This window comes from Streptomyces sp. NBC_01012, from assembly GCF_045162755.1.
Lineage (GTDB): Bacteria > Actinomycetota > Actinomycetes > Streptomycetales > Streptomycetaceae > Streptomyces.
In genome coordinates, this window is the sequence record NZ_CP108688.1 from 7,197,645 (window position 1) to 7,311,169 (window position 113,525).

The following is a 113,525-nucleotide window of genomic DNA, read 5'->3' on the forward strand; positions in this document are numbered from 1 at the left end:
GAGACCCGAGCCTCGCCCGGCCGATCGCCGAGCGGGCGGGGTGGGGCGAGGTGGACCTGCGCGCGGTGGACACCGTGCGGGTGCTCGCCGCCGACGCCGTCCAGAAGACCGGCAACGGCCACCCCGGTACGGCGATGAGTCTGGCGCCACTCGCCTACCTGCTGTTCCAGCAGGTCATGCGGCACGACCCCGCCGACGACCAGTGGCTGGGCAGGGATCGCTTCGTCCTCTCGTGCGGCCACACCAGCCTCACGCTCTACATCCAGCTCTACCTCGCCGGCTACGGCCTGGAGATGGAGGACCTGAAGTCGCTGCGGACCTGGGGATCGGCGACCCCCGGCCACCCTGAGTACCGGCACACCCGCGGCGTCGAGATCACCACGGGACCGCTGGGCCAGGGCATGGGCGCCTCCGTCGGAATGGCGATGGCCGCACGCAGGGAGCGCGGTCTGCTCGACCCGGACGCCGCGCCCGGCACCAGCCCGTTCGACCACCACGTGTACGTGCTGGCGTCCGACGGAGACATGATGGAGGGCGTCGCGTCCGAGGCCGCCTCGCTGGCCGGCCATCAGCGGCTCGGCAACCTCATCACGTTCTACGACTCCAACCACATCTCCATCGAGGACGACACCGACATCTCGTTCAGCGAGGACGTCCCCGCCCGCTTCGCCGCGTACGGCTGGCATGTGCAGACCGTGGACTGGACCCGCACGGGTGACTACGTCGAGGACGTCGACGCCCTGCTCACCGCGATCGAGGCGGCGAAGGCGGAGGATTCGCGGCCCTCACTGATCATGCTGCGCACGATCATCGGCTGGCCCGCACCGACGAAGCGGAACACCGGCAAGGCGCACGGGGCGGCCCTCGGGGACGAGGAGGTCGCCGGCACCAAGCGGCTCCTCGGCTTCGACCCCGAGACGTACTTCCCCATCGAGGACGAGGTACTCGCCCACACCCGGGCCGTGGGGGAGCGGGGCAGGGAAGCCAGGGAACGCTGGCGGCGTACCTACGAGGACTGGCGGGCCGCCGACCCGGAACGTGCGGCGCTGCTCGACCGGCTGCGGGAGAAGGAACTGCCCGACGGCTGGACCGACGCCCTGCCGGACTTCCCGGCCGACGCCAAGGGCATGGCCACCCGCAAGGCCTCGGGTGAGGTCCTCACCGCTCTCGCACCGGTCCTGCCCGAGCTGTGGGGCGGCTCCGCCGACCTCGCGGGCAGCAACAACACCACCATGGAGGGCGAGCCCTCCTTCATCCCGGCCGACCGGCAGACGGCCGAGTTCCCGGGAGGCCCCTACGGCCGCACCCTGCACTTCGGCATCCGCGAGCACGCCATGGGCGCCGTGCTCAACGGCATCGCGCTGCAGAGCCTGACCCGCCCCTACGGCGGCACGTTCCTCACGTTCAGCGACTACATGCGCCCCGCGGTGCGCATCGGCGCCCTGATGAAGCTCCCCGCCACCTATGTGTGGACCCATGACTCGATCGGCCTGGGTGAGGACGGCCCCACCCATCAGCCCGTCGAACACCTGGCCGCGCTGCGCGCGATCCCCGGACTCGACGTCGTACGCCCCGGCGACGCCAACGAGACCACCGTCTGCTGGCGGACCGTCCTGGAGCACACCGACCGCCCGGCCGGTCTCGTCCTGACCCGGCAGAACCTTCCGGTGCTCGACCGCGCCGACGGCGTCCACGCCTCCGCCGAAGGAGCCGCGCGCGGCGCCTACGTCCTGGTGGAGGACCCGGGGACCGCCCCCGACGTCATCCTCGTGGCGACCGGGTCGGAGGTGCAGATCGCCCTCGACGGACGCAAGCTGCTGGTCGACGAGGGACTGTCCGTACGCGTGGTCTCGATGCCCTGCCGTGAGTGGTTCGCCGCGCAGCCGCAGGCCTACCAGGACGAGGTGCTGCCACCGGACGTGCGCGCCCGTGTCAGCGTCGAGGCCGCCGTCGGGCAGGGCTGGCGCGAGGTGGTCGGCGACGCCGGCCGGATCGTCAGCCTGGAGCACTACGGCGCGTCGGCCGACTACCAGCGGCTGTACGAGGAGTTCGGCATCACCGCCGAAGCCGTCGCCGCCGCGGCACGCGCCAGCATCCGCGACGCGGTGGAACCCCCGAGGCCGGGCGGGCAGAGGCTTTAGCTCATCTGGCGCCGTACCAGTTCGTGGAGCTGCCCGCCCGTGTCCGCGAGGAGTTCGGCGGGCGGCCCCTCTTGGACGACACGGCCGCCCGCCATGACGATCACACGGTCGGCGTCCATCACCGTGGACAGCCGGTGCGCGATGACGACACGGGTGGCCCGAAGCGACCGGGTGCTCTCGATCACGGTGCGCTGGGTCTCGTTGTCGAGCGCGCTGGTGGCCTCGTCGAAGAACAGGATGCGGGGGCGCCGGACGAGCGCCTGGGCGATCATCAGCCGCTGGCGCTGCCCTCCGGAGATCGAGCCGCCACCGGAGATCATCGTGTGCAGCCCCATCGGCATCCGCTTGATGTCCTCGGCCAGTCCCGCCATCGCGGCGGCCTCCCACGCCTCCTCCTGTGTGAAGACCTCGGCGCCGCAGATGCAGTCCAGGATCGACCCGGACAGCGGCTGGGCGTTCTGCAGGACCACTCCGCACTGACTGCGCACGGCCGCCCGGTCCAGCGACGTCAGATCCTGACCGTCGTACAGGACGCTGCCCGACACCGGTTCGTCGAAACCGATGAGCAGCCTCAGCAGGGTCGACTTCCCGCATCCGCTGGGGCCCACGATCGCGACGAACTCGCCGGGCCGCACGCTGAGCGAGACCTCGTCCAGGACCACGGGACCGTCGTCGGAGTAGCGGAAGGACACCCCTCTGGCCTCGATCTCCCCGGACAGCGTGCCCGGCTGGGTGCTGGCGCCGCGAACCTCGGGTGCCTCGTCGAGCACCGGCTTGATCTGCTCGAACATCGGCAGCACGGCGGCCGCCGACACGAACGCACCGGTGAGCTGGGTGACGGCCGTCAGCAGCATCGTCACGGACGTGTTGAACGTCAGGAACTCACTGGCCGTGAGGGACCCGCGCGCCGGGCCTGCCAACAGCACGAAGACGATCAGCGAACACAGCGGCAGATACACCGCGTTGAGGACGGTCGTCAGATTCTTGATCCGGCCCGCCCGCTTCTGCAGCTCACGGCTGCGCGCGAACTCCGCGGCCCACGCGCCGTACGCGAAGCTCTCGGCCGCCGCCACCCGCAGCTTGGGCAGCCCCCGCAGCGTCTGGAAGGCCTGGTTGTTCAGCTGGTTGCCCAGCACGACAAGACGGCGCTGCCAGCGGAGCTCCCACATGCCCATGGTGAGGAACACCCCGGCGATGACCACCAGCATCGCGACCGCCGTGAGCGCCAGCGGGACACTGAACCAGAGCAGCAGACCCAGGTTCATCGCCCCGAGCGTGCCCGACTGCACCACGACGGGCCCGGTGCCCGACAACACCCTGCGGATGGAGCTCACCCCCATCGCCGCGCTCGCCAGTTCCCCCGTGGAGCGTCCGGTGAAGAACTTCGTCGGCAGCCGCAGCAGACGGTCCCAGACCGCGGGCTGGAGCGTGCTCTCGATCCGCCCCTCCATCCGCAGGATCGTGAGGTTCTGCATCAGCATGAAGGCCGCCGAGACCACACCCGAGATGATGACGGCCGCCGCCACCTGCACGATGAGGGCGTTCTCGGCGTTGGGTACGTAGACGCCGAGCACCTTCCCGGTCGCGATCGGCACCAGTGACCCCAGGGCCACCGTCACCAGCCCCGCCAGCACCAGCCTGCGCAGGTCGCCCCTGGTCCCGAACAGACCGAAGCGCAGCAGCCGCCACTTGCCCAACGGCCGCTCGGGCAACGGCCGGTAGAACATCACGGCGCGCTCGTCGAACTCCTGGGCCGAGTCGCCGCCGACACGGCTGCGCCGCCCGGTCAGCGGATTGACCGCCTCGTAGCGGCCACGGCGCCAGAGCAGGGCGACCGGTGCTCCTGACGCGGCACGATGGCCCACCAGCGGCCCGGAGTTCTCCCGCCACCAGCGCCCGTCGAGCCGCACAGCCCGGGTACGCACGCGCGAGGCGACCGCGACCCGCTCCACCGGGTCGATCCGGTCGCTCACCGCCCCGCCCGCCGCGGGCTCGGCGAGGACGATCCCGGAATCCCGCGCCACCAGACGGCAGGCCGCGTACACCGCGTCGTCCGACGCCCCCACAGCGGGCGAAGTCCCTCTCCCGGAGCGGCCGATCGAGGTCAGCAGCGCCTGGTCGGCCTCCTTACGGACGGCCTCGCCCGCCTTCATGCCCGCCGCCGTCCGGTCCTCGTGGGCACGCTCCAGCCGCTCGATCCAGCGGTCGAGCGCCGACAGCAGGCGGTACTGCTGATTGACCATCCCCTGCCACATCGCCGGATCGACGAGCAGGTCACCCGCGGCCTCGGCGCTGAAGGCGGCGCCGTACTGCACATCGCCGGGCGACACCGGCAGCCACAGGATGTCGTCGTCGCCCACCGCCCCGTCGACGGCGGTCCGCCCGTCGAGCGGGGCCTCGAACAGCACCCGCCTGCCCCGGCCCACACCGAGTGAGAAGGCGTGTTCCAGCAGGCTCAGTGTGGCGTCCCCGGTGTCGTAGTGACCGCGGTACTGCCCCTCGTACGCCCCCTGGTCCGCGTACTCGGGCCGGTACAGCTCACGCAGCGGGATCCGGCGGAGCGCGCACTCCTGGAGGGGGCGCCCGACCAAGGTGTGCTGCGGGCCCTCGACCGGGCCGAGGACGAGCGTCCCCGGTTCGAGCCGGCCCAGGAAGTGCCAGTGCCCCTGTTCCACCGCGTCCACGGCGAACAGGTCGAGGGCGCCGCCCACGACGAGCCACAGCACCTGGGGGCCCTCCAGCGACAGGCTCCGCAGCCCGGTGCAGTCGACCGGCTCACCCAGCGCTCCCAGCGCGCCGATGACCTGGTCCTGCCCGGGAGCCTCCTGGCCGGCGAGTGGATGTACGGATGCCACGTCAGTGCTCCCTGACCAGCTCGGCGTAGGGACCACCGGCGGTCACCAGATTCTCGTGCCGGCCGCGTTCCACGACCGTCCCGTGGTCCAGGACCACGATCTCGTCGCTGTCGCGCACGGTGCTCAGCCGGTGCGCGATCACCACACAGGCGCAGCCGCGCCGGCGCAGGTTGTCGATGATGATCCGCTCCGTCTCCGCGTCCAGCGCGCTGGTGACCTCGTCCAGGACCAGGATGCTGGGGCGGCGCACGAGCGCCCGGGCGATCTCCAGACGCTGGCGCTGTCCACCGGAGAAGTTACGGCCGTCCTGCTCCACCCGGCCGTGGATGCCACGGGGGCGGCGGGCGACGACGTCGTACAGCGCCGCGTCCCGCAGCGCCTCGGTCACCGCCTCGTCCGGGACCGAGGGGTCCCACAGCGCCACGTTGTCACGGACCGTCCCCTCGAAGAGGAAGACGTCCTGGTCGACGAAGGACACGGAGGCGGCCAGGGCGCCCCTGGGGATGTCCTCCAGGCGCCGTCCGTCGATACGGATCGTGCCCTCCCAGGGGCTGTAGAGCCCCGAGATGAGCCGCGAGACCGTCGACTTGCCGCTGCCCGAACCGCCGACGAGCGCCACCTGCTGCCCAGGACCCACGGACAGGGAGAAACCGGTGAGCAGCGGCTTGTCGAGCGGGCTGTAGCCGAAGGTGATGTCCTCCAGCGTCACATGGCCCTTGAGACGGCGGGTGCTCGCGGCCGGCTCCCGGCGCGAGTACAGCGGGTCCACCGGGAAGTTCTCGACATCCTTGAGGCGGGCCACATCGGCGGCGAAGTCCTGGATCCGGCCCGCCACCCCGTTGAGCCGGGTGACCGGCGCGGTGAAGCGGGTCACCAGGGCCTGGAAGGCGACGAGCAGACCGACCGAGATGTGCCCCTCGACGGCCCTGAGGCCACCGATCCACAGGATGAGCGCGCTGTTGAGCGTCGCGAGCGCGGGCGCGACGACACCCAGCCAGGCGCTCGGCACCCCGAGGCGCTGCTGCTGCTCCAGCGTCGTCGCGTGCTGACCGGCCCACCGGCGGAAGTAGCCGTTCTCGCCACCGGTGGCCTTCATCGTCTCGATGAGCTGGAGACCGGTGTACGAGGTGTTCGTCAGCCGCGCGCTGTCCGCCCGCAGCTTCTGGGTGCCGGTGGCCCGCAGCCGTACGACGATGCGCATCGCGACCACGTTCAGCAGCGCGATCCCCACCCCGATGACGGTCAGTTGCGGATCGTACGTCCACAGCAGGAACGCGTAGAGGAGGACGACGATGCCGTCCACGCCCGCCGCGGTGAGGTCCCGGGCCAGGGTCTCGGCCACGGCGTCGTTGGACTGGAGACGCTGGACGAGATCGGCGGGGCTGCGCTGCGAGAAGAAGGTGACGGGCAGCCGGAGCAGATGCCGGAAGAAGCGCGCGCTGCCCAGCGTCGAGGAGATGATGCGCCCGCGCAGCAGATTCGCCTGCTGCAGCCAGGTCAGTACGACGGTGAGGGCGACCATGGCGCCCATCGCGGCGAACAGCACGCCCAGTAGCGAGGTCTGCTCACCGATCATAAACATGTCGATATAGGTACGGCTCAGGGCAGGGAGCGTGGCGCCGACGGCCACCAGCAGCAGACTGGCGAGCAGCGCGACCAGCATCGTGCCCGTCGTGCCGCGCAGCCTGGCTGGCAGCGCGGTCATGACACCGGGCTTACGGCCACCGCGCTCGAAGTCCGCACCCGGCTCGAGGACGAGGACGACCCCGGTGAAGCTGGTGTCGAAGTCCTCGGCAGGGATGAACCGGCGCCCCTTGTCGGGGTCGTTGATGTGGACGCCCCGCCGTCCCAGCCTTCGCCCCATGCCGTCGTACACGACGTAGTGGTTGAACTCCCAGAACAGGATCGCCGGTGCCCGCACCTCGGCGAGTGCCGCGGGCTCCATCTGCATGCCCTTGGCCTGGAGACCGTAACCACGGGCCGCCTTGAGGACGTTGCTGGCGCGTGAGCCGTCCCGCGACACCCCGCAGGCGATGCGCAGTTCCTCCAGCGGAACATGGCGGCCGTAGTGGGCGAGCACCATCGCCAGCGAGGCCGCGCCGCACTCCAGGGCCTCCATCTGGAGCACGGTGGGGGTGCGCACGGTCTTCGTGCGCCCGGCCTTCGGGGCCTGTCGAGACCTCCGCCTGTTGCCCGCGGACCCCTCGGGGCGGTGCCGGCCGCGGCCGGGCGGGGGCAGCTGCTGAGCGGTGGGGGACGGGTGCGGTGCGGTCACGGGAGCAGCCAATCGATGGGGCGCTGGTCGGCGAGACGTACGGAGCCGGTGGCCAGGGTCATGGAGCCGAGCGCGTACGGCGGTCCTTCGGCCGAGGACCACAGGTAGCCGGACTTCGTGGAGCCCGAGCGTTCGATCTTCACCAGGACCGCCAACGGCCGCCCGTGCTCCGAGAACTGCTCGCCGAGCTGTGCGTCGCCGAGGAAACGGGTGATCTGCTGCTGTGTCTGCGCGGCCCTGCCGACCGCGGCGACCTTGCCGCGCAGCACCCCGTACTGCTGGGCGGGCACGGACTGGACGGTGAGGTCGACCGAGGCGCCCACCGGGACGGACGCGGCACTGCTGCCGGACACGTACAGCATGACGACCAGCGGATCGTCGGCCCCGTCGGTCCGCTCGACGCTCGCCACGTCCGCCCCGGTGGTGACCACGGCGCCGACCGTGGCGGTGACCGAGGTGAGCCGCCCCGCGTCGATCGTACGGACGACGCGTTCGCCCTGCGGCGTACGGACCTTGAGCAGGGGGGAGTTCTTGGGCAGGGTCGCGCCCTCGTCGGCGAGCACCTCGGTGATCTGCCCGGCGACCGGACTCTGCAGGATGTAACTGCCGCGGGAGTGCGTGAGGATGCCGGGGGCGTCGAGCGTGCTGGCGACGGATCCCGTCACGGCCCAGAAGCAGGCGGCTGCCATCACGGCGACGGTGACGCAGAGGACGAGCAGGCCCTGCGGGCGGGCGAAGCGCACCGGAAGATCGATTTGTTCGGGCGACTGCAGCTTGGAAAGGGCCTGTTGGCGGAACTGCACGGAACTCTTCCCTCACCTGTCAGCGGTCGGCACCGAGCCCCGGAACCATCGGGTTCCGGGGCTCGGCGGGGTGCTGCCGCGTCTCAGAGACCGGCGGTCAGGCCGGAGGCCAGACCGGTGACCGCGCCCGTGTTCACGCCGGTGGCGGACTCGACGAGACCGGTGACCGAGCCGACGACGCCGGAGACCGGGACGATGCCGTCGACGGTGCCCGTGACGTTGCCGACCACGCCGCCGACGAGGCCGCCCGAGACGTTGTCGAGGTCGCTGTCGGAGATCTCGGCGGTCTGGACCTGGGGGGTGTTGTTCATGATGAGCGCTGCCCTTCGTATAGAAATTGCCTATATACGGAAACCGGGGGTGCGGACTCCGTATGGGCCAGGATCAAAGCACGCCGGCGCCTCGTACAGCCAATCGAACTGCGGCGGATCTGTGGTTGTCGACCCGCTGGAATCGACTTACGTGCAGAGGTGGTCATTTCATGGTGGCAGATTCTTCACGAGCTTCACGGGATGAATTCGGCGGCCTTGTGATGTCGCGCCGCCCAAGTGGGGCACTCCCGCCCGAATCGGCCAACAGGCTGGTCCAGGCCTGGACTTTTGCACGCGGACCCGTGATCGCTGTGCGCACTCCGTGTGCAGGTTTCACCGATCCGGCTCGGACTCGGAAACCCTTTGCGATTCCGGGATCAGGTGACGAGGGGTGCCGCGTGGAGTTCGGAAGCTATCGATATTCACGGGACCGTAAAAGGTGAACAGGGCTCTATTTTTTTCATGCCCAGGTCGTGTGTGGACGGCGCATTTATGAAGCGCTTTTCGATTTCACGTGTTCTGTGTGTCACCCGGTCTCCGAAGATGTGGAGAAGGTGTGCCGCCATTGACTCCCTTCGGATTCATCCGATGTAACGCGTGCACCACCCTTCTCTCGGGCGAGGTGCGGCGCTACCATCGTGATGCCTTATGGGAGCGCTCCCATCTCTGTCTCGATCCCATACCGCCGCTGTGCGGCGGTCCAGCTCGGAGAGGACGTTTCCGTGCGCTTGAGCGCCAGACCGATCGCCGCCCTACTGGCGGCACTTGCCCTCACCGCGGGGTTGTCGATCACCGGAACCCCTGCCGTGGCACGCCCGGACGAAGGGCCCTCAGCGGCCGAAGCATCGGATGTGTCCGCCGATGTGGACCCATACACATGGAAGAACGCCCGGATCGATGGCGGTGGCTTCGTGCCGGGCATCGTCTTCAACCGGTCCGAGAAGAACCTCGCCTACGCGCGCACCGACATCGGCGGTGCCTACCGCTGGGACCAGGCGGGCAAGCAGTGGACGCCGCTGCTCGACTGGGTGGACTGGGACCGCTGGGGCTGGTCGGGCGTGGTGAGCCTCGCCTCCGACACGGCCGAGCCCGACAACGTGTACGCCGCCGTCGGCACGTACACCAACGACTGGGACCCGACGAACGGAGCTGTGCTGCGTTCCTCCGACCGGGGTGCCTCCTGGAAGGCGGCCACGCTGCCCTTCAAGCTCGGTGGCAACATGCCGGGGCGAGGGATGGGGGAGCGGCTCGCCGTCGACCCGAACAAGAACTCCGTGCTGTACCTCGGTGCTCCCAGCGGCAACGGGCTGTGGCGGTCGACGGACTCCGGGGTCACCTGGGCGGAGGTCACCGCCTTCCCCAATCCCGGCAACTACGCGCAGGACCCGACCGACACCAGCGGATACGGCAACGACAACCAGGGCATCGTGTGGGTGACCTTCGACGAACGCTCCGGCAGCGCGGGCAGCGCCACGCGGGACATCTACGTCGGGGTCGCCGACAAGGAGAACACCGTCTACCGCTCCACGGACGGCGGTTCCACCTGGTCCAGGATCGCCGGCCAGCCGACGGGATACCTCGCGCACAAGGGCGTACTCGACTCATCGACGGGCTACCTCTATCTGACGCTGAGCGACACCGGTGGCCCGTACGACGGCGGGAAGGGGCAGATCTGGCGGTACGACACGGAGTCCGGCGTATGGGCGGACGTCAGTCCCGTCGCGGAGGCCGACACCTTCTACGGTTTCGGCGGCATCTCCGTCGACCGGCAGGAACCCGGCACCCTGATGGCGACCGCCTACAGCTCGTGGTGGCCCGACACCCAGATCTTCCGCTCCACGGACAGCGGCGCGACATGGACACAGGCGTGGGACTACACGAGCTATCCGAACCGTTCCAACCGGTACGCGCTGGACGTCTCCTCCGTCCCCTGGCTCAGCTGGGGCGCGAACCCCGCCCCGCCGGAGACCGCGCCCAAGCTGGGCTGGATGACCGAGTCCCTGGAGATCGACCCGTTCGACTCGGACCGGATGATGTACGGCACGGGCGCCACGGTCTACGGCACCGAAAACCTCACGAACTGGGACTCCGGGAGCGAGTTCACCATCACACCCATGGTGAAGGGCCTGGAGGAGACGGCCGTCAACGACCTGGCGAGCCCGCCCTCCGGTGCACCGCTGCTGAGCGCGCTCGGTGACATCGGGGGTTTCCGGCACACCGACCTCGACGCGGTGCCCGCCATGATGTTCACCTCGCCCAACCTGGACTCGACCACCAGCCTGGACTTCGCCGAGACATCACCCGACACCGTCGTACGGGTCGGCGACGCCGAGGCCGCTCCGCACATCGGCTTCTCCACCGACAACGGGGCCAACTGGTTCGCAGGCTCCGAGCCCTCCGGAGTCACCGGCGGCGGCACGGTCGCCGCGGCGGCCGACGGCAGCGGATTCGTCTGGAGCCCGGAAGGCGCGGCCGTCCACCACACCACCGGTTTCGGTAACTCCTGGACCGCGTCGACCGGAATCCCGGAGGGAGCGACGGTCGAGTCGGACCGCGAGAACCCGGAGAAGTTCTACGGGTTCAAGGCGGGCACCTTCTACGTGTCGACCGACGGCGGCGCCACGTTCACCGCGAAGGCGACCGGCCTCCCGGCGGACGGCGAGGTCCGCTTCAAGGCGCTGCCCGGCTCCGAGGGAGACATCTGGCTCGCGGGCGGCACGTCCACGGGCGCGTACGGGCTCTGGCGCTCCACGGATTCCGGCACGAGCTTCACGAAGCTGTCCGGCGTGCAGGAGGCCGACAGCGTCGGCTTCGGCAAGGCGGCCCCCGGGGCCTCGTACCAGACCGTCTTCGTCAGCGCGAAGATCGACGGGGTGCGCGGCATCTTCCGGTCGACGGACGAGGGCGCCACCTGGACGCGGATCAACGACGACGCGCACCAGTGGGCCTGGACGGGTGCGGCGATCACCGGGGACCCACGGGTCTTCGGCCGGGTGTACGTCTCCACCAACGGCCGGGGGATCCAGGTGGGAGAGCCCTCCGGCAGCGGAGTTTCGTCCGCTCGGTGAGGAGGAGGGGCGGGGCCCGGCGATCCTCCTCGCGCCGGGCCCCGCGCCGCCGCTGTGACACGGCCCGCCTGACGGCGGTCGTGTCACGGGGCGGCGGAGTACCTGGTGTCGGCCGGGGATCCCGAACATCGGGGCGTTGGCCACCGCCGTCGGCGAGGCCGGCACACAGCCGGCCACCCCCCGCCCAGGACGACGACATCGTAGGAGGCCCTGTACGAAGCGGAGGTCATCGTCCGCCCTCGACCGGCCCGCCGTCCCCGGGGCCGTCGGCCGGCCCTCCCGTGAGCTCGGCGACCTCCGCGAGAAGTCCCGCACGGTCGATGGCGTCGCTCACGGTCGCCGGGACGGTGCACGCGTAGGCGCCGGCCACCGAGCCGTACAGCGCGCTCCGGGCCAGGTCCTCGCCCGTCAGCCGGCCGAAGAGGAAACCGGAGGCGAAGGCGTCGCCCGCCCCGTTGGAGTCGACCACCTGCCTGCGCGGCTCGACCACCGGGACATGGACCAGCCCGTCGGCGGTCAGCAGATACGCGCCCTCGGCCCCCGCGGTGGCGATCACGGCCTCGGCCCGCCCCCGCTCCAGGATGCGGCGCATCGTCTTCTCCTTGTCGAGCAGGGCCGCCGTGGAGACGAAGACGATGTCCGCGCCGTAGGCGAACGGCTCGTGGTACGGGTTCTCGCCGTCCCAGTTGTGGAGGTCGGTGGAGATGCTCAGGCCCGCCTCGCGCAGTTGGGGGAGGGCGAAGGCGCACGGATAGGTGATGGAAACATGCGCGTGGCGGCTCGCCGACGCCAGGGAATGGACCAGCTCCTCGGGCAGCCGGTCGGACTCGTGGGAGCGGGTGTCGTCGTAGAGGGAGAGCCGCCGGCCGTCAGGACCGACGAGATTGACGGCCCGCTTCGTCCCGCCGGGCAGGGGCACTTCGCTGAACCCGATGCCCCGGTCGCGGTGGAAGGCCCTGATGAGCTCGCCCGAAGGGTCGTCCCCGATCATGTCGAGGTGGTGTGTGCGCAGTCCCAGCGCGCTCAGGCCCAGCGCCACGAAGTCGCCGGTCTGCCCGGCACGGGTCTCGATGCCCGGCTGGATCATGTAGCTGTCGGCGTAGGGAAGCGGGAGCTCGGGGACGTACGCGATCGTGTCGACGCCCGATCCTCCTAGGACGAGGACGTCGTATTCGCTGCTCATCGCTGTTCCTCTCGCACACGAGGGGGCGGTGTCGTCCAGCCCCGCGCCGACCTCGCAGGCGGGTTGGCAATGACCTTTGATTGCAGGCGAGTTAAGCAGCTGCGGACGATCTCAGCAAGAACTTGCAGAGTGTTTCAGCAAGACATTGCGGACATTGGCCGAAGGTGTCCGGCCGGTGGGTACGAACGACCCCGCCCCCACCGGAACACCGGCGGGGGCGGGGTCAGGCCGTGTCACTGTGCGGCGGTCCAGGTCGTGTCGTCGTTCTCGAAGGCGCTGAGGCTCGGGTCGTGGTCGGAGGCGCCGATGTCGTACATCGATGTCATCCAGTGGTAGAAGTTGTCGCCCCGCTCCCGCAGCAGTTCGTACAGCCGCCGCATCAACCGGTCGCGCACCGGGGCGAATTCGGGGTGGGTGTACCGGTTGCTGAGCTCGTGCGGGTCGGCCTCCAGGTCGTACAGCTCGTTGACCGACTCCGGGTTGACGACGAGCTTGTAGCGGTCGTCGCGGATCATCCGCTGCGGGTAGGGGAAGTGGTGGCCGTGGAACTCCGCGACCAGCTCGCCGGGCCACTCGGGGCTCTCGCCCCTGACCAGCGGGACCAGGCTGCGGCTGTCCACCGCCGGGGACGGGTCGCAGCCCGCCAGTTCGAGCAGCGTCGCCGTGCAGTCGGTGAGGCTGACCAGCTCGTCCCTGACCTGGGGGGCCGCGCCGGGAATCCGGATGATGCCGGGGATGCGGTAGATGTCCTCGTACATCGCCGGGCCCTTGTCGTGCAGCCGGTGGGCGCCGGTGAACTCGCCGTGGTCCGCGGTGAAGAACACCGAGGTGTCGTCACCGAGCCCCAGCTCGTCGAGGCGGGTCAGGATGCGCCCGATCTGCTCGTCGATCAGGGTGACATAACCCCAGTACACGGCGATCAGCTTGCGCGTCGTCTCGATGGGGATGGTGTCGAACGCCCAGTGCGCGCTGTAGTTGCGCTGCACCGGTGGCTTGCCCTCGAAGGTCTCCGCGATGGACGGCGGCAGCTCGACGAGCTCCGGATCGTAGAGGTCGAAGTAGGCGTCGGGGAGCAGGTAGGGCAGATGGGGGCCGAAGAAGTGGGTGGCCAGGAAGAACGGCTCATCGCCCGCCGCGTAACGCTCCAGATGCTCGATCGCGCGGGTGGCGAGATAGTGCTCGAACGTCGCCTCCACCGGCTGGTGCAGCCGGGCCGCCAGCAGATTCCCCTGGTTCCCGCCCGGCGCGGTGCCCCGGACCGGCTCGGAGATGCGGTACGGCGGCAGTCCGCGCTCCTCCAGATACGCCAGGTAGTCCGGGTGGTCGACGGGGTTGTGCCAGCCCGGCAGATCGGGGCCCTCGAAACCGTACGAGGCGGCGTTGCGGTGGGTACCGCCGTGCCACTTGCCGATGAGCCCCAGCCGGTAGTCGCGCTCGGCCAGGGCCGCCGGGAAGGTGAAGGCGTCCTCCCGCAGATCCTCCAGATACCCCACGTTGCGCTCGTAGTTGGCGAGCAGCCGGTGCCGGAAGGGAGCCTGCCCGGTGAGCAGGCTCGCACGGGCCGGGGTGCAGATCGCGGTGGGCGTGTAGAAGCGGTCGAAGCGTGTACCGGTGGCCGCCAGCCGGTCCAGGTTCGGTGTGGCGACATGCGGGTTGCCGTAACAGCCGAGGGTGTCCACCCGGTGCTGATCGGTCATCAGGAACAGCAGATTCACTTCTTGAACGCCTTCGTGTAGAGGTCGCCCCCGTAGTACGTGTCCACGGCCGGGGCCTTCTTGAGCTGGCCGGTGTTCACGAAGAACTCGCCGAGCCCGTCCAGCCAGCCGTCCACGGTGCCGTCCTCGGTCCTGGCCACCAGGTCGGCGGTCGACAGCGTCTCGACGTTGGCCGCGTCCGCCACCACCTCGGCGCGGTCGATCTTCAGCAGCGCCGCGGTGGCGTCGATGGTCTCGTCGGGGTGCGCGGCACGCCAGTCGTTGGCCTTCTGGAGGACCTTGACGACCTTGGCGTCCTGCTTCGCGTCGCTCTTCGCGGGCGACACGAAGGCGTTGGGGAACGCCCTGTCCTTGAAGTCCTCGGTGCTCGCGACCTCCTGGAGACCGGGCTTCTTCGCCTTGATGTTGTCGATCAGCGGATACCAGAGGCCCGCCCCGTCGATCTGACCGGCGGCGAACGCAGAGACGACCGTGGACGGGTCCATCGGCACCTTCTCGATGTCCTTCTCCGACATCCCGGCCTTCTCCAGGGCCAGATCGAGCACCATCGCACCCGAGGTGCCTTCGGGCACCCCGACCTTCTTGCCCTTGAGGTCCTTGACGGAGGTGATGCCGGGCTGGGCTATGACCCGGTCGGCACGGCCCAGGGTGTTGATCGCGATGATCTTGGCCTTGCCCGAGGCGGGCAGCCAGAAGGCGCCGGGGCCGATGTACCCGTAGTCGAGGCTGCCCGATCCGAGCGCCTGGATCTGGAGGGGGCCGTTGGTGAACGTGCTGTACTCGGCCTTCAGGCCCTGGTCCTTCCACAGCCCCTGTTTGTCCGCGATGGCCAGCAGGCTCGCACCGTTGTAGTCGCTGATGTAACCGAAACGGACGGTGGAGGATCCACCGGACGACGAGTCGCCGGAGCATCCGGTGACGGAGAGTGCGAGGGCGGACACGGCGACGGCCGCTGTGAGGGCGCGCTGGGACAGACGCATGACGCGGGTTCCTTAGGGGAGTTCGGTGGGAGGTGCGGTGTCAGGCGGCCGCGGCGGCCGGGGTCTGGTGGTAGACGGAGGTCCACACGGCGTTGCGGATCCGGGCGAACTCGGGCGAGAGCCGGATGGCTTCGGTACGCGGATACGGCAGGTCCACATCGATGACCGACTGGATCCGGCCGGGCCGCGCCGCCATCACCACGACACGCCGGGCGAGATACACGGCCTCGTCGACGTCGTGCGTGACGAACAGGACCGTCCGCCTGTCCCGGCTCCAGGTGTCCAGGAGCTGGTCCTGCAGCTGGACCCGGGTCAGCGCGTCCAGTGCGCCGAAGGGCTCGTCCATCAGCAGCACCTGAGGATCGACCGCGTAGGCACGGGCGATGGCGCAGCGCTGCTTCATCCCGCCGGACAGCGTCTTGGGCAGTGCGTCGGCGAAGTCGGTGAGGCCGACCAGACCGATGGCACGCTCCGCCCGCCGCTTTCGCTCGGCGGCCGGCACGGACGCCAGCTTCAGCCCGAACTCGACGTTGCCGCGCACGGTCAGCCAGGGGAACAGCGCGTACTGCTGGAAGATCACCCCACGGTCGGGTCCGGGCCCGGTGACCGGCTTCCCGTCGACGAGCACCTCGCCCGAGGTCGGGACCGCCAGCCCGGCGGCCAGATTGAGCAGGGTGCTCTTGCCGCACCCGGACGGGCCGACGACGGTGACGAACTCCTCGTCACCGATGTCCAGCGACACCTCGTCCAGGGCGGTGAAGGTGGTCTTCTTCATCGGGAAGGTCCGTGAGACGTCCCGGAAGGAGATCTTGGCGTTCATCGGGTCTCCTGCCAGCGGGTGAGACGGCGTTCGGCGAGCAGCAGCAGCCGGTCCATCAGCAGGCCGAGCAGGCCGATGGTGATCACGCCGACGAAGATGGTGGGGAGGTCGTAGTAGAGCTGGGCCTTCTGCATCTCGTAGCCGAGGCCCTTCTGCGCGGCGATCAGCTCCGCCGCGACGAGCGTGCCCCAGGCCGAGCCGAGACCGATCCGCATCCCGACGAGGATGAACGGCGCCGATGCGGGCACGACGACCTTGAGGAAGATCGTCCCGTCCCTGGCGCCCAGCACCCTGGCCGCGTCGATGAGCGTCCTGTCGACCCCCACGACACCCTGGAAGGCGGCCACGACGCTCGACAGGAACGCCGCCAGGAAGATCACGAAGATCTTGGGCACCTCGCCGATGCCCATCAGCACGATGGCCAGCGGAATCAGGGCCAGCGGAGGCACCGTGCGGAAGAACTGGACGTACGGTTCGAGCAGCCCGCGCGCGACCGGGTACCAGCCCATCAGGAAGCCCACCGGCACGGCCAGCAGGGTGCCCAGCGCGAAGCCAAGCAGGACCCGCCGCAGGCTGGCCAGTGCGTCGTCGGCCAGTGTGCCGTCCGCGATCAGCTCACCCGCCTTGTCGGCCACGGCGACGGGGCCCGGCAGTCCCTGCACCCCGAGCGAGGCCAGCCAGGACCACACACCGATGCCGGCCACCAGCGCGATCAGGTTCAGGGCGAGCGCGGGAACACGGGGCCGCTTCCGCCGTGGCTCCTGGGCGCTCTCGGTGCTCTCCCGTGCGGGAGCGTCCCGCTTGACGGGTGTCTCCGTGGAACTCATGTGGCGTCCTCGGGAAGGTCTTCGCTGCCCGGTTCCGGGTAGCGGGCGAGCAGAGGGGATTCATGAAGGGCGAGGGCGACTCCGCCGAGCGCGCCGCCCGCCTCGCCGAGCCCGGCGGGCAGCAGCGTCACGCGTCCACGGGCCAACGGCATGACATGGGCGTCGAGTGCCTCCCGCACGGGTGCGAGCAGCGCGTCGCCGGCCCGGGCCAGTTCACCGCCCAGCACGATCACACCGGGACCGACGGCGTTGACGACCCCCGCGAGCACCGCGCCGGTCCTGGCGCCCGCCTCCCGCAGGACCTGATGCGCCGCCGGGTTGCCGTTCTCGACCGCCCTCAGGAGGGTCGGTACGTCATCGGCACGTCCGCCCAGCGTGCGGTAGGAGGCGAGGACAGGACCGATCGACGCGATCGTCTCCAGGCACCCCCGGCCCCCGCACTCGCACGGTCCGCCGTCGGGATCGGCGGTGATGTGCCCGAGCTCGCCGGCCAGGCCGTCCATGCCCCGGTGGAGCGAGCCGTTCACGACCAGCCCGCCGCCCACTCCGTGCGACAGCCGCAGATACAGCACATCCTGACTGGATGACGCCGCTCCCCAGGTGGACTCCGCGAGGGCGGCGAGCCGGGTGTTGTTGTCCAGCAGGACCGGGGCCCCGAACCGCTTGCCGAGCAGCCCGGCCAGGGCCCGCAGCGGCTCCTCCGGAGTGCCGCCCGCCGTGCGTACCGGGCCGACGACGCCGACCCCGACCGCACCGGTCGTGCCGAGGGCGGCCAGCCGGAGCGTGCCGCCCGCCAGCGTGGCGACCAGCCGCTCGGCCAGCTCCACCCGCCGCTCCCAGGAGAGCCCGGGAGGATGGGCCCGGCTCGCCGAACCGATCACCTCGTGCGCCACGTTGGCGGCGGCCACATGGACGGCACGGCGGGCGAAGTCGATGCCGACAGCCTGGCCGGCCGCCGGATTGAGCGTGAGGTGTTCCACCGGACGGCCACGCTTGCGCGGACCTGGCTCGGCGGCGGCCGCGACGACGGCGCCGCTCGCGACCAGGGTCCCGACTATGTCGTACAGCGTGGTGCGCGACAGCCCGGCCTGGCGTCCGAGCTCGGCCCGGCTCTGGGGTCCGTGCCGGCGCAGCAGACCGAGTACGCGTTCCTCGTGCCCGCGCCTCAGCCGCGAGAGAGGGCCACCGTGTGAGTGCATGGCGTCCAGCATGAGGACCATGCGATTTTTTAGTCAATGACCCGGAAAAATATTCATGTTGCCGCAATGGCAGCGGGGTCAGGCCGTGCGCACGGTCCGGAAGCCGAGGTTCCCCGTGGTGCTGTCCGGGGTGTTGCGGGTACGGGCGGCCACCCGGTACCGGTTGCAGTACGAGCGGTGGCACAGATAGGAACCGCCCCGCATCACCTTGGACTCGCCCCCGGACGGACCACGCGGGTCGCTCCGGCGCACCGTGGGGTGTGCGGTGCTCCACCAGTCCTGGCACCACTCCCAGACATTGCCCGCCATGTTGTACAGACCGTGGCCGTTCGGCAGGTAGGCATCGACCGGGGCCGTGCCCGCGTAGCCGTCGTCGGCGGTGTTCTTCGTGGGGAAGTGGCCCTGCCAGATGTTGCAGCGGTGCTCCCCGCCCGGCGTCAGCTCGTCGCCCCACGGATAGCGGGCCTGCTCCAGACCGCCCCGGGCCGCGTACTCCCACTCGGCCTCCGTCGGCAGCCGGGTACCCGCCCAACGGCAGTACGCGCGCGCGTCGTTCCAGGAGATGTGCACCGCGGGATGGTCCCCGCGGTCCTCGATCGCGCTTCCGGGTCCCTCGGGTGCGTTCCACCGGGCGCCCTCGACCCCGCACCACCAAGGAGTGGCGTCGGGACGGCCGGCGCCGCGCCGGAGCGCGGCCGGGAGGAACCCGGCGAAGACGTACGACCAGCCGAACCGCTCGGCCTCCGTGACGTACCCGGTGGCCGAGACGAACGCGGCGAACCGCTCGTTGCTGACGGCGTGCGCGTCGATGTGGAAGGCGGAGACCCGCACCTCGCGGACCGGCCCCTCACCGTCGTCCCGGAACCCGTCCGGATCCTCGGAGCCCATGAGGAACGACCCGCCGGGGAGCAGCACCGTCGTCCCCTTCGTGTCCGGCGGCCGAGGGGTGTCGTGGCGGGGGGAGATCTGGTCGGAGTGGGTGGTTCCGGACAGGCCGTCAGGCCTCCCGCGGCCGGGGGAGCAGCAGCCGGACGCTGCGATGTCGTTCATGTCGCGATCCTACGAGCACCGAGGCCCCCTCTACACGGATGATCGTCGCCGCCCAAACCTCCTCACGGCGTGGCGTGCCGTCCAACGGGTGACATCTGGCTCCCTGTCACACGATGAGCCCACCGGGTCCCTCGAATGCGGCCTCCCCGAGTGGTGGGTCCCCGGATTTCGACTGACGGTGGATCACGTCGCACCCGTGATCCGAGGAGCCGGCAACCAGCCGGCCAGCGCGGGGGTGGCGAAAGGACTGTGTATCCATGCGCTCTACCCGCACCCTGTTCGCATCGGCCGCCGTCACGGCGGTCCTCGCGGTCTCCGTTCCCGCCGCATACGCCGTGACCTCGGCGGACGACTGGAGCAAGGACAGCGGTTCCTCCGCCGGCAGCCACGACAACCACGAGAAGTCGGACTCGGGGAAGTACGCCAAGCCCGAGGGCGGTGTGCACGCCGGTGGCGGCGCGCTGGCCGGTCTGTCGTCCGACGACTGGCAGAAGGACAAGGAGTCCGGCTCGGACAGCGAGAAGGACTGGAAGCACGAGAAGCCCGAGGGCGGCGTCCACACCGGTGGCGGGGCGCTCGCCGGTCTGTTCTCCGACGACTGGCAGAAGGACAAGGAGTCCGGCTCGGACAGCGAGAAGGACTGGAAGCACGAGAAGCCCGAGGGCGGGGTGCACGCCGGCGGCGGCGCGCTGTCCGCCGTGTCGTCCGACGACTGGCAGAAGGACAAGGAGTCCGGCTCGGGCTCCGGCGACAGCGAGAAGAACTGGAAGCACGAGAAGCCCGAAGGTGGCGTCCACACCGGCGGCGGAGCGATGGCGCTCTCCGGCAGCGGCCTGGCCGCCGGATCCGTGCTGATGCTCGGTGGCCTCGGCGCCGTCGCGTACAAGCTGCGCCGCCGCAACGCCTCGGGTGCCGCGGCTGTCTGACAGGTGCCCCGCACCGCTGAATGAATCCTGTCGTGGCCGCCGCCCTCATCCGGGCGGTGGCCGCGCCGATTTTCCCGTACGTCCGTACCGCCTGTACGCCCGTATCGCCCGTACGTCTGTATCGCCCGCCTGTACCGCCCGCCCGTCACTCCCGTACGCGAAAGGCAGCACGCGCATGGCCGCCCCGCAGCAGTCCGAACCAGATTCCGCCGCCTCCCCTGCCCTCGGCCGTTCTCTGCTGTGGCCCGTCGCGGCGGTGGGGCTCGGCTTCCTCCTCGTCTACAACTCCTTCGACGCCTCGGCCGGAGTCCCGCCGGCCCCCTCCGTGGTCTCCCTCCCCGCGCCCTCGTCCACCGCGGCGCCCGCGCCGAAGGCATCGTCGTCCGCCGCTCAGCTCGGGCTGCCCGCGTCCGATCCCCAGCGGATCTCGATCAAGTCGATCGCGGTCGACGCGCCCTTCACCCCGCTGTCGATCGGCTCCTCCGGACAACTGGACGCGCCGCCCGCGAACGACCCGAATCTCGTGGGGTGGTTCAAGGACGGCGCCACTCCCGGTGAGCGCGGCACCTCGGTGGTGGCAGGGCATGTCGACACCAGGACCGGCCCCGCCGTGTTCCTGCTGCTCAGCACGCTCAAGGCCGGTAATTCGGTGGACATCACCCGTCAGGACGGCGCCATCGCCACCTTCAAGATCGACTCGGTCGAGACCTTCAGCAAGGCGGACTTCCCGAACGACCGGGTGTACGCCGACAAAGGCACCGCACAGCTGCGCCTGATCACCTGTGGCGGCGTCTACGACAAGAAGAAGAAGGACTACGAGGACAACGTGGTGGTGTTCGCCCACCTCGCCTCGGTCAAGAACTCCTGAGGCCGTCCGGCGCCCGGCCGTGTCCGCGGCTTGCCCCTGACGTAAGGGTGAGGGCTTAGCGTCTGCGTGCTTCCGGCCACCCCGGCCCGGAGCACACAGACGAGGAGTCCGCCATGACCGCATCCCCGGCCCTGCCCCGTACGTCCCGCGAGGTACAGCTCACGGCCGTACCCGGCGGACTGCCGCGCCCCGAGCATCTGCGCGTCGTGGAACAGCCACTGCCACGGCCCAGGGAGGGGGAGGTGCTGGTCCGCAACACGCACTTCCAGGTCTTCCCCGCCCTGCGCACCCTCATCGGGGGCGGGGTCGAGGGCGCACCCGTCCCCGGTCTCCGCCCCGGTGACGCACTGTTCGGGCCGGCCGTCGGCGAGGTCGTGGAGCGTCCGGGCGACGCCGGACCGCCCGTGGGCGCGCCGGTCTCGCACTTCCTCGGCTGGCGGGAGTACGCGGTGGTGCCCGCCGCGAAGTGCGCGCTGCTCGACGACGGCGCGCTCCCCGACCGGACGGCGCATTTCTCCCAGGGCTCCCTGGCCTATGCGGCCCTCACCCGGTTCGCCGAACTCCAGCCGGGGGAGACCGTGTTCGTCTCGGGCGGTGCGGGAGGGATCGGCTCCATGGCGGGTCAGATCGCCCGGCTGCTGGGCGCCGGACGCGTGATCGGATCCACGGGCTCAGCGGCCAAGGCCGAGCGGATGACGGACGGTCTCGGATACGACGCGGTCGTGCTCAGGGCACCGGAAGACTCCTTCTCCGACCGGCTGGCCGAAGCGGCACCCGAGGGTATCGATGTCTTTGTCGACATGGTCGGGGGTGAGCAGCTGCGGGCGGCCGTACGCGCGGCACGGCCCGGCGCCCGGTTCGCCCTGGTCGGGACCCTGGCGGGTCAGCTCTCCGGAGACGGGGGAGGGGCCACGGCGCCGGTCGAGCTCGACACGTTCCAGCTGGTCCTCAAGCGGATCACCCTGCGGGGGATCACCGGGCAGGACCACCAGGAGGTCCACGCCGAGTGGATCCGGACATTCGGCGGGTGGCTGCGCTCCGGTGAGATCACCTTTCCGCAGGTACGGATCGCGGGCATGGACAAGGCCCCCGGCGCGTTGCACGCGTTGATGGACGGAGAGCATCTCGGCACCGTGGTGGTCGAGGTGTAGGGCCGGGACGGCACAGCGGCACATGGGGGTGGACATGCGGATCGGTGACGCCGCGGCGGCGGCCGGGACCACACCGAGAGCGCTTCGGTTCTACGAGGAGCGGGGGCTGCTGCCCCCTCCGGCGCGCAGCACCACGGGGCAGCGCCAGTACAGCGCACGCGATGTCGCCCGGGTCGGCTTCATCCGCGAGCTGCTGTCCCTGGGGCTGACCGTGGAGGACCTGAGCGGCTGCGCCGACCGTCTGGACCTCCTGATGGACGGTCCGCCGCAGCGGTGCGCCGGCACGGGGACCGGGAACCGGCCGAATCCCGGGGTCGCCGCGCGGAGGCTGGCCGTGATCGATGCGGAGATCGCCCGCCTGACCCGGCTGCGTGAGCAACTGGCGGCCCGGGTCGGGGTGAGGTCGTGAACCGAGTGAGGCCGTACACGGGTGAGTCGTAATATCCGACGGTGACGAGGAAACCCGCGGACGCGTGGCCACGGCAGCGGTACCCGGATCTCTCCGAGCTCGGACCGCTCGTCCGGCACGCGGACCGGCGCACGCGGCACCAGGGGCTCACCCTCCTCGCCGACCGGGCGGCCTCACCCCGGCTGCCGGCCGGTGAAGCGGCCGAGCCGGCGGGACTGCTGCCGCACGACGTGTGGCGCTCCCGCTACCCGGATGTCCTGGAGCGGCTCACCGCGTCCGAGGGGGGCGCGCCGCCGCTGCCTTGAGCCGCTCAGTGGGCAGCGCCCTCCCGCTCGGCCACGGCGACCTGGTGCAGTGTGCGGCCGGTGCGCGCCGAGCGGGCGTGGTAGGGATCGGGGGTGCCCGGCCTGTCATGGACGGCCTGCCGGTCGTTGGCCTTGATCAGCAGCCAGGCCTCGGGTCCCGGGGTCCCGTCCTGGTCGTCGATGCGGAAGCGGGTGAGTGCGAACTCCCCGTGCAGCTTGGCCCCGTCGAGCCGGAACGTGGCATGACCGCGCTCCAGGGAATCGGCGAACGGGACGGGCGCACCCGCGAGGTCGTGGCTGGTGGGGCTGTAGGTGCCCTGGTCCCAGACGATCACCGCGCCGCTGCCCTGTTGGTCGCGTGGGATGACGCCTTCGAACTCGCGGTACTCCAGGGGGTGGTCGTCCGTCGGCACGGCCAGCCGTTTGTCGCTCGGATTGTCCGAGGGGCCGCGCGGCACGGCCCAGGACTTCAGGACGCCGTCGACCTCGAGGCGGAAGTCGAAATGCATACGCCGGGCGTCGTGGATCTGCACCACGAAACGCCGTGTGCTGTCGCTGTCCACGCCTGATCCTTCCGCCGGGATGCGTCGGACGATGCGCGCCTGCCCGGTCGGCCGCGCGGGGCCCGCACAGTCCATGCCTCCACTGTGCGGTCATCGGCCGCACGTCGCACGGCGGCAGTCGTGCCGGGTCCTGTGTGAACAGGCCATGACGTGTGCCCGTACCCGTCCGGTCTGGACCAGATCCTTGACGGACCTGCGGGCACTGCCTTAAATCAAGTGTTGAAAGATACGTCCGGGGTACACGCCTCACGCGTTCATCTCTCGGCGCATCTGTCATGTGCATGACTGTCATCCCCCCACCTGAAATGAAGTGATGACTGTGCCTTCCCCCCACCGCGTACGCCGTCTCTCGAAGAGGCGCCGCACCACCCTGTACGCCGCTCTCTCCCTGTTGTGCTGTTCCGTGGTGATGACCGCGCTGCCCGCCGGCGCGTCGGCCGCACCCGAGGCGCACACGGGTACCTCCTCCACGGCTGCCGCCTCGGCGCAGGCCGTGGCGTTCTCCGACGACTTCGACGGACCCGCTGGTTCCGCCGTCGACAGCGCCAAGTGGCTGACGGAGACCGGCGACAACGTCGACAACCACGAAGGGCAGTACTACACGGCGGGCACCGACAACGCCGCACTCGACGGCAACGGCAACCTCGTCATCACCGCCCGCAAGGAGAACCCCGCCAACTACCAGTGCTGGTACGGGACCTGCGAGTACACCTCGTCCCGTCTCAACACCTCGGGCAAGTTCACCTCGACGTACGGCCACGTCGAGAGCAGGATGAAGATCCCGCGCGGCCAGGGCATATGGCCCGCCTTCTGGATGCTGGGCGCCGACATCGGTGACGTCGGCTGGCCCAACAGCGGTGAGATCGACATCATGGAGAACGTCGGCTTCGAGCCCGGCACCGTCCACGGCACCCTGCACGGCCCCGGCTACTCCGGCGCGGGCGGCATCGGCGCCGGCTACAACCTCCCCGACGGAGCCGACTTCGCCGACGACTTCCACACCTTCGCCGTGGACTGGGCCCCCGACTCCATCAGCTGGTCCGTCGACGGCGTCGTCTACCAGGAGAGGACGCCCGCGGACGTCAACGGCAACGACTGGGTGTTCGACAAGCCCTTCTTCCTCATCCTCAACCTCGCCGTCGGAGGCGACTGGCCGGGCAACCCCGACGACAGCACGCAGTTCCCGCAGGAACTCGTCGTCGACTACGTCCGGGTGACCACCGGCGACTGAGCGTGGACACCGGCCGGCGGGCACCCGCTGCCGCCGGCCGGTGTGCCGACGTAGCATGATCTGCATGGAGCAGCGAACACTCGGCAGGACCGGCCGTGACGTATCGGTCGTAGGACAGGGCACCTGGCAGCTCGGCGGGGACTGGGGCGAGGTGCGCGAGGCCGACGCCTTCGGCGTCCTCGATGCCGCGGTCGAGTCGGGGGTCACCTTCTTCGACACCGCCGACGTCTACGGCGACGGCCGCAGCGAGCAGCTCATCGGCCGCTATGTGAAGGACCGCCCGGATGCGGACATCTTCGTCGCCACCAAGATGGGCAGGCGCGCCGAGCAGCTCCCCGCGAACTACGTCCTGGACAACTTCCGCAGCTGGAACGACCGTTCACGCACCAACCTGGGCGTCGACACCCTCGATCTCGTCCAGCTGCACTGCCCGCCCACGGCCGTCTACTCCTCCGACGCCGTGTACGACGCCCTGGACACGCTCGTCGCCGAGCAGCGGATCGCCGCGTACGCGGTGAGCGTGGAGACGTGCGCCGAGGCGCTCACGGCCATCGCCAGGCCCGGCGTCGCGAGCGTCCAGATCATCCTCAACCCCTTCCGCCTCAAGCCACTCGACGAGGTCCTCCCCGCCGCCGTGGCCGCCGGGGTCGGCATCATCGCGCGCGTCCCGCTCGCCTCGGGGCTGCTCTCCGGCAGGTACACCGCCGACACCGTCTTCGCCCCCGACGACCACCGCACGTACAACCGCCACGGCGAGGCCTTCGACCAGGGCGAGACCTTCTCCGGTATCGACTACGCGACCGGTGTGGCCGCCGCCGCCGAATTCTCCGAGCTCGCTCCCGAAGGCGCCACCCCGGCGCAGACCGCGCTGCGCTGGATCATCCAGCAGCCCGGGGTCACCAGCGTCATCCCCGGTGCACGGTCGGTGGAGCAGGCACGCGCCAACGCGTCGGCCGCCGCTCTCCCGCCGCTCCCGCAGAGCACCCTCGACGCGGTGCGCGACCTGTACGACCGACGGATCCGCGCGGAGGTCCACCCGCGCTGGTGAGCCCGCGGCTCACTCGTCCCCGCCGTCCCCGTCCTGACCGGCGGGCGCGGGCGAATCGAGCCCCGCTGTCGGGGTGGTGCCGGGATCCGGGGTGTCCGCCGCCCCGGTGTCCGGCGCGAAGAGGATCGTGCCCAGATACACCGCCGCCAGGAAGGCGACCGTTCCGGCCACGGCGCTCGCCACGCGCGGACGGCGACGGATGGCCTCACTCGTGCTGATCCGGCGCGTCGTGGCCGATTTCGTCGCCGACCTGGAGGCCCGGGGCGCCGGAGTGGCCCTTCTGCGGCCGGTGGCCTGCGGCAGCCGGTACGTCGACGCGCCCTGGACAGCCGGGGCGCCGGGGGCCGGTGCGGGAGCGGACGGGGCGGCGGACCGCGCAGCCGCGGGCCGCGCGCCGGCTGTGTGCTGCGGCAGCGGCTCGGGCCGCCCCCGCCAGGCATCCGTACGGAACCAGTCGGAGACCTGCTGGGCGCTCGGCCGGTCCTCGGGCTGCTTGGCCAGCAGGCCCAGCAGATACGAATCGAAGGCGGGGGAGACGTCCACCCCTCGCTGTCTGACCGGCACCGGAGGCGTGTCCACGTGCTGGTAGAGCGTCGCGGTCGCCGTGTCCGAGCGGAACGGCGGCTGCCCGACCAGCAGTTGGTAGACGACGCAGCCCAGCGAGTACATGTCCGACGCGGAGTCGGCCGTCCGCCCGAGGGCCCGCTCAGGAGCCAGATACAGACTCGTACCGACGATATGGCCGGCCGTGGTCAGCGCCGTCGACGGGTCGTCCACGAACTGGGCGATGCCGAAGTCCCCGATCTTCACCGACCCGTCGGCGTCCAGCATCAGGTTGCCGGGCTTGATGTCCCGGTGGACGATGCCCTGCCGGTGAGCCGCGGCCAGACCCGCGGCGGCCTGGCCGGCGATACGCGCGACCTGCTCAGGGTGGACCGACTCCTGGGCCTCCAGCAGATCCCCGAGGCTCTGTCCCTCGACCAGCTCCATCACCAGGAAGAAGCGGTCCTCCCAGGACCCGAAGTCGAACACGGCCACCAGATGAGGATGGCTCAGACGCGCGGCCGTCTGCGCCTCCAGGCGGAAGCGCGCGGTCGACGAGGCATCGGCCTGGTCGCCCAGCAGCAGCTTCACCGCCACGGCCCGCCCCAGGACTTCGTCCGTGGCGCGCCACACCTCGCCCATACCACCACGGCCGATGGGGGATATCAGCCGGTACCGTCCAGCAACCAGCACCTGTGCACACCAATCTCGAATTTTGGCCCGCTCCGACTGCCGCGGCGGCGACCTCATCGGGCTCATCGCCTCGGTACGGTGCGTGGGGGTGCGCGGCGTGATCAGGATATCCGTCCCCCGGAGCTCCGGTCGCCCGGCCCGAGCCCCGGACACGGAATCCGGCCAATCGATGGTCAGGACCGGCCTGTTCTCATCCACTTCTCACTCACGGGCGAGCCAGTCGAGCAGAGCAGCGGCGGTGAACTCCTCCTGCCCGCCGGGGAACAGCAGGTCCGCCTCCCCGAACACCGTCCCGTCCGCGGGCGCCCGATGGTCGGGAACAGCCACGCAGCGCATTCCCGCCGCCCGTGCCGCCCGGATCCCGGGGGCCGCGTCCTCGAGAACCACGCACGATTCCGGCGCCACGCCGAGCCGCGCGGCGGCCTCCAGGAACACGTCGGGCTCCGGCTTGCCGTGCGCCACCTCATCGGCGGACACGTACAGGGGCAGGTGCGCGTCCAGGCCCGTGACCGCGAGTGTGGCCGTGATGGCCGCCCTCGACGACCCCGACGCCACCGCCATCGGCGCCCCGGCCCCGTGCAGCTGCCCGACGAGGGCACGCATCTCCGGGAAGGCGGTGGTGGAGGTGCCGGCCAGCTCCAGGTACAGGGCGTTCTTGCCGGCCAGCAGCTCGTCGACCGGTGCGTCGATCCCGTGCTCCTCCCGCAGCGCGGTGAGCGTCTCACGGGTGCTGATCCCGATGAAGCGGCTGTGGTCCTCCCAGCTGAAGTCCCGCACCCCGTACCTGGCGAGGAGCCGGCGGCCCGCCTCGTAGTAGTTCGGCTCGCTGTCGACGAGGGTGCCGTCGAGATCGAAGAGGACGGGCGGAGCGGGGAGGCGCGGGGTCTTCATGGCCTCCAGCATGCCCGACGGTGATCAGCCGGGGTCCGTCGCCCGCCCCACCGCCTCGACCAGCGGCAGGACCCGGTGAGCGACACGCTGGCGCAGGGCCACCTCGGTCCGGGTCCTGACGACGCCGGGCAGCTGGATCAGCCGCTGGATCAGGTCCTCCAGATGTCCGTTGTCACGGGCCACCACGCGGGTCAGGAGATCGCCGCCCCCGGTCGTCGAGAACGCCTCGATGATCTCGGGGACGGCGGCGAGCGCGTCACCCACCTCGTCCAGATGCCCCTGGGTGACCTCCAGGTGGACGAAGGCGAGCACCGGGTGGCCGAGGGCCGCGGGGGAGAGCGCTGGGCCCGTGCCCGTGATCACGCCGTCCCGCTCCAGGCGGTCCATCCGGGCCTGGAGCGTGCCACGTGCCACACCGAGGATGCGCGCGTACTCGCGCACGCTGGTGCGCGGCTGCTCGATGAGCAGCCGGAGGATGCGGGTGTCGAGGGCGTCCACCGCCATGTCCGGCAGCTCTCCTCCATGATCGGTGATCGGTCGCTCGACTCTAGACCTCATGCTCGGACGGAGTCAGCCGCAGCAGGGTCCCCTCGCCGTCGGCCGACAGGACGAGCGAACCGTCCGGTGCGGCGGCGATCCCGGCGAAGCGGCGGGCGAGGCCCGGCAGACCGTTGGCGAACAGCGCGGGTTCCGCCCCCGGCGGGGCGGGCGCGGCGCCCGGGGACGGGCCGACCGGCAGATCGTCGGCCTCCGTCCAGCTCGCCCCCGTCGTCAGGGAGACCGCGCGCACCCTGTGGCGCCCGGTCTCCACCGTGTAGAGCGTGTCGCCCAGGATCGTCAGCCCCTGCGGCGCATCGAGGCCGTCGGCGACGACGGTCGCCGCCCCGTCCTGCCCGAGCCGCAGCACGGCACCCGTCCGCTCGTCGCTGACGTGACACCGTCCCGCCGTGTCGAAGGCCACGTCGACCGGACGGCCGAGCCCCTCCGCCAGCACGGTGACCTCGTCGTCCGCGTCGACGGCCAGCACCCTGCCGCCGTCCGTCTCGGCGACGACGAGCGAGCCCGCCGGGCCCACCGTGATACCCATGGGCCGGCTCAGTCCGCTCACCCGGGTACGCATCGAACCGTCCTCGGGGTCGTAGGTCCTGACATCGCCGAACTGCGAGGTCAGATGCAGGACCCCGCCGTCAGCCGCGATGCCGTGGACGAACGGCGCCAGGACATGACGGGCAGGCTCACCGGCGTCGTCCGCCCTCCCGTTCCCGGCAGGGCCGACGACGCTCTCCGCCCCGTCGGCCCTGCCGGTCCCGTCAGCCCTGGCGGCCCTGTCTGTCGGCGTGGCTTCAGGGGTGGCCGGTGGACCCGCCACCCGGTAGTGGTCGGCCGCGTACACCGTGCCGCTCGGGCCGACCGTGACGCCGTAGGGACCGTCGAAACCGCGCGGCACGATCGTCCGGGTCCGCCCGTCGGGCCGCATCTCGGTGATGCCACCGCTCGCGTAGCTGGAGACGAACATCCGGTTCTCCGCGTCGAACGCCGCGTTGTCGAGGCCCTCCACCCCACTGGTGATCAGCGTCCTCGACCCGGTCCCGTGCAGGTCGATGCGGGTCACCCTGCCCTCGGGCCCGAGGGACAGGACGTGAAGGACGCCGCCCCGGTCGAAGCGCACCGCGACCGGCAGGTGCACCTGGTCCGCGACCATCTCGGGCTCACCGCCGTCCGGTGGGATGCGCCAGACCTGCCCGCTCATCATGTGCGGGTAGTAGAGACACCCGTCGGGCCCGCGCTGCATCGCGTTGCCCATGGCGAGCCCCTCGGTGAGCACGGCCGGCTCACCTCCGTCGGGGAAGAGCTCCAGCAGACGGCCGTCGGGCTTCATCTCGTTGACGAACAGCCGGTCGCCCACGCAGGTGATGCCGTTGGGGTTCTTCACCTCGTCGCACACCAGGGAGTACTCGCCCTGCGGACTGCGCCGCCAGACGCGGCCCGGGACCAGGTCGGCGATGTACATCGAGCCGTCCGCCCCGAAGGCCAGGTCGTCCGGTGACTGGACAGGCCCGCCCGACGGTACGACGACATCGAGATCGCCCCCTGCCAGATCGACCGCGCTGATCCGGCCACCGAGGAACTCGGCGACGTACAGCCGCCCGTCGGGGCCGAACGCGATGCCGTTGGAACCCCACAGCGGATTGGCCGGGTTGAGCCGCTCGGCCGCCGGATGGCCGGCCCGTGGCCGGGCCCCGTCGAACCTGCTGGGATACGCCGCTGCCGGCTCGTCCGTCTCGCGCACGTGCATCACTCCGCCTCGACCAGTACGTCGTCCATGCCGTCGCCCTCGCGCCAGTTCTTGAGCAGCTCGTGGAAGGCGACAGGACCGTCACCGAAGGATTCGCTGCGCGCCCGCGGCTTGCCCTCGTTGTTGTAGTAGCCGGGGGTGCACTCCGCCTGGAAGGCGTGCAGGTTCGGGGCCTTGCGGCGGATCGTCGCCACCCACTCCTCCTGCGCCTCGACCGTGGGTTCCACGCGCCTGGCCTCGCGCTTGTGCGACTCGGCGACGACCTCGGCGACATGCGTGGCCTGCTCGTCGAGGATGTGGACGTAGTTGACGGAGCTGGCGTTCTGCAGCGGGCCGAGCTGGAAGAAGTTCGGGAAGCCGTTGCTGTAGAACCCGTGCAGCGTCTTCGGCCCCTCCGCCCAGGAGTCCAGCAGGGCGACACCGTCCCGCCCGTACACCGGGAGCTTCCCTGACATCACACCGGAGATGCCCACCTGGAACCCGGTGGCGAAGATGATGCAGTCGACCTCGTACTCGATCCCGCCGACCACCACGGAGTCCGGGGTGATGCGCTCGACGCCGTGGCTGTCCGCGGTGTCGACCAGCGTGACGTTGGGACGGTTGAAGGTCTGCAGATAGTGGTCGCTGAACGTGGGCCGCTTGCACATGTAGCGGTACCAGGGCTTGAGCTTCTCCGCGGTCTCGCGGTCCTGGACGACGGCGTCCACCCGGGCACGGATCTCGTTCATCTTCTGGAAGTCGGCGATCTCGTACGCCCGTTCACGCTCCTCCTCCGGCACGTCCGCGTGCGCGTCGGTGGGGATCAGCTTCTCCTGGAGCCGGGCCGTGCTGGTCCAGGCGTCGTCCACCAGGTCCTCGTCGGCCGCCTGGCCGGTGACGACCTCCAGGAAGTTCTCCATGCGCCGCCGCTGCCAGCCGGGCTCGAGCGACTCGGCCCACTCCGGGTCGGTGGGCCGGTTGGCGCGGACGTCGACCGAGGAGGGCGTGCGCTGGAACACGTACACCTGGCGTGCGTCCGCTCCGAGGTGCGGGACGACCTGGATGGCCGTGGCGCCGGTGCCGATGAGTGCCACGCGCTTGTCGGCGAGTCCCGTCAGGCCGCCGTTCTGGTCACCACCGGTGTACGCGTAGTCCCAGCGGCTGGTGTGGAAGGTGTGGCCCTCGAACGTCTCGATGCCCGGGATGCCGGGCAGCTTCGCCTGGCTGAGCGTCCCGCTGGACACCACCACGTAACGAGCCCTGATGCGGTCCCCGCGGTCCGTGCCGACCGTCCACTCCGACGCCCCGTCGTCCCAGCGCAGTTCGGTGGCCTCGGTCTGGAAGCAGGCGTCCCGGTAGAGATCGAAGTGCCGGGCGATGGCCTGCGAGTGCTCGCGGATCTCCTCGCCCGGCGCGTACTTCCACTTCGGGATGTAGCCGACCTCCTCCAGCAGCGGCATATAGGTGTAGGCGTCGATGTCGCAGTGGATGCCGGGATAGCGGTTCCAGTACCAGGTGCCGCCGAAGTCCCCGCCCTTCTCGATCACCCGGATCGATCCGAGGCCCGCCTGGCGCAGCCGCGCGGCGGCGAGGAGACCGCCGAATCCGCCGCCGACTATCACCGCGTCGACCCGGTCCAGCAGGGGTTCCCGGGTGAAGTGCGGGTCGGCGTGCGGGTCGGCGTCGTAGTAGCCGAACTCACCGGTGGCGCGCCGGTACTGGGCGCTGCCGTCGGGCCGGATACGCCGGTCGCGTTCGGCACGGTACTTGCGGCGCAGTTCCTCCGGGTCGAAGCCGAGCTCCTGCGGGTCGAAGCCGAGCTCCCGCGCATCGGGGCCGGTGGGCGTGGGTGAGGCGTGGGGGGAAGGCATACGTGTCTCGTTCCTCTTGGCGGTTCAGGGGCCGGCCGGCACTCGAAGTGCATGATACATATCATGTGGTAGATGCATATCTCGGCCAAGGGGGCGGGGGTGGCCCGAAACTGACGGTCCGTCCCGGGCTGGTCAGACCGCTGACCAGCCGTTGTCGACGGGGAGGATCGCCCCGTTGATGTTGCTCGCCGCGTCGGACGCCAGGAAGTGGATCGCCGCCGCCTGCTCCTCCGCCTGCGCGGGCGAGCCGACGTTGCCCATGTAGGGGGCGAGGGCGGCCGGTCCGTGTGCGCCCCGGTCGGCGTCGACCCGGATGTTGGTGAGGGTGCCGCCGGGTGCGATGGCGTTGGAGCGGATGCCCTTGTCGCGGTACATGACCGCCAGGGACTTGGTCAGGCCGGCGATGCCGTGCTTGGACGCCGTGTACGCGGCACCCGCCGCGCTGCCCCGCAGGGACGCCTCGGACGCGGTGAACACGACGGCGCCCCGTCCCGCGGCGAGCATGTGCGGCAGTACGGCTCGTGCGAGGCGGAACGGCGCGGTGAGGTTGATGCCGATGACGCGCTCCCACTCGTCGTCACGGGTTTCGGCGGCGGCCGACATGCTGTCCATGACTCCGGCGTTGTTGACCAGGACGTCCACGCCTCCGAACTCCGCCGCCGCCGTCGCGGCGACCCGGTCGACGACGGCCTGGTCCCGCAGGTCCCCGATCACGGTCACCGCGGTCCCGCCGGCCCGCTCCACCTCCCCGGCGACGGCACGCGCGGACGCGTCGTCGACGTCGGCGATCACGATGCGGGCCCCCTCCTTCGCGAACAGCAGGGCGGTCGCCCGCCCGATGCCGGAACCGGCGCCGGTGACGATGACGCTGCGGCCGGGTGTGTTGCTGATGGCGCTCACGTGGTGCTCCTCGTGTCGAGGGTGTGTTCGGTGTCAGGGGGCACGGTATCTTTATTGGCGGAGAGTGCCAAAATGGCGAACCGCGCCAGAAAGAATCTCGCTACGATGGGCGCAGCCGGAGGGAAGGTGGCCGAAAATCGTGGATACCGCGCACGCCGGAACCCGCCTGGGGCGCCCACCGCTGACCGAGCGCCGTAAGGCCGCCACCCGGCTGGAGATCGCCCGCGAGGCCGTACGCCTCTTCGCCGACCGGGGTGTGGCCGCCACCACCGCCGAGGAGATCGCCGCTGCGGCGGGGATCTCGCAGCGCACCCTGTGGCGCTACACCTCGTCGAAGGAGGAGTGCGTACGCCCACTGCTGAGCTACGCCCTCGACTTCGTCACCGCGCTCATGAGGTCGTGGCCGTGCGACCGGCCGCTGGCGGAGACAGTCACGGGGGCACCGTCCTCACCGCAGGACGACTCGGCCGACGCGGACGCGCTGCGCGACCTGGTCGGGCTCACGCGCACGGAGCCCGGGCTGCGCGCGGTATGGCTCCAGGTCCACCACGACGCGGAGCGGCCCTTCGCCGAGGTCATCGCCGGGCGTACGGGCCAGGGGCCTGACGACCTCGAACCACGCGTGCGGGCGACCCTGCTGAACGGCGCGCTCCGTATCGCCGTCGAGCAGTGGGCATGGAGCGAGGACCCGCGGCCCGCCTCGCTGTCCCGCACCATCCAGCGCGCCCTGGACATCGCCAGGTCCGGTCTGCCCGACTGAAGGACGGCCCCGTGTCGCGCTGAGTGAGGGTCCTGGACGTGTCCGCTCGCGCGGCCCGTCGTTGACCAGGGCATGAACCTGCGGCCCATCTCCCTCGTGCTTGTCGCCCTGCTCGGCGCGGCCGGCTGTGTCTCCGTCCCGGCCGAGGCGGATCGGCCCGTGCCCTCCGCTTCCGCCCGGTCCGCGAACGCCCCCGCCGCGCAGTCGTCCACGGCGCCCACCGCGCCCTCGGCCGTCCATGACGCCCTCGGGAAGGCGGATGAAGAGCGGGAGCGCGAGAGCGGCAAGAACAAGAAGGGGAAGAGCGAGGAGGCGGCGCGTACACCGGCACCTGCGGACGCGGCCCCGCCACCGGCCCGCCGCGAGGCGCGGGACCAGCCGCAGGGCGCGGCCCCCGCCCGCCCCGAGCCGCCGTCCGGCGCCGACACACCGCACCGGGCCGAGCCGCAGCAGACGTACGACATGCGCACCGTCTGCGCGCGCGGCCAGGGCGTCGCGTCCGCCGAGATCGTCGAGCTGTGCCGTAGCCGCTACGGACATTGACGCCGGCGGGTGGCGTGATCCTTGCCTTTCCGGCGGGCCTGGACGGCTCGGGCCGGGAGGCTCATCGTCATCGCCGCCGCCTGGCCCACGGAGCATGCCCGGCGACTGGCGGACTGAGACCGCGCCCGGCGGCCGCCGGATCACGGACGCGGACCTCACCACCCGCCGTCGAACCACTGTCGCCCCGGGTCGGACACATGGCCCTGGGTGACTGGCCGTATGGCACTGCTGTGCCGATCGGAACGGCTCTAGGCTGGGCCATTGGCCCAGTGCAGGCGGCCTCGGTTGAACCAGCAGCCCTCAGATGCTGAGATGGTTCCGTCAACGGCGCTGCGGGTCCCTCCGGGATCTCTGTGGCGCCTTTCTCGTGTCTGCGCCGGTCCTCGCGCCGGTCGATGGGTGAAAGGGGCAGGGCGACTTGCTGAAGAGGGCGTTCGTCGCACCGGATCCGGGGCGGCTGCGGTTGCGGTTCGCCTCCCGGGCCGTGCTCGGCATCGGGCTCGCCGTCGCGCTGTGCGGAGCGGTCGGGCACTCGCTGGCGGCGGCTGTCGCCGGTGGCCTGGCCGCGCTGCTCGCCCTGTTCACGGTGGCCGATCCGACAGTGCGCGGGCAGGCGGTCACGACCGCGCTGCTCCCTGTCGTCGGTCTCCCGGTGCTCACCCTCGCCGCCGTGCTGCACGCTATGCCCGTCGCCCGTGACCTGGCCTTCCTCGCCGTCGTGGGGGCCGGGGTGTACGCGCGGCGGTGGGGGCCGCGTGGGCACTCGCTGGGCGTGTTCGGCTTCATGGCCTACTTCTCCGCGCAGTTCCTGCACACGGAGCCCGGCGGGCTGCCCGAGCTGTACGCGGCCGTGCTGCTGTCGCTCGTCGCCTCGTCGGTCGTCCGGTTCGGGCTGTGGTGCTACGAGCGGCGGCTCGGGGCACCCGTGGCACCCGCCCTCCCCGCCGGGGCTTCGGGGCTCGGACGGATCACGACGCGGCAGGCCGTACAGGCGACGGCCGGGGCCGGCTTCGCGCTCGCGGCGGGGCAGGTGCTCTCCGACCAGCGCTGGTACTGGGCGGTCGGCGCCACCTGGTGGGTGTTCGTGGCCACGACCTCGCGGGGCGAGACCGTGGTGCGCGGGTTCAGACGGTTGCTGGGGACGGTGCTCGGGATCGGTCTCGGCTTCGCCGTGGCCGTACCGCTGCACCATGAGCCGGTGGTGGCCGCCGTGGTCGTGGCCGTCAGCGTGTTCGGGATCTTCTACACCGCTGCCGTCTCCTACACCTGGATGATGCTGGCCGTGACCGTGATGGCGAGCATGCTCTACGGACTTCTCGGCGTGCTGGACGCGCATCTGCTCGTGCTGCGGGTGACCGAGACGGCCGTCGGGGCGCTCGGCGCCGTACTGGCGGTGCTGTTCGTGCTTCCGGTGACCACGCACGCGGTGACCGAGGCGTGGGTGGAGCGCGCGCTGCGGTGCGTGCACACCTGCACGGCGGAGGCCGCCGCCCGGCTCGCCGGGAGCGAGGGCGCCGACCCGCACCGGCGCGTCGCCGAACTGGAGGCGATCCTCGGGCGGGTGCGGCTGACGCTCGGCCCGCTCGTCCATCCGCTCAGTCCGCTCCGGGCGCGCAAGGCGCGAGCAGGGCGGGTGCTCGCGCTGCTCGACGTCTGCGCCCGGGAGGTGCGGGGCCTGGCGTCCGTCGCTGCGGACCCCGAGGCGTCCCACGACGCCCGTCTGGCCGCCGCCTGCTGGCGTGTGGAGGCCTCCGTCGAGGCGTTGACGGCGCCGGTACGGGCACGCAGCCGTGCCGCGACGGCCACCGCCGGCGGTATGCGGCCCGAGGGCGCCGCCGAGCCCGCGCTGGCGCATCTGCACACCCTGGAGCGGGCGCTCGCGGATCTCGCCGCGCCTCTGCACAGCTCCCCGCGCGCTCCGTTGATCGGCGCCTGACGCCCCTACGAACGGGTTGAATTGGTCTGGACCAAAAAACGCCGCCTGCTACCGTCGGACGGGAAGATCGTGACGGACGTGAAGAGGGGTGGCGCGATGGGCGACGACCACGCGAAGCGGGCATTCATAGGGTCGTTCACCTCGGCGGGCGGGCGTGGGATCAGTGTTGCCGCCGTCGACCGGGACACCGGGGCGCCGTCCGTGCTGGCGTCCACGGACGCCGTGACCGACCCGTCCTTCCTCGCGACCGGACGCGCTCCCGGGACGGGGGAACCCGTGCTGTACGCCGTCAGTGAGACCTCCGACGGCGCCGCCGCGGCATTCGCCGTCGACGAGGACGGCGCGCCGCGGCTGATCGGCGACGTACGGCCGGTGGACGGGAGCAGCCCCACCCATCTGGCCCTCGCCGCGGGGCATCTCCTGACGGCCAACTACGGCTCCGGCAGCGTCACCGCGCTGCCCGTCCAGGACGACGGCTCGCTCGGGCCCGCGACCGGCGTCCTGCGGCACGAGGGCAGCGGTCCCGACGCGGGCCGCCAGTCGGGCCCGCACGCGCACCAGGTGCTGGCCGACCCCTCGGGGAACTGGGTGCTGAGCGTGGACCTCGGCACGGATTCCGTACGTGTCTGTGCCCTCGACCCCGCCACCGGATCCTTGCGGCCGCACACCGAGGCGGCGCTACGGCCGGGGACGGGGCCGCGCCATCTTGCCTTTCACCCGTCCGGGGGACACGCGTACGTCCTGAACGAGCTGGAGCCGACGGTCACCGTGTGCCGCTGGGACGCTGTCGCGGGCCGGCTCGAACCGCTGGGGGAGACGCAGGTCCTGCCGCACGACCCCGCCGAGGACCCCGGCGTGCGTACATACCCGTCGGAGCTGGTCGTCTCCCGCGACGGCAGGTTCCTGTGGACCGCCAACCGCGGTCACGACAGCATCTCCGTCCTCACGCTCGACGAGACGGCCGAGAAGCCCGTCCTGGCGGCGGCCGTGGGCTGCGGCGGACGGTGGCCCCGGGATCTCACCCTCGACCCCACCGGGCAGTGGCTGTACGCCGCCAACGAGCACTCCGGGAACGTCAGCTGGTTCGCCGTGGACGCGGAGACGGGAATCCCGGCGCACGCGGGCTCCCTCGACGTTCCCGCCGCCTCCTGCGTGGTCTTCGCCTGACGACCGACTGACTCCTCGCTCCCGGCGCCCGGTGCGGGCGCCGGGAGCGAGGCACGGATCAGTGCGCCTGGGCGCCCTGCGGGGTCGCCGGGGTGATCCCCAGCGTCGTCGCGTACAGGGAGAGCACCAGCTTGCCGATCGCCGGGTAGGCGCCGAGCGGCTCTGCGGTCGAGCAGCCGGCCTCCTTCGCGGCGGCCTCCAGCAGCGCGGCGTCGATCTCCGGGCCCACCAGGTACGGCGCGAGCGCGAGCTGCTCGGAACCGGAGTTCTGCAGCTGCGCCGCGATCGAGGCGACCGAACCGTCCACGTCCAGGGCCGCGGCCATCACCGGTACGGCGAGACGCGCGGCCAGCAGCATGCCGGTGATCCCGGCGGCCTGCACGGCTTCCTCGCCGCCCACCGTGGCCAGCACGATGCCGTCGGCCGCGGTCGCCACGGTGAACAGCCTCGCGCGGTCGGCGCGTGCCAGACCGGCCTCCGAGAGGCGTACGTGCAGCGCTTCGGCGAGGAGCGGGTGCGGACCCAGTACGTCGGTCAGCTCCGTCTGCGTACCGCTGTCCACGACGGCCTGCCGTATACGCCGGATGAGGGCGCTGTCCGGGCCCGCCAGCAGCGGCACCACGACGGCGGACGGGCCCGAGGGCTCGGCGACCTCACGGCCCGCGGCGACGGCCTGCTCGTAGCGCGCGGTGCGCTCGGCGGCGGCGTTGGTGAGTACGGAGACGAGGGTGGGATATTCGGCGTCGTCGCCGTCGAGGTAACCGATCTGTGCGTTCAGACCTGGCAGCTCGGAACGGGCGATGCTGATCACTTCCTCGGCCAGGCTGCGCGAGGCCGGGGAAGGGGTACCGGGAAGGGCAAGAACGAGCGCGGCAGCGCCCTCAGGTGCGACCACGGGCTCCGGGCGGCGGTGCCGTCCGGACTGGCGAGGTCGCGGCATTCGTACAGGCAGGCCGGAAGCGGGCCCAGTGGGGGTGCTCATGGCGCCGCATGCTACTGGTTTTGGGTGCCCCTCTGTTCGGGGAGGGGGGCGTCAGGCGTTATCTGTCCGTATATGTCTGTTGAGCGGCAAAGCGGGCAACTGACCTGCTCTGTCCAGACAGATGATCGGCCGAATCGCCTACGTTACTCCCGGTACGAACAGGAGCGACGGGTGGGGCGGCAGCCGAAGGCCCGGGCCGGCGAGGGCGCGGGCGACCTCCAGTGCGCCGTGCAGCGGATCGCCCTGCGCGGGGACCACCCGTGCCCGCGGAATCTGCTGGGCCAGCTCGCCGCGCAACGGCCCGAGCAGAGGCTCGCCCATCCGGAACAGCCCACCGGTCAGAGCGACTTCGCAGCCATCGGAGCTCGGGCAGACCGCGGCCGCCGCCTCGGCGATGTGCGCGGCGGCCTCCCGCAGGATCCCCGCGGCCACCTCGTCCTCGTCCGCGCAGGCCGCGACCTCGGGGGCGAACGAGGCGAGCAGCGCGGGGCGGTCCGTACGCGGATAGAGCAGGCCGGGAAGGCCGGTGGCGGGTCCGAGGACCGCCTCCGACCGTGTCAGCAGCGCGGGTGACCCGCCGCGTCGGCCGTCGTGGGCCCGCATCGCCGCGTCCAGCCCCGCGCGGCCGATCCAGGCGCCCCCGCCGCTGTCGCCCAGCAGATGCCCCCAGCCGTCGGCCCTGCGCCACGACGTGAGATCGGTGCCCAGCGCGATCATGCCGGTGCCGCCCGCGACGACCGCTCCAGGACGCTGCCCCAGCGCTCCGGCGTACGCGGTCACCGCATCGGCCGCCAGGGCGATCCGCCGCACCCCCAGCGCGTCCGCGAGGGCGCCGGGCAGCCGGGCCCGCAGCTGGTCGCCGAGGGTCGCCATCCCCGCGGCCCCGACCGCCAGGGCGGCCACGGCCGCTCCGGCCCGGTCCGTCTGCTCCAGCAGCCGGCTCACGGCGGGCAGCAGCTGCTCCAGGAGGTGCCCGGCGTCGATCCCGTCCGTTCCTGTCCGCACCGGCTCGGCGCAGACGGTGGTGCGCACCGGGCGGACCGCGTCCACCGGCCCCAGCGCCACACGCAGCCCCGACCCGCCCGAGTCGACGCCGACGACGAACGGCGGATCGGGGGCGCTCGTCACGGCAGTCGCCAGTCGACGGGCTGCGCGCCCTGCCGCTGGAGCAGGTCGTTGACCCGGCTGAAGGGGCGCGAGCCGAAGAAGCCCCGGTCCGCGGACATGGGGGAGGGGTGCGAGGACTCGATCGCGGGGTAATCGCCCAGCAGCGGACGCGCGTTGCGCGCGTCGCGCCCCCACAGCACCGACACCAGCGGCGTCCCCCGGGCCGCCAGCGCGCGGATGGCCTGCTCGGTGACCTCTTCCCAGCCCTTGCCCCGATGTGCTGCGGGGCGCCTGGGGGCCGTCGTGAGCGCCCTGTTGAGCAGGAGCACCCCCTGCCGGGTCCAGGGCGTCAGATCGCCGTTGGAGGGCCGTGGAAGCCCCAGATCCGCGTGCAGCTCCCGGAAGATGTTCTCCAGGCTGCCCGGCAGCGGACCGACGTCCGGCGCCACGGCGAAGCTCAGGCCGATCGCGTGCCCCGGCGTCGGGTAGGGATCCTGCCCGACGATCAGGACGCGTACGTCCTCGAAGGGCTGCTGGAACGCCCGCAGGACATGGGGCCCCGAGGGCAGGTAGGTACGCCCGGCGGCGATCTCCGCCCTCAGGAAGTCGCCCATGGCGGCGATGCGTTCGGCCACCGGCTCCAGGGCTTGCGCCCATCCCGGATCGACGATTTCTTTCAACGGTCGTGCTGCCACGGGCCGCACTCTACTGCCGCCCCGGATCCCCTCGGACCCGCCCCCGCCCGCCCGTTCCTCCCGCCGGGGCTCCTCAGCCGGCCGGTGGCGCGGTGCTGCTGCGGACCACCAGGCTCGTTGCCAGGTCGACGCGGGTGGTCGCGGGCTGCTTGCCGCGGCCCAGGTCGAGAACCAGACGGGCCGCGGTCTCGGCCATCTCGATGAGCGGCTGGCGCACCGTGGTCAGCGGCGGGCCGATCCAGCGGGTGAGCGGCAGGTCGTCGAAGCCGACCACGCTCAGGTCCTCCGGGATCCGCAGGCCCAGCTCACGCGCCGCCTCGTAGACGCCGAGTGCCTGCAGGTCGTCGCCGGCGAAGATGGCGGTCGGACGGTCCGGCAGTCGCAGCAGCTCCAGGGCGGCCGTGTAGCCGCCCTCGTGGTTGAACTCGCCCTCCCGGACGAGCCCTTGGTCCATCGGGACCCCGGAGGTCTCCAGGGCCGCGCGGTAGCCGTCGAGCCGGGCGCGGCTGCACATCATGCGCGCGGGTCCGCCGATGACGCCGATCCTGCGGTGGCCGAGACCCGTCAGGTGGCGGGTGGCGGCAAGGCCGCCCTGCCAGTTGGCGGCACCGACCGACGGGATGTCGTCACCCGGGTCGCCCGCCGGGTCGACGACGACGAACGGGATGGAGCGGCTGGTCAACTGGGCGCGCTGCGCCGCGTCGAGGTCCGAGAGCACCAGGATCACACCGGCCGGGCGACGGGCCAGGACGCCGTCCACCCAGGTCTGGCCCGGGGTGAGCCGGCCCGCGCTCTCCGAGAGGACGAGGCTCAGGCCCTCGCCCCTGGCGACGTTCTCGACGCCCCGGACGACCTCCATCGCCCAGGCGCTGTCCAGCTCGTGGAAGACCAGGTCGATGAGCCGGGACTGCTGGGAGGCGCCGCGCCTGCGGCGGTAGCCGTGCTGCAGCAGCAGCTCCTCCACCCTTGTACGCGTGCCGGGGGCGACATCGGCACGCCCGTTCAGCACTTTCGAAACTGTCGGAGCCGAGACTCCGGCCGCTCGGGCGATCTCCGCCAGCGTGGCGGTGCTCTCCGACGACTCGTCGACGGGCGCCTTCTCCTGTTGGGGCTGGACCTTTGCGGGGCTCATGCACGAATCGTAGCTCCCTCGTGGCCCGGACTCCCGTCCGGGCAAGGTTCGTAAATCCTTGCTCCCGACCTCTTGACGGGCCAGAAACACGACCGTACGGTTCCGGCAACATTCGATAGGCACGCCGAAACATTCGACAGAGGGTGCGGTCATGCGGTCGGGGATATTCACTCAGGGCACACGTTCGACGAGATGGGCCGCGGCGGGCGCGGCCATGGTCATGACCGGTCTGCTGGCCGGCTGCGGTTCCGGTGGCGGCGGGAGCGACGGCGGCACCATCACCGCTTACGTCTACGGGGACGACGCGGTCAAGGTTCAGGAAGCGGCGGTCAAGAAGTTCAACAAGACCTCCAAGGTCAAGGTGAAGCTGGTTCCGGTTCCCGGCAGCGACTACGTGAACAAGCTCCGCAGCGCCATGGGTTCGCCCAGCGCCCCGGACGTCTTCTTCAACTGGGGCGGCGGATCCATCAAGCCGTACGTCGACTCCGAGGATCTGGTCGACCTGACGTCGACGATCAAGAACGACGCCACACTCAAGGACGGCTTCATTCCATCGATCATGACGGCCGGCAGCCTCGAAGGGAAGGTCTACGGGGTCCCCATGCGCGGCATGCAGCCCGTGATGCTCTTCTACAACAAGTCCCTCTTCGCCGAGCACGACGTGGAGCCGCCGAAGACCTGGGAGGACCTCCAGGCCGCCATCAAGACCTTCAAGGCCGCGGGCGTCACCCCCTTCGCACTCGGCGGCGCCGAGAAGTGGCCCGAGCTGATGTGGATGGAGTACCTCCTCGACCGGATCGGCGGCCCCGAGGTCTTCCAGAAGATGCAGGACGGCGACCCGGACGGCTGGGGCGACCCGGCGGTGCTCAAGACGGCGCAGACCGTCAAGCAGCTGATCGACGACGGAGCCTTCGGCAAGAACTTCAACTCCGTGGACTACGGCAGCGGCGCGGCGCCGACCCTGCTCAGCAAGGGCAAGGCCGCGATGCACCTCATGGGTTCGTGGGAGTACTCGACGCAGCTGGGCAAGGCCCGGGACTTCGCCGAGAAGGACCTCGGCTGGACCGCCTTCCCGACGGTCGCGGGCGGCGTGGGCGACCCCGCGAACGTCGTCGGCAACCCCACCAACTACTGGTCCATCAACGCCAGGACCAAGCACAAGGACACCGCCATCGCCTTCCTGAAGACGATGGCGTCGAAGACCTACGCGCAGGCCCTCGTCGACAACGGTGACGTCCCGACCACGTCCAACGCTGCCTCGATGCTGAGCGGTTCCCCCAACCCGAAGTTCGCCACCGACCAGTACGAAATGGTGGAGAAGGCCCCGAGCTTCACCCTCTCGTGGGACCAGGCTCTCGAATCCAAGGAGGCCACGACATTGCTCACGGAGACCAACAAGCTGTTCGCCGGCAAGTCGACCCCCGAGCAGTTCGTCGAATCCATGAAGGCCGAAAAGTAACGATGTCCCACCACACTCCGGTCGTGAAGAGGCGCGGAGACGGGAAGGCGGCCGCCGGTAACGTCGGCCGCCCGCCGGTCGCCTGGGCCGTCCCCGGCATCCTCTTCTTCGCCGCCTTCGCGATCGTCCCCCTGATGATCGCCCTCTATCTCTCCTTCTGCGAATGGGACGGGCTCGGCTCCCCGACCCTGACCGGCCTGGACAACTGGACCAGGCTCTTCAAGGACTCCGAATTCGGCCAGGCCGCGTGGCTGAGCCTTCTGCTCACCACGATCAGCTGGGCCTTCCAGACCCCGGTGGCCCTGCTGCTGGGCGTCTGGGCCGCGGGCCGCCAGCGCAGCCGCGCCTTCCTGTCCGCGGTCTTCTTCATCCCGCTGCTGCTCTCCACCACCGCGATCTCGATCCTCTTCCGTGCCCTGCTCGACCCCAACTTCGGTGTGATCCAGACGATCGGGCCCTGGCTCGGTATCGATCCCAACGTGATGGGCTCGTCCACCGGTGCGCTGCTCGTGGTGGCGTTCGTCGGCGGCTGGCAGTTCATGCCCTTCCACACGCTGATCTACCAGGGCGGCGCCCGGCAGATCCCCGAGGTCCTCTACCAGGCCGCCTCCATCGACGGCGCCGGCATGGTGCGGCAGTTCTTCCACATCACCCTGCCGCAGCTGCGCCACACGATCACGACCTCGTCGGTCCTCATGATCGTCGGCTCGCTGACCTACTTCGACACCGTGCTCATCATGACCAAGGGCGGCCCCGGAACGGACACCACGATCCTGCCCTACCTGATGTACCGGACCGGCTTCCAGACGTACGACCTGGGCTACGCGGCGGCCATCGCCACGGCGCTCGTCGTCGTGGCCACCAGTATCTCGCTGATCATGGTCCGGCTCAGTGGCTTCGGGTCCATGCGGTCCACCCGGGAAGGTATGTGACGAGATGTCGATCGACACCCGCCCCGCCGCGCCGCAGCAGCGCGTGACCCCCGCCCCGCCGCGTCGCGGCCGCCCGGCCCGCCGCCGTCTCGGCAACCCCGTGGCCGGCATCGGTTCGCTGATCTGGCTCGTCATCGTCCTGGTGCCGCTCTACACGCTGGTCTCCGCGTCACTGATGCACCAGGACCAGGCGCTGAACGGCGACCCGCTGGCCATCCCGACCGAGCCCACGCTCGACAACTACCGGTTCGTGCTGGACAGCGGGTTCCTCTCGCTGATCGTCAACACCGCGGTCGTCGCGGTGGCCACGGTCGCCCTCGTGCTGGTGTTCTCCGTCCCGGTGGCGTACGTGGCGGTGCGCACCCGCAGCCGTCTCTCGTCGCTCGCCTTCAGGACCTTCCTGCTCGGTGTCGCGATCCCGGCGCAGGCAGTGATCGTGCCCCTGTATCTGATGATCGGCAAGATGGGTCTGTACGACACCCTGTGGGCGATCATCCTGCCCACCGCTGCGTTCGCGATGCCCGTCGCGGTCCTCGTGCTCAGCGGCACGATGCGTGACGTCTCCGAGGAGATGTACGAGGCGATGGCCCTCGACGGAGCCTCGCCCATACGCATGCTCTGGCAGCTGGCGGTTCCGCTGTCCAGGGCCGGGATCAGCACCGTGGCGATCTTCTCCGCCCTGCAGGCGTGGAACGGCTTCCTCTTCCCGCTGATCCTGACCCAGTCGGAGGAGCAACGCGTGCTGACGCTCGGGCTGTTCAACTTCCAGAGCCAGTTCGGGGTGAACATCCCCGCGGTCCTGGCAGCGATCGTCCTCTCCGTCATACCCATCTTCGCCGTGTACCTCGTGGCCCGGCGGGCGCTGATCAACGGACTGATGGGGGTGGGCGGCAAGTAGTACACCCACGCCGCCCGTACCACCGCACTCATGAGAGGAACCCCTGCCGTCATGGCGATCCACCCCGTCCCGCAGGCCCGTCAGGCCGAACCGCCCCCCGTTGTCGACGGCCCGTGGCGCGACCCTTCACTCAGCCCCGAGGTGAGGGTGGCCGACCTGGCGTCCCGGATGACGCTCGAGGAGAAGTCCGCCCAGCTGTACGGAATCTGGGTGGGCGCCGACGCGGACGGCGACGGAGTCGCACCGCACCAGAACGACATGGTCGACGCCGTCGACTTCGAGGACATCACCACCCGCGGACTCGGCCAGCTCACCCGGCCGTTCGGCACCGCCCCGGTCGACCCGGGCGTCGGTGCCGTCTCGCTGGCCACCGCTCAGGCCCGGATCGTCGAGGCGAACAGATTCGGCATCCCGGCGCTCGCCCACGAGGAGTGCCTGGCCGGCTTCACGGCTTGGGGCGCCACGGCCTATCCGGTGCCGCTGGCCTGGGGCGCCGCTTGGGACCCCGAGCTGGTCGCCGAGATGGCCCACCGGATCGGCAGCGACATGCGCTCGGTCGGTGTCCACCAGGGTCTCGGACCGGTCATGGACGTCGTGCGGGACCTGCGCTGGGGCCGTGTGGAGGAGACCATCGGCGAGGACCCCTACCTGGTCGCGACCATCGGTACCGCGTACGTCCGGGGCCTGGAGTCCACCGGGATCGTCGCCACGCTCAAGCACTTCGCGGGCTACTCCGCGTCGGCCGGCGCCCGTAACCTCTCCCCGGTCAGGGCAGGCGCCCGGGAGATGGCCGATGTGATCCTGCCGCCGTTCGAGATGGCCCTCCGCGACGGCGGCGCCCGCTCGGTGATGCACTCGTACGCCGAGATCGACGGGCTCCCCGCAGCCGCCGACCCGGACCTGCTCACCGGGCTCCTCAGGGACACCTGGGGATTCACCGGCACCGTCGTCGCCGACTACTTCGGCATCGGCTTCCTCGAAACCCTGCACAAGGTCGCGGCCGACCGGGGCGACGCCGCCCGTGTCGCCCTGACGGCGGGCGTCGACGTGGAGCTGCCCACCGTACGCAGCTACGGTGACGCGCTGGTCGCCGCGGTGCGCGAAGGACTCGTGGCCGAGGAGCTGGTGGACCGCGCCCTGCGCAGGGTCCTGCTGCAGAAGTGCGAGCTCGGCCTGCTCGATCCGGACCGGCAGCCCCTGCCCGCCGCGCTCGACGGGGTGGATCCTGAGCAGGCGCGCGGCACCGTGGACCTCGACCCGCCCGCCAACCGGGCGCTGGCCAAGCTGCTGGCCGAGCGGTCCTGCGTCCTGCTGGCCAACCCCGAGGGGGCGCTCCCGCTGAAGGGCACCGGGCGGATCGCGGTCGTGGGGCCACGCGCCGACGACCCACTGGCCATGCTCGGCTGCTACTCCTTCCCCAGCCATGTCGGGGTCCAGCACCCCGAGTCGTCGATGGGGATCGACGTGCCGACGGTGCTGGAGGCCCTCCGCGAGGAGTTCCCCGGCGCGGGCATCGACTACGCACAGGGCTGCGAGGTGGACGGCACCGACACCTCAGGGGTCGAGCGGGCCACCGCGCTGGCGGCCGGCGCCGAGGTCTGTGTGGCCGTACTCGGCGACCGGGCCGGGCTGTTCGGCCGCGGCACATCGGGCGAGGGCTGCGACGTGGCCGACCTGGCGCTGCCGGGTCTCCAGGGCGAGCTCCTGGACGCGCTGCTCGCGACCGGCACCCCGGTCGTCCTGGTGCTGCTGACGGGACGTACGTACGCGCTGGGAGGGCGGGCGGACCGGCTGGCCGGCTGCGTGCAGGCGTTCTTCCCCGGCGAGGAGGGCGGTCCGGCGCTCGCCGGTGTGCTCTCGGGGCGGGTCAACCCCTCGGGACGGCTGCCGGTGAGCGTTCCCGACGGACCGGGCGGCCAGCCGTGGACGTATCTGCAGCCGCCGCTCGGCCTGGCCAACGGGGTCAGCAATCTGGACCCGACGCCGCTCTATGCCTTCGGCCACGGGCTCTCGTACACCTCGTTCGACTGGGAGGCCGGTGCGGAGGTGCCGGCCGAGCTTCCCACCGACGGCGAGACCGACCTCACGGTCACCGTCCGCAACAGCGGTGACCGGGACGGGGCCGAGGTGGTCCAGCTCTACGTCCATGACCCGGTCGCCCAGACCACCCGGCCCGATGCCCGGCTGATCGGGTACGCCCGGGTGCAGCTCGCCGCGGGGGAGTCCCGGAAGGTCAGCTTCCGATTCCACCCGGACCTGGTCTCCTTCACCGGGACGGGCGGACGCAGGGTCGTCGAGCCGGGCGATCTGGAGCTGCGCTTCGCCACATCGAGCGACGTGGCCGACGTCAGGCACACCGTACGGCTGCGTCTCACCGGGCCCGAGCGGATGGTCGGCCACGGGCGCCGCATGGTCTGCGCGACATCGGTCGACGCGCCGGTCGCGCAGAAGTGACGTGCGGGGGCCACGGCCCCCGCACCCCCGTCCCGCGCACCCCTCGGGCGTGCGCGGGACGATATCGAAACTTTCGAAGGCCGCCCCGGACGTGCCGGGGCGGCACTCGGGGCCAGGCACCGCCATGGAAGGAGACCTGTCATGTCCAAGGCAATGTGCTGGCCACCCCGGTCACGTACGTACATCGAGGAGTTCTGATGGCCACGCTCGACTGGGCCGCCCTGGGCGGCTACTTCCTGGTGATGCTGCTCATCGGCCTCTGGTCGCACCGCCGCATCGGCAATGTGAGCGACTACTTCACCGGCGGCGGCCGGATGCCCTGGTGGCTCTCCGGCATCTCCCACCACATGTCCGGGTACAGCGCGGCCGTGTTCGTCGCGTACGCCGCCATCGCCTACAGCTACGGCATCACCGTCTACGTCTGGGCCTTCCTGCCGCTCGCCTTCGGGACCGCGGTGGGCGCCTGGCTGTTCGCCCCGCGCTGGCAGCGGCTGCGGAAGCGCTACGCGGTCGCATCGCCCCTGGAATACCTCGCCAAGCGCTACAACGTGCCGACCCAGCAGGCGCTCGCCTGGAGCGGGGCACTGCTGAAGGTGTTCGACGTGGCCGCCAAGTGGGCCTCCGTCGCCGTGCTGCTCAACGTGTTCACCGGCATGTCGATGACCGTCGGCATCCTCATCACCGGCGTCGTCACCCTCCTCTACTGCACGGTGGGAGGCCTGTGGGCCGACGCGCTCACCGACTTCGGGCAGTTCATCATCCAGGGCGCCGCCGCGCTCGCCATGCTCTGGGTCGTACTCGACCAGCTCGGCGACGGCCCGGCGGGCCTCGGGACCATCTGGCACAGGCTGCCCGACGGGCACGGCCAACCGCTTGTCGGCCCGTACACCGCTACCTTCCTCGGCGCGTACGTCGTGGTGAAGCTCTTCGAGTACAACGGCGGCATGTGGAACCTGGCCCAGCGGTACATGGCCACGGACTCCCCGAAGGCCGCCCGCCGTTCGGCCGGGCTCTCCGCCGTCCTGTACGTGATCTGGCCGGCCGTCCTGCTCTTCCCGCCGGTCGCAGCGGCCGTGCTGCTGCCGGACATCGCCGACCCGGAGAAGGTCTACGCGCTGATGGCGGAGTCGTACCTGCCCGCGGGGCTCGTCGGGCTGACGCTGGCGGGGATGTTCTCGCACACCATGGCGATGGCCTCGTCGGACGCCAACGCGGTCTCCGCCGTCGTCACCCGGGACATCATCCCCGCCGTCGTACGCCGCGCCCGCGTCCTGTCCCCGGCGACCGGACTGCTCCTGGCCCGGGTGTGCACCGTCGTCTTCATCAGCGTCAGCATGATCGTCGCGATCGAGGCCGACCACTTCGGGGGTGTGCTGGGCATCATCGTCGGACTCGTCGCCGCCGTGATGGGCCCCATATCCATCCCGATGCTGCTGGGACTGCTGCCCGTCTTCCGTCGGTTCGGACCACGGGCCGCCCTGTCCTCCTGGGCGCTGGGGCTGCTCGGGTACGTCCTGGTGAAGTTCGTGCTCGACAGCTCCGACCAGACGCTCGTGATCGTCACCCCGCTCGTCACCTCACTCGTGGTGTACGTCGTCGTCGGCCTGATCGGCCCGGAACCGGACGACACCGCCGACGCCATCGTCGCCGCGCTCTCGCCCGCCCCGGACGAGGACGACGGACCGGTCGCCGACGCCGCCCGGCAGCCGGCGAAGGCGCCCGGAACGACCGACTGACGGCCTCGTGCCCGCACCGGACATCCACCAGGGGCGTGCACCCGTCCAATTTGTCATGCATGTGAACAAAATGGGGAGAGTGATATGGACAAGCACACCAGTCGCAGATCGGTCCTCGGGGCCGGCCTCGGGCTCACGGCGGTGGCGGCGACCCCGCTCGGATCACTGATGGGGCTGACCGGTGAGGCCCAGGCGGCGCCGGCCGCCTCGGGCCACTGGCCTGCGGTCCGTCCCACCGACCCCGGCGCGTACATCTCCTTCAGGCCGAGCTCCGGCGCCTTCTCCCTGGTCAGGGCCGGAGAGGCGGCCCCGATCGTGGTCAGCGACAAGGACCACGACGGGGTGGTGCGGGTCGCGGGCGACCTCCGGGACGACATCGAGCGCGTCACCGGCGTCCGCCCCGCGCTCTCCCGGGACGCGGCACCCCGAGGCCGTGAGATCGTCCTCGTGGGCACCATCGGCCGCAGCCCGCTGATCGACGGCCTGATAGCCGCGGGCAGGCTGAAGGTCTCGGGGATCAAGGGCAGGTGGGAGACCAGCCTGCAGACGGTGGTGGAGAGGCCGCTGCCCGGCGTGGACCGCGCCTTCGTCATCGCCGGCAGCGACCAGCGCGGCACGATCTTCGGGGCGTACGACGTCTCCCGGGGCATCGGGGTCTCGCCCTGGTACTGGTGGGACGACGTCACCCCCGTCCACCGCGACGCGCTGTACGTCCTGCCCGGCCGGCACAGTCAGGGCACCCCCGCCGTGAAGTACCGCGGGTTCTTCATCAACGACGAGAATCCGGCGCTCGGCACCTGGGCCCCCGCCTTCTTCGGCCCGGGAAAGGCACCAGGGTTCGAGGGCGGCTTCAACGCCGACTTCTACGCCAAGATCTTCGAGGTGATGCTCCGTCTGAAGGCCAACTACCTCTGGCCCGCGGTCTGGGGCCGGGCCTTCGCCGAGGACGACCCGCGTAACCACGCCACCGCGAAGGCCTACGGCGTCGTCATGGGCACCTCGCACGAGGGCCCCATGATGCGGGGCATCGAGGAGTGGAACCGGCACGCCGTCGCCGCCGTGCGCGACAGCGAGGGGAACATCACCGAGCCGGGACACGACCCGTACGGCGGCACCGGCGAATGGTCCTTCCGCAGCAACGCCGAGGCCGTCAAGGCCTATTGGCGGGACGGCATCCGCCGCATGGCCGACGAGGACTTCGAGGGGGTGGTCACCGTCGGCATGCGCGGCAACGGTGACGTCGGTCTGCCCGACGGCGACGGGATCGAGCTGATGACGGAGATCATCGCCGCCCAGCGCGAGATCATCGCCGAGGAACTCGGCGCCGAGGACGCGGTTCCGCAGGTGTGGACCCTCTACAAGGAGGTCCAGCACTACTGGGACCGGGGCCTGCGGGTCCCGGACGACATCACCGTCGTGCTGACCGACGACAACTGGGCCAACGTCCGCAAGCTGCCGGACCTGGAGAACGACCCGCGCAGCGGCGGCTACGGCCTCTACTACCACTTCGACTACGTCGGGGTGGGGCGGAACTACAAGTGGGTCGACACCACCTCGCTCCCCAACATGTGGGACCAGCTGCACCAGAGCGCGGCCTACGGCAACCACGGCCTCTGGGTCACCAACGTCGGCGACCTCAAGGGCAACGAACTGCCCACGCAGTTCTTCCTGGAGTACGCCTGGGACCCGGACCGCTGGTCCCTGGACGCGCTCCCGGAGTGGGAGGAGCGCTACGCCGCCCAGAACTTCGGCGAGCGCCAGGCCGAGGAGATCGCCGAGATCCTCCGCACGTACGCCCGGTTGCAGTCCCGGCGCAAGCCCGAGCTGCTCAACCGGAAGATCACCCTCGACCCGGCGAAGGACCTCGGGACGGACGAGTCCGCCGTCGTCTACGACGACAAGGCCACGCCCTTCAGCATCGTCGACTACCGCGAGCTGGAGCGGGTCACCGAGGACTGGCAGCGTCTGGACGCCGCCGCGGAGCGCGTCAGGAAGACCCTTCCCGCGTCCGCCGCGGACGCCTGGTTCGAGCTCGTCGGATACGCGGTGCGCGCGAGCGCCAACCTGTACGCCCTGCGGGAGGCGGAGTTCACCAACCTGCACTACGCCCCCCAGGGCCGGGCGCTGACCAACCAGCTCGCCGCCACCGCAGAGGCGGCTCTCGCCGAGGACTTCGCCCTGGCCCGGCGCTTCGACACCGAGGTGGCCGACGGCAAGTGGGAGGGCTTCCAGTCGCAGCCGCACATCGGTTACGGCGACGTGGACCGCTACGGGCCCAACGCACCCTGGCAGCAGCCGGAGCTGAACGATGTGGCGATCGCGGACGAGATCTTCCCCGCGGTGCGCCGCATCGAACTCCCGCACACGGCCGAGATGGGGGTGGCCGTCGACGGCTCGTCCGACTGGTGGCCGGCCTCGGGCAAGGGCGGCGGCGAGGCGGTCCTGCCGGTCTTCAGCCCGTACCAGAGCCAGCCCGCGCAGTATGTCGAGGTGTTCAACCGGGGGACCGTACCCTTCGACTTCCGTATCCGTACAGGCGCCTCCTGGCTGATCGCGGACCGGACGCGGGGCCGGGTCGACGCCCAGACCCGGGTCACCTTCCGGGTCGACTGGTCCCGGGCACCGAAGGGCGTCACCCGGGTGCCCGTCACCGTGTCGGGGCCGGGCGGCAGCGAGGTCGTCGTGAGCGCGGTGGTCGACCGGCCCCGGCGGACCCGCGCGCAGCTGACGGGCTTCGTCGAGGCCAACGGGTACGTCTCCATCGAGGCCGACCACTTCCACCGGACGGTCGGCCGCGGCGGAATCTCCTGGCGCCGCATCCCCGGCATCGGCCGCACCGGATCGGGCATGGAGCCCTTCCCGGTCACCGCACCGCGACAGACCCCGGGCGGCCGGGGGCCCCGGCTGGAGTACCGGGTCAGCCTGTTCACCACAGGACCGGTGACCGTCTGGGCGTACCTCTCACCCCGCAACAACGCCCTGGCGACCGACGGACTCACCTACGCCGTCTCCTTCGACGACGACACCCCGCAGTCCGTCAACATCACCGAGGCCACCGGGTCCGACGACGGCGCCATGAACAACCGGTGGGCCCGCAACACCTCGGACAACGTCAACCGCACCGCCACCCGGCACCGCATCGGCCGGGCCGGCGCCCATGTGCTGAAATTCTGGATGGTCGACCCGACCGTGGTACTCCAGAACCTCGTGGTGGACACCGGCGGTCTCAAGCCCAGCTATCTGGGCCCGCCGGAGAGTCTCCGGCTGAGCTGACCGGAGCGGGACGAGGAGGCGGCAGGGATGAGCATCGAGATCCGGGACACCGAGGGGAACGGCGCCACGCTGGTGGTGGCCCCCGGGCAGGCCCAGGAGCCACCACGGGTCGGCATCCGGATCGAGGGTCCATCGGCGGGGGCCGCCTCCTGGTCCTGTTCCCCCGCCGCCGCGCGTGAGCTGGCAGCGGCGCTCGTCGCCGCTGCCGTCGAGGCGGAGAACGCGCGGTCGGCCGAGCCCGTCACCGTGAAGGCGCGGGAGCTGCGGCGCGGCGACGTACGGGACGGTGACCGGCTCATGACGGTGGAGTCCGTCAGGACGGACGGGGCGAACGTCCAGGTGACCTGGACATCGGGAGGCGGACGCAGCTGGAGCCAGGTGTACGGCGCCGAGGCCGACATCCGTCTCCGGCGGCGGCTGCTGCCCGGGAGGTGAGGGAGGCGCATCGGGGGCGGCACGGGAGGAGCCTCGGGGCGGGCTTCATAATTCGATGAACGCCGTAGTACGGTAAATCTCGTAGTACGGTGATTCTCGTATGACACACCCCCTCGCGTCCCGTGGATTCGGAGCCTCCTGTGAGCGCACTGTTCGAGCCCTACACCCTGCGGTCCCTGACCGTTCCCAACCGCGTCTGGATGGCGCCGATGTGCCAGTACAGCGCGGAAGCGTCGGGGCCCGACGTGGGTGCGCCGGGCGCATGGCACTTCGCCCACTACGCCTCCCGCGCGGTCGGCGGCACCGGGCTCGCCCTCGTCGAGGCCACCGCCGTCAGCCCGGAGGGCCGCATCAGCCCCGCGGACCTCGGCATCTGGAACGACCGCCAGGTGGAGGCGTTCCGGCGCATCACCGACTTCCTCAGCGGCCAGGGCACCGTCCCCGGCATCCAGCTCGCCCACGCAGGGCGCAAGGCGTCGACCGGCCGGCCCTGGCAGGGCGGAGCGCCCATAGCCGCCGACGCCCCCGAGGGCTGGACGCCGGTCGGCCCGAGCCCGCTCGCCTTCGACGAGCACCACACGGTTCCCACCGAGCTGAGCGTCGACGCCATCCAGCAGATCGTGCGGCAGTTCGCCGACGCCGCCCGCCGGGCGCTCGACGCCGGCTTCCAGGTCGCCGAGATCCACGGGGCGCACGGCTATCTGATCGGTGAGTTCCTCTCCCCGCACAGCAACCACCGCACCGATTCCTACGGCGGCTCCTTCGAGAACCGCGCGCGCTTCGCGCTGGAGGTCGTGGACGCCGTGCGCGCCGTGTGGCCCGACGAGCTCCCGGTGTTCTTCAGGATCTCCGCCACCGACTGGCTGAGCGAGAACGAGGACGATCCGCGCGAGGGCTGGACCGCCGACGACACCGTGCGCCTCGCCCGCGAGCTGCTCGCGCACGGCATCGACCTGCTGGACGTCTCGACCGGAGGTCTCGCACCGAAGGTGCGCATCCCGCTGGAGCCCGGCTACCAGGTGCCGTTCGCCGAGCGGGTGCGCAAGGAGACCGGCCTCGCGGTGGCCGCCGTCGGCCTGATCACCGACCCCGTGCAGGCGGAGAAGATCGTCGCCGACGGCGGCGCCGACGCCGTCCTGCTCGGCAGGGAGCTGCTCCGCGACCCCTACTTCGCGCGCAACGCCTCGCGCGTGCTCGGCGGCGACGCGCAAGCGCCCGAACAGTACGGCTACGCCGTGTGACGCCTTGTCCGTGGGTACGCTGAGCGGCGATGTTCACTCATGAGGGCCCGACCCTGCGCGAGCTGGCCGTACAGGCGTTCTCCTCGACCATGCGCGGATACGACCTGCTCGCCCCGAAGTTCGACCTGACGCCCTACCGGACCCCGGACCGGGTGCTCGAAGCCGTCGCCGACGCGATGCGGCCCCTCGGGCCCTTCGGCCGGGGTCTGGACGTCTGCTGCGGCACCGGGGCGGGAGTCGGGGTGCTGCGGAGGCTCTGCCGGGAGCGGGTCACCGGGGTCGACTTCAGCTCCGGCATGCTCGGCGTCGCCAGCGCCGCGTACGCCGGGCACGCGGGCGGCCCTGCCGCGGACTGGGTCCGTGCCGACGCCCTGGCGCTGCCGTTCAGGGGCGCCTTCGACCTGGCCCTGAGCTTCGGGGCGTTCGGTCATTTCCTGCCGGACCAGCGCCCCGGACTGTTCGGCCAGGTGTACGAGGCGCTGCGCCCCGGCGGCCTGTTCGTCTTCCCGGTGGCCGCGCCGCCCGCGGTGGGCTCCCGTGCCTACTGGTCGCTGCTCGGTTTCGACCTGGCCATGCGGGCACGCAACGCGCTGTGGCGTCCACCGTTCGTCATGTACTACCGCACGTTCCCGCTGGCCGGTGTGGTGGACGACCTCGTACGGACCGGGTTCGCCGTACGGCTGCTGCCCCTGGAGGAGTTCGGCCGGAGGCCCGACGGCAGCCCGCGCGCCCGGCTCGTCGTGGCGGCCCGTGGACAGTGACCACCACCGGGTCCGCACAAAATACGACGACTCTCGTACAATGGAGACCCCGGTACGAAGTGGAGCCACCGTGACGTCGAACGCCGCTCGCGTGCTCGCCCACCCCTCGCGCGAGGAGATCCGCGTCGAGGGCGTGCTCCATGCGCTGTCCGACCCGATCAGGCTCCGGATCGTGCGCCAGCTGGCGGGTGCGACGGACGAGCAGGCCTGCTCCCACTTCGATCTCCCGGTCTCCAAGTCCACCACCACGCACCACTTCAGGGTGCTCCGGGAGAACGGCGTCATCACCCAGTTCTACCGGGGCACGGCCAAGCTGAGCTGCGTACGGGCGGAGGATCTGGACGCCCTCTTCCCCGGCCTGCTGGACAGCGTTCTCGCCGGGGTGGACCGGCAGGCCGAGCGCCTCGGCCAGGGCTGACGCCCGTCAGGTCAGAAGGCCGCGCATCCGGCTGATCTCCACGGTCTGCTGGGCGACGACATCGGTGGCCATCTCCTCGATCAGCACGTTGTTGCCGTCGGCGAGAACCTCGGTGGCCATGGTGACCGCGCCCTGGTGATGGGCGATCATCAGCTTGAGGAACAGCTGGTCGAAGGCCTTGCCCTTCACGCCGCGCAAGCGCTCGATCTGCTGGTCGGTCGCCATCCCGGGCATGGCGGAGTGGTCGTGGGTCTCCTCGCGCTCGTCTCCGCCGTTCTTTTTCAGCCAGCCTTCCATCGCACCGATCTCGGGCTTCTGAGATGCCGCGATGCGTTTCGCGAGCCGTTCGACCGAAGCGGAGGACGCCCGCCGGGGGACCAGGGCGGTGAGGACCAGCGCCTGTTCGTGATGCTCGATCATCATGCGGGCGTAGCCGAAGTCGGCGGAGTTGGGGGTGTCGTTGCCGGCCTCCTTCACGGCCTCGTCGGCCGACAGCGTCCTGGCGGGCTCACCGGGTTTTCCCGGCGCCACGACCGAAGGGCCCTGGTCCGACGCGGCCTTCGCCCCGTCGTCGCCGTCGCAGGCGCTCAGGGTGAGCACGGCGGCCACGAGCGCGGTGGCCAGGGCGGCCGCGCGCGGGTGTGTGGTCCGACGGGGCATCAACACGGCGACCTCCACTGGCGGATGAATGTGTTGCAGACCGTCCTAGCACCTACCACCGGCCGGTGATCAAAAACTTCTGTTACGTCTCTGTTGCCATCTGTTGATGTGTACATGAGAGGGACGATACTGCCGGGGTCCATGAACCGTTCTTCGAAGAGCGGACACAAGGGAGGACACAGTGACCTCGTTGCACACCACCAGCGTGCGGCGGAGACGTCTGGGCGTGGCCGCGGCCGCGGCCGGGCTCATCGCCACGCTGTTCACGGCCGGAACCGCGGCCGCGACACCGGACCCGGGCGACAGAGCCACCACCGGAAGCGGTGTCTCCGCGAGCGAGCAGGCCGAGGCCAGGGCGGCCATCGAGAGCGGTGAGATACCCGGCGTGGACGAGATGGTCCACAGCGACAACATCAAGCATCTCGTCAACGTCCCCAAGGACGCGCTGCAGGGGCTCAACACGGACCTGGCCTTCCAGGGCACGTACGCCTACGCCGGCAACTACGACGGCTTCCGCATCTTCGACATCGCGAACCCGAAGAAGCCGAAGACCGTCGCGCAGGTCCTCTGCCCCGGCTCGCAGAACGACATCTCGGTCTCCGGGAACCTGCTCTTCCTGTCGACCGACTCCTCGCGGAGCGACAACTCGTGCACGAGCACGACGCAGCCCGCCACGGAGAAGTCCTCCTGGGAGGGCATGAAGGTCTTCGACATCAGCGACAAGCGCCACCCGAAGTACGTCGCCGCCGTCGAGACCGCGTGCGGGTCGCACACCCACACGATCGTTCCCGAGCGCAAGAACGTCTACGTGTACGTCTCCTCGTACGCGCCGAACGAGACCTTCCCCGACTGCCAGCCCCCGCACGACGGGATCTCCGTCATCAAGGTGCCGCGCAGCGCGCCCGAGAAGTCCCGGATCGTGAACTTCCCGGTGCTCTTCCCCGACGGGGGCAACCCGGGTGCGCCGACCAACCCGGGCGTCTCCGAGACCACCGGCTGCCACGACATCACCGTGCTGCCCTCGAAGGACCTGGCGGCCGGGGCGTGCATGGGCGACGGTCTGCTGTTCTCCATCAAGGACCCGGAGAACCCGAAGATCATCGACCGCATCCAGGACAACGTGAACTTCTCGTTCTGGCACTCCGCGACCTTCAACCAGACGGCCGACAAGGTCGTCTTCACCGATGAGCTCGGTGGCGGTGGCGCGGCCACCTGCAACGACGAGATCGGCCCCGACCACGGTGCCGACGGCATCTACGACATCACCGGCAAGGGCGACCACCGCAAGCTGGTCTTCCGCTCCTACTTCAAGATCGACCGCCCGCAGGCCGACACCGAGGTCTGTGTCGCGCACAACGGCTCGCTGATCCCGGTCAAGGGCCGTGACCTGATGGTCCAGGCCTGGTACCAGGGCGGGGTCTCCGTGTGGGACTTCACCAACTCCTCGAAGCCCAAGGAGATCGCGTACTTCGAGCGCGGCCCTGTCACCCTCGACGAGGTCACCACGGCCGGCCCGTGGTCGGCGTACTACTACAACGGCTACATCTACTCCAACGACATCGAGAAGGGCTTCGACGTCCTGAAGCTCGACGACCGGAGGACCGACCCGGCGAAGAAGGTGCGGCTGCCCGAGCTCAACGTGCAGACGCAGCCGGAGTACTTCGGCCGCTGACGGCCGTACGACGGCCGCACAGCGGCAGTCTCTCCCGCAGGTGAAAGACAGTGCCCCGCCGGACGCTCTCCGCCCGGCGGGGCACGTTTATCTCATTGACCCGTGCACGGCGCGGGGACATGCTGTAACCCCTGATTCCGGCGATGCGGGGGATCGCCGGAATCAGACGGGCGGGGCCCCGCCCGAAGCCTCAGGCGGCCGGACGCGCGCTCGTACCCGCCGCCGTGGCCCACTCCACCAGCAGGCGCTGGTACTCCGTCTCCTCGTCAGGCGACAGCAGTCCGCCCGAGCGCTGCCACAGGGTGCGGATCTCTTCATTGACCACGGAGGCGGGGCGCACGGTGGCGGACGGGTTCGGATACGGGGACATGTCCACCAAGCTAAACCCCCGACGGGCCTTCGGACCCCTCCGGTGACAGGGATATCCCTCACACCGTCTCCCGGAATCCTTCACGAGCGACGCGTCGGCGGTGCCTCCCCGGTGGGTTCCAGGAGCCCGAGCGCCCGGAGCCCGTCCGGCCGCTCCGCCACCGGCAGATGGTCCACGAAACGCACCTCGCAGCCCACATCGGCCGCGCCTGCGTCCGCGTGGCGGTCGTCCCCGACCATGACCACATCCGCCGCATCACACCCCAGCCGCGAGCACGCGGTGCGGAAGAGGCTCGGATCGGGCTTCTGCACGCCGTGTTCGTAGGACAGGACGTAGAGGTCGACAAGCTCGTCCAGGCCGTGTGCGCGGAAGACAGGGCGCAGATCCCAGCCGATGTTGCTGACGATCCCGACGCGGACGCCGTTGCGGCGCAGCCCGCGCAGCACCTCCGCCGCATCGGGGTACGGCCGCCAGGCGGCAGGGCTCATATGGCGCTCGTACAACGCGTCGTACAGGCCAGGGTCTGGGAGATCCACCTGACGGGCCAGTCCGGTGTACGCCTCCCTGTGCGTGCGCGCGCTACGGTCGCGACCGGCCCACGCGGCGGACAGCGACGCCGGGATCCGCACCGGCGCCGGGCCCCCGGGCAGCGCCCCGGCGTCGGTCAGCCCACGCGTCCAGTGCTCGAACTCGGCCCGCTCCACGGCGGTGCCCCGGTCGTCCAGGACGGCACGCAGCCACGCCTCGACGGACTCGATATGGAAGAGGGTCCCGGAGAAGTCGAAAAGTACGCCCTTGATCTGCATGCCCCGATCCTCGCCGCCGCCGGGGCCTTCTACAACGGGCTTGCCCTGCCGTCGGCCGTCGGCCGGGAGCGGTGGGCGTACGTGGTGTACCCGGCCGCGGAGAACGCGGCCACGGCGCCGCCCAGCAGCGCTCCGCCCAGGACGTCGCTCAGCCAGTGCACCCCCAGGTGGACGCGGGTGAGGGACACGCCGGCGACCGAGATCACGGCGAGTGCCAGTGAGCCCCACCACACGGATGACCGTGCGCCGTGCAGACGCAGCAGCCACAGGAGCAGGCCGCAGGTCACCACCGCGGTCATGACATGGCCCGAGGGGAAGGCCGCGTACTGCGCCGAGGCCACCGGATCGGGCCATCGCGGGCGTTCCCGGCCCACGGCCGCCTTCAGGCCCTGCTGCACGAGCGTGGCCAGCAGGGAGGTCGCGGCGACCCACCCCGCGAGCAGCCGGGAGCCGCGCCACCACAGGAAGGCCACGACGACGGCGGTCAGCGCACGCATGGCCCAGGGGTCCCAGACCCGGTCCGACAGGACCCGGCTGACCCGGACGAGCCCGGGCCCGGACACCGCCCGGCGGTGCAGCGCCTGAGCCACCGTGGTGTCCAGGGACATCAAGGGCGACCAGCGCACCGCGACCAGCACGAGCAGAACGGCGGACAGCGAGACGCAGACCAGGCCGGCGGTCAGGAGCGCCCGGGTGCGCAGGGGGCGGGGAGGGGAGTGCATGGGAACGATCCTCGTGCACGATCCCGCGCGGGGGAGCCACCCCGGCGGGTCACCCCAGCGCGCTGAGCCCCGGCACGAAGGCCACGAGCAGCGGGACGACGGGCACCAGGGCGGCGGCGGCCGTCAGCCGCAGCCGACGTCCCGCGGTGAGCCGCTCCATGGGTGAGAGCAGGCGGTCCACCCTGAGCGGCACCTGGGCCCCGGAGGCCGGAGCGGGTCCGAACACCCCGCGGTCCTCGTTGAGTTCCACCAGTGCGAGCGCGATCGTCAGGCGCCCGAAGCGCCGTGACGCCACGTCGTCAGCCGCCAGTTCGACCAGGCGGTGCATCTCGTCGCGGAACGCGGCGAAGACCGGCACCTGGGGGAACCCGGTCGCCAGTGCGCCCGAGCAGTGCAGGAGCCAGTCGTGACGGGCCTGTGCGTGCCCCTGCTCGTGGGCCAGCACCGCGTCCAGCCGGCGCCCCTTCAGCCGGGCGAGGGCCGCCGTGGTGATGACCAGTTGAGGAGCCGTGCCCGGCAGCCACCATGCGTCGGGCCGCTCCCCCTCCAGCACCACGAGGCGTCCGGCGCCGGGTTCCTCACCCGGCAGCAGAGGGGAACGGACCAGAAGTTCGGCGCGGCGGCGCCTGCGGCGGGCCCGGGCGCGGTGGATCTCCCGTACGAGCATGGCGGCCGTCCACACCCCGCCGAGCGCCAGCAACACCGCCATGACCGCCGACCACGGCCCGTACGCGCCCAGGGCGTACGCCTCGACCACGCCGCGCGGGGCGGGGGCGAAGACATGACCGCGGACCATCTGCCAGGCGGCGGCCGCGCTGAAGGTCATGGAGAGCCCGAACGACAACAGGACGCCCGCCACCACGCACTGCCAGACCCACAGCGCCACGACCGGCTCACGCTCGGGCCACCGGGCCCTTGCCATCAGGCCCGGGGCCACGGCGGCGGCCAGCACACCGAGCAGCAGCAGAGCGAGGGAGACGACCATGGACGTCAGACTATGAGGGCCGTGGGACCCACGGGTATGGCCGCGCACGCCAAGTGACGTACGACACGGGGAGCGGGGCCGAGCGTCTCACAGGGTGAGAAGCATGGCGAACATGCCTATGCCCATGGTCAGTCTGCACGCCAGAGCCAGCTCCGGGCGCGCGCCCCAGGCCGGAGCCGCCGTCCCGCCGCCCACGCCTGCGCTCCCGCGCGGACTCCCGCCGCCGCCGTCCGGTACGCCGACGGGAGCGGGCGCCGGTATCAACCGTCCCGCCGAGTGCAGGACGTAGAGCGCGTAGTAGACCAGGAGCGCACCCGTCAGCAAGGGGACACCACCCGCGGACCCGGCCGCCCCCGTGCCATGGCCCGCGTGCCCGCCGCCCGTGGCGTGGGCGGCGCCCGGCGCCATGGCCACGGCCATGTAGACCATGGCCAGCGAGCCGACCAGATGGTGCAGATGATGGCCGCCCGCCCTCGCGAACCCGACCGCGCGCAGCGCGGCGGCGCCGAACACCACCGCGTACACCACCCACATCCACTCCGGGAGCGTGAGCAGGGCCGCGGGCACCGCCATGGCGGCCATCCCGAAGCCCATCAGCGCCTCGGCACGCGCCGAGGCGCGCTCACGCGCGGTGCCCGTGCGGGTGCGCAGCAGGCAGTACGCCCCGGTGGCCCCGCACAGCACCATGAGCAACCAGCCGGACAGTGCCGGTCCGTGCACGGTGCACCTCCCCCTGTGGCGCCCTGTGGCGCATCACGCCGGTGTCGTCCCATCGATGCCCCGGTCCGGCCGCCGCTACCGGGGCGCATCGGTGTACCGGGGAGCGCGTCAGGGGCCTGCGAGGGGCGGTCGCGGCCGGGTTAGTCTCGGGAGGACCACCTCGGCAGCACACCGGCGGAGAAGAGCGACATGGACAGCGCACCGGCCACGGCACCGGCAGAACTCACCTTCCGCGACGGGACAGGCGACGACGTGCAGGCCCTGGTGAGACTCGTCGAGTCCGCCTACCGCGGCGACGCGAGCCGGGTCGGCTGGACCACCGAGGCGGACATCCTCCAGGGGCAGCGCACCGACGCCGACGGGGTGCGCGAGGTGCTCGCCGTCCCCACGGGCCGCGTCCTCATCGCCGAGCGGGACGGCGGTCCTGTCGCCTGCTGCCAGCTCGAACACCGCGGAGAGGCCGCGTACTTCGGCATGTTCGCGGTCAGGCCCGAGCTGCAGGGCGCGGGCCTGGGCAAGGTGATCATCGCCGAGGCGGAGCGCACGGCGCGCGACGACTGGGGCGTCAAGGAGATGCACATGACGGTGATCTCGGTCCGTGAGGACCTGATCGCCTGGTACGAGCGCCGGGGCTACCGCCGTACGGGAGAGCTCACGCCCTTCCCGTACGGCGACGAGCGCTTCGGCATCCCGCAGCGCGACGATCTCGCGTTCGAGCTCCTGGTCAAGGAGCTGTAGCGCGGGGCGCCCGCCCGCACCGGCGGACGCCTCAGGCGGTGAAGCGGCCGGCCCGCCGGATCTCCGGATGGTCGGTCGTCGCACCGTCGAGACCGAGCGCGCGGACCAGACGCAGATGGTCGGGGGTGTTGACCACCCAGCCGATCACCTTCAGACCCTCCGCGTGCGCCTGCTCGACCACCTCCAGGGTGAGGCGGCGGATGTTCAGGGCGAGGGTCGCCGCCCCCACCGCCTTCGCCCGGTCCACCACATCGCTCTCCCAGCGGCTGGCGATGAGCACCGTGCGCACGCCGGGGACCAGCTGGGCGATCTCGGCGACCGCCTCGTCGTGGAACGAGGACACCTCGACGCGAGCGGCCAGGTCGCGCCGCAGCATCACGTCGGCCAGCGCCCTCGCCGCCGCCACGTCCTTGATCTCGGCCTGGAGGGGCGAGCCGATCGCGTCGAGCACCTCCTCGAAGACGGGCACCCGCTCGCCAAGACCCGCGTCGAGCTCACGGAGCTCCGCCAGCGTCTTGTCGGCGATCAGCCCACGCCCGTCGGTCGTGCGGTCCACGGCGGCGTCGTGCATCACCGCGAGCGCGCCGTCCTTGCTCAGATGGAGATCCAGCTCGACGGCGTCCATACCGGCCTGTTCCGCGTGCGCGAAGGAGCGCAGCGTGTTCTCCGGCTCGACTCCCATGACCCCGCGATGACCGATGGTGAGAAAAGTCAAGGCACTCCCGCTTCCGTCCGTCGTGTCCGCCCCGCGTGCGGTTCCTACCCCCAGACAAGCAGTTCTCGCACACAGGACGGCCCCTGCCCGGACAGTCCGGCGGAAGAAGTTGTCGAGCCGACGCATGGCAGGAAAAATAGCGGTGAACCTGGGGATCGACAGGATAATTTTCTGCCCTCGACTTGTCCCAGGGAACCGCACATGGATACGGTGGGTTGACGCGAGGTTCTCCCGTGAAGGAAGTGTTATGACGGAAATTCTTGAGCATGCCGCCGCCACCGACGAGATAGCTTCTGCCCAGCGGGTTGTGGAGCACCCGGCTTGGCCGACGCTCAAGAGTGCCGTGGAGGAGTTCCGCCCCTGGCAGTCGAAGGACGGCTCGATCGACTTCGACGCGGACGGGGCCCCCTCCGCGGAAGCCGCCGCAGCCGTCGTCCAGCGCGTGATCACCGCGGTCGAGCAGCTCTCCCCGCTGCTCCCGCACGACGAGGCCTACCACCGCGCACTCGTCGCCGACCTGCGTCGCTGGGCCGACGACGGCTTCGGCGTGCCGGACTTCCTCGACTCCCTCCTCGCCTTCCAGCCCGCCGGGGGCCGCGCCGACGGCCTCCAGCACCTGGTCGTCTTCGCGATGTACACGCAGAACGGCAATCCGGACCGCAATCTCGAAGCCGTCGTGCTGCGGATGGTCTGGCCCGAGTGGCTCGCCGACCTGGAGGCCACGCGCTACGACAACCCGATGTTCTGCGGGATCACCTTCGAGGACTTCACCTCGGGCTACGACACCAACTCCGCCGTGCTCTTCCCCGAGACCATCGCCGTACGCGAGGCGCCTGAGCGCTTCAGCTGGGGCGGCATCTTCTGCGACCGTGAGGCCGCCCGCTTCCGCCGCGTGACCGAGGCCGCCGTCGATCTGCTGAGCGTCGAACTGCCCGAGGACATCCGCGAGATGCTCGGCGACCAGAAGCGCTGCGAGCAGGCCTTCGTGCTCTGGGACATGGTCCACGACCGCACCCACAGCCACGGCGACCTTCCGTTCGACCCTTTCATGATCAAGCAGCGCCAGCCGTTCTGGATGTACGGGCTCGAGGAGCTGCGCTGCGACCTCACCGCCTTCCGGGAGGCGGTGAAGCTGGAGGCCGACGGCTTCGGCCAGGGCCGCGACGTCCAGTTCGCGGTGCTCTTCGACCGGATGTTCCGCTTCCCCGTCACCGGCGAGCGCGTACGCAACTACGACGGCCTCGGCGGTCAGCTGCTCTTCGCCTACCTCCACAAGCACGACGTGGTCCGCTGGACCGACAACACGCTCAAGATCGACTGGGCCCGCGCACCGCAGGTCACGAACCAGCTCTGCGGTGAGATCGAGACCCTCTACCGCGAGGGCATCGACCGTCCCAAGCTCGTGCACTGGTTCAAGGCGTACGACCTGGTCGCGACCTATCTCGCACCCCACCCGGGGTCCCGCTGGGCCAAGGGCCCCGACGCCCTGGACCTGAACCAACCGCCGCGGAAGCTGGTCGACGACGTGCTTCCGGACGAGTTTCCCCTGAGCATGTTCTATGAGGCGCTCTCGAAGAAGCTGAAGCATGTGATTGCCTCGACCAAGGGAATCACTGCGGCGGAAGCCGGGCGGGCAGCCGCGTGAGCGCGGGTTCTGAGGAGGCGGTGGCGATGAACGGAACAGGCGGGGCCGACAACGGCGTGCTCGAGGGCGCGGTGGTCGCGGTGGCCGGAGCGGCGGGGCCGGCGGGACGCGCCGTCCTGCTCAGGCTCGCGGAGGCGGGAGCGACCGTGGTCGCGTCCGACTCCCACCCCGAGCGGCTGGTGGAAGCGGTCGACGCCGCGCGCTACGCGCACGGCGGGGCGACCGTCACCGGTGACACGGTGGACCTTCTCGATCCCGGAGCCGCGCGGGAATGGGCCCTCAAGACGGAGAAGGAATTCGGCCGTGTCGACGGTCTGGTCCACCTCGTCGGCGGCTGGCGCGGCGGCGCCGGCTTCGCGGACACCAGCCTGGCCGACTGGGACTTCCTGGAGAAGCTGCTGATCCGCACGGTCCAGTCCACCTCGCTCGCCTTCCACGAGGTCCTCCAGCGCAGCGACCGGGGCCGGTACCTGCTGGTCAGCGCGGCCGGAGCCAGCAACCCCACCGCGGGCAACGCGGCCTACTCCGCGTCCAAGGCGGCGGCCGAGGCCTGGACGCTCGCCCTGGCCGACGCCTTCCGCAAGGCGGGGGGCGACGGCGGCCCGACGTCGGCTGCTGCGATCCTGGTCGTCAAGGCACTGGTGCACGACGCGATGCGCGCCGAGCGCCCGAATGCGAAGTTCGCGGGTTTCACGGACGTCAAGGAGCTGGCCGAGGCCATCGCCGGAGTCTGGGACATGCCCGCCGGAGAAGTGAACGGAAAGCGTCTGTGGCTGACCCCGCAACCGTAAGGACCGATGCGCGACGTCACCACGATCCGCAGGTCCGCGGTTTCGCCAGTGACAACTACGCGGGTGTGCACCCGGAGGTCCTCGAGGCCATCGCCCTCGCCAACGGCGGCCATCAGGTCGCCTACGGTGAGGACGACTACACCGGGCACCTCCAGCGGATCATGCACAGCCACTTCGGCCCCACCGCCGAAGCCTTCCCGGTCTTCAACGGCACGGGGGCCAACGTCGTGGCCCTCCAGTCGCTGACGGACCGCTGGGGTGCGGTGATCTGCGCCGAGTCCGCGCACATCAACGTGGACGAGGGCGGGGCGCCGGAGCGGGTGGGCGGGCTGAAGCTGCTCACCGTGCCGACCCCGGACGGCAAGCTCACACCCGAGCTCATCGACCGCGAGGCGTACGGCTGGGACGACGAGCACCGGGCGATGCCGCAGGTCGTCTCGATCACCCAGAACACCGAGCTCGGCACCGTCTACACGCCGGACGAGATCCGCGCCATCTGCGAGCACGCCCACGCGCGGGGCATGAAGGTGCATCTCGACGGCGCCCGCATAGCCAACGCCGCGGCCTCGCTGGACGTGCCGATGCGCACGTTCACCAACACGGTCGGTGTCGACGTCCTGTCCTTCGGAGGCACCAAGAACGGTGCGCTCTTCGGCGAGGCCGTCGTCGTCCTGAACCCGGACTCCGTACGGGCCATGAAGCATCTGCGCAAGCTGTCGATGCAGCTCGCCTCCAAGATGCGCTTCGTCTCGGTCCAGCTGGAGGCGCTGCTCGCGAAGGACCTCTGGCTGCGCAACGCACGCCACGCCAACGCCATGGCCCAGCGGCTCGCCGAGGGCGTCAGGGCGGTGGACGGGGTGGAGATCCTCCACCCCGTGCAGGCCAACGCCGTCTTCGCGCGGCTGCCGCACGAGGTCACCGAGCGGCTGCAGAAGCGGTTCCGGTTCTACTTCTGGGACGAGAAGGCCGGAGACGTCCGCTGGATGTGCGCCTTCGACACCCGCGAGGACGACGTGGACGCCTTCGTGCTGGCGCTCAAGGAAGAGATGGCACGGCAGTAGCGCCGCATACGACGATGCATACCCATGCGGTCGGCCGTAAATGCATTGCATCCGGTCGGCCGCATGGCTACGCTCGCCCGGCATGAAGCTGATCCAGAGCGCCTCGGAACTCTCCGCTTATCTGGCCGAGGACGAGGTCATCGACCATGGCCACCCGCTCGTGCGGGAGGCGTCCGAGCGTCTGGGCGCCGGGACGGCCGACGCATACACATACGCATCCGACGCCTTCGCGTTCGTACGCGACACCATCCCGCACTCGACGGACGTGGGAGACCCCCGGGTCACCTGGCGCGCCTCCGACGTCCTGGCCGCCCGCACCGGCATCTGCTACGCCAAGTCACACGCCCTGGCCGCGCTGTTGAGGGCCGCGGGCATCCCCGCAGGCTTCTGCTACCAGCGCCTCGGCGGGAGCGACGGCGCCGGCCTCGTCGTGCACGGTCTGGTCGCGGTGCGTCTTCCCGGGTGGGACCGATGGGTCCGGCAGGATCCGCGCGGAAACGTGGGCGGGATCGACACGCGCTTCTCCGCGGATGAGGAGCACCTCGCCTTCGTGCCGAGGCCGGAGGCCGGCGAGACGGACCACCCGCTGATCCACGACACCCCCCACCCGGCAGTCCTCCAGGCACTGCGAACGGCGCCCGACCGCAACCACCTGGACCGAACCCTCCCCACGACCCTCTGACCCCGCCCCGCGCGCGGGGCGGGGCGCGGGCGGCGGCGTGGTGCCGTCAGCTGTGGTCGCGGGCTTCGGCCGGGGTGGGGGCCGTGCCGCCCAGGTGGGCCGGGACCCACCAGGTGTCGGCCGCGTCCTTGGGGCGTACCGGGTAGGCGCGCTGCGCGGCCTCCAGGAGCTCCTGGACGCGCTCGCGCAGTCGGCGGGTGATGGCTCCCGCGTACTGGTCGGTGGGGGCCTCCACGGCCTCGCCCACGCGGAGCGTGACCGGGATGTGGCTGCGCCGGAAATTGCGCGGACGCCCCTTGGTCCACAGCCGTTGGGTGCCCCACAGCGCCATCGGGATCAGCGGTACGCCCGCCTCCTGGGCGAGCCGTGCGGCGCCGGACTTGAAGCTCTTCAGCGTGAACGACTGCGAGATGGTGGCTTCCGGGAACACGCCGACGATCTCGCCCGCGCGCAGGGACGCGAGCGCGTGCGCGTAGGCGTCCTCGCCCTGGTTGCGGTCGACGGGAATGTGCTTCATGCCGCGCATCAGCGGTCCTGAGACCTTGTGCCGGAAGACCGACTCCTTCGCCATGAAGCGCACCAGCCGCTTCTGCGGCAGGGCGCCCAGCCCGGTGAAGATGAAGTCCAGATAGCTGATGTGATTGCTGACCAGAACCGCGCCACCGGCCTTCGGGATGTGCTCCGAACCCTGGGTGTCGATCTTCAGGTCGAGCGCCTTGAACAGGGTGCGAGCGGCGCCGATGACCGGTCGATAGACGAGTTCTGCCATCTGGATGAAGACCCTTCTTCAGTGCCTGGGGAGGGTTCTCCCGGCGGAAGTTACGCAGCCGTAGGTTTTCGGCATTGGGGCGATCGTGCCCCATGTGCGACGCCGTGGCCAGCCCCAAAGGGCCCGGCGCGGGAGATTCTCGTCACGTGAATCCTCCGGGAATGTAATGCGGCCGCAGGGTGCTGACCCTTTGCGTAGAGCTCTGGCAGGGAGGCCCGGGATGGACGGACGGACGACCGCGGGGACGCTGGACGCGGCTCAACTCGGCGCGGAGCTGGGGGATCGGGCCACCCTGGTGCAGTTCTCGACCGCGTTCTGCCAGCCGTGCCGCGCCACCAGGCGCACCCTCTCCGAGGTGGCCGGGATGGTGGAGGGCGTCGCCCACGTCGAGATCGACGCCGAGGCGCATCTCACGCTCGTACGCAGCCTCGGGATCAGCCGTACGCCCACGGTGCTGGTGCTCGACGCGACGGGCCGGGTCGTGCGCCGGGCGGCAGGTGCACCGCGCACGGCGGACGTCGTCGCCGCGCTGGGGGAGGCAATGTGACGGTCCGTGACGTATCTCCCACATGGCGGGACGCACTTGACTGTGTACAACACGCATCGTCACTCTGACGCTATGCCGCCTGAACCTCTGCTCTTCGGCCGGGTCCACATCGACCTCGCGCGCCACGCGAGCGCGCGGTGTCCGGGTGTCTGACGAACCCACGGACCCCTACGCCCCCTCGCAGAAGGATCTCCCCATGACGGCATCGCTCGATCTCGACAGCACCCGGACGGCTGCCCCCGAACTCCTGCGCTCGGTCTTCCGGCAGCACGCCGCCGGCGTCGCCGTGATCACCGCGGCGGGCGCGGCGGGCCCGGTCGGTTTCACCGCGACCTCCCTCAGCTCCGTCGCCGCGGAGCCGCCCCTGGTCTCCTTCGGGGTCGGCACCTCCTCCTCCAGCTGGCCCGTGGTCTCCGGGACGGAGCACGTGGGCGTGCACATACTCGGCGAGGCCCAGCAGGACCTCGCCGCGACGTTCGCCCGCACCGGTGCCGACCGTTTCGGCCCGGCCACCGACTGGCGCAGCGGCCCCGAGGGGGTCCCGGTGCTCGGGGGAGTGGTGGCCTGGCTGGTGGGCCGGGTGGTGGCCCGGATTCCGGCGGGGGACCATCGCATCGTGATCGCCGAGGTCGTGGCCGGGGACCCCTCGGAGGGCGGCAGGCCGCTGGTCTATCACCAAGGCCGTTTCACGGCTCTGCGAGACTGAGGGCGAGCGGGGCGGCGGCGGAAGCGACCTCGTTGGCTACATCACAGTTCCAAGCGCTTGCTCATGGGTAAAGAACTGGATGTACTGGCGAGTAATATTTGAGCGGAGCCGGGTCGCCCCGGCCGGAAACCGCCCGATAAGGCGCCTATGCTGCGTGCACAAGGCAGCCCAGAAATGACGATGCAGTAGGAGAGCCGGCGTGAGCTTGAGGATCGTTGTCTGTGTGAAGTACGTGCCCGACGCCACCGGCGACCGGCATTTCGCCGATGACCTGACCCTGGACCGTGACGACGTCGACGGTCTGCTGTCGGAGCTCGACGAGTACGCGGTCGAGCAGGCGCTGCAGATCGCCGACGAGGCGGACGACGCGGAGATCACCGTGCTCACGGTGGGCCCCGAGGACGCCAAGGACGCGCTGCGCAAGGCGCTGTCGATGGGCGCCGACAAGGCCGTCCACGTCGAGGACGACGACCTGCACGGCACCGATGTCATGGGCACCTCCCTGGTCCTGGCCAAGGCCGTCGAGAAGACCGGTTACGACCTGGTCATCTGCGGCATGGCGTCGACCGACGGCACCATGGGTGTGCTTCCGGCGCTGCTCGCGGAGCGCCTCGGCGTCCCGCAGGTCACGCTGCTCTCCGAGATCTCGGTCGAGGACGGCAAGGTCAAGGGCCGCCGCGACGGTGACTCCGCGACCGAGCAGCTTGAGGCGTCCCTGCCGGCCGTGGCGTCGGTGACCGACCAGTCGGGCGAGGCCCGCTACCCGTCGTTCAAGGGCATCATGGCGGCGAAGAAGAAGCCGGTCGAGTCCCTGGACCTCGAGGACCTGGAGATCGAGGCGGACGAGGTCGGCCTGGGCGGATCCTGGACCGCGGTCGACTCCGCGGACGAGCGCCCCGCACGCACGGCGGGCACGATCGTCAAGGACGAGGGCGAGGGCGGCAAGCAGCTGGCTGAGTTCCTTGCCGGCCAGAAGTTCATCTGAGCCCCGCCCGTTCCCATCGCCGCCCCGCCTCTTTCGCACGCAGGAGATTGAAGTCCCATGGCTGAAGTTCTCGTCTATGTCGACCACGTGGACGGTGCCGTCCGCAAGCCCACCCTGGAGCTGCTGACGCTCGCCCGCCGGGTCGGCGAGCCGGTCGCCGTCGCGCTCGGCAACGGCGCCGCCGACACCGCCGCCAAGCTCGCCGAGCACGGCGCGGTCAAGGTACTCACCGCCGACGCACCGGAGTTCGCCGACTACCTCGTCGTACCGAAGGTGGACGCCCTGCAGGCCGCGTACGACGCGGTGTCCCCGGCCGCCGTGCTGCTGCCCTCGTCGGCCGAGGGCAAGGAGATCGCGGCCCGCCTCGCGCTCCGTATCGGTTCCGGCATCATCACCGACGCCGTCGACCTGGAGGCCGGTGACCAGGGCACGGTCGCCACGCAGTCCGCGTTCGCCGCTTCGTACACCACCAAGTCCCGTGTCTCCAAGGGCACTCCGGTCATCACGGTCAAGCCGAACTCGGCCGCCGTCGAGGCCGCCCCGGCCGCGGGGGCCGTCGAGGCCCTCACCGTCTCCTTCTCGGAGGCGGCCACCGGCACCAAGGTCCTCTCGCGCACCCCGCGTGAGTCGACCGGGCGTCCGGAGCTGACCGAGGCCGCGATCGTCGTCTCCGGCGGCCGTGGCGTCAACGGCGCGGAGAACTTCGGCATCATCGAGGCGCTCGCCGACTCCCTCGGCGCGGCCGTCGGCGCCTCGCGTGCCGCGGTCGACGCCGGCTGGTACCCGCACACCAACCAGGTCGGTCAGACCGGCAAGTCGGTCTCCCCGCAGCTGTACATCGCCTCCGGCATCTCGGGCGCGATCCAGCACCGGGCCGGCATGCAGACCTCGAAGACCATCGTCGCGGTCAACAAGGACGCCGAGGCCCCGATCTTCGACCTCGTCGACTACGGCGTCGTCGGCGACCTCTTCAATGTCGTCCCGCAGCTCACCGACGAGGTCAAGACCCGCAAGGGCTGACCCGGCAGGAGTTCCGCCCGTACGAAGGCCCGGGGCCGCGTGGTGTTCTCACCGCGCGGCCCCGGGCTGTTTCCGATCACCATTGACGCGGACGGCGGAGACTTATAACTTCACTATGCGGATTAAAGCTTCCAGGAAGCGGAAATAGTAGCGGTGGAGGGTGCGGTCATGGGTCAGCAGGAGAAGGTGGCGACGAGCCTCGCCGGTGCGGTCGGCCAGGAGATCGGCGCCTCCCTCGCGTCGGTGGACGCCGAACTCGCCCGCCGTTACCCGGGCGACCCCGGCACCCGCCAGCCCGTCCACACCGTCTACGTCCCGGCCGACGCCTTCGCCCCCACGACGCTCCGCACCTGGGGCGACCAGGCGCTGGCGGCGCTCGACGAGCACGCACCCGATGCCGCAGCGCTCGCCTCGGTCCTCGGTATCCCGCAGGAGCTCGCGGAGCCCGTGCACGACCGCGTACGCGCCAAGCTGGAGCGCGAACCGGTGGAAGACCTGCGCATCGACTTCGAGGACGGCTACGGGCCGCGCCCCGACGCCGAGGAGGACGAGGCCGCCGCCCGCGCGGCACGTCTGGTCGCCGAGGCGTATGCGGACGGTACGGCCGCGCCGTACATGGGCATCCGGATGAAGTGCATGGAGGCCGCCGTGCGCGACCGGGGCATCCGCACCACGGACATCTTCCTCACCGGCCTGCTGCGGGCCGGAGGGCTGCCCGACGGGCTCGTCCTGACGCTGCCCAAGGTGACATACCCCGAACAGGTCACCGCCTTCGTGCGGCTGCTCGAAGCGTTCGAGGAGACCCATGGTCTGCCCCCGGGCCGCCTCGGCTTCGAGATCCAGATCGAGACCAGCCAGTCCATCCTGGCGGCCGACGGCACCGCCGCGGTGGCCCGCATGATCGACGCAGCCAGGGGCCGGGCGACCGGTCTGCACTACGGGACCTTCGACTACAGCGCCTGTGTCGGCGTCAGTCCCGCCTACCAGGCGAGCGACCACCCGGCAGCCGACCACGCCAAGGCGGTCATGCAGGTGGCCGCCGCGGGCACCGGGGTGCGGGTCTGCGACGGCTCCACCAATGTGCTCCCGGTCGGCCCCACCCAGCAGGTCCACGACGCCTGGCGCCTGCACCACGGCCTCACGCGCCGCGCCCTGGCCCGCGCCTACTACCAGGGCTGGGACATGCACCCGGGCCATCTGCCCACCCGCTACGCCGCCGTCTACACCTTCTACCGCAAGGGTCTCGGCCAGGCCGCGTCCCGGCTCGCCGCCTATGTGGCCAAGGCCGGCGGGGACGTCATGGACGAGCCCGCCACCGCGAAGGCGCTCAGCGGCTATCTGCTGCGCGGCATCGACTGCGGCGCCCTGGACACCGCGGAGGTCGCCGAGCTCACCGGCCTCACCCGTGCCGACCTCGACGCCTTCGCCTCACCCCGCCGCGGCGCGCTGACCGTGACGGCGCCGTAGGCGTACGGCGCGCGGGGGCGTACGGCGCGCTCACCCGGGCGGGAGCTCCCCCGAACCGCGCGCGATGAGCCGGGTGGGGAGCTCCACCCTGGCAGGGGCGTGAGCGGCGCCGTCGAGGCGGCGGAACAGGTGTTCCGCCGCGGTGCGGCCGACCGCGGCGGCGTCCTGCGAGATCACGGTGATGCCGAGCAGATCGGCCAGCTCGATGTCGTCGAAACCGACCAGGGCGACCCGGCGTTCGTGCTCTGCGAGGACCCGGACGGCGGTGACCGTCACCCGGTTGTTGCCGGCGAAGAGCGCGGTCACCGGATCCGGTCCGGTCAGCATGGCCTCGACGGCCGCCCTCACCCGTGCCGGATCGGTCGGGCCGAGAGAGACCCAGGGGTCCTGGACCTGGATCCCCGCGTCGGTCAGGGCCGTGTGGTAGCCACGCAGTCGCTCCGTCGCGGTGTGGATGCGCGGCTGGTCGCCGATGAAGCCGATCCTGCGGTGGCCGTGCGCGACCAGATGGGCGACGCCCGCGCGCGCTCCTCCGAAGCTGTCCGACAGGACCATGTCCGCGTCGACCCGGCCCGCCGGGCGGTCGACGAACACGGTGGCGATGCCCGCCTTCATCTCCGGCTCCAGATAGCGGTGGTCGTCACCGGCCGGGATCACGATCAGCCCGTCCACCCGGCGGGCGCAGAGCGCGAGGACCAGCTCCTGCTCGCGCTCCGGGTCCTCGGCGCTCGAACCGTTGATCAGCAGCGCGCCGTGGGAGCGGGCCACCTCCTCCACGGCGCGGCTCAGCGGGCCGTAGAACGGGTCCGCGAGGTCCTCCAGTACGAGGCCGATCGAGGCGGTGCGGCCCTTGCGCAGGACACGCGCGCTGTCGTTGCGGCGGAATCCGAGGGCCTCGATGGCCTCCTGGACGCGGCGTTCGGTGTCGGGCGTGACTCCGGGCTCGCTGTTCACCACGCGGGAGACCGTCTTGAGACCTACTCCGGCACGGGCTGCCACGTCCTTCATGGTCGGCCTGTTGCCGTAGCGGGACTCGGAATGGCGGGCGGTCTCGGCCACGGTGCGCTGTCCTGTCGTCGGGAACGGGCGATTCCGGCCTCTCTCGGGGGTGCCGGGAGGGGGCCGGATGCTGTGGCGTCGAGCATAGGCCCTGGACAACGTTGTCAAGAGAATGGAGACTGGGAGGAACATCTGATTGAAGTCGCAGGTCCTGCGCCTCACCCCTCCGGAGAGTCCACACCGATGCATACCGACCTCGTCGCCGCGCTCGACATCGGCGGTACCAAGATCGCCGGGGCGTTGGTGGACGGCGGTGGTTCCCTTCTCGTACGGGCGCAGCGCCCCACGCCGGCCCGCGAGGGTGCCGAGGCCGTGATGGGCGCGGTGAGTGACGTCCTGGCGGAGCTCGCCGCCTCCCCGCTGTGGCACAGGGCCAGGGCGGTCGGTATCGGCAGCGCGGGGCCCGTGGACGCCTCGGCCGGCACGGTCAGCCCGGTCAACGTCCCGGGCTGGCGCGGCTTCCCGCTGGTGGACCGGGTGGCCGCGGCGACCGGTGGCCTGCCGGTCACCCTCGTCGGTGACGGGGTCGCGATGACGGCGGCCGAGCACTGGCTGGGCGCCGCGCGGGGGTATGACAACGCCCTGTGCCTGGTCGTGTCCACGGGCGTCGGCGGCGGTCTCGTACTCGGCGGAAAGCTGCACCCGGGCCCCTCGGGCAACGCCGGCCACATCGGCCACATCAGCGTCGACCTGGACGGGGACCTCTGCCCCTGCGGTGCGCGCGGCTGTGTGGAACGCCTCGCCAGCGGACCGAACATCGCGCGGCGAGCCCTGGAGAACGGCTGGCGCCCCGGCCCGGACGGAGACGCCACGGCCGCTGCGGTGGCCGCCGCCGCGCAGGCCGGGGACCCGGTCGCGACGGCCTCCTTCGAGCGGGCCGCCCAGGCGCTCGCCGCCGGGATCGCCGCCACCGCGACCCTGACGGACATCGACATCGCCGTGATCGGGGGAGGAGTCGCCGGTGCGGGTGAGGTGCTCCTCGCCCCGCTGCGCGGCTCCCTGCGCGACTACGCCACGCTCTCCTTCGTCCAGGGCCTCACCGTGACAGCCGCGGTGATGGGCACCGACGCGGGCCTGGTGGGCGCGGCGGCCGCGGCATCGACGCTCCGTCCCGGCGCTTCGAACGGCGTGCGCGCGGCAGCCACCCCGTAGCCTCCGTCGGGGCCCGCCCCGGCGCCCGCGCCCCGCGCCGGGGCAAGCACATCGCTCCGGCGGGGTTTCCGGAGCGGGGTGTTGCGGGCAAGCCACAGGGGGCTACGGAAGAGGGGGACCCGTGATCGTCTGGCTGAACGGCGCGTTCAGTGCGGGCAAGACCAGCGCCGCGTGCGAACTGATCGATCTGATCCCGAACAGCACCCTCTACGACCCCGGGCTGACCGGAGGAGGGCTGCGCCGGCTGCTGCCGCAGAAGAGACTCGCCGAGGTCACCGACTTCCAGGACCTGCCGATATGGCGGCGTCTGGTGGTCGACACGGCGGCCGCGCTGCTCGCCGAACTCTCCGGTGTGCTGGTGGTGCCGATGACGCTGCTGAGGCAGGAGTACCGCGACGAGATCTTCGGGGGACTCGCCTCCCGGCGTATACCGGTGCGTCATGTACTGCTCTCACCTGAGGAAACGATCCTGCGGAAGCGGATCGCCGAGCGCGAGGACTTCGCCGACGACCCCGGACACAGCGAGCGCGTCAGGCAGTGGGCCTACGAGCACATCGAGCCCTACCGGGCCGCGCTCGGCTGGATCACGGCCGACGCCCACACGATCGACACCAGCGCGCTCACCCCGTACGAGACGGCCGAGCGGATAGCCGAGGCGCTGCGCACCGGGGAGGCCAGGGAGTGCGGGATAGTCCAGACCCCCGCGCCGCGTGCCGAGACCGTCGCCTCCGGGGTGCTGCTCTTCGACGAGCAGGACCGGGTGCTGCTCGTCGACCCCACCTACAAGCCGGGCTGGGAGTTCCCCGGCGGTGTGGTGGAGCACGGGGAAGCCCCCGCCCAGGCGGGGATACGGGAGGTCGCGGAGGAGCTCGGGCTGTGCCTTGACACGGTGCCGGAGCTCCTGGTGGTCGACTGGGAGGCGCCGAGGCCCCCCGCGTACGGAGGGCTGCGCTTCCTCTTCGACGGCGGCCGGCTGCGCGGCGAGAACGCCGCGCGGCTGCTGCTGCCGGGCTCGGAACTGCGCGGCTGGCGGTTCGTCACCGAGGAGGAGGCCGCCGGTCTGCTCCCGCCGACCCGCTACGAGCGGCTCCGCTGGGCCCTGCGCGCCCGTGAGCGGTCCACCGTGCTCAATCTGGAGGCCGGGGTGCCCATGGGCGGTCCGTAGCGTCCTGCGGGCCGCCGTTCACTCCGAGGCGGCCCGCAGCGCGGCCGCCGTGCCGACGGTGAGCGGATCGCCATGGCCGAAGCAGGCGACATCGGGGCCGAGGGCGGCGAGCCGGCGGAAGGACGCCATGGCCTGCGCCTGGTCCGTGTTGAACACGCCCAGGCTCACCCGGCCCACGCCTGCCACGGCGTCGCCGGTGAAGAGCACCTTGTGCCGGGGCAGATGGATGGCGATGGAGCCCGGGGTGTGCCCGGGGGAGTGGACCACCCGGGCGCCGCCCCCGAACGGCAGCTCGTCGCCGTCCGCCGGCTCACCGTCGACCCGGGTGGGCGGCGCCTCGGGAAGGGTCAGCCCCCGGGCGTACAGAGGGCGTTCCCAGTCGTGCAGGACGGGCTCGGGCACGGGCTCGTCGCCCCGGACGACCGGGGCGTCCAGGGCGTGTGCCAGGATCTGCGCGCCGTACGCGTCGGCGAGCTCCTGTGCGGCGCCGCAGTGGTCGCGGTGGCCGTGGGTGAGGACGATCCGCCTGATCGCGGCCGGGTCGAGGCCCAGCCCGCGCACCCCGTCCGCGATGGCGGCCGCCGCCTGCCGGTCCCCGGCGTCGATCAGGGTGAGGTCCGTGCCGTCACGCCAGAGGTAGGCCTGGCCGATCGGGAAACGGAACATGTGCAGCCGCGGGAGTACCTCGATGGTGTCCATACGGCGAACGTACGGAGAGCGGGCCCCGGGCCGCCCGGACATCTGCTCCGGGCGACTTCGCCCAGCGCGTACCCCGGGGACGGGGACGGCACCGGGGCGAGGACCGGGGGCCGGGGCCGGGCGGTGGCTCAGGCCTTCTTCGACTCCGCGTAGTTGCGCAGGAACAGCGCCTCGGCGACCGAGAGCCGCTCCAGCTCCTCGGGCGACACGCTCTCGTTCACCGCGTGGATCTTGGCCTCCGGCTCGCTCAGCCCGATGAGCAGGATCTCCGCCTCCGGGTACAGCGAGGCCAGGGTGTTGCAGAGCGGGATGGAGCCGCCCATGCCGGAGGTCTGCATCTCCTCGCCGGGGTAGGCCAGCCGCATGGCGTCGGCCATCGACGCGTAGGCGGGGCTGGTGGTGTCGGCGCGGAACGGCTGCCCCTGGCCGACCTGTTCGACCTGGACCCGCGCGCCCCAGGGGGCGTGCGACTTGAGGTGGGCGGTCAGCAGCCGCGTCGCCTCGGCGGCGTCCTGGCCGGGCGGCACCCGCAGGCTGATCTGCGCCCGGGCGCTCGCCTGCAGCGAGGGGGTGGCTCCGACCACCGGCGGGCAGTCGATGCCGATGACGGTGACCGCGGGCCGCGCCCAGATACGGTCGGCGACCGTGCCCGTGCCGATGAGCTCCACGCCGTCGAGCACCTGGGCGTCCGTACGGAACTCGCCCTCCGGGTACTGCAGTCCGTCCCACTGCGCGTCGGTGGTCAGCCCGTCGACCGTGGTCGTGCCGTCCTCGGCCCGCAGCGATGCCAGCAGCTGGATCATCGCGGCCAGCGCGTCCGGTGCCGCGCCGCCGAACTGTCCGGAGTGCAGGTTCCCTTCGAGGGTGTCCAGCCGCACCCGCAGCATGCTCATACCGCGCAGCGTCCCCGTGACGGTGGGCAGCCCCAGACGGAAGTTGCCGGTGTCACCGATGACGATCGAGTCGGCGGCGAGCAGCTCAGGGTGCGCCTCGGCGTACTGTTCGAGGCCGCCCGTGCCCTGCTCCTCCGAACCCTCCGCGATCACCTTGACGGAGAGCGGGACGCCGCCGTTCGCCTTGAGGGCGCGCAGCGCGAGCAGATGCATGATGAATCCGCCCTTGCAGTCCGCGGCCCCCCGGCCGAACCAGCGGCCGTCGCGCTCGGTCAGCTCGAACGGCGGGGAGAGCCAGGCGGACTCGTCCAGCGGCGGCTGCACGTCGTAGTGCGCGTAGAGCAGCACCGTGGGGGCGCCGGCCGGGCCGGGCAGGAAGCCGTACACCGACTGGGTTCCGTCGGGGGTGTCGAGCAGGGCGACGTCCTGGAAGCCCTCGGTGCGCAGTGCGCCGGCGACCCAGCCGGCCGCGGCCTCGCACTCGCTCCTCGGGAACTGAGCGGGGTCCGCCACCGACCGGAAGGCCACCAGCTCCGCGAGCTCCGCCTTGGCACGGGGCATCAGCGAGGCAACGGTCTCGGAAATCGGACGGGCGGTCATGGGCACGCTCCTCGTGGGTGCGACGTTAGGACTAGGGCGCGGTGTGAACGCGGCCGGGTGCGACGCCGCGGTCGGCGACGTCGCAGGTACAACGGATTCACGGCAGATCCTCCCACAGCGGAGTTCGGCCGCGACGCGCCGTAGGATGCCGTGAGCAGCTGGGGCCACTGGTCGGATCGGGAGCAGAAGCACATCGTGAGCAGCGAGAACGCAGACGCCGGACGTGAGCCGGATGAGTCGACGTCGGTACCGCAGGAGTCCTCGGAGCCGCGCGAACCGCGGGAGTCCGCGGTCTGGGACGTCGTCGTGGTCGGCGCGGGCCCGGCCGGAGCCTCCGCGGCGTACGCGGCGGCCGTCGCGGGCCGTCGGGTGCTGTTGCTGGAGAAGGCGGAGATCCCCCGCTACAAGACGTGCGGCGGCGGAATCATCGGGTTCTCGCGGGATTCCCTGCCCCCCGGCTTCGAACTCCCGCTCAAGGACCGCATCCACACGGTCACCTTCTCGCTCAACGGGAAGCTGTCGCGCACCCGCAGGTCCAAGCGCATGCTCTTCGGGCTGATCAACCGTCCGGAGTTCGACGCCGGTCTTGTGGAGGAGGCGCAGAAGGCGGGCGCCGAGCTGCGCACGGGCGCCTCGGTGACGCGGGTGGAGCAGCACGGCACCGCCGTCCCCGACCGGCGTACGGTCGCCGTGGTGCTGGCCGGTGGTGAGACGGTGCTCGCCCGTGCCGTCGTCGGCGCGGACGGCAGCGCCGGCCGCATAGGGGCTCATGTCGGTGTGAAGCTCGACCAGGTCGACCTCGGACTCGAAGCGGAGATTCCCGTTCCGGAGACGGTCGCCGAGGACTGGGCGGGCCGGGTGCTCATCGACTGGGGCCCGATGCCGGGGAGTTACGGCTGGGTCTTCCCCAAGGGCGACACGCTGACCGTCGGCGTCATCTCGGCGCGCGGCGACGGCGGGGGGACCAAGCGGTATCTGGACGACTTCGTCGGCCGGCTGGGTCTCGCCGGGTTCGAGCCGTCGGTCTCCTCCGGCCATCTGACCCGGTGCCGCAGCGACGACTCGCCGCTCTCCCGAGGACGGGTGGTGGTCTGCGGCGACGCGGCGGGGCTGCTCGAACCCTGGACCCGGGAAGGCATCTCCTTCGCTCTGCGGTCGGGTCGGCTCGCTGGCGAATGGGCGGTGCGAATCGCGGAGTCGCACGACGCGGTCGACGCCCGGCGGCAGGCGCTCAACTACGCCTTTGCCATCAAGGCCGGGCTCGGTGTGGAGATGAGCGTCGGGCGCCGCATGCTCAAGCTGTTCGAGCGGCGCCCCGCGCTCCTGCACGCGGTGCTCACGGGCTTCCGCCCCGCGTGGAACGCCTTCGCGGGCATCACCCGGGGGACGACGTCACTGGCCGAGCTGGTCCGCACGCATCCGCTGGCACAGCGGGCGATCCATGTGATGGACCGCCGACAGTGACCCGAGGCGGGTCAGTCCGATGAGGTCGAGCGTCCCGGGGCACCGGCCCGGGGACGCGGTCCGGTGCGGACCGGCGCACGGTCCGGCCGCGCGCCTCACGGACGGCTACTCCCCAGGGAGTACGCGCGATCACCCCGCCCGGCTGACGTGCGTCGGGGGTCCGCGCGTCTAGCGTGGCCGGTATGCACGAGGAGCGAGGGCAGCCGATGAGGGGCCGCCGCCGCCCGGGGCCGGGAGGCGGACGGGCCGGCGGTGGGCCCTCGTGGCGCGGAAGGTACGGCCGCGGAAGGTACGGCGGCGGGAGGTTCGCCGGGCCCCGGCGGCGCGGCGACCGGACGCCCTGGCCGTCGACCGTCGTGATCGGTGTGATCGTGATGGTGGGTACCACCATCGCCGCGCACGGCCAGGGCCGCGAACCGCTGGGCGTCGTCGCCAGGCTGCTGCTGCTCGCCGCGGTCGCCGTGCTGCTCGTGCGCCACCGTCACCCTGTGGTCGCGGTCGCGGGTAGCTCCGCCGCTGCGCTCGTCTATCTCGCCCTGGGATATCCGTACGGCCCGGTCTTCCTCGCCGTCGCGGTCGGCTGCTTCAGCGCCATCGTGTCGGGCCACCGCATGGCCGCATGGTGGTCGCTGGGCACCCTGTGGGCCGGGCATCTGCTGGCCGCGCACTGGCTGTACCGATGGCTGCCGCCCGACGGCGACGGCCCCGCGCCCTGGGCCCAGGAGGCCTTCATCACCGCCTGGGTCGTGGCGATCGTCGCCGCGGCCGAGCTTCTGCGGGTGCGGCGCGAGCAGTGGGCGGCGGCCAGGGCGGAACGCGAGGCCGCGGAGAAGCGGCGGGCCGACGAGGAGCGGCTGCGCATGGCCCGTGAGCTCCACGACGTCCTCGCCCACAGCATCTCCGTCATCAACGTCCAGGCCGGGGTCGGGCTCGCCCTGCTCGACTCCGATCCCGAACAGGCGCGTACGGCGCTGACCACGATCAAGTCCGCCAGCAAGGAGGCGCTCGGCGAGGTACGCCAGGTCCTGGAGAACCTCAGGACCCCGGGCGACGCGCCCCGTACCCCGGCCCCCGGCCTCGACCGCCTGCCCGAGCTGGTCGACCAGGCGGCGGGGGCGGGGCTCACCGTGAGCGTCGACACGGAAGGCGAACGGGGGCCGGTGCCGCCCGGTACCGACCTCGCGGCCTTCCGCATCGTGCAGGAGGCGCTGACGAACGTGGTGCGGCACTCCGGATCGCGCACCGCCCGTGTCCGCATCGCGTACCGTGGCGCGCGTCTCGGGCTCACCGTCGATGACGAGGGTCCCGCGACGGGGGACGACGCCGGAGGCAGCGGCAACGGGCTCATCGGGATGCGGGAACGGGCCGCGGCGCTGGGCGGCACCATCGACGCGGGCCCCCGGCCCGACGGCGGATTCCGGGTCACGGCGGAACTCCCGCTGAGGCCCGGCCGGGGCGGTACCTCCGCCGCGGACGAGGCAGAAACAGAGGAGACGTCGTGATCCGGGTACTGCTCGCCGATGACCAGTTGCTGGTGCGGGCCGGGTTCCGGGCGCTGCTGGACGCCCAGCCGGACATCGAGGTGGCCGGCGAGGCAGCCGACGGGGCCGATGCCGTACGCCTGGTGCGCGAACTGCGCCCGGACACGGTGCTCATGGACATCCGGATGCCGAAGCTCGACGGTCTGGCCGCGACCCGCGCGATCACGGACGACCCGGACCTCCACGAGGTGAAGGTGGTCATGCTCACCACCTTCGAACTTGACGAGTACGTCTTCGAGGCGATCCGGTCCGGAGCCTCCGGCTTCCTGGTCAAGGACACCGAACCGGACGAGCTCCTGCGGGCGGTGCGCGCGGTGGTGGGCGGGGACGCCCTGCTGTCACCGGGGGTGACGAGGCGGCTGATCGCCGAGTTCGCGGCCCGTTCCAAGGAACCGGAGGAGGCCACGGTCCTGGACGAACTGACCGAACGCGAGCGGGAGGTGATGGCCCTGGTCGGCATCGGTCTCTCCAACGAGGAGATCGCCCGCAGGCTCGTCGTCAGCCCGCTCACCGCCAAGACCCACGTCAGCCGCGCCATGGTCAAGCTGGGTGCCAGGGACAGGGCGCAACTCGTCGTGCTCGCCTACGAGTCGGGGCTCGTGCGCCCCGGCTGGCTCGGCTGAGGGTGCGGCTCCCGGCCGCCCGGAGCGTCCGCCGGCCGGGCGCCCACGATCAGACGACTGCCGAGTTCCGCTCCCACAACCCGGCCACCTCGGGGTCTCCCGAGAGGCTTACGGACGTGAGCGGCAGGCGGTTCCACAGGGCGAGGTAGAGCTCGTCGGCCGTGCCGCTCAGGGTGCAGTCGGCGGACGCGTCCTGGGCGTCGGCCCCACGCACCGTGACGGGTGGGCCGGCCGACAGCCGCACGGTCCACACCGCGTCCGTGTCCTTGCCCGTGTCGACAGCCCGTATCCGCAGCGTCCGCGGCACTTCGGTGCGTACCCGGCTCCTGTCGCGGGCGTGGAACCCGGCCAGCAGCTCGTCGATGCCGTCCACCGCGTGCGGTGGCGCCACGGGCGTGAGCGGGCCGCCCCGCGCCGACTCGGCGTCCACCCGGTGGATCCTGGTCTCGTGCGCCTGCCGGCGTGCCCAGAAGGCGAGCGGGGACGGACCGGAGAATATGGTCCAGCACTCCAGGTCCGCCGGTGCGGCCCGGAGCGCATCGACCAACAGGCGGTGGCCCTCGGTGAACCGGTCGAACAGCGCGTCGCCGTCCAGTTCCGGTTCCTCCTCCATGGGGTGGTACGTCCGGTGGCCGTCGACGAGGAACGCGGTCGCCCAGCGGTGCACCATGGAGGTGTGGCCGAGAAGGTCCCGGATCCGCCACCCCGGGCAGGTCGGTACGGGGGCGTCCGGCCCCGCGTCGCGGGCCGCGGAGGCCAGGGCGCGGCCCTCCGCGGCAAGAGCGCTCACATGCTCGGACATCTCCACGGCGGCGATTGTGCCAGACGCGTCAGGCGCCCTGGGGGTGCGCGGAACGGCCGGGGCGGGAGGGGCCGCGGACCAGCTGCGAGAACCAGCCGAGCGCGAAGGCCTGCACGAGCACCGAGACGACCAGCGCGAGGTAGATGAACCACCCGGGGCCTCCGGACTCCGCCCAGGCCATCGAACCGCCCATGAGGAAGACGAACACCGTCGGCGCGGCGAGGAAGAACACCCAGACGCCGGAGAAGGAGGCGTCCTCGTGGGTCACGAACAGCACGTCCACGGCGACGAACACCACGGTCGCCAGGACGAGCCCCAGATAGATCCGTGACGCCGTGTTGCCGAAGGTCAGTCGTGCCGCCGTGCGCAGCTGCCGGTTGGTCTCCATGTGGTGTCGCATGATCCGCTCCCCTGAATGGCTGATGTCTCCATCGTGCGCCGGGGGAGCCGGCGGCGCCTGAGTACGCCTACTCAACCGTTCACGTGTTCGCCCACGTTGCGGGCCGTCCAGCCCAGGACCGCCGCGACAGCGGCCAGCAGCGTCACCGTGGTGAGTGCCACCGGGAGGGAGATCCAGTCGGCGAGGAAGCCGATCACCGGCGGCCCCAGGAGCATCCCGCCGTAGCCGAGGGTCGACGCGGCGGCCACCCCGCTGGGCCCGGCGAGCGCACCCGCCCGGCCGACCGCGACGGGGAAGATGTTGGCCAGGCCGAGGCCGGCGACGGCGAAGCCGAGCAGCGTCAGCCAGACGGCGGGACCCAGCGCGCCGAGCAGCATGCCCGCCGCCGCCGTGGCCCCGCCGGCCACCAGCGTCCGGGTCTGTCCGAACCGTTCGAGCAGGGCGGTGCCGGTGAGCCTGCCGATGGCCATCGTCAGCGCGAACACGGAGTATCCGGCGGCGGCGAGACCAGGGGCCGCCCCCAGATCCTGGCTGAGGTGCAGCGCGCCCCACTCGGCCAGCGCGCCCTCGCCGTACGCCGTGCACAGGGCGATGACGCCGAACAGGACGACGATCCGGCGCGCGTGGGCGCCCATCCCCTTCGGCTGCTCCGGGGCGTCCGCAGGCCGCTCCTGCGCGGGGGATGCGGGGGACGCGGGAGGCCGGGCGCGCAGGAGCACCGGTGCGGTGACCGCGGTGACGAGAAGGCCGAGGCCCGTCAGGGCGAAGAGATGGGCGGCGGGCGACAGGCTGCCCGCGACCAGCCCGCCCAGCCCGGCGCCGGCCATGCCGCCGAAGCTGAACGCGGCGTGGAAGCTCGGCATCACGGGGCGGCGCAGCGCGGCGATCAGATCGACGGCCGCGCTGTTCATGGCCACGTTCAGCCCGCCGTACGCGGCTCCGAAGAGCAGGAGCACGAGACCGAGGGTGAGCGCCGAAGCCATCTGCGCCGGAAGGGCGATGCTCAGGGACAGCAGTACGCCGCAGGCCACGGTGACCCCATGGCTCCCGTAGCGCCGGCACAGGCTGCCGGTGAGCATCATGGTGATCACCGCACCGGCGGACACACCGAGCAGGGCGAGCCCCAGGGTGGAAGCGGAGGCCCCTGTCTGGTGCTTGATGGCCGGGATACGGACCACCCAGCCGGCGAACAGGAACCCGTCGAGGGCGAAGAACACGGTCAGTGCGGCACGGAGCCGGGCAGGCGAGGGCGGAGCGGTGTTTCCGCCGAGCTTTTCCGACCGGGCCGACCGTATTTTGTTTACTTGCGGCACAAAGTGAGCATAGAGTCGTCCCATGACGCGCGCAAGGGTGCTTCACCGGTGGCCGGCCGGTGAACGCCACCGGACGCCGCGGCGTCCGAAACGGCCCCGGATCATGGGAGACTCGCCCCCATGAACGGCAAGTCGACCACCACGCGGACGAAGTTGGAGAGAGGCCGCAGCGCGCTCGGGCCCGCCCTGGAGCTCGTGCACACCGGCCGTGCCCCCACCCGCGCCGTACTGACCTCCGAGCTCGGCGTCACCCGTGCCACCGCGGGCGCGGTCGCCGCGGAGCTGGAGGCGCTCGGGCTCATCAAGGTCGACTCGAGCCCGGGCTCCGCCGCCGGTTCGCAGGGCCGCCCCTCGCACCGTCTCTCCGTCCGCGACAGCGGGCCCGTCGCGCTCGCCGCACAGGTGCACTCCGACGGCTTCCGCGCCGCGCTCGTGGGGCTCGGGGGCAGGATCGTGGCCACCGCGCCCGGCTGTGTCGCCGTCAAGGCCGATCCCGCCCAGGTCCTCGGCGAGGTCGTCGACGCCGGGGCCCGGCTCCTGCGGGAGAGCGGGCTGCGCTGTGTCGGCGCCGGCCTCGCCGTGCCCTCCGCCGTAGCCGAACCCGAGGGGACGGCGCTCAACCCGCTGCACATCGCCTGGCCCGCGGGGGCGCCGGTCCGGGAGATCTTCGCCGGCCGCGTACGCGCCGTCGGCATCACCGGGCCCGCGTTCACCGCCAACGACGTCAACCTCACCGCTCTCGCCGAGCACCGGCACGGCTCGGGGCGTGGCGCCCAGCACCTGCTCTGCGTCGCCACCGGGCACCGCGGGGTGGGCGGCGCGCTCGTCCTGGACGGCCGTCTGCACAGCGGGAGTTCGGGCCTCGCCCTGGAGGTGGGGCATCTCACGGTGAACCCCGAGGGCCGCCCCTGCCACTGCGGCGGACGGGGCTGCCTCGACGTCGAGACCGACCCTCTCGCCTTCCTCACGGCGGCCCGACGGGAGCCCGGCCCCGAGGAGTCGCTGCTCAAGCAGTCCGGCGACCTGCTGCGCACGGAGTACGGCGACCCCGATGTGCGGGCCGCCGCCGAGGAGCTGATCGACCGGCTCGGCCTCGGCCTCGCCGGGCTGGTCAACATCCTCAACCCGGACCGGATCATCCTGGGCGGCCTGCACCGCGATCTCCTGGAGGCCGACCCCGAACGCCTGCGGGCCGTCGTCGCCGACCGCAGCCTGTGGGGCCGCAGCGGAAGTGTGCCGATCCTGTCCTGCACGCTGAACCACAACAGCCTGGTGGGCGCCGCCGAGTTGGCCTGGCAGCCGGTGCTCGACGACCCGCTGACCGCACTCGCCTGACCTGCGGCGGATCCGCTCGGACGGCGGCCGGGGCGGGCGAACGCACGCGCCGGATCGGCGACCAGTACCGCTTCCAGGACCTCATCGCCGGGCGAGTGTGCCCGCCGTTGACGCGGTCGCCCGCCTGCGCGGCGTCCCGCCGCGCGACGCCGTCCGGGAACCGGACCGGGTCACCACTGCCGGCCCTGCCCCAGCCGGTCACGCTCCGGCGACGACAGGTGCAGCACCTCGTAGCGGTCGCCCGGTGCGCCGGACGGCTCGTGCTCCCAGAGGGTGAAGTGGAGCAGCTCCCAGTGGCGCGGGTCGATCGCCAGCGCGCTGAGCACGGCTCCGGGAGTGCCGGCCAGTCGGTGGCTCTCCTCCAGGGCGGCCTCCACCGCGTCGGCGGGCCGGACGGTGTCCGCGATCCGCTCGCGGCGGCGGACGGCCGTGCGGGGGAGTACCCCCGAAGCCGCACCCTCCTGGTGGAGGAGCCCGGTCCAGTGCTGCACGACGGGGCGGCCGAAGTCATCGACGACGCCCTGGAATCCGGGGCCCCAGAGGAAGGCGTTCATGCCCTCGGGGGCTGACCACAGATACAGCGGGGCGTACTGGTTGACCGGAGAGGCGGCGCCGCGTTCGCGGATCAGATACGCCTTGAGGCCCAGGCCGGGGAAGTCGTCGAGCAGGTGCCCCCGGGTCGCGACCCGCTCGCGGATGATCCCCATGTCGTAGTCGGCGGGCAGGGTGATCTCGTACTGCATGGCGTGCATCGTGGGCTCCTCAGACCGGACGGTTCGCTGCGACGTGTGCGCCGAGCAGGGAGAGCAGCCCCCGGACCGCCGAGTCGAAGGCGGCGGACGAGCCCGACGCGCGCGCCAGGACGTAGCCGCCCTGGACCGTGGCCACGACGGTCGCGGCGACCTCACGCGGTGCCAGGCCGGGAGTGAACTCGCCGGTGTCCAGGCCCTCCTGGAGGACCTCGGCGATCCGGTCCCGCAGCCAGCCGATCGTCTCGTCCACCGGTGCGCGCAGCGCCTCGCTGGCCACCACATCGGGATCCATCGTCAGCCGCCCCACCGGGCAGCCCCGCAGCACCTCGCGCTCGCGCAGCAGATAGGCCGCGATCCGCTCGTACGCGGGGCCCGGGCCGTCCAGCAGCCGTCCGGCCGTCTCGCGCATCCCCGCGGAGGTGCGGAGCACGGCGGCGAGTGCCAGCTCGGGCTTGCCCGCGAAATGGTGATACATGCTGCCCTGGCCCGCTCCGGCGCGCTGCTGGATCGCCTTGGGGCTGGTGCCCACATATCCGCGCTCCCACAGGAGCTCCTGGGTGGCCTCGATCAACCGGTCCGGAGTGCTCATACCGGCACTGTACCTACCAGTAGGTACAGAATCCAGCGCGTCAGGTCCGGCACGGAAGCAGGGTCCCGGCCTCGGCGTACTCCCGCGGCCGTACGCGAACTGCCGCCATCCGTACGACGCTCAGGGCCCCTCGCGGAGCGAGTCTCGTAAGTGACAGGAACGCACGGACGAAACCCTGACCGAGGAGCTGACCGAGATGAACACCCTGGCGAGCTACGGAGGACCAGGACCCTGGATCCTCTTCTTCCCGATCATCTGGGCGGCCGTCGCCGTCTGCGTCATCACACTGCTGCGCCGCACCGTCTGGCGTGGCCGCGGGGGCCCGTGGCAGCGGCACGGCATCCGGCGGGACGGCCCGGCGGGCGGCCGGCCGTCGCCGATCGATCTGCTGGGCCGGCGCTTCGCCGCCGGTGAGATCGACGAGGAGGAGTACTGGCGCAGGCTCTCCGTCCTGGACGAGCCCTACGGCCGCTTCGACAAGGCCGGCCCGGGTGACCACTGAAGGCGGGTGAGGTCCGGGCGCGAACGGGCAGGAGCGCGCCGGTCACGAGTGGACCGGCGCGCTCCTGTGCGCTGCGTACGGTGCGCGTGCGCTGTGTACGGTGCGCGGCCGGTCCCGGTCAGCCGACGACGGCCGAGCGGGCCCGGGTCCGTGCTGCCGTCGGCTCCGTGAGCCCCACGATGTCCGACCCGAACGGGCCGTCGGTCGTGGACCCGTACACCGGGAGTGGGGGCAGAGCGGTGGTGAACGACGGTGCGGGCAGGGTGAACCAGATGACCTTCCCCGCGTCGTCGCTCGGTCGTACGCCCCAGCTCTCGCTGACCGCGGCGATCATCGCCAGTCCGCGCCCTGAGGTCGCGGACTGATCGGCGTCGCAGACGGTCGGCAGCCGGGGATCGTGGTCGTGGACGGAGACCGTCAGCCGGTCGAGCAGCAGCTCGATCTCGACGGTGCATGATTTGTCCGGCTGTGCGTGCCGGTGGACATTGGTCAGCAGTTCGGTGACACCGAGCGCTGCCTGGTCGATCAGAGGATCGAGATGCCAGTAGCGCAGTTGCGCCGAAATGATTCTGCGGACCTGACCGATCCGCGACGGCAGGGCCTTGAGCTCCACCGCGCAGTGCCTGCTTGGCTCGCTGATCACGGCTGCGACTCCCCGAAATAGGTCCGGAAGAAGACGAAGGAACGGATCCAGCAGATGGCTGACTGCTGTGTCTGGTCATGCGTGGTCCGCCCTGCGTGGCTCCCGGCGGGGGCGGCTTCCGCTGTCACCGCCGGTGCACCATCAGTGACGTGTGACCAGCGTGACTCAGGGGGTTGGGCTCCGCAACTCGCGGTGGGCGTACCGGACCGTAGCGTCAGGCCCTTCGTCCCGCGGCACCGCGCAGCGCCTCCAGGAACCTGCGGACCGGTGCGGCCCCGCCGGGCCTGCGGTTGCGCTGGCCCATGGTGAGCCGGTACCGCACCCCGTCGATACGGGCGATCGCCGAGTCGGCTGCCAGGAACCACGGCCTGCCCGCGCTCACCGTGCTCACCGGGGCGCTGGCGATCTCCCGCCCGTTGCTCGTGAGCAGCGCGATCCGGCCGTCCTCGACAATCACTTGGCCGGCCCTGGTCAGCGACCGCGCCCACCGCCGGATGCTGACGTCACTCGCTCTGAAGTCGGCCGCGCCGAACCTCCGCGCACCGAAATCCGCAGCGCTGAACTCTGTCTCGGCCATGACGACTTCGCCCCCCTTGTGCCAGCTTCAGCAAGTCTGCCCGCGGACCGGGCCTCTACGCCAGCCCCCACGGCGACCGATCGCTGCCGAAGGCCAGGATCCGGACGTTCCGGTGTGCGGCGGCGGGGTGCCTGGGCCAAGGGAGGCCTATGGGTCGTCAAAGTGAACGTTTGTGCAGGTGGGGGGCATATCGTGGGAGGTACGGACTACCGCCGTCACCCGAAGGAGACCGCTGATGGACACCAGTGAGCAGACAACGGGCGGTGGCCTCATGGAGACCGTCGACGTCGACCGGAGCGACCCCGACTACCGGGCCTGGCTCAAGGAAGCGGTGCGCAAGGTCCAGGCCGACGCCAACCGCTCGGCGGACACCCACCTCCTGCGCTTCCCGCTGCCTGAGCACTGGGGCATCGACCTCTACCTCAAGGACGAGTCGACGCACCCCACGGGCAGCCTCAAGCACCGGCTGGCCCGTTCGCTCTTCCTCTACGGGCTCTGCAACGGCTGGATCCGCCGCGGCAAGCCGGTCATCGAGGCCTCCAGCGGCTCGACGGCCGTCTCGGAGGCGTACTTCGCGAAGCTGATCGGGGTGCCGTTCGTCGCGGTGATGCCCAGGACCACCAGCCCCGAGAAGTGCCGGCTGATCGAATTCCACGGCGGGCAATGCCATTTCGTCGACGACTCCCGCCGGCTGTACGAGGAGTCGGCGGCCCTCGCGGCCGAGACGGGCGGTCACTACATGGACCAGTTCACCTACGCCGAACGCGCCACCGACTGGCGGGGGAACAACAACATCGCCGAGTCCATCTACCAGCAGATGAGGCTGGAGCGGTATCCGGAGCCGGCCTGGATCGTCGCCACCGCGGGCACCGGCGGCACCTCCGCGACCATCGGACGCTACGTCCGCTACATGCAGCACGACACCCGGATCTGCGTACCTGACCCGGAGAACTCCTGCTTCTTCGACGGATGGACCCGGCACGACCAGCTGGCGACCAGCGACTGCGGCTCACGCATCGAGGGGATCGGCAGACCCCGGATGGAGCCGAGCTTCGTGCCCGGGGCCATCGACCGGATGATGAAGGTGCCCGACGCGGCCAGCGTCGCCGCAGTCCGTGTGCTGGAGCGCGCCATCGGCCGCAAGGCAGGCGGCTCGACCGGCACCGGGCTGTGGAGCGCCTTCAAGCTCGTGGCCGAGATGGTGGAGCGGGGGAGCACCGGAAGCGTCGTCGCGCTGTTCTGCGACCCCGGCGACCGCTATCTCGACAAGTACTACTCCGACGCCTGGCTGAGCGCACAGGGCATGGACATCCGGCCCTACACCGAGACGATCGACCACTTCCTGGCCACCGGAACCTGGCCCGCCTGAGCCGGCCGGCCGCGCGGCGGACACGGCTCGTCAGGGGCCGGGAAGGCGTTCGACCGCGACCATGGCCGCGTCGTCGCCCAGATGACCGCCCGCATGACGCAGCAGATCGGCGCGCAGCAGCTCGATGAGCGGTCCCGGACCTGTCACGGGCCACGGGGCCACCCGCTCGGTCAGCGGATAGAAGCGCCCCGAGCCGTCCCGCGCCTCGGTGACACCGTCGGTGTGGAGCAGCAGCATGTCACCGGCACGGAAGTCGAAGACGTCCTCCTCGGGTCCGGTGTCCGTCAGCGGCCCGACGCCGAGGGGCGGAGCCGGTCGCGTCGCGTCGAGAGTCCGTACACGTCCCGCCCGGAGCAGCAGGGGCGGCGGGTGTCCGCAGCTCACCAGCCGCAGCTCCGGTTCCGCGTCCGGGATGTCGAGCACGGCGGCGGTGACGAAGACCTCCGCGATGTCCTGGTCGTCGGACCCGCCCTGCGTCTCGTTCAGGGAGTCGATCCGGTGGGCGGTCACACTGCTGTCGAGACGGGCGACGAGATCGGGCAGGTGCTCCTCCTGACGGGCCAGTGCGCGGAAGGCGCCCAGCACCCCCGCGGCACCGCTGATGGCGGCGAGACCCTTGCCGCGGACATCGCCGATGATCACACGGGTTCCCCTGGCCGTCCGCGCGGTCGCGTACAGATCACCGCCGAGCTGGGCCCCTTCCTCGGCCGCCAGATAGACCGAGGCGATCCGCAGCGGGCCGCTGCGAACGGGCAGGGGCCGGAGAATGCCGCGCTGCGCAGCCTCGGCCACGGTGCGCAACCGCACCATCTCCGCGGCTCTGCGCACCCGCAGGTGGGCGAAGAAGGTGACAGCGGCCGAGATCAGGAACAGGGCGGCGATCTGGTACATGTGATTGAGGTCGGCGATGCTGGTGCGCGCCACGGCCACGACCACCTGGGCCAGGACCGCGACGGCGCCGACGGACGCGGTGGCACGCGGACCCGCGAACGACGCGGTGAGGGCGGGCGCCGCCACGAGGAACGGGCCGAGATGGACCTCGGGCGGAACGCTGATGTCGACGACCGTCACGACGGCGATCAGGGCCAACGGCACCACCAGGAGCGCCCGGCTCCACCGGGAGCCGTCCTGTCCGTCGCGATGTCCGTATGCCCACTGCCGGAAGCCCATGGTTCCGGGATACCTCACCGGCCCCGTCGCCGCTCCTCCTGGGCCGGCCGTGAGGCGCGTTCCCGTGCCCGTGCGGTGCGTCAGTCGTCGAGCAGGGTGGCGAGCTCGCGGGAGAAGATCCGCCTGCCCGCAGTCACCAGGAGCGGATCGGCCCAGCGGGGGAGCAGCCTCACACGCAGCTCCTCGACCCAGATCACATGCGAGCCCGAACCGGTCGGGCAGACGTCGATCGACGCGCGGCCACGCACCACGGAGCCCCGCTTCTCCAGCAGGCACACCCCCGCCCGGCCGGCTGCGGGCGGGGTCCACCGCACGACTTCCATCGGATCGTCGAAGCCGAGCGGCCCCACGCCGGTACGCGCCACGAAGACCGTACCGGTCCGGGTGGGCTGGCCCGTCCGGACGGTGACCGAGGTGAGGGGGACGGTACCGCCGTGCCGCTCCCAGTGCGTCACCCGGCGCCATGCCTCGGCGGCGGGCAGGGGAGTGAAGCGCTCTATGCGGAATACGGCCACGAACCGATCCTAGGACGTCCACCGCCCAGGAGACCCGAAGCCGGAAGCCCGAACTACTCCTCCGGCGGACCGCCGGCCACCACCAGGCCCGGCAGCTGCTCCTCGATCTCCTGCCTGGCCGAGTCCGGCAGCCCAGAGTCCGTGACGAAGGAGTCGACCTCGTCGAGCGAGGCGAACGAACTCAGGCCGACCGTGCCCCACTTGGTGTGGTCGGCGACCACGACGACACGCCTGGCCGCCCGCACGAAACGGCGGTTCGTCTCGGCCTCGGCGAGATTGGGCGTGGAGAGACCGGCCTCGACCGAGATCCCGTGCACACCGAGGAACAGGACGTCGAAGTGGAGCGATCCGATCGCGCGGTCCGCGACCGGTCCGACCAGCGAGTCCGAAGGCGTACGGACCCCGCCGGTCAGCACCACCGTGGCGGCACCCGCCCGTGAGCCGCCCGCCGTCGAAGGCCGCTGCGCGCCGTGGAACACATCGGCGACCCGCACCGAATTCGTCACCACGGTCAGCCCCGGTACGTCCAGGAGATGCTGCGCCAGCGCGTACGTGGTCGTACCGCCGGAGAGCGCGATGGCGCTGCCGGGTACCGCGAGCGTCGCCGCGGTGCGCGCGATGTCCTCCTTGGCGCTGAGCTCCAGCGTCGACTTGGCCTCGAAGCCCGGCTCGTGCGTGCTCGCCTCGACGACCGGGACCGCGCCACCGTGGACCTTCTCGATGACGCCCTGGCGCGCCAGGGCGTCGAGGTCCCGGCGGATGGTCATGTCGGAGACGCTCAGCTTGCGGGTCAGCTCGTTGACTCTGACTCCGCCGCGCTTGCGCACATCGTCGAGAATGAGCGCACGCCGCTGCTCCGCGAGCAGGTTCTGGTTCTCGCTCAACGCGGGGCCCCGGTCCTTCCCTCTGTCCGCACGGTCCGGCAGCGGTCCTGCGGGACGCCTTCATCCTGCCACGCACCTCCACGAGCCGTTCCACTGGGGAGATTCGGTGAGAGCCGCTGCGCCGGACGCCTCCCGTCCGCGATGGTGTTGACTGCGTATCAGCTCAGATCAAGCCGTCTCCCCACCGGCCGCGAGCCGGACGGACCAGAGAGCGAGTCACCGACCATGCCCCCCGACCTCACGCCCGAGGCCGCGCAGAGCAGCGGCGCCGCACTGGAACTGCTCGTCCACGGTGTCGGCGGCGCCACCCCGCAGGAGATGCTCGGTGATCCGCGCACAACCAGGATCACCGGGGACGACACCGCCGCCGTCCACCGGCGCACCGAGGACGTCGGCGCCGAACAGCACCCCGAGCGCCACCGGGACGGGCCCATCCCCGAGGCCTACTGCTGGTCCAACCTCACCTCGGGCAACGGCTCCCGCGCCCTGTGGCTGCTGCTGCTCCCGTTCATGGTGGTCAACCTCGCCCACTGGATGCGCCCCTCCGCACAGGGCCGCTCCAGGACCGTCCGGCTCTACGGGCTGCTCGTACGCCTCGTCGCGCTCAGCCTGACCGTGCTGCTGACCGCCGCGGTCTGCGAGGTCGCCCTGGACCTGGTGGCCTGGCAGTGCGCGGGGACGCCCGACTGCGCGGGCCAGCGCTCCTGGCTCGGCTTCCTCTCCACCGGGCAGGGCGGATGGTTCGCCCAGCCCGGACGCCGCCTGGCCGTCGTGGCGCTCGTGCCCACCGCCCTGGTGGGACTGCTCTGGTACCTGTCCAACCGCACCTGGAGCGCCTACGAGTCGCAGCGCCCCCTGACCTGGGACGACCCGGAGACCGACGAAAGCGAGGACACGGACGCGCGCTCCGGCGTCCCCGTGGTCCGCCCGGCCCTCGGCAGGCCCGGCTTCTGGTACGGCCGCAGGCTGGTGGCCAGGCTGCGCGCGGCCCACACCGCGGCTGGATTCCTCACGGTCGCGGCCACGGTCGGCGGCGCGGCCGCCCGGCACGACCGGGGCACCGACGGACCCGTGTCCGCGGTGACCGGCGTCCTGTTCGAGACCGTCCTCGTCCTGTGCGCACTCGTCGTCGTCGCCGTGATCTGCCACCGGGGACGCAGCGAGCGGCGCCTCGACCACCGGCTCGACCGTGCCGTCACCACCTTCCTGCCGGGCACCGCTCTCGTCCTGCTGCTCTGGTCGGTGGTGTACGCGAGCTGGTCACGCCCCGACTGGGCGTCATCGGGGTCCCTCCCCGGCGAGGCCGTCTTCCGTACCCTCGCCCTCGGCCAGGGCCTGCTCGTCGTCGTACTCGCCGTGGTCGCCCTGAACCTCTACCGGAGCTCACCCGAGCCCCGCACCACCCTCAAGGGCCTGGGCGGCCCGGCGGTCGCCATGCTCGCCTGCGCCCTCGGCGGAGTGATGACCGGCGGGATCGCCCAGCGCGTGGCCGACTGGCTCGACGGCCCCGGCACCCCCGGCATGGGAGAGGACACCGACATCCAGGGACCGCCCGTGCTCCTCAGCTGGCAGGCCTCCGTGATCCCGGTCCTGCTGCTGCTCCTGCTGCCGCCCCTCGTCTGGCTTGCGGTCCGCACCACTCGCCACGCCCGGCGGACGGGACCCGCGATCGAGGCGGAGTACGAGGAGAAGCGCCCCGAGCCCGGACGCACCGCCCGGATCGCACGCACCCGGGCCACCGCGGCGCTCACCGACTCGGCCCCCGGCATCATCGGGCTGCTGTCATCGGCCACCCTGCTGCTCGGCGCCGGAGCGGTGGCCGGCTCCTGGCTCACCGGCGACGTCCCGGGACTCGCGGCTGACGGCACAGGTCCGTTCGTCGAATCGGTCGCCGAGACCGCCCAGTCGACCGGCTCCTGGCTGACCGGCTTCGGCGTGATACTGCTCGTCGCCCTGGGCCGTCGCGCCTACCGTGATGTCTCGGCCCGGCGGACCATCGGCATCCTCTGGGACGTCGGCACGTTCTGGCCGCGCGCCGCCCACCCGTTCGCGCCGCCCTGCTACGCCGAGCGCGCCGTCCCCGACCTCTCCTCCCGGATGAGCGCCTGGACCGGGCACACCCGCGGCAGGCTCGTCATCTCCGGCCACTCCCAGGGCAGTGTGCTCGCGGCCGCCGCGGTGTGGCAGCTCCCCGACCGGGCCCGGAGCAGGGTCGCGCTGCTCACGTACGGCTCCCCGATCGAGCGACTGTACGGGCGCTGGTTCCCCGCCTACTTCGGCCGGCTCCCCCTCGAAGGTCTTGAGCGGTCCGTGCACTGCTGGCGCAACCTCTGGCGGGCGACCGACCCGATCGGCGGCCCGGTCCGGATCGACGAGGGGGACGGCCAGGAGGTGGACAGGGGCCCGCTGAAGGACCCGCTGGTCTACGGCCGCACCACCGAACACCCGCTGCCCGAGCCCATCCTGGGCCACTCGGACTACCAGGCCGACCCGGTCTTCGCCGTCGAGCGCGCCGCCCTCCTGGAACGGCTCGGGCCGGTCGTGCCCCAGCAGGCCGGCGCGCAGGACCTGGGTGCGGCGGCTCAGGGCAGCGCCGGAAGGTCCTCGGGGTAGAGCATGGTGAGGTCGTCCGTGCTGGGCTCGCCGATCCTGGCGACCCGGCCGGCGTGCCGCTCGACCATCGACTCGAAGGTCTGACGGGCCGTTCGGCCGTTGCCGAAGGTGGGGCCCTTGGGAAGCGCCGTGAAGTACTTGAGGAGCGCTTCCCCCGTCCCCTCCGCCAGGCTGTACTCGTGCTCGTCGCTCTGCTGCTCGACGATCCGCAGCAGCTCGTCCGGCTCGTAGTCGCCGAAGGTGATGGTCCGTGAGAAACGGGACGCCACACCGGGGTTGACGCTGAGGAAGCGCTCCATCTCCTGCGTGTACCCGGCCACGATCACCACCACGGCGTCGCGGTGGTCCTCCATCAGCTTCACCAGGGTGTCGATGGCCTCCCGGCCGAAGTCACGTCCGGAGTCCTCGGGCGACAGGGCGTACGCCTCGTCGACGAAGAGGACCCCGCCGCGCGCCCGGTCGAACGCCTCCTGCGTACGGATGGCCGTGGACCCGATGTGCTCCCCGACCAGGTCGACTCGGGACACCTCCACGAGATGGCCGCGCTCCAGGACACCCAGCGAGGCCAGGATCTCCCCGTACAGCCTGGCGACCGTCGTCTTGCCCGTGCCCGGGGACCCGGTGAAGACCAGGTGCCTGCGCACCGACGCCGCCTTCAGACCGGCCAGCCTGCGGCGCCGGCCCACCTCGATCATGTCCGTCAGCGCCCGCACCTCGCGCTTGACGCTGTCGAGGCCCACCAGCGCGTCGAGTTCGCCCAGTACGGCACCCGGGTCGCGCGCCGGCTCGGCCGGGGCCTCGGGGGCGGCGGGCTCGGCGGCGCGCTGCTCCGGCATCGCGCCGAGCAGCCCGGGCGTGGCCTGCGTCGCCGTCAGGACCGCGGGGGGCGGGGGAGCGGCGGCGTTGCCGCGCAGACCGCTCTCGTCGCTGGTGCAGTCCTGGACCACGGGACCGCCCGTGTGCCCGTCGCCGCCCGCACCGTCGGCGAATTCGTAGCCGCCGCGTGCGCAGCGCTCGGTCCTGCAACGCGTCAGGGTCGAGCGGCAACCGTCCATCACATGGAAGCCGTAGCCGTCGCTGCCCGAGACCCGGCAGCTGTCGAAGGTGCCCCGGCCCTCCGCGGAGACATAGAAACCGGCCTCCGCGGGCGAGGTGACCGTGCACCTCTCGATGGTCGGATCGGCGCCCTTGGTGACGATGACCCCGGTCTGCGCCGCGTCGATGGTGCAGTTGTTCAGCGTGCCGCCGCTGCCGTGGTCACGGAACCAGGCACCGGTGGACGCCTCGCGGATCCGGCAGTCGTCGAGCTGTGCGGTCGCACCGTCGCTCACCGAGACCGCCGTGTTGCGGATCTGGGTCAGATCGCTGTCCACGACATCGGCGCGGGAGCCCCGGTCGAGGACGAAGAGCGCGTCGGGCACGTCGTGCACGCGGCACGAGTCGAGTATGACCGTGGCCCCGTCACTGACCCACACCGCCGGGTAGTCGCCCGTACTGTCGTGGATCTCGCACTGATTGGCGTCGACACGGGTGCCGGGATCCCAGACCGAGAGGCCGTTGCGGCCGAACCGGCGGACGGTGGAGCGGGTCAGGGTGAGGACCGAGCGGGAGCGCAGATCGACCGCGTTCTCCGGGATGTCGTGGATGTCGCAGTCCGCGAGTGTGAGGACCGCGTCGGTGTCCAGGGTGACCCCGTCGGCGGACGTGCGGTGGACGGTGCAGTCCGTGAGGTGCGCGGTGCCGCGGGAGTCGATGTGCACCCCGCTGCCCTTGATCTCGTACACCTCGCAGCCCACCGCCTCCAGGCCGCTGCCCTCCCCGGTGACGCTCAGGCCCGCGCCCGACGCATGGTGCACACGGCAGCGTTCGAGACGGGGGTGCGCTCCGCCGCGCACCGAGACACCCGACTGTCCGGCCGAGACGATCTCGCACTCGTCGAACACGCCGCCGGCGCCGTCGAGTACGGCGATGCCCACGCCCGCCGGGTTGTCGACCGTGCAGCGGCGCACGGTGGGCCTGGCCACGCCCCGCACCTCGACACCGGCGGCCGACCTGGTCACTATGCGCAGGTCCGACAGCTCGGGAGCGCCCTCCTCGACCAGCAGCGCGGGAGCCGCCGAGTCCTGGCCCTCCACATGGATGTCCTGGACGACGGCGGAGGCACGGACCGTCAGGGGGACGCCGTCGGCCGGTGCGATCCGCACCGAGCCGGCGGACCCCTCGGGGCCGCGCAGTGTCACCGCGCGGTGGACGACGAGATTCTCCCGGTAGGTGCCGGGCGCGATGGTGAGGACGTCACCGTCCGCTGCGGCCTCCAGGGCGGCGGCGAGGGATGCGTACTCGCCCGTACGGCGCCGCCAGCGCGATGTGCCGGTGTGCGTCACCTGGACCGTGCCCTGTGCCATGGTGCTGCTGTGCCCCCACCTTGTGCCGTGTGCGCTGCCTCGTGCCTGTCCGCGTGTGCCGCCGGTCCACCGTAGCGCGCGTGACGGGCGAGGGTTGACGGTCAGGCCACCGGCCGGCCGTGCACCGGAGGAACCGCAGCCTGCCGAGTCAGGTTCCCGTACCCGTTCTGCCCCAGTCGGGGCCGACTTGGGCCCAGGCGCGGTCGAGCCGGGCGTGCCGTCGTTGCATCATGCGCCATACGACGAATCTGCGGGCCATTTCCGTCAGACCGCCGGCGAGCAGCGTCGAGCCCACGCCCGCGAGCACCCCGTGCATCCGGGCCGTCGAGATGTCCATGGGGCGCATCACCGAGCGGCCACGGGCGTCCGTCCAGATCTGGATGTGGGTGCCGGGAGCCGTCTCCGTCGGCCCCGCCGACACGGTGCCCGTGCGTGCCGTGCCGTCCGGGGCGAGCCACCGGGCCACCACCGACGTACGCATGGAGCCCTCGGTGACGGGCGCGTCGGGATCCTGGGCGACACGGGACGTGCCGGGGACCCCGCGGACCACGACGGCCGGGGTCGGACGGCGCTGCTCGTGCTGGGTGCGCACCGTCCGCCGGAGCGCGTCGTCCGTGAGGGAGCCGACCCTCCAGCCGAGCACAGGAGCCGCCAGCATCAGCAGCAGCGCGGCCAGCGCCACCCATGCCTCATGACGGTCCGTGGCACGGTACAAGGGATTGTGCCGCCATCGCCGGAGTCCCGGAACCGCTCGCACAGTCATGCACCCCCTTCTCCCTGTCCGTGATAGCCCGGGAGGGCAGTGATCACGCCCTCCGGCAGAGAAGAGAGAGTAACCTCACGGCCCGGCCAACGTCCCCCGCACCCGCACGAGTTCCAGCCGGTCAGCACAGGACCCGCACCGGATCCCCGACCCGGATCACGCCGGTGCCCTCCGGGACCAGGTTCTGGCCGAAGAGCAGATGCCTCCCGTCCCGCCGGTGCCGGGCGAGCGTGTGCAACGGCTCCTTGCCCCGCGCCGCCGTCCGCTGGTCGGTGGTCGTGATGACGCACCGCCCGCACGGCTTGGCGACGCGGAAGGCGACCTCCCCGATCGCGATCCGCCCCCAGTCGTCCTCGGCCCAGGGCGCGGTGCCGTCCACGACGACGTTCGGCCGGAACCGGTCCATGGGCAGCGGACCCTCCCGCGGATGATCCCCCTGCGCCACCAGCGAGTTGAGCGCGTCCAGCGAGGCACGGGTGGTGAGGAGCAGCGGGAAGCCGTCGGCGAGCGACACGGTCTCGCCCGGCCGGGCGAACTCCGGATCGACAGGCCTGCGGTGCGACGGCGCGTCCAGATGGACGAGCCGGACCTCCGCACCGAGGCATGCGCTGAACCAGGCGTGCGCCGCGCTCCCCGCCACCACCACCGTGACCTTGCTCCGGTGGAGCTCGGCGACGACCGTGCGGGCCGGATCGGGCACCTCCACCGTCAACGACGGCCTCCCCGGCGCCGACAGGGCCACTCCACCGCCGGGCAGCGACTCGGCGGACAGCAGCGCCATCCGGGGCTGCTGCCGCTGGGTGACGACCCTGTCCCCTTCGTCGATCAGCATCCAGCGGCGGTCCCCGGCGAGTCCCCATGGCTCGACGGCGACCGTGTCGGCCACACATGCGGCCAGCGACTTGACCGGATGGACGTATGCGGCGCCGAGTACGGGTGAGAGCATGCCGCCATCCTGCCAGTGGTCACTGACAGTGGGTGGCCGTGTCCGTCAGTACCCGCGGCTCTGGTACGGGCGGTTGTACGGGTCCTCGTACGGCGACTGCGCGGGAGTGGGCGCGGGCCGGGGGGACGCGGGACGCATCGCCTCGTAACCCGTGCCGGGCCGCTGCTGCTGTTGCGGCGGCTGCTGGTAGCCGCGGGGCGCCGACGGCTGCTGGTAGCCCCGGGGTGCCGACGGCTGCTGCGGGATGTACGGCGCCGGAGCCTGGTGCAGCTGTGCGGGCTGCATCATCGGTGCCTGTTGCATCCCGGCGTTCTGGTACTGCGGCTGCGGGTGGCCGTAGGACCCGGTGTGCTGCGACGGGGCCGCGGGCAGCGCCGGAAGCGCCGACGGCAGAGCCGGCAGGTAGCTGCTCCCGGTGTCGTAGGCGGCAGGGACCCGGATCGGCGCGATCTGAGGGGTACCCCGCTCGGCGACCAGGGAGTCGTAGATCGGGGTGTCGGGGAACGACGGCGCGGCGTAGTAGCCGCTGCCGTAGGTGGAGCGAGGGGAGGTCATGACACATAAGTTAAGCCCACGATGTGCTGGTTGGGGAGCCCCCGATCCTGGGGTTATCCGATTTACGCTGGTTTTGGATGGCCGCCCTGTCAAAACCTCGCTAAAGGCTCCGTTAACAGCGAAGGCACTTCTGTGATTTCGGGGTTCCTGTAATTGCACGGGAGTGAGTGTGGGCTGCCAGGGGGTCGGGGATTAGGTTGGCGGGAAACTCTCCGGGCAGCCGGACTGGTGATGGGGGCGAGCATGACCATGCAAAAGGGAACCAATGTCGCGGTGCCGGCTCGGGCCGTACGGGTCGAGTTGGGCTGGCGTACCTCTCCCGGGACACCTGACGTGGATGCCTCCGCACTCCTTCTCGTGACGGGAAAGGTGCGCAGCGACGCGGACTTCGTCTTCTACAACCAGCCGGCGCACGCGTCGGGAGCGGTGCGCCACGAAGGCAAGCGGACCGCCGGGGACTCGGTCACGGACTGCCTCGCCGTCGACTTCGCACGGATGGAGCCGACGATCGACCGTGTCGTGATCGCCGCATCGGCGGACGGTGGCACCTTCGGACGGGTGAGCGGCCTCTATGTGAGAATCCTGGACCAGGCGGGCGGCTCCGAGATCGCGCGCTTCGAGAGCGCGGACGCGACCGTCGAGACCGCGTTCATCCTCGGTGAGCTCTACCTGCGGCAGGGCGCCTGGAAGTTCAGGGCGGTGGGCCAGGGGTACGACACCGGACTGGCGGGCCTCGCGACGGACTTCGGTATCTCCGTCGACGAGCCGCAGCAGAGCACGCCGACCCAGGCCGCGCCCCCTCAGGCGCCGCCTCCGCCGCCGCCCCCCGCGCCGCACCCGTACGGCCGGCAGGCGCCTCCGGCTCCGCCCCCGTACGGCGGGCAGGCCCCGCCGCCCCCGCCCCCCGCGCCGCCCGTCGCGCAGCCCGTGCGGCTGACCAAGGTCACGCTGACCAAGGAGGCCCCTTCGGTATCCCTGTCGAAACAGGGCGGGACCTCCGGAGCGCTCCGCGTCAACCTCAACTGGGAAGTGCGCAAGCAGTTCAAGGGCTGGGGCGCGAAGCTCGGCAGGGCCGTGGCCCAGCACGCGGACCTGGACCTCGATCTCTGCGCGCTCTACGAACTCACCGACGGAAGCAAGGGAGTCGTGCAGGCGCTGGGAAACGCCTTCGGTTCTCTCCGGCAGCCGCCCTATATCCACCTCGACGGCGACGACCGCACAGGTGCCGTCTCGACCGGCGAGAACCTCACGGTCAACCTCGACCACAAGGACCGGCTGCGGCGCGTCCTGATCTTCGTCACCATCTACGAAGGCGCCCGCAGTTTCGCCGATCTGCATGCCACGGTCACGCTCCAGCCGCAGAACGGCGCGCCCATCGACTTCTCCCTCGACGAATGCACCGTGCCCTCCACCGTCTGCGCGCTCGCTCTGATCAGTGGCGAGGGAGGGGACCTCAACGTGCAGCGCGAGGCCCGCTATCTCGTCCCCCAGCGCGGGGTGAGCCCGCAGCGGACCATCGACGCCGCCTACGGGTGGGGCATGAACTGGACCCCCGGGCGCAAGTGACCCGCAGCGGCTGAACCTCAGGGTTCCGGTGCGGCCTCGGGACGGGCGTACGTACGCCCCTTCCAGGCCGCGCCGAGCCCCCGGTAGTGCTGCACCGCGGAATCCACCGTCATCAGGAGGTAGAGGACCGCGGTGAAGGGCAGCAGCGGTGCCAGCCACAGCGACTGCCGGTAGTACCCGAGCATCGGCATGTACGTCCCCGCCATCACGGCCCAGGCGACCCCGCCCGCCACCGCCGCCACCGGATCGTCCGCCAGCACCCCGGCGCCCAGCGTGACCGGCGGCGCGACGTAGACCAGGCCGAGACCGAGGACCGTGCCCGCCAGCAGCCAAGGGCTGTGCCGCAGTTGCGCGTACGCGCTGCGCGAGACCATGCGCCACAGGTCCGCCAGCCGGGGGTAGGGCCGTACGCTGTCCACCCGTTCGGCGAGCCCCAGCCAGATCCGGCCGCCGCCGCGCCGTACCGCACGCGCCAGCGACACGTCGTCGATCACCGCCGAACGGATGGAATCGGGCAGCCGCGCCCGCTCGACGGCTCCGGCCCGCAGCAGCACACAGCCGCCCGCCGCCGCGGCCGTCCGTGAGCCCTTGCCGTTCACCCGGCGGAACGGATAGAGCTGCCCGAAGAAGTAGACGAAGGCCGGCACCACAAGACGCTCCCAGGTGCTCGTCACCCGCAGCCTGGCCATCTGCGAGACCAGGTCGAAGCCGTCGGCGCCCTCGCTCCCGGCCGCGGTGACGAGCTCCCGCAGACTGTCCGGCTCATGGGCGATGTCGGCGTCCGTCAGAAGCAGGAACTCAGGTTTACGCTGCCGGGCCAGCGCCATCCCGTGCCGCAGCGCCCAGAGCTTGCCCGTCCACCCCGGCTCCGGCTCACCGGGTGCCACCACCGTCAGCGGCAGCCCTCCGTACCGCGCGGACAGGGCGCGGGCGAGCTCACCCGTGCCGTCCTCGCTGCAGTCGTCGACCAGGAAGATCTCCGCGTCCCCCGGATAGTCCTGGGCGAGCAGCGACGGCAGACTCACCGGCAGGACCTCGGCCTCGTCCCTCGCGGGCACGACCACCGCCACCGATGGCCAGCGGGCGGGCTCCTCGCGCACCGGCAGCCGCTGGTCGGTCCGCCAGAAGAAGCCCTGGCCCAGCAGCAGCCACACCCACACGATCAGCGAACCCACGGCGATCCAGGCAACGGCACTCATCCGTCGAAGTGTGCCCCACCGAGGCGGTACCGCAAGGGCCGTCGACTATGGTGACCGGGTGAAGATCGCACTCATGGACTCGGGAATCGGCCTGCTCGCGGCAGCCGCCGCGGTACGCCGGCTTCGACCCGATGCCGATCTGGTGTTGTCGTCGGATCCCGGTTCGATGCCCTGGGGGCCCCGTACGCCCGAGGACGTGACCCGACTCGCGCTCGCCGTGGCACGCGCCGCGGCGGACCACCGGCCGGACGCCCTGATCGTCGCGTGCAACACCGCGTCCGTCCGCGCCCTGCCCGCGCTGCGCGCCGAGCTGGAGCCCGGGCTGCCGGTCGTCGGGACGGTGCCCGCGATCAAGCCGGCCGCCGCCGGCGGCGGCCCGTTCGCGATCTGGGCCACGCCGGCCACCACCGGGAGCCCGTACCAGCGGGGGCTCATCCATGACTTCGCCCACTCCGTGCAGGTGACCGAGGTCCCCTGCCCGGGTCTCGCCGACGCCGTGGAACACGCCGACGAGGAGGCGATCGACCGCGCGGTGGCCGCGGCAGCCGCCCTCACCCCGGCCGATGTGACGGACGTCGTACTGGGCTGCACCCACTACGAACTGGTGGCCGAGCGCATTCGCGCCGCCGTCGGGGGCGGCCGGCCGGGCCGCGCGCCCCTCGTGCTCCACGGCTCCGCGGACGCGGTGGCCGCCCAGGCGCTGCGCCGTGTCGGGGCGGCGCCCGCACCGTCGGCCGAACCCGTCGGCACGCTCGACGTCCTGCTCGGCGGACACGCCGCCGACCTGCCCGGAACCGCTCTGGTCTACGCCGAGGGCCGGCTGCTCAAGGCAGTGACCTCCGCCATCTGACCGTGCCCGGCGCCTCGCCGGGGCCGCGCACCCCCTCCCCGCGGCGCGGAACGTGGGTACGCTGCTTGGCATGACGGACCACCCCGGTAACAGGTGGCACGGTTCGAGCCAGGCCGCGAGCACGGTCTGGACGGGACGGGCCACCAATCGCTTCCAGTGGCTGCTCGCCGCGGTCGGCGCGGCCTGCCTCGCGCTCGGCATCGAGCTGGCGGTCGACTCGGCCTGGAGCGGCGGCTTCGCCCCACTCCTCATGTCCGTCATCGGCTGTGTCGCCGCGGGGCTCCTGATCCTCTTCGGGACGCTCGCCTTCGTCCACGTGGCCGTCAAGGTCGACGGCGACGCACTCGAAGTGCGCTGCGGCCACGCCGGACTGCCCAGGCGCCGGATCCTCCTCACCCATGTGGTCGGCGCGGACTTCGCGCCCACCGTCACCCCCCGCCAGTGGGGCGGCTGGGGATACCGCTGGCGGCCCGACCAGGGCACGGCCGTGGTGGTGCGCCGGGGGGAGGCGCTGGTGCTCAGGCTGGGGGACGGCAGGACGTTCACCGTCACGGTGGACGACGCGGAGGCCGCCGTACGCTTCATCCGCGACCGTCTGCACCTCACCGGCGCCGGGAAGACCCCGGGGCGCTGAGCCGGCAGGACCCGTCACCTGGCACATCTGTCGTGCCTGTCGTGCCTGTCGCGCCTGTCACCTGCTGCCGCTGCCGCTCGCACAGCCGCTCACCGTAGACTCCGGCAGGTGAGCGCCACCATCACCACCGTCGAACCGCAGCCCGCCCCCGTGCCCCGCGGCAGAAAACCGTGGGCGCGGCTCGTCCGGCCTGCCGCAGCCGTGCTGTCCGGTGCGCTGCTCCACGTGAGCTTCCCGCCCCGGCCCCTGTGGTGGCTGGTGTTGCCCGGCTTCGCCCTGCTGGGCTGGGTCCTCACCGGGCGCCGGGCCCGCGCGGCGCTGGGGCTCGGCCTCCTCTCCGGCCTCGGCTTCATGCTGCCGCTGCTGCACTGGACGGGGGAGGAGGTCGGCCCTGTTCCCTGGCTCGCGCTGGCGCTCGCCGAAGCCGTGTTCATCGCCATCGGCTGCATCGGGATCGCCGCCGTCTCCCGGCTGGCGTACTGGCCCGTCTGGGCGGCCGCCGTATGGACGCTGGACGAGGCGCTGCGTGCCCGCGTCCCCTTCGGCGGCTTCCCCTGGGGCAAGATCGCCTTCGGCCAGGCCGACAGCGCCTTCCTGCCGCTCGCAGCGCTGGGCGGCACCCCGCTGCTCACCTTCGCTGTCGTGCTGTGCGGCTTCGGGCTCCTGGAGGCCGTCCGGCAGGTCCTCCGCTACCGCGCCACCCGCACCGTGCCCCGCGCCGCCGTCGTCGCCGCGGCTGTCACCGTGGCCGCCCCGGTCGTCGCGGCGCTGGCGGCCCTCCCGCTCGTCGACGACGCGCCCGAGGACGGCACCGCGACGGTCGCCGCGATCCAGGGCAACGTGCCGCGCCTGGGACTCGACTTCAACTCCCAGCGTCGGGCCGTCCTGGACAACCACGCGAAGCGCACGGAACAGTTCGCCGAGGACGTGAAGGCCGGGAAGGTGCCCCAGCCCGACTTCGTCCTGTGGCCGGAGAACTCCTCCGACCTCGACCCGTACCGCAACGCCGACGCCCGTGACGTCATCGACCGCGCCGTGCGGGCCATCGGAGCCCCCACCGTCATCGGCGCCGTCCTCACCCCCGACACCGGGCTTCTCCGCAACACCCTGATCCAGTGGGACCCGAAGAGCGGCCCCGTGAGCACCTACGACAAGCGGCACATCCAGCCGTTCGGCGAGTACATGCCGATGCGGTCCTTCGCACGGATCTTCAGCAAGGACGTCGACCGGGTCCAGCGCGACTTCGGCCCCGGAAGCAAGGTCGGGGTGTTCGACCTCGCGGGCACGAAGGTCGGGCTCGTGACCTGCTACGAGGCGGCGTTCGACGACGCCGTACGCGACACCGTCAAGGACGGCGGACAGCTGATCGCCGTGCCGAGCAACAACGCGACCTTCGGACGCAGCGAGATGACCTACCAGCAGCTGGCCATGAGCCAGGTGCGGGCGGTCGAGCACGGGCGGTCCGTCGTCGTGCCGGTCACCAGCGGCGTCAGCGCGGTGATCCGGCCGGACGGCACGATCGTGGAGAAGACCAAGATGTTCACCCCGGACGCCCTGGTCGACGAGGTGCCGCTGCGGTCCTCGCTCACGCCCGCCACCCGGCTGGGTGCCCTGCCCGAGGGCGTACTGGCGCTGCTCGCCGTGGCCGGTCTCGGGTGGTCCACGGCCAGGTCGGTGCGGGCGAGGAAGGCCCGTTCGGCCGGTGCGCGGAACGCTCAGGACGCCACGTAGGCTCGGGCGCATGGCTACTCCAGACTTCATCCGCGACATCCGTGCCACCGCAGGTCACCAGCTGCTTCTGCTGCCGGGGGTCACCGCGGTCGTCTTCGACGACCAGGGCAGGGTGCTGCTCGGCCGGCGGTCGGACACGGGCAAGTGGTCGGTCATCGGCGGGATCGGCGAGCCGGGCGAGGAGCCCGCGGCCACAGCGGAGCGCGAGGTGTACGAGGAGACGGCGGTGCGCTGTGTCGCGGAGCGGGTCGTGCTCACCCAGGCGCTGAAGCCCGTGCAGTACGCCAATGGCGACCGTTGTCAGTATGTCGACATCACATTCCGCTGCCGGGCCACCGGCGGCGAGGCGCGGGTCAACGACGACGAGTCGCTGGAGGTCGCCTGGTTCGACGTGGACGCGCTGCCCTCGCTCAGCGAGTTCTCGCTGTTCCGGATCAAGCAGTCCCTCACGGACGGCCCCACCTGGTTCGAGCCCACTCCGGCCGCCGGGGCCTGACCGGCCGCGTTCAGGCACCACCGGCATCGGACGGCACCGTCGCGGCATCCGCGGCCCCCCGTCCGGTGTCGGGCCCGATGTCCGTGAGGTCCCGGCTCCTGGTCTCCTTCGCGCAGACGATCGCCAGCACGGTGAGCAGCGCGGCGGCGATGACGTACAGCGAGATCGGCGTCGAGCTGTCGAAGTCGGCGAGCAGCGCCGTGGCGATGAGCGGCGCGGGGGCGCCCGCGGCGACGGACGAGAACTGGGCGCCGATCGACGCGCCCGAGTAGCGCATCCGCGTCGCGAACATCTCCGCGAAGAAGGCCGCCTGCGGTGCGTACATGGCGCCGTGGAAGATCAGGCCGACCATGACGGCCAGCAGGAGATTGCCGAAGTTCCCGCTGTCGATCAGCGCGAAGAACGGGAACATCCACAGCGCCACACCGATGGCGCCCAGCAGATAGACCGGCCTGCGCCCCACCCGGTCGGAGAGCGCGCCCCACAGCGGGATCACGGCGAAGTGCACGGCGGACGCGACGAGTACCGCGTTGAGCGCCGTCTGATCGGACAGGCCCGCGGATGTCGTCGCGTACACGAGGATGAACGCGGTGATGACGTAGTAGCTGATGTTCTCGGCCATCCGCGCGCCCATGGCGATCAGTACATCGCGCCAGTGATGCCGCAGAACGGCGACCAGAGGCATCTTCTCGGCGGGAGCGGCAGCCGCCTTGCGCAGGGCGGCCTGGGCAAGGGCGGCCTTGAAGACAGGTGATTCATCGACAGAGAGACGAATCCACAGTCCGAGGATCACGAGGACGCCGGAGAGGAGGAAGGGGATCCGCCAGCCCCAGGCCTCGAAGGCGGAATCCGACAGGAGCGCGGTGAGGGCGGAGAGCACCCCGGTCGCCAGCAACTGCCCGGCGGGCGCCCCTGTCTGAGGCCAGGACGCCCAGAACCCGCGCCGTTTCGCGTCGCCGTGCTCCGACACGAGCAGGACGGCACCACCCCACTCGCCACCGAGCGCGAAGCCCTGGATCAGGCGCAGGACGGTGAGCAGCACGGGTGCGGCGGAACCGATGGTGGCGTGCGTCGGCAGGAGCCCGATGGCGAAGGTCGCGCTCCCCATCATCAGCAGGCTCAGGACCAGCAGCTTCTTGCGCCCGAGCCGGTCACCGTAGTGCCCGAACACCAAGGCCCCGATCGGTCGGGCGGCGAAGCCCACGGCGTAGGTGAGGAAGGAGAGGAGAGTACCGACGAGCGGATCGGACCCGGGGAAGAACAGCTTGTTGAAGACCAGCGCGGCGGCGGAGCCGTAGAGGAAGAAGTCGTACCACTCCACGGTGGTCCCGACGAGGCTCGCGGCGACGATGCGCCTGAGGCTTCCGGGTGTTGGCGGAGCGGTTGCTGCGGAGGCCATGTGCACCACTTCCGGACAGTTGGCGGGGACGGGTTCGTGTCGCCACACCGTAGGAAGGGGCAGGTCAGGGGCGTATGTGGTGGGACACCATAGTTCGGACGGGCGGTGTGCGGGACGGCGCCACTGCCCGGAGGTGCCCTACGCGGAGGTGTTCCCGGGCAGGGGGAGCAGGAAGGAGTGGTCGCGCTGTGCGCCGCAGCCGTGGCAGGTGCCGGTGAAGCGGGAGAGGAGATGGCCGTCGGACTCGGCGACGGTGTTGCGCCAGAAGCAGCGGAACTCCCCGCATCCGCAGAGCCGTTCGCTGACCGCCACGAAGGCGCTGGTGTTGGAGTCGTGGCTCTCGGTGTCACCGCTGTCGGTGTCGGGCAGCCCGCGGTGCCGTCGCATCGACGTCGCCTCCTCCGGGGTGAGGAGTCCCGTTCCGGTGCATTCGATGCACAGGCCGGGATCGGAGCTGCCGGCGCACCAGCATCGTCCGTAGCCGCCTGTTCCGCCGCTGTAGGGCCTGCCTTCGCATGTCAGGCAATCGCCCCAGCCGTGGCAGTCGTTGCACAGTACCCCGCCGGCCGTGCTGATCGTGAACTGTGGCTCGCCCCACTGCCGTCCGGTGTACACGGTCGGGGCCCAGCCGGTGACGGTCAGGATGCCCCGGCCGCCGCCCTGGTGGACCCGCACTTCGAAGTCCTCGCGCCGGGCCGTCGCCGACCTCGCCGCTCCGTCACCCCTCGGGGTCCATCGGCGCGGGGCCCAGCCGGCCCTTTCGAGGACGTCGAGCATGTCGTCGAATCCTGAGGCCGGCGGGCGTCCGTCGCCGCCCAGGCAGAGGAGGACCAGGAAGCGGTGGCCGATGGGTGCGGGGTCGCGCCACCGTACGGGGTCGGCCCACTCACGGACCACCTGCGGTGGATGGTCGGGGAAGAGAGCCGTGGCTATCTCCAGCAGCTCGCCCCTGAGCCACTGTGCCCCCGCGGGGGTCACCGGGACGCCGTCCGTGCGTCGTAGGCGCGTTGCACCTGCTCGATCTCGGCACTGTGCTCGACCGTCCAGTCGTACAGGCGGGTGAACGGCTCGCGGAACGATTCACCGAGAGGGGTCAAGGAGTACTCGACACCCACCGGCGAGGTCTCGAGCACCCTGCGCCGGATCATGCCGTTGCGTTCGAGACGGCGCAGCGTCTGAGTGAGCACGCGCTGTGTCACTCCTTCGAGCTGCCGCTTGATCTCGTTGAAACGGGTCGGCTGCTCAAGCACCGCCAGCACCATCATCGACCACTTGTCCGCGACCTGGTCCAGGATCGGCCGGCTCGGGCAATCGACGCTGAACCGGGGCTCGGAGTGGACGGTGTTCGGTGCCATGGCGGTGTCCTTCGTGATCCTTGGTGCCCTGAAAGTGCGTTCTTGACGGCATTCGACCGGGGATCGAGATTAGGTATGCATCGCAAACCTACCCCCCTGATGACAACCGGAGAACCCATGGATCTGGCCGGCTTCACCACCCTTCACGTCGACATCCGGGGCGGGGTCGCGCACGTCGTGCTGGACAACCCGCCCGTGAACGCGCTGGGCGCGACCACGATGCGTGAACTGCACGAGCTGCTGGGGAGTCTCCGCGACGACCTGTCCGTGCGGGTGATCGTGTTCTCCAGCGCGAACGAGGAGTTCTTCCTTGCCCATGTCGACCTGCACATCCTCGAGGGGATGGACCAGCTGCGGGGCATCGCCGCGAGCAACCCCGAGGTGAACGTGTTCCAGGCGACGGGTGAGCTGCTGCGCCACCAGCCGCAGATCAGCATCGTCAAGCTCGCGGGCGTCGCGCGCGCCGGCGGTGCGGAGTTCGTCGCCGCCGCCGACATGGCCTTCGCGGCGAAGGAGACTGCCCGGATCGGCCAGCCCGAATCGCTGATGGGCATCCTTCCCGGGGGCGGCGGCACGCAGTATCTGCGTGAACGGGTCGGCCGGAACCGCGCTCTCGAACTGCTTCTCGGCGCCGAACTCCTGGACGCCGAAAGGGCCGCCGCGTACGGCTGGATCAACCGTGCGGTGCCCGCCGCCGACCTGGACGTGTTCGTCGAGACCCTCGCCACGGACATCGCGGCGCTCGGTCCGGAGATCATCGCCCAGGCGAAGCGGGTCGTGCCCCCGGCGGACCTCGTGGCCGGTCTCCGGGAGGAGAACGACGCGTGGTCGGCGCTCGTGAACACGGAGGCCACCGCGAAGCTTATGTCCGGAGCCCTGGAACGTGGCATCCAGACACCGGAGGGGGAGCGTGACCTCGAAGGTCTGATGCGTGCCATCGCCGCCGGGTGAGTCGATCCTTCGCGAGCGGGCTACTCGGTCATGCGGACCCGGGTCCTGTCGCGGTCCCGTACGAGGGACCAGAACGTCCCGGCGATCAGTGACGGCTCGATGGCGGTCGGGCTCGCCGTCGCCGTGCCCTTGACCGACCCCGCGATCGTCACCTCGCCGACGTGGACACCGGACTCGCGCAGGCGCTCGGCGAGTACGCCGACGAGCTTGGACTTCGCGGCGTTCTCGAGGGCCACACCGTCGATGCCGAGCAGCTTGGTGAAGGCGTCGCTCTCCGAGGAGTGCTCACCCACCGAGCCGTTGGCGACGAGTACCGCCGCGCCCGGGCTCGACCGGAGGTCGTCCAGCACCTCCTGCACGCAGGTGAGCAGGCCGATGACCCCGACGTCGAACACCCGGGCGACGTCCTCCGGGCGGGTCGCGAGGACATCCGTCACCCCGCCACTCCTGAAGGCGGTCCAGAGGACCGCGGAGACGACCCCGAGGTCCTTGCGGATACGCGAGACCGTCCGCCGGATCATCTCCGGATCCCTGGCGTCGGACCGATAGCCCACGGCCTCGATGCCCTCGGCCTTCAGACGGGCCACCCCCTCGTCGACCCTCTCGGCGTTCCTCGCGACCAGCGCGAGGGAGTACCCCTCGCGCCCGAACCGCTCCGCCGTCGCGTGCGAAATTCCTGGACCGTAACCGAAAACAATCAACACGCCCATGTGCGAAGCCTTTCAGCTCATCGATGCCGGACCGACAACCCAATCGGAGGGTCCTCCGATTGGGGCGTGACTCTATCCAAACGGAGTACACTCCGCAACGTGTCGTCCCATGAGTCGGATCCCCCGCGCGCCCGGGTCGCAGAGGCCCGCCGCAACCGGCGCACGCTGATCGCCGTCGCCACGCGCGCCTTCGCGTCCGGTGAACGCCGGGTCCCGCTCGACGCGATCGCCAAGGAGGCAGGCGTCGGGATCGGCACGCTCTACCGCCATTTCCCCACCAGGGAAGCCCTGGTCGAAGCCGTCTATCACGACCGGACCGAACATCTGCGGAGCGGCGCGGAGGAGCTTCTCGCCGCCCATCCACCGGCCCACGCGCTGCGTCTGTGGATGGACCTGTTCGCCGAATGGGCCGTGACGAAGCACGGCATGATCGAGACACTGCGGGCGGTCGTCTCGTCCGGGAAGCTCGAGTACGGGCGGATGCGCGAGGAGCTGGTCGAGGTCGTACGTATGCTCCTCGACGCCGGGGTGGCCGCCGGCGACATCCGTGCCGACGTCGACGCCTCCGACGTGGGTGCCACCCTCGCCGGCATCCTGGCCGTCGCGGGCGCCCCCGAGCAGCGCGACCAGGCGGCGCGCATGCTCGATCTGCTGAGGGATGGTCTGCGGCCTTCCGCCGCGTCCGGCTGACGATGGCCTGATACGCCACCTCTTGTCCGTACTTCTTGCCCGCACGCCGGGTCCGTGCGGTGCCGTGACGGCAGGTCATGTCTGGCGGATTTACGTGGTGAGAGGCCTGCGTCACATGGGTCGGCCCTGCGTATGCCGCACCACGGAGCGCGAAGTTAGGTTAGCCTCGCCTAGGTTCTGGTGGGTGAGCCGTAGTGGCGTGATCGCGGCACCGGAGCCGACCGAGCCGTCGCCGTCCATCCACTCAGGAGTCATCCCATGAACCAGACCTTGTCGGCCGAACGCGTCCTGGCCGACGTCGCGCAACTGATCGGCTGCGACCCCGCGGAGATCGCCCCCGACGACAACCTCGCCGACCACGGCCTGGACTCGGTGCGGACCATGGTCCTGGTCGAGCGCTGGCGTGCCGCGGGTGTGGAGGAGCTGGAGTACGCCGACCTGGCGGAGCAGCCCGAACTGGCCCACTGGACCGAGCTGCTGACGGGTGGGGCCGCATGAGCCGGGTCGACCACCGCAGCCGCCATCTGGACCGGATCGCGGAGGTCCGGGCGGGGCTCCACGCCGAGAAGGTGGGCTACCCGATCGGCATCCGGGAGACCCGGGTCGTCCGTACCGCCATGGTCGGGGCCGGTCTGCTGCGGGTCACTCTCGGCGGCCCAGGCACCGAGGGGTTCGAGGCCCACTCGCCGGACGAGCACGTGAAGCTGATCCTCCCTGATCCGGACGGAACGCTGCGGCTGCCCGAGCGCAACGGGGACATGCTGCGCTGGCCGCGCCCGGCGCCCGTCTCGCGGCAGTACACGGTGCGCCGCTACGACCCGGCCGCCGGTGAGATCGACATCGACGTCGCGCTGCACGAGGGCGGCCTCGTGTCGGACTGGGCCTCGGTGGTCCGGCCGGGCGCCGTCATGCATCTCGCGGGACCGCCCGGCGGGCTGATCGTCCCGCACTCCTACGACCGCTATCTGCTCGCCGGCGACCTCACGGCCCTACCGGCCATCGCACGCTGGCTGGAGGAGCTGCCCAGGACCGCGCGGGGCTGGGCGTTCGTCGAAGTCGTCGACGCCGCACAGGAGATCGAGCTGGCCGCGCCGGAGGGCGTCGAGGTGCGCTGGCTGCACCGCGGCGACCGGCCGGTGGGCGCGGACGACGCGTTCGTGCGGGCCGTGACCGAGGTGACGGTTCCCGAGGGTGAGCGGCTGTACGTGTGGGTCGCGGGGGAGGCGGGGCAGATCAAGCCGCTGCGTCGCTGGGTCCGCGACGAACTGCGGCTGGAGAAGGCCGATCACGACATCACCGGTTACTGGAAGCGCGGCGTCGCCGACTTCGACGAGGACGACCACTGACCGACCGGGTGTCCGGGATGCGGACCTGTGCCGCCCCGTGGTGTCTCGGCGGGAAAATTTCAACTAAGGTAAGCCTTACCTAAATTTCAAGGAGCAGGAATGTCCATACGCAGAACCTCCGGTCTCGTCGGTGCCGTGTCGCTGGCCTTGGTCCTGGCCGGATGCGGATCCTCGTCGGACGGTGGGGGCGGGTCGGACTCCGCGGGCAAGGACAAGACCCGGGTGTTCGCCGCGGACAACGGCAAGATCACCATTCCGTCCGACCCGAAGCGTGTGGTGGCCACCGGCTACGCCGTGCCGGCCCTCATCGAGGCCGACGCGCCCCTCGTCGGGATCTCGTCGTGGAAGCGCGGCGAGCCGATGATGAGCAAGGAGGACCTCGCCGAGTACAAGAAGCTCACCAAGGTGGCGGGTGAGCAGGCGGCCGAGACCAACTACGAGGCCATCGCCGAGGCCGAGCCCGATCTGATCGTCATCGGTGTGCCCGCTCCCGTGCTCGGGGACATCGACGTCAAGCGGCTCGAGTCCATCGCCCCCGTCGTGGCGATCGGCCCGACCGTGCCGTCCGCCTGGCGCAGCCTCTCCCGCAAGCAGGCCGACGCCGCCGGCGCCCTGGAGAAGTTCGACGCCGCGCAGAAGACGTACGAGACCAAGGCGGCCGAGCTGGCGAAGAAGTACAAGGACGTGCTTCCCGATCTCAAGCTGGGACACGTCGGCGCCTACGGCGAGGTCGCCAAGGGCACCTTCCAGCGTGAGTTCGGCGGTTCGTGGGGCACCAACATCGCCGAGGACCTGGGTGCGAAGTACTACGGCAAGGTCAAGGAGGCCGGCGAGGGCTCGCGCGCGGTCAGCGAGTACCCGTCCGTCGAGGACCTCCCGGACGCCTTCGGCGAGGCCGACGCCCTGACGTACTCCGTCGAGGCCGACGGCAGCGTCTCCGAGGCGGTGCAGTACGTCCTCGACTCCAAGCTGTGGAAGAACCTGCCCGCCGTCAAGGCGGGAAAGACCTTCCCGATCCGTTACACCGAGGCCGCCACCTACGGCGAGGCCATGAACACCCTGGACGCGATCGACAAGTCGTTCGCTCCTCTGCTGGACCGGTGACCGTCGCGGGTCGCGCGTCCGGTCCGGCGGGGGTCAAGCGGACCGCCGGACCACAGATCGGCCTGCTCGTCGGGGGACTGGTGCTGTTGGCGGTGGTCGCCGTGCTCAGCATGGGCGTCGGCGCCCACCCGGTCCCCCCGACCGAGGTCGTGCGCGCGTTGCTGGACTACCAGGGCACCGACGCCCACGTGATCGTGCGTGACGTCCGGCTGCCCCGCTCCCTGCTGGCCATCGCGGTGGGCGCCGCTCTCGCGGTGGCGGGCGCGCTGATCCA

At 71.3% G+C, this 113,525-nt stretch carries 106 protein-coding genes (2 of these 106 cut by a window edge); 54 read left to right on the forward strand and 52 right to left on the reverse strand.

Going from position 1 to position 113,525, the window contains the following annotated elements; all coding sequences use genetic code 11:
- A protein-coding gene (gene tkt, locus OG623_RS32120; protein WP_406151106.1) for a transketolase crosses the window boundary here: on the forward strand, positions 1-2,141 show its 3' portion. The gene continues 40 nt to the left of window position 1, outside the view; 2,141 of the gene's 2,181 nt are visible here — the last part of the coding sequence; its start codon lies off the left edge, out of view; it ends in the stop codon at positions 2,139-2,141.
- Here tkt and OG623_RS32125 read toward each other — a convergent pair.
- The 4 genes from OG623_RS32125 to OG623_RS32140 form a co-directional block, all read right to left on the reverse strand.
- A complete protein-coding gene (locus tag OG623_RS32125; protein ID WP_406151107.1) occupies positions 2,138-4,996 on the reverse strand; it encodes an NHLP bacteriocin export ABC transporter permease/ATPase subunit in 2,859 nt (952 codons plus the stop codon). The two genes, tkt and OG623_RS32125, sit on opposite strands and share 4 nt — an antisense overlap.
- Position 4,997: 1 nt before the next feature.
- The gene (locus OG623_RS32130; protein ID WP_406151108.1) at positions 4,998-7,271 is read right to left on the reverse strand and encodes an NHLP family bacteriocin export ABC transporter peptidase/permease/ATPase subunit; all 2,274 of its coding nucleotides are present in this window, start codon (positions 7,269-7,271) and stop codon (positions 4,998-5,000) included.
- Complete coding sequence (locus tag OG623_RS32135) at positions 7,268-8,074, reverse strand: HlyD family efflux transporter periplasmic adaptor subunit (protein ID WP_406151109.1); 807 nt, start codon at positions 8,072-8,074, stop codon at positions 7,268-7,270. Before OG623_RS32135 ends, OG623_RS32130 begins: the two co-directional genes overlap by 4 nt.
- An 83-nt stretch (positions 8,075-8,157) precedes the next feature.
- A complete protein-coding gene (locus tag OG623_RS32140) occupies positions 8,158-8,385 on the reverse strand; it encodes a type A2 lantipeptide (protein ID WP_406151110.1) in 228 nt (75 codons plus the stop codon).
- A 722-nt stretch (positions 8,386-9,107) separates the two neighbouring features.
- Between OG623_RS32140 and OG623_RS32145 the strand changes: the two genes are divergently transcribed.
- On the forward strand, positions 9,108-11,453 hold the full coding sequence (locus tag OG623_RS32145) for a xyloglucanase (RefSeq protein ID WP_406151111.1): 2,346 nt from the start codon (positions 9,108-9,110) through the stop codon (positions 11,451-11,453).
- 226 nt (positions 11,454-11,679) lie between these two features.
- On the opposite strand, the gene OG623_RS32150 is transcribed toward OG623_RS32145, so the two are convergent.
- The 7 genes from OG623_RS32150 to OG623_RS32180 all read right to left on the reverse strand — a co-directional run bounded on the left by OG623_RS32150 (position 11,680) and on the right by OG623_RS32180 (position 19,227).
- Entirely contained in the window at positions 11,680-12,636 is a 957-nt protein-coding gene (locus OG623_RS32150) for an adenosine kinase (protein ID WP_406151112.1), read from the reverse strand.
- Between the two features lie 233 nt (positions 12,637-12,869).
- Positions 12,870-14,351, reverse strand: a complete 1,482-nt coding sequence (locus OG623_RS32155; protein ID WP_406151113.1) for a sulfatase-like hydrolase/transferase — start codon at positions 14,349-14,351, stop codon at positions 12,870-12,872.
- A complete protein-coding gene (locus OG623_RS32160) occupies positions 14,348-15,331 on the reverse strand; it encodes an aliphatic sulfonate ABC transporter substrate-binding protein (protein WP_406151114.1) in 984 nt (327 codons plus the stop codon). Before OG623_RS32160 ends, OG623_RS32155 begins: the two co-directional genes overlap by 4 nt.
- A 40-nt stretch (positions 15,332-15,371) precedes the next feature.
- On the reverse strand, positions 15,372-16,151 hold the full coding sequence (locus OG623_RS32165; protein WP_406151115.1) for an ABC transporter ATP-binding protein: 780 nt from the start codon (positions 16,149-16,151) through the stop codon (positions 15,372-15,374).
- Positions 16,148-16,978, reverse strand: a complete 831-nt coding sequence (locus tag OG623_RS32170) for an ABC transporter permease (protein ID WP_406151116.1) — start codon at positions 16,976-16,978, stop codon at positions 16,148-16,150. Before OG623_RS32170 ends, OG623_RS32165 begins: the two co-directional genes overlap by 4 nt.
- Positions 16,975-18,189 carry an ROK family protein gene (locus tag OG623_RS32175; protein ID WP_406151117.1) on the reverse strand — a complete coding sequence of 405 codons (1,215 nt, stop codon included), beginning with the start codon at positions 18,187-18,189 and terminating at the stop codon, positions 16,975-16,977. Before OG623_RS32175 ends, OG623_RS32170 begins: the two co-directional genes overlap by 4 nt.
- A gap of 66 nt (positions 18,190-18,255) precedes the next feature.
- Positions 18,256-19,227 carry a formylglycine-generating enzyme family protein gene (locus OG623_RS32180; protein WP_406151118.1) on the reverse strand — a complete coding sequence of 324 codons (972 nt, stop codon included), beginning with the start codon at positions 19,225-19,227 and terminating at the stop codon, positions 18,256-18,258.
- Between the two features lie 257 nt (positions 19,228-19,484).
- Here OG623_RS32180 and OG623_RS32185 point away from each other — a divergent pair, with 257 nt between their 5' ends.
- The 5 genes from OG623_RS32185 (at position 19,485) to OG623_RS32205 (ending at position 22,886) form a co-directional block, all read left to right on the forward strand.
- The gene (locus OG623_RS32185) at positions 19,485-20,153 is read left to right on the forward strand and encodes a hypothetical protein (RefSeq protein ID WP_406151119.1); all 669 of its coding nucleotides are present in this window, start codon (positions 19,485-19,487) and stop codon (positions 20,151-20,153) included.
- A gap of 175 nt (positions 20,154-20,328) precedes the next feature.
- Positions 20,329-21,021: a class F sortase gene (locus OG623_RS32190; RefSeq protein WP_406151120.1), complete on the forward strand. Its 693-nt coding sequence runs from the start codon at positions 20,329-20,331 to the stop codon at positions 21,019-21,021.
- Positions 21,022-21,134: 113 nt separating this feature from the next.
- Entirely contained in the window at positions 21,135-22,172 is a 1,038-nt protein-coding gene (locus OG623_RS32195; RefSeq protein ID WP_406151121.1) for an MDR family NADP-dependent oxidoreductase, read from the forward strand.
- A 34-nt stretch (positions 22,173-22,206) separates the two neighbouring features.
- Positions 22,207-22,581 carry a MerR family transcriptional regulator gene (locus tag OG623_RS32200; RefSeq protein WP_406151122.1) on the forward strand — a complete coding sequence of 125 codons (375 nt, stop codon included), beginning with the start codon at positions 22,207-22,209 and terminating at the stop codon, positions 22,579-22,581.
- A gap of 41 nt (positions 22,582-22,622) precedes the next feature.
- Positions 22,623-22,886: a hypothetical protein gene (locus tag OG623_RS32205; RefSeq protein WP_406151123.1), complete on the forward strand. Its 264-nt coding sequence runs from the start codon at positions 22,623-22,625 to the stop codon at positions 22,884-22,886.
- A 5-nt stretch (positions 22,887-22,891) separates the two neighbouring features.
- On the opposite strand, the gene OG623_RS32210 is transcribed toward OG623_RS32205, so the two are convergent.
- On the reverse strand, positions 22,892-23,449 hold the full coding sequence (locus OG623_RS32210; RefSeq protein WP_406151124.1) for a DNA polymerase ligase N-terminal domain-containing protein: 558 nt from the start codon (positions 23,447-23,449) through the stop codon (positions 22,892-22,894).
- Between the two features lie 313 nt (positions 23,450-23,762).
- Here OG623_RS32210 and OG623_RS32215 point away from each other — a divergent pair, with 313 nt between their 5' ends.
- Positions 23,763-24,680, forward strand: a complete 918-nt coding sequence (locus OG623_RS32215) for a family 16 glycosylhydrolase (RefSeq protein WP_406151125.1) — start codon at positions 23,763-23,765, stop codon at positions 24,678-24,680.
- A 55-nt stretch (positions 24,681-24,735) separates the two neighbouring features.
- Positions 24,736-25,728: an aldo/keto reductase gene (locus tag OG623_RS32220; RefSeq protein ID WP_406151126.1), complete on the forward strand. Its 993-nt coding sequence runs from the start codon at positions 24,736-24,738 to the stop codon at positions 25,726-25,728.
- A gap of 9 nt (positions 25,729-25,737) precedes the next feature.
- Here the strand turns inward: OG623_RS32220 and OG623_RS32225 are convergent, their stop codons facing one another.
- From OG623_RS32225 to OG623_RS32250, 6 genes are all read right to left on the reverse strand, one after another.
- Positions 25,738-26,913 (reverse strand): serine/threonine-protein kinase, encoded by a 1,176-nt coding sequence (locus OG623_RS32225; RefSeq protein ID WP_406152097.1) that lies wholly within the window; start codon positions 26,911-26,913, stop codon positions 25,738-25,740.
- A 252-nt stretch (positions 26,914-27,165) separates the two neighbouring features.
- Positions 27,166-27,855 (reverse strand): HAD family hydrolase, encoded by a 690-nt coding sequence (locus OG623_RS32230; RefSeq protein ID WP_406151127.1) that lies wholly within the window; start codon positions 27,853-27,855, stop codon positions 27,166-27,168.
- A 24-nt stretch (positions 27,856-27,879) separates the two neighbouring features.
- Positions 27,880-28,359 carry an Lrp/AsnC family transcriptional regulator gene (locus OG623_RS32235; RefSeq protein ID WP_406151128.1) on the reverse strand — a complete coding sequence of 160 codons (480 nt, stop codon included), beginning with the start codon at positions 28,357-28,359 and terminating at the stop codon, positions 27,880-27,882.
- Positions 28,360-28,402: 43 nt separating this feature from the next.
- Positions 28,403-30,145: a hypothetical protein gene (locus OG623_RS32240; protein ID WP_406151129.1), complete on the reverse strand. Its 1,743-nt coding sequence runs from the start codon at positions 30,143-30,145 to the stop codon at positions 28,403-28,405.
- 5 nt (positions 30,146-30,150) lie between these two features.
- On the reverse strand, positions 30,151-32,001 hold the full coding sequence (locus tag OG623_RS32245; RefSeq protein WP_406151130.1) for a flavin-containing monooxygenase: 1,851 nt from the start codon (positions 31,999-32,001) through the stop codon (positions 30,151-30,153).
- Between the two features lie 132 nt (positions 32,002-32,133).
- Positions 32,134-32,901, reverse strand: coding sequence for an SDR family NAD(P)-dependent oxidoreductase (locus tag OG623_RS32250; protein ID WP_406151131.1), 768 nt, complete (start codon positions 32,899-32,901; stop codon positions 32,134-32,136).
- A gap of 139 nt (positions 32,902-33,040) precedes the next feature.
- Here OG623_RS32250 and OG623_RS32255 point away from each other — a divergent pair, with 139 nt between their 5' ends.
- The 4 genes from OG623_RS32255 to OG623_RS32270 all read left to right on the forward strand — a co-directional run bounded on the left by OG623_RS32255 (position 33,041) and on the right by OG623_RS32270 (position 37,307).
- On the forward strand, positions 33,041-33,661 hold the full coding sequence (locus OG623_RS32255) for a TetR family transcriptional regulator (protein WP_406151132.1): 621 nt from the start codon (positions 33,041-33,043) through the stop codon (positions 33,659-33,661).
- 72 nt (positions 33,662-33,733) lie between these two features.
- Complete coding sequence (locus OG623_RS32260; protein ID WP_406151133.1) at positions 33,734-34,204, forward strand: hypothetical protein; 471 nt, start codon at positions 33,734-33,736, stop codon at positions 34,202-34,204.
- A gap of 418 nt (positions 34,205-34,622) precedes the next feature.
- Positions 34,623-36,140, forward strand: coding sequence for an FUSC family protein (locus OG623_RS32265; protein ID WP_406151134.1), 1,518 nt, complete (start codon positions 34,623-34,625; stop codon positions 36,138-36,140).
- Between the two features lie 96 nt (positions 36,141-36,236).
- Entirely contained in the window at positions 36,237-37,307 is a 1,071-nt protein-coding gene (locus OG623_RS32270) for a lactonase family protein (RefSeq protein ID WP_406152099.1), read from the forward strand.
- A 58-nt stretch (positions 37,308-37,365) separates the two neighbouring features.
- Here OG623_RS32270 and OG623_RS32275 read toward each other — a convergent pair whose 3' ends face one another.
- From OG623_RS32275 to OG623_RS32290, 4 genes are all read right to left on the reverse strand, one after another.
- Positions 37,366-38,289 (reverse strand): sirohydrochlorin chelatase, encoded by a 924-nt coding sequence (locus OG623_RS32275; RefSeq protein ID WP_406151135.1) that lies wholly within the window; start codon positions 38,287-38,289, stop codon positions 37,366-37,368.
- A gap of 138 nt (positions 38,290-38,427) precedes the next feature.
- Positions 38,428-39,417, reverse strand: a complete 990-nt coding sequence (locus OG623_RS32280) for an N-acetylglucosamine kinase (RefSeq protein ID WP_406151136.1) — start codon at positions 39,415-39,417, stop codon at positions 38,428-38,430.
- Positions 39,414-40,091, reverse strand: a complete 678-nt coding sequence (locus OG623_RS32285) for a uracil-DNA glycosylase (RefSeq protein WP_406151137.1) — start codon at positions 40,089-40,091, stop codon at positions 39,414-39,416. Before OG623_RS32285 ends, OG623_RS32280 begins: the two co-directional genes overlap by 4 nt.
- 73 nt (positions 40,092-40,164) lie before the next feature.
- Entirely contained in the window at positions 40,165-41,223 is a 1,059-nt protein-coding gene (locus OG623_RS32290; protein ID WP_406151138.1) for a LacI family DNA-binding transcriptional regulator, read from the reverse strand.
- A gap of 214 nt (positions 41,224-41,437) precedes the next feature.
- On the opposite strand from OG623_RS32290, the gene OG623_RS32295 reads away from it, so the two are divergent.
- From OG623_RS32295 to OG623_RS32340, 10 genes are all read left to right on the forward strand, one after another.
- Positions 41,438-42,682, forward strand: a complete 1,245-nt coding sequence (locus OG623_RS32295) for an extracellular solute-binding protein (RefSeq protein WP_406152100.1) — start codon at positions 41,438-41,440, stop codon at positions 42,680-42,682.
- Positions 42,683-42,684: 2 nt separating this feature from the next.
- On the forward strand, positions 42,685-43,614 hold the full coding sequence (locus OG623_RS32300) for a carbohydrate ABC transporter permease (RefSeq protein ID WP_406151139.1): 930 nt from the start codon (positions 42,685-42,687) through the stop codon (positions 43,612-43,614).
- A 4-nt stretch (positions 43,615-43,618) separates the two neighbouring features.
- Positions 43,619-44,512 (forward strand): carbohydrate ABC transporter permease, encoded by an 894-nt coding sequence (locus tag OG623_RS32305; protein ID WP_406151140.1) that lies wholly within the window; start codon positions 43,619-43,621, stop codon positions 44,510-44,512.
- Between the two features lie 51 nt (positions 44,513-44,563).
- Positions 44,564-46,966: a glycoside hydrolase family 3 N-terminal domain-containing protein gene (locus OG623_RS32310; protein ID WP_406152102.1), complete on the forward strand. Its 2,403-nt coding sequence runs from the start codon at positions 44,564-44,566 to the stop codon at positions 46,964-46,966.
- 197 nt (positions 46,967-47,163) lie between these two features.
- Positions 47,164-48,702: a sodium:solute symporter family protein gene (locus OG623_RS32315; RefSeq protein ID WP_406151141.1), complete on the forward strand. Its 1,539-nt coding sequence runs from the start codon at positions 47,164-47,166 to the stop codon at positions 48,700-48,702.
- Between the two features lie 84 nt (positions 48,703-48,786).
- Complete coding sequence (locus tag OG623_RS32320) at positions 48,787-51,975, forward strand: glycosyl hydrolase 115 family protein (protein WP_406151142.1); 3,189 nt, start codon at positions 48,787-48,789, stop codon at positions 51,973-51,975.
- 27 nt (positions 51,976-52,002) lie between these two features.
- On the forward strand, positions 52,003-52,410 hold the full coding sequence (locus OG623_RS32325) for a hypothetical protein (RefSeq protein WP_406151143.1): 408 nt from the start codon (positions 52,003-52,005) through the stop codon (positions 52,408-52,410).
- A gap of 140 nt (positions 52,411-52,550) precedes the next feature.
- Positions 52,551-53,651, forward strand: a complete 1,101-nt coding sequence (locus OG623_RS32330) for an NADH:flavin oxidoreductase/NADH oxidase (RefSeq protein ID WP_406151144.1) — start codon at positions 52,551-52,553, stop codon at positions 53,649-53,651.
- A 29-nt stretch (positions 53,652-53,680) separates the two neighbouring features.
- A complete protein-coding gene (locus tag OG623_RS32335) occupies positions 53,681-54,412 on the forward strand; it encodes a class I SAM-dependent methyltransferase (RefSeq protein WP_406151145.1) in 732 nt (243 codons plus the stop codon).
- A 70-nt stretch (positions 54,413-54,482) separates the two neighbouring features.
- Positions 54,483-54,830, forward strand: coding sequence for an ArsR/SmtB family transcription factor (locus OG623_RS32340; protein WP_406151146.1), 348 nt, complete (start codon positions 54,483-54,485; stop codon positions 54,828-54,830).
- Positions 54,831-54,836: 6 nt separating this feature from the next.
- Here OG623_RS32340 and OG623_RS32345 read toward each other — a convergent pair whose 3' ends face one another.
- A complete protein-coding gene (locus OG623_RS32345; RefSeq protein ID WP_406152103.1) occupies positions 54,837-55,490 on the reverse strand; it encodes a DUF305 domain-containing protein in 654 nt (217 codons plus the stop codon).
- Between the two features lie 181 nt (positions 55,491-55,671).
- On the opposite strand from OG623_RS32345, the gene OG623_RS32350 reads away from it, so the two are divergent.
- Positions 55,672-57,162 carry an LVIVD repeat-containing protein gene (locus OG623_RS32350; protein WP_406151147.1) on the forward strand — a complete coding sequence of 497 codons (1,491 nt, stop codon included), beginning with the start codon at positions 55,672-55,674 and terminating at the stop codon, positions 57,160-57,162.
- Positions 57,163-57,352: 190 nt separating this feature from the next.
- Here OG623_RS32350 and OG623_RS32355 read toward each other — a convergent pair whose 3' ends face one another.
- The 5 genes from OG623_RS32355 to OG623_RS32375 form a co-directional block, all read right to left on the reverse strand.
- Entirely contained in the window at positions 57,353-57,532 is a 180-nt protein-coding gene (locus OG623_RS32355) for a hypothetical protein (RefSeq protein ID WP_406151148.1), read from the reverse strand.
- A gap of 80 nt (positions 57,533-57,612) precedes the next feature.
- Positions 57,613-58,338, reverse strand: a complete 726-nt coding sequence (locus OG623_RS32360) for an HAD family hydrolase (protein WP_406151149.1) — start codon at positions 58,336-58,338, stop codon at positions 57,613-57,615.
- Between the two features lie 29 nt (positions 58,339-58,367).
- On the reverse strand, positions 58,368-59,060 hold the full coding sequence (locus OG623_RS32365; RefSeq protein ID WP_406151150.1) for a phosphatase PAP2 family protein: 693 nt from the start codon (positions 59,058-59,060) through the stop codon (positions 58,368-58,370).
- Between the two features lie 49 nt (positions 59,061-59,109).
- Entirely contained in the window at positions 59,110-60,045 is a 936-nt protein-coding gene (locus tag OG623_RS32370; protein ID WP_406151151.1) for a M56 family metallopeptidase, read from the reverse strand.
- An 87-nt stretch (positions 60,046-60,132) separates the two neighbouring features.
- A complete protein-coding gene (locus tag OG623_RS32375) occupies positions 60,133-60,765 on the reverse strand; it encodes a DUF5134 domain-containing protein (RefSeq protein WP_406151152.1) in 633 nt (210 codons plus the stop codon).
- A 189-nt stretch (positions 60,766-60,954) separates the two neighbouring features.
- Here OG623_RS32375 and OG623_RS32380 point away from each other — a divergent pair, with 189 nt between their 5' ends.
- The gene (locus tag OG623_RS32380; protein WP_406151153.1) at positions 60,955-61,503 is read left to right on the forward strand and encodes a GNAT family N-acetyltransferase; all 549 of its coding nucleotides are present in this window, start codon (positions 60,955-60,957) and stop codon (positions 61,501-61,503) included.
- Between the two features lie 31 nt (positions 61,504-61,534).
- On the opposite strand, the gene OG623_RS32385 is transcribed toward OG623_RS32380, so the two are convergent.
- Positions 61,535-62,185, reverse strand: coding sequence for a glycerophosphodiester phosphodiesterase (locus tag OG623_RS32385; RefSeq protein ID WP_406151154.1), 651 nt, complete (start codon positions 62,183-62,185; stop codon positions 61,535-61,537).
- A 280-nt stretch (positions 62,186-62,465) separates the two neighbouring features.
- On the opposite strand from OG623_RS32385, the gene OG623_RS32390 reads away from it, so the two are divergent.
- The 4 genes from OG623_RS32390 (at position 62,466) to OG623_RS32405 (ending at position 66,397) form a co-directional block, all read left to right on the forward strand.
- The gene (locus OG623_RS32390; RefSeq protein ID WP_406151155.1) at positions 62,466-63,863 is read left to right on the forward strand and encodes a DUF6421 family protein; all 1,398 of its coding nucleotides are present in this window, start codon (positions 62,466-62,468) and stop codon (positions 63,861-63,863) included.
- A 26-nt stretch (positions 63,864-63,889) separates the two neighbouring features.
- A complete protein-coding gene (locus OG623_RS32395) occupies positions 63,890-64,654 on the forward strand; it encodes an SDR family NAD(P)-dependent oxidoreductase (protein ID WP_406151156.1) in 765 nt (254 codons plus the stop codon).
- On the forward strand, positions 64,633-65,715 hold the full coding sequence (locus OG623_RS32400) for a threonine aldolase family protein (RefSeq protein WP_406151157.1): 1,083 nt from the start codon (positions 64,633-64,635) through the stop codon (positions 65,713-65,715). The genes OG623_RS32395 and OG623_RS32400 overlap by 22 nt, the downstream gene beginning before the upstream one ends.
- An 82-nt stretch (positions 65,716-65,797) precedes the next feature.
- Positions 65,798-66,397, forward strand: coding sequence for a transglutaminase family protein (locus tag OG623_RS32405; protein WP_406151158.1), 600 nt, complete (start codon positions 65,798-65,800; stop codon positions 66,395-66,397).
- Positions 66,398-66,443: 46 nt separating this feature from the next.
- Here OG623_RS32405 and OG623_RS32410 read toward each other — a convergent pair whose 3' ends face one another.
- Entirely contained in the window at positions 66,444-67,166 is a 723-nt protein-coding gene (locus tag OG623_RS32410) for a lysophospholipid acyltransferase family protein (protein WP_406151159.1), read from the reverse strand.
- Positions 67,167-67,386: 220 nt separating this feature from the next.
- Here OG623_RS32410 and OG623_RS32415 point away from each other — a divergent pair, with 220 nt between their 5' ends.
- The 5 genes from OG623_RS32415 (at position 67,387) to OG623_RS32435 (ending at position 71,891) form a co-directional block, all read left to right on the forward strand.
- Entirely contained in the window at positions 67,387-67,713 is a 327-nt protein-coding gene (locus tag OG623_RS32415) for a TlpA family protein disulfide reductase (RefSeq protein WP_406151160.1), read from the forward strand.
- Between the two features lie 196 nt (positions 67,714-67,909).
- Positions 67,910-68,419: a flavin reductase family protein gene (locus tag OG623_RS32420; RefSeq protein ID WP_406151161.1), complete on the forward strand. Its 510-nt coding sequence runs from the start codon at positions 67,910-67,912 to the stop codon at positions 68,417-68,419.
- Between the two features lie 199 nt (positions 68,420-68,618).
- Positions 68,619-69,404 carry an electron transfer flavoprotein subunit beta/FixA family protein gene (locus OG623_RS32425; protein ID WP_406151162.1) on the forward strand — a complete coding sequence of 262 codons (786 nt, stop codon included), beginning with the start codon at positions 68,619-68,621 and terminating at the stop codon, positions 69,402-69,404.
- Positions 69,405-69,461: 57 nt separating this feature from the next.
- Entirely contained in the window at positions 69,462-70,424 is a 963-nt protein-coding gene (locus tag OG623_RS32430; protein ID WP_406151163.1) for an electron transfer flavoprotein subunit alpha/FixB family protein, read from the forward strand.
- Between the two features lie 168 nt (positions 70,425-70,592).
- Positions 70,593-71,891 (forward strand): DUF6986 family protein, encoded by a 1,299-nt coding sequence (locus tag OG623_RS32435; RefSeq protein ID WP_406151164.1) that lies wholly within the window; start codon positions 70,593-70,595, stop codon positions 71,889-71,891.
- 30 nt (positions 71,892-71,921) lie between these two features.
- On the opposite strand, the gene OG623_RS32440 is transcribed toward OG623_RS32435, so the two are convergent.
- Positions 71,922-72,950 (reverse strand): LacI family DNA-binding transcriptional regulator, encoded by a 1,029-nt coding sequence (locus OG623_RS32440; protein WP_406151165.1) that lies wholly within the window; start codon positions 72,948-72,950, stop codon positions 71,922-71,924.
- Between the two features lie 183 nt (positions 72,951-73,133).
- On the opposite strand from OG623_RS32440, the gene OG623_RS32445 reads away from it, so the two are divergent.
- Positions 73,134-74,102, forward strand: a complete 969-nt coding sequence (locus OG623_RS32445) for an ROK family protein (RefSeq protein WP_406151166.1) — start codon at positions 73,134-73,136, stop codon at positions 74,100-74,102.
- Positions 74,103-74,223: 121 nt separating this feature from the next.
- Positions 74,224-75,267, forward strand: a complete 1,044-nt coding sequence (locus OG623_RS32450) for an NUDIX domain-containing protein (RefSeq protein WP_406151167.1) — start codon at positions 74,224-74,226, stop codon at positions 75,265-75,267.
- 18 nt (positions 75,268-75,285) lie between these two features.
- On the opposite strand, the gene OG623_RS32455 is transcribed toward OG623_RS32450, so the two are convergent.
- Both OG623_RS32455 and OG623_RS32460 read right to left on the reverse strand, forming a co-directional pair.
- Entirely contained in the window at positions 75,286-75,966 is a 681-nt protein-coding gene (locus tag OG623_RS32455; protein ID WP_406151168.1) for an MBL fold metallo-hydrolase, read from the reverse strand.
- Positions 75,967-76,094: 128 nt separating this feature from the next.
- Complete coding sequence (locus OG623_RS32460; protein WP_406151169.1) at positions 76,095-77,459, reverse strand: dipeptidase; 1,365 nt, start codon at positions 77,457-77,459, stop codon at positions 76,095-76,097.
- A gap of 195 nt (positions 77,460-77,654) precedes the next feature.
- Between OG623_RS32460 and OG623_RS32465 the strand changes: the two genes are divergently transcribed.
- From OG623_RS32465 to OG623_RS32475, 3 genes are all read left to right on the forward strand, one after another.
- Positions 77,655-78,923, forward strand: a complete 1,269-nt coding sequence (locus tag OG623_RS32465) for a geranylgeranyl reductase family protein (protein ID WP_406151170.1) — start codon at positions 77,655-77,657, stop codon at positions 78,921-78,923.
- A gap of 206 nt (positions 78,924-79,129) precedes the next feature.
- Positions 79,130-80,425 carry a sensor histidine kinase gene (locus tag OG623_RS32470; RefSeq protein WP_406152104.1) on the forward strand — a complete coding sequence of 432 codons (1,296 nt, stop codon included), beginning with the start codon at positions 79,130-79,132 and terminating at the stop codon, positions 80,423-80,425.
- A complete protein-coding gene (locus tag OG623_RS32475; RefSeq protein WP_406151171.1) occupies positions 80,422-81,087 on the forward strand; it encodes a response regulator in 666 nt (221 codons plus the stop codon). The genes OG623_RS32470 and OG623_RS32475 overlap by 4 nt, the downstream gene beginning before the upstream one ends.
- Positions 81,088-81,136: 49 nt before the next feature.
- On the opposite strand, the gene OG623_RS32480 is transcribed toward OG623_RS32475, so the two are convergent.
- The 3 genes from OG623_RS32480 to OG623_RS32490 all read right to left on the reverse strand — a co-directional run bounded on the left by OG623_RS32480 (position 81,137) and on the right by OG623_RS32490 (position 83,602).
- On the reverse strand, positions 81,137-81,895 hold the full coding sequence (locus OG623_RS32480; RefSeq protein ID WP_406151172.1) for a maleylpyruvate isomerase family mycothiol-dependent enzyme: 759 nt from the start codon (positions 81,893-81,895) through the stop codon (positions 81,137-81,139).
- Positions 81,896-81,917: 22 nt separating this feature from the next.
- A complete protein-coding gene (locus OG623_RS32485; protein ID WP_406151173.1) occupies positions 81,918-82,289 on the reverse strand; it encodes an SCO4225 family membrane protein in 372 nt (123 codons plus the stop codon).
- 71 nt (positions 82,290-82,360) lie between these two features.
- On the reverse strand, positions 82,361-83,602 hold the full coding sequence (locus OG623_RS32490; protein ID WP_406151174.1) for an MFS transporter: 1,242 nt from the start codon (positions 83,600-83,602) through the stop codon (positions 82,361-82,363).
- A 120-nt stretch (positions 83,603-83,722) separates the two neighbouring features.
- Between OG623_RS32490 and OG623_RS32495 the strand changes: the two genes are divergently transcribed.
- A complete protein-coding gene (locus OG623_RS32495) occupies positions 83,723-84,937 on the forward strand; it encodes an ROK family protein (protein ID WP_406151175.1) in 1,215 nt (404 codons plus the stop codon).
- Positions 84,938-85,107: 170 nt separating this feature from the next.
- On the opposite strand, the gene OG623_RS32500 is transcribed toward OG623_RS32495, so the two are convergent.
- Complete coding sequence (locus tag OG623_RS32500; protein WP_406151176.1) at positions 85,108-85,689, reverse strand: DUF4865 family protein; 582 nt, start codon at positions 85,687-85,689, stop codon at positions 85,108-85,110.
- 10 nt (positions 85,690-85,699) lie between these two features.
- Positions 85,700-86,278 (reverse strand): TetR/AcrR family transcriptional regulator, encoded by a 579-nt coding sequence (locus OG623_RS32505; protein ID WP_406151177.1) that lies wholly within the window; start codon positions 86,276-86,278, stop codon positions 85,700-85,702.
- Positions 86,279-86,474: 196 nt separating this feature from the next.
- Between OG623_RS32505 and OG623_RS32510 the strand changes: the two genes are divergently transcribed.
- Positions 86,475-86,780, forward strand: a complete 306-nt coding sequence (locus tag OG623_RS32510) for an SHOCT domain-containing protein (protein ID WP_406151178.1) — start codon at positions 86,475-86,477, stop codon at positions 86,778-86,780.
- 118 nt (positions 86,781-86,898) lie between these two features.
- On the opposite strand, the gene OG623_RS32515 is transcribed toward OG623_RS32510, so the two are convergent.
- On the reverse strand, positions 86,899-87,423 hold the full coding sequence (locus OG623_RS32515) for an ATP-binding protein (RefSeq protein ID WP_406151179.1): 525 nt from the start codon (positions 87,421-87,423) through the stop codon (positions 86,899-86,901).
- A 214-nt stretch (positions 87,424-87,637) separates the two neighbouring features.
- Complete coding sequence (locus tag OG623_RS32520; protein ID WP_406151180.1) at positions 87,638-88,000, reverse strand: hypothetical protein; 363 nt, start codon at positions 87,998-88,000, stop codon at positions 87,638-87,640.
- Between the two features lie 235 nt (positions 88,001-88,235).
- Between OG623_RS32520 and OG623_RS32525 the strand changes: the two genes are divergently transcribed.
- Positions 88,236-89,369: a PLP-dependent cysteine synthase family protein gene (locus OG623_RS32525; protein ID WP_406151181.1), complete on the forward strand. Its 1,134-nt coding sequence runs from the start codon at positions 88,236-88,238 to the stop codon at positions 89,367-89,369.
- A 30-nt stretch (positions 89,370-89,399) separates the two neighbouring features.
- On the opposite strand, the gene OG623_RS32530 is transcribed toward OG623_RS32525, so the two are convergent.
- The 3 genes from OG623_RS32530 to OG623_RS32540 form a co-directional block, all read right to left on the reverse strand.
- Complete coding sequence (locus tag OG623_RS32530) at positions 89,400-90,539, reverse strand: PP2C family protein-serine/threonine phosphatase (RefSeq protein ID WP_406152105.1); 1,140 nt, start codon at positions 90,537-90,539, stop codon at positions 89,400-89,402.
- Positions 90,540-90,619: 80 nt separating this feature from the next.
- The gene (locus OG623_RS32535; protein WP_406151182.1) at positions 90,620-91,054 is read right to left on the reverse strand and encodes an SRPBCC family protein; all 435 of its coding nucleotides are present in this window, start codon (positions 91,052-91,054) and stop codon (positions 90,620-90,622) included.
- Between the two features lie 53 nt (positions 91,055-91,107).
- Entirely contained in the window at positions 91,108-91,938 is an 831-nt protein-coding gene (locus OG623_RS32540) for a DeoR/GlpR family DNA-binding transcription regulator (protein WP_406151183.1), read from the reverse strand.
- A 225-nt stretch (positions 91,939-92,163) separates the two neighbouring features.
- Between OG623_RS32540 and OG623_RS32545 the strand changes: the two genes are divergently transcribed.
- Positions 92,164-94,551, forward strand: a complete 2,388-nt coding sequence (locus tag OG623_RS32545; protein ID WP_406151184.1) for a hypothetical protein — start codon at positions 92,164-92,166, stop codon at positions 94,549-94,551.
- Here the strand turns inward: OG623_RS32545 and OG623_RS32550 are convergent.
- The 4 genes from OG623_RS32550 to OG623_RS32565 form a co-directional block, all read right to left on the reverse strand.
- The gene (locus OG623_RS32550; RefSeq protein ID WP_406151185.1) at positions 94,521-96,956 is read right to left on the reverse strand and encodes a right-handed parallel beta-helix repeat-containing protein; all 2,436 of its coding nucleotides are present in this window, start codon (positions 96,954-96,956) and stop codon (positions 94,521-94,523) included. The genes OG623_RS32545 and OG623_RS32550 overlap by 31 nt on opposite strands.
- Positions 96,957-97,104: 148 nt before the next feature.
- Positions 97,105-97,719, reverse strand: coding sequence for a hypothetical protein (locus OG623_RS32555; RefSeq protein WP_406151186.1), 615 nt, complete (start codon positions 97,717-97,719; stop codon positions 97,105-97,107).
- A gap of 121 nt (positions 97,720-97,840) precedes the next feature.
- Positions 97,841-98,665, reverse strand: a complete 825-nt coding sequence (locus OG623_RS32560) for an MOSC domain-containing protein (RefSeq protein ID WP_406151187.1) — start codon at positions 98,663-98,665, stop codon at positions 97,841-97,843.
- 45 nt (positions 98,666-98,710) lie between these two features.
- Positions 98,711-99,220, reverse strand: coding sequence for a DUF6643 family protein (locus OG623_RS32565; protein ID WP_406151188.1), 510 nt, complete (start codon positions 99,218-99,220; stop codon positions 98,711-98,713).
- 231 nt (positions 99,221-99,451) lie between these two features.
- Here OG623_RS32565 and OG623_RS32570 point away from each other — a divergent pair, with 231 nt between their 5' ends.
- On the forward strand, positions 99,452-100,786 hold the full coding sequence (locus OG623_RS32570) for a TerD family protein (protein ID WP_406151189.1): 1,335 nt from the start codon (positions 99,452-99,454) through the stop codon (positions 100,784-100,786).
- Positions 100,787-100,803: 17 nt separating this feature from the next.
- Here the strand turns inward: OG623_RS32570 and OG623_RS32575 are convergent, their stop codons facing one another.
- Positions 100,804-101,985, reverse strand: a complete 1,182-nt coding sequence (locus OG623_RS32575) for a glycosyltransferase (protein ID WP_406151190.1) — start codon at positions 101,983-101,985, stop codon at positions 100,804-100,806.
- Positions 101,986-102,043: 58 nt separating this feature from the next.
- Between OG623_RS32575 and OG623_RS32580 the strand changes: the two genes are divergently transcribed.
- The 4 genes from OG623_RS32580 to OG623_RS32595 all read left to right on the forward strand — a co-directional run bounded on the left by OG623_RS32580 (position 102,044) and on the right by OG623_RS32595 (position 105,696).
- Positions 102,044-102,835 carry a glutamate racemase gene (locus tag OG623_RS32580; RefSeq protein WP_406151191.1) on the forward strand — a complete coding sequence of 264 codons (792 nt, stop codon included), beginning with the start codon at positions 102,044-102,046 and terminating at the stop codon, positions 102,833-102,835.
- A gap of 70 nt (positions 102,836-102,905) precedes the next feature.
- Complete coding sequence (locus OG623_RS32585; protein ID WP_406151192.1) at positions 102,906-103,469, forward strand: hypothetical protein; 564 nt, start codon at positions 102,906-102,908, stop codon at positions 103,467-103,469.
- Between the two features lie 108 nt (positions 103,470-103,577).
- Complete coding sequence (lnt, locus tag OG623_RS32590; protein ID WP_406151193.1) at positions 103,578-105,200, forward strand: apolipoprotein N-acyltransferase; 1,623 nt, start codon at positions 103,578-103,580, stop codon at positions 105,198-105,200.
- A 10-nt stretch (positions 105,201-105,210) separates the two neighbouring features.
- Entirely contained in the window at positions 105,211-105,696 is a 486-nt protein-coding gene (locus OG623_RS32595; protein ID WP_406151194.1) for an NUDIX hydrolase, read from the forward strand.
- 10 nt (positions 105,697-105,706) lie between these two features.
- On the opposite strand, the gene OG623_RS32600 is transcribed toward OG623_RS32595, so the two are convergent.
- The 3 genes from OG623_RS32600 to OG623_RS32610 form a co-directional block, all read right to left on the reverse strand.
- Positions 105,707-107,095 (reverse strand): MFS transporter, encoded by a 1,389-nt coding sequence (locus tag OG623_RS32600; protein WP_406151195.1) that lies wholly within the window; start codon positions 107,093-107,095, stop codon positions 105,707-105,709.
- A 138-nt stretch (positions 107,096-107,233) separates the two neighbouring features.
- Complete coding sequence (locus OG623_RS32605) at positions 107,234-108,073, reverse strand: hypothetical protein (RefSeq protein ID WP_406151196.1); 840 nt, start codon at positions 108,071-108,073, stop codon at positions 107,234-107,236.
- Complete coding sequence (locus OG623_RS32610) at positions 108,070-108,450, reverse strand: winged helix-turn-helix transcriptional regulator (protein ID WP_406151197.1); 381 nt, start codon at positions 108,448-108,450, stop codon at positions 108,070-108,072. Before OG623_RS32610 ends, OG623_RS32605 begins: the two co-directional genes overlap by 4 nt.
- A 99-nt stretch (positions 108,451-108,549) precedes the next feature.
- On the opposite strand from OG623_RS32610, the gene OG623_RS32615 reads away from it, so the two are divergent.
- Positions 108,550-109,401, forward strand: coding sequence for an enoyl-CoA hydratase/isomerase family protein (locus OG623_RS32615; RefSeq protein ID WP_406151198.1), 852 nt, complete (start codon positions 108,550-108,552; stop codon positions 109,399-109,401).
- Between the two features lie 20 nt (positions 109,402-109,421).
- Here OG623_RS32615 and OG623_RS32620 read toward each other — a convergent pair whose 3' ends face one another.
- Positions 109,422-110,111, reverse strand: coding sequence for an SDR family NAD(P)-dependent oxidoreductase (locus tag OG623_RS32620; protein WP_406151199.1), 690 nt, complete (start codon positions 110,109-110,111; stop codon positions 109,422-109,424).
- Between the two features lie 99 nt (positions 110,112-110,210).
- Between OG623_RS32620 and OG623_RS32625 the strand changes: the two genes are divergently transcribed.
- The 5 genes from OG623_RS32625 to OG623_RS32645 form a co-directional block, all read left to right on the forward strand.
- On the forward strand, positions 110,211-110,801 hold the full coding sequence (locus tag OG623_RS32625) for a TetR/AcrR family transcriptional regulator (protein WP_406151200.1): 591 nt from the start codon (positions 110,211-110,213) through the stop codon (positions 110,799-110,801).
- 258 nt (positions 110,802-111,059) lie between these two features.
- The gene (locus OG623_RS32630; protein ID WP_406151201.1) at positions 111,060-111,299 is read left to right on the forward strand and encodes a phosphopantetheine-binding protein; all 240 of its coding nucleotides are present in this window, start codon (positions 111,060-111,062) and stop codon (positions 111,297-111,299) included.
- Positions 111,296-112,147, forward strand: coding sequence for a siderophore-interacting protein (locus OG623_RS32635; RefSeq protein WP_406151202.1), 852 nt, complete (start codon positions 111,296-111,298; stop codon positions 112,145-112,147). Before OG623_RS32630 ends, OG623_RS32635 begins: the two co-directional genes overlap by 4 nt.
- A 99-nt stretch (positions 112,148-112,246) precedes the next feature.
- Complete coding sequence (locus tag OG623_RS32640; RefSeq protein ID WP_406151203.1) at positions 112,247-113,251, forward strand: ABC transporter substrate-binding protein; 1,005 nt, start codon at positions 112,247-112,249, stop codon at positions 113,249-113,251.
- Positions 113,248-113,525: the start of a FecCD family ABC transporter permease gene (locus OG623_RS32645; protein ID WP_406151204.1), read on the forward strand. It continues 748 nt past the right edge of the window; only the first 278 of its 1,026 coding nucleotides appear in the window; the start codon lies at positions 113,248-113,250; the stop codon falls past the right edge of the window. Before OG623_RS32640 ends, OG623_RS32645 begins: the two co-directional genes overlap by 4 nt.

Coding starts and splice junctions, on each gene's coding strand:
- OG623_RS32140 (WP_406151110.1), bottom strand. CDS start 8,385: ATGAACAACACCCCCCAGGTCCAGACCGCCGAGATCTCCGACAGCGAC.
- OG623_RS32150 (WP_406151112.1), bottom strand. CDS start 12,636: ATGAGCAGCGAATACGACGTCCTCGTCCTAGGAGGATCGGGCGTCGAC.
- OG623_RS32160 (WP_406151114.1), bottom strand. CDS start 15,331: ATGCGTCTGTCCCAGCGCGCCCTCACAGCGGCCGTCGCCGTGTCCGCC.
- OG623_RS32165 (WP_406151115.1), bottom strand. CDS start 16,151: ATGAACGCCAAGATCTCCTTCCGGGACGTCTCACGGACCTTCCCGATG.
- OG623_RS32170 (WP_406151116.1), bottom strand. CDS start 16,978: ATGAGTTCCACGGAGACACCCGTCAAGCGGGACGCTCCCGCACGGGAG.
- OG623_RS32175 (WP_406151117.1), bottom strand. CDS start 18,189: ATGCTGGACGCCATGCACTCACACGGTGGCCCTCTCTCGCGGCTGAGG.
- OG623_RS32180 (WP_406151118.1), bottom strand. CDS start 19,227: ATGAACGACATCGCAGCGTCCGGCTGCTGCTCCCCCGGCCGCGGGAGG.
- OG623_RS32185 (WP_406151119.1), top strand. CDS start 19,485: ATGCGCTCTACCCGCACCCTGTTCGCATCGGCCGCCGTCACGGCGGTC.
- OG623_RS32190 (WP_406151120.1), top strand. CDS start 20,329: ATGGCCGCCCCGCAGCAGTCCGAACCAGATTCCGCCGCCTCCCCTGCC.
- OG623_RS32195 (WP_406151121.1), top strand. CDS start 21,135: ATGACCGCATCCCCGGCCCTGCCCCGTACGTCCCGCGAGGTACAGCTC.
- OG623_RS32200 (WP_406151122.1), top strand. CDS start 22,207: ATGCGGATCGGTGACGCCGCGGCGGCGGCCGGGACCACACCGAGAGCG.
- OG623_RS32215 (WP_406151125.1), top strand. CDS start 23,763: ATGACTGTGCCTTCCCCCCACCGCGTACGCCGTCTCTCGAAGAGGCGC.
- OG623_RS32220 (WP_406151126.1), top strand. CDS start 24,736: ATGATCTGCATGGAGCAGCGAACACTCGGCAGGACCGGCCGTGACGTA.
- OG623_RS32225 (WP_406152097.1), bottom strand. CDS start 26,913: ATGGGCGAGGTGTGGCGCGCCACGGACGAAGTCCTGGGGCGGGCCGTG.
- OG623_RS32230 (WP_406151127.1), bottom strand. CDS start 27,855: ATGAAGACCCCGCGCCTCCCCGCTCCGCCCGTCCTCTTCGATCTCGAC.
- OG623_RS32235 (WP_406151128.1), bottom strand. CDS start 28,359: ATGGCGGTGGACGCCCTCGACACCCGCATCCTCCGGCTGCTCATCGAG.
- OG623_RS32245 (WP_406151130.1), bottom strand. CDS start 32,001: ATGCCTTCCCCCCACGCCTCACCCACGCCCACCGGCCCCGATGCGCGG.
- OG623_RS32260 (WP_406151133.1), top strand. CDS start 33,734: ATGAACCTGCGGCCCATCTCCCTCGTGCTTGTCGCCCTGCTCGGCGCG.
- OG623_RS32270 (WP_406152099.1), top strand. CDS start 36,237: ATGGGCGACGACCACGCGAAGCGGGCATTCATAGGGTCGTTCACCTCG.
- OG623_RS32275 (WP_406151135.1), bottom strand. CDS start 38,289: ATGAGCACCCCCACTGGGCCCGCTTCCGGCCTGCCTGTACGAATGCCG.
- OG623_RS32290 (WP_406151138.1), bottom strand. CDS start 41,223: ATGAGCCCCGCAAAGGTCCAGCCCCAACAGGAGAAGGCGCCCGTCGAC.
- OG623_RS32295 (WP_406152100.1), top strand. CDS start 41,438: ATGGTCATGACCGGTCTGCTGGCCGGCTGCGGTTCCGGTGGCGGCGGG.
- OG623_RS32300 (WP_406151139.1), top strand. CDS start 42,685: ATGTCCCACCACACTCCGGTCGTGAAGAGGCGCGGAGACGGGAAGGCG.
- OG623_RS32305 (WP_406151140.1), top strand. CDS start 43,619: ATGTCGATCGACACCCGCCCCGCCGCGCCGCAGCAGCGCGTGACCCCC.
- OG623_RS32310 (WP_406152102.1), top strand. CDS start 44,564: ATGGCGATCCACCCCGTCCCGCAGGCCCGTCAGGCCGAACCGCCCCCC.
- OG623_RS32315 (WP_406151141.1), top strand. CDS start 47,164: ATGGCCACGCTCGACTGGGCCGCCCTGGGCGGCTACTTCCTGGTGATG.
- OG623_RS32320 (WP_406151142.1), top strand. CDS start 48,787: ATGGACAAGCACACCAGTCGCAGATCGGTCCTCGGGGCCGGCCTCGGG.
- OG623_RS32325 (WP_406151143.1), top strand. CDS start 52,003: ATGAGCATCGAGATCCGGGACACCGAGGGGAACGGCGCCACGCTGGTG.
- OG623_RS32335 (WP_406151145.1), top strand. CDS start 53,681: ATGTTCACTCATGAGGGCCCGACCCTGCGCGAGCTGGCCGTACAGGCG.
- OG623_RS32345 (WP_406152103.1), bottom strand. CDS start 55,490: ATGCCCCGTCGGACCACACACCCGCGCGCGGCCGCCCTGGCCACCGCG.
- OG623_RS32355 (WP_406151148.1), bottom strand. CDS start 57,532: ATGTCCCCGTATCCGAACCCGTCCGCCACCGTGCGCCCCGCCTCCGTG.
- OG623_RS32360 (WP_406151149.1), bottom strand. CDS start 58,338: ATGCAGATCAAGGGCGTACTTTTCGACTTCTCCGGGACCCTCTTCCAT.
- OG623_RS32365 (WP_406151150.1), bottom strand. CDS start 59,060: ATGCACTCCCCTCCCCGCCCCCTGCGCACCCGGGCGCTCCTGACCGCC.
- OG623_RS32370 (WP_406151151.1), bottom strand. CDS start 60,045: ATGGTCGTCTCCCTCGCTCTGCTGCTGCTCGGTGTGCTGGCCGCCGCC.
- OG623_RS32380 (WP_406151153.1), top strand. CDS start 60,955: ATGGACAGCGCACCGGCCACGGCACCGGCAGAACTCACCTTCCGCGAC.
- OG623_RS32385 (WP_406151154.1), bottom strand. CDS start 62,185: ATGGGAGTCGAGCCGGAGAACACGCTGCGCTCCTTCGCGCACGCGGAA.
- OG623_RS32390 (WP_406151155.1), top strand. CDS start 62,466: ATGACGGAAATTCTTGAGCATGCCGCCGCCACCGACGAGATAGCTTCT.
- OG623_RS32395 (WP_406151156.1), top strand. CDS start 63,890: ATGAACGGAACAGGCGGGGCCGACAACGGCGTGCTCGAGGGCGCGGTG.
- OG623_RS32405 (WP_406151158.1), top strand. CDS start 65,798: ATGAAGCTGATCCAGAGCGCCTCGGAACTCTCCGCTTATCTGGCCGAG.
- OG623_RS32410 (WP_406151159.1), bottom strand. CDS start 67,166: ATGGCAGAACTCGTCTATCGACCGGTCATCGGCGCCGCTCGCACCCTG.
- OG623_RS32415 (WP_406151160.1), top strand. CDS start 67,387: ATGGACGGACGGACGACCGCGGGGACGCTGGACGCGGCTCAACTCGGC.
- OG623_RS32420 (WP_406151161.1), top strand. CDS start 67,910: ATGACGGCATCGCTCGATCTCGACAGCACCCGGACGGCTGCCCCCGAA.
- OG623_RS32430 (WP_406151163.1), top strand. CDS start 69,462: ATGGCTGAAGTTCTCGTCTATGTCGACCACGTGGACGGTGCCGTCCGC.
- OG623_RS32435 (WP_406151164.1), top strand. CDS start 70,593: ATGGGTCAGCAGGAGAAGGTGGCGACGAGCCTCGCCGGTGCGGTCGGC.
- OG623_RS32445 (WP_406151166.1), top strand. CDS start 73,134: ATGCATACCGACCTCGTCGCCGCGCTCGACATCGGCGGTACCAAGATC.
- OG623_RS32455 (WP_406151168.1), bottom strand. CDS start 75,966: ATGGACACCATCGAGGTACTCCCGCGGCTGCACATGTTCCGTTTCCCG.
- OG623_RS32460 (WP_406151169.1), bottom strand. CDS start 77,459: ATGACCGCCCGTCCGATTTCCGAGACCGTTGCCTCGCTGATGCCCCGT.
- OG623_RS32470 (WP_406152104.1), top strand. CDS start 79,130: ATGAGGGGCCGCCGCCGCCCGGGGCCGGGAGGCGGACGGGCCGGCGGT.
- OG623_RS32485 (WP_406151173.1), bottom strand. CDS start 82,289: ATGCGACACCACATGGAGACCAACCGGCAGCTGCGCACGGCGGCACGA.
- OG623_RS32495 (WP_406151175.1), top strand. CDS start 83,723: ATGAACGGCAAGTCGACCACCACGCGGACGAAGTTGGAGAGAGGCCGC.
- OG623_RS32500 (WP_406151176.1), bottom strand. CDS start 85,689: ATGCACGCCATGCAGTACGAGATCACCCTGCCCGCCGACTACGACATG.
- OG623_RS32505 (WP_406151177.1), bottom strand. CDS start 86,278: ATGAGCACTCCGGACCGGTTGATCGAGGCCACCCAGGAGCTCCTGTGG.
- OG623_RS32510 (WP_406151178.1), top strand. CDS start 86,475: ATGAACACCCTGGCGAGCTACGGAGGACCAGGACCCTGGATCCTCTTC.
- OG623_RS32520 (WP_406151180.1), bottom strand. CDS start 88,000: ATGGCCGAGACAGAGTTCAGCGCTGCGGATTTCGGTGCGCGGAGGTTC.
- OG623_RS32525 (WP_406151181.1), top strand. CDS start 88,236: ATGGACACCAGTGAGCAGACAACGGGCGGTGGCCTCATGGAGACCGTC.
- OG623_RS32530 (WP_406152105.1), bottom strand. CDS start 90,539: ATGGGCTTCCGGCAGTGGGCATACGGACATCGCGACGGACAGGACGGC.
- OG623_RS32545 (WP_406151184.1), top strand. CDS start 92,164: ATGCCCCCCGACCTCACGCCCGAGGCCGCGCAGAGCAGCGGCGCCGCA.
- OG623_RS32550 (WP_406151185.1), bottom strand. CDS start 96,956: ATGGCACAGGGCACGGTCCAGGTGACGCACACCGGCACATCGCGCTGG.
- OG623_RS32555 (WP_406151186.1), bottom strand. CDS start 97,719: ATGACTGTGCGAGCGGTTCCGGGACTCCGGCGATGGCGGCACAATCCC.
- OG623_RS32560 (WP_406151187.1), bottom strand. CDS start 98,665: ATGCTCTCACCCGTACTCGGCGCCGCATACGTCCATCCGGTCAAGTCG.
- OG623_RS32565 (WP_406151188.1), bottom strand. CDS start 99,220: ATGACCTCCCCTCGCTCCACCTACGGCAGCGGCTACTACGCCGCGCCG.
- OG623_RS32570 (WP_406151189.1), top strand. CDS start 99,452: ATGGGGGCGAGCATGACCATGCAAAAGGGAACCAATGTCGCGGTGCCG.
- OG623_RS32575 (WP_406151190.1), bottom strand. CDS start 101,985: ATGAGTGCCGTTGCCTGGATCGCCGTGGGTTCGCTGATCGTGTGGGTG.
- OG623_RS32585 (WP_406151192.1), top strand. CDS start 102,906: ATGACGGACCACCCCGGTAACAGGTGGCACGGTTCGAGCCAGGCCGCG.
- OG623_RS32595 (WP_406151194.1), top strand. CDS start 105,211: ATGGCTACTCCAGACTTCATCCGCGACATCCGTGCCACCGCAGGTCAC.
- OG623_RS32600 (WP_406151195.1), bottom strand. CDS start 107,095: ATGGCCTCCGCAGCAACCGCTCCGCCAACACCCGGAAGCCTCAGGCGC.
- OG623_RS32610 (WP_406151197.1), bottom strand. CDS start 108,450: ATGGCACCGAACACCGTCCACTCCGAGCCCCGGTTCAGCGTCGATTGC.
- OG623_RS32615 (WP_406151198.1), top strand. CDS start 108,550: ATGACAACCGGAGAACCCATGGATCTGGCCGGCTTCACCACCCTTCAC.
- OG623_RS32620 (WP_406151199.1), bottom strand. CDS start 110,111: ATGGGCGTGTTGATTGTTTTCGGTTACGGTCCAGGAATTTCGCACGCG.
- OG623_RS32630 (WP_406151201.1), top strand. CDS start 111,060: ATGAACCAGACCTTGTCGGCCGAACGCGTCCTGGCCGACGTCGCGCAA.
- OG623_RS32635 (WP_406151202.1), top strand. CDS start 111,296: ATGAGCCGGGTCGACCACCGCAGCCGCCATCTGGACCGGATCGCGGAG.
- OG623_RS32640 (WP_406151203.1), top strand. CDS start 112,247: ATGTCCATACGCAGAACCTCCGGTCTCGTCGGTGCCGTGTCGCTGGCC.